Source organism: Enterovibrio baiacu, assembly GCF_004120195.1.
GTDB lineage: Bacteria > Pseudomonadota > Gammaproteobacteria > Enterobacterales > Vibrionaceae > Enterovibrio > Enterovibrio baiacui.
This window is the reverse complement of the sequence record NZ_SCHN01000008.1, coordinates 173014-288356: the sequence shown is the minus strand read 5'-3', so window position 1 is coordinate 288356 and position 115343 is coordinate 173014. Positions and strand designations below refer to the sequence as shown.

General features: G+C 45.9%; 104 protein-coding genes and 1 tRNA gene (2 of these 105 only partly in view). 34 read left to right on the top strand and 71 right to left on the bottom strand.

The window, feature by feature from the left end; all coding sequences use genetic code 11:
- From odhB to sdhC, 6 genes are all read right to left on the bottom strand, one after another.
- Positions 1 to 651 carry the 5' portion of a 2-oxoglutarate dehydrogenase complex dihydrolipoyllysine-residue succinyltransferase gene (gene odhB / locus EQP46_RS08200; protein ID WP_129493178.1) on the bottom strand. Its footprint begins 564 nt before the window's first position, so the window shows 651 of its 1215 coding nt (coding positions 1-651); it begins with the start codon at positions 649 to 651; its stop codon lies off the left edge, out of view.
- 28 nt (positions 652 to 679) lie between these two features.
- The gene (sucA, locus tag EQP46_RS08195) at positions 680 to 3490 is read right to left on the bottom strand and encodes a 2-oxoglutarate dehydrogenase E1 component (protein WP_129493177.1); all 2811 of its coding nucleotides are present in this window, start codon (positions 3488 to 3490) and stop codon (positions 680 to 682) included.
- A 114-nt stretch (positions 3491 to 3604) separates the two neighbouring features.
- On the bottom strand, positions 3605 to 4315 hold the full coding sequence (locus tag EQP46_RS08190) for a succinate dehydrogenase iron-sulfur subunit (RefSeq protein ID WP_017008828.1): 711 nt from the start codon (positions 4313 to 4315) through the stop codon (positions 3605 to 3607).
- Positions 4316 to 4330: 15 nt separating this feature from the next.
- Positions 4331 to 6097, bottom strand: a complete 1767-nt coding sequence (sdhA, locus tag EQP46_RS08185) for a succinate dehydrogenase flavoprotein subunit (RefSeq protein ID WP_129493176.1) — start codon at positions 6095 to 6097, stop codon at positions 4331 to 4333.
- Complete coding sequence (sdhD, locus tag EQP46_RS08180) at positions 6098 to 6445, bottom strand: succinate dehydrogenase, hydrophobic membrane anchor protein (RefSeq protein ID WP_017008826.1); 348 nt, start codon at positions 6443 to 6445, stop codon at positions 6098 to 6100.
- On the bottom strand, positions 6439 to 6831 hold the full coding sequence (gene sdhC, locus EQP46_RS08175; RefSeq protein WP_129493175.1) for a succinate dehydrogenase cytochrome b556 subunit: 393 nt from the start codon (positions 6829 to 6831) through the stop codon (positions 6439 to 6441). Before sdhC ends, sdhD begins: the two co-directional genes overlap by 7 nt.
- Before the next feature lie 403 nt (positions 6832 to 7234).
- On the opposite strand from sdhC, the gene EQP46_RS08170 reads away from it, so the two are divergent.
- Positions 7235 to 8524 (top strand): citrate synthase, encoded by a 1290-nt coding sequence (locus tag EQP46_RS08170; RefSeq protein WP_129493174.1) that lies wholly within the window; start codon positions 7235 to 7237, stop codon positions 8522 to 8524.
- A gap of 112 nt (positions 8525 to 8636) precedes the next feature.
- On the opposite strand, the gene EQP46_RS08165 is transcribed toward EQP46_RS08170, so the two are convergent.
- Positions 8637 to 9395 carry a Nif3-like dinuclear metal center hexameric protein gene (locus EQP46_RS08165; protein ID WP_129493173.1) on the bottom strand — a complete coding sequence of 253 codons (759 nt, stop codon included), beginning with the start codon at positions 9393 to 9395 and terminating at the stop codon, positions 8637 to 8639.
- Positions 9396 to 9499: 104 nt separating this feature from the next.
- Between EQP46_RS08165 and EQP46_RS08160 the strand changes: the two genes are divergently transcribed.
- Positions 9500 to 10267 (top strand): DUF1853 family protein, encoded by a 768-nt coding sequence (locus EQP46_RS08160; protein WP_129493172.1) that lies wholly within the window; start codon positions 9500 to 9502, stop codon positions 10265 to 10267.
- Positions 10268 to 10337: 70 nt separating this feature from the next.
- On the opposite strand, the gene pgm is transcribed toward EQP46_RS08160, so the two are convergent.
- Complete coding sequence (gene pgm / locus EQP46_RS08155) at positions 10338 to 11984, bottom strand: phosphoglucomutase (alpha-D-glucose-1,6-bisphosphate-dependent) (protein ID WP_129493171.1); 1647 nt, start codon at positions 11982 to 11984, stop codon at positions 10338 to 10340.
- Positions 11985 to 12122: 138 nt separating this feature from the next.
- The gene (gene seqA / locus EQP46_RS08150; protein WP_129493170.1) at positions 12123 to 12668 is read right to left on the bottom strand and encodes a replication initiation negative regulator SeqA; all 546 of its coding nucleotides are present in this window, start codon (positions 12666 to 12668) and stop codon (positions 12123 to 12125) included.
- Between the two features lie 100 nt (positions 12669 to 12768).
- Between seqA and EQP46_RS08145 the strand changes: the two genes are divergently transcribed.
- The 3 genes from EQP46_RS08145 (at position 12769) to fldA (ending at position 14486) form a co-directional block, all read left to right on the top strand.
- On the top strand, positions 12769 to 13542 hold the full coding sequence (locus tag EQP46_RS08145; RefSeq protein ID WP_129493169.1) for an alpha/beta fold hydrolase: 774 nt from the start codon (positions 12769 to 12771) through the stop codon (positions 13540 to 13542).
- A 60-nt stretch (positions 13543 to 13602) separates the two neighbouring features.
- A complete protein-coding gene (locus tag EQP46_RS08140) occupies positions 13603 to 13824 on the top strand; it encodes a DUF2788 domain-containing protein (protein WP_129493168.1) in 222 nt (73 codons plus the stop codon).
- A gap of 134 nt (positions 13825 to 13958) precedes the next feature.
- On the top strand, positions 13959 to 14486 hold the full coding sequence (gene fldA, locus EQP46_RS08135; protein WP_129493167.1) for a flavodoxin FldA: 528 nt from the start codon (positions 13959 to 13961) through the stop codon (positions 14484 to 14486).
- A 40-nt stretch (positions 14487 to 14526) separates the two neighbouring features.
- On the opposite strand, the gene EQP46_RS08130 is transcribed toward fldA, so the two are convergent.
- Entirely contained in the window at positions 14527 to 15024 is a 498-nt protein-coding gene (locus tag EQP46_RS08130; RefSeq protein ID WP_129493166.1) for a DUF4442 domain-containing protein, read from the bottom strand.
- Positions 15025 to 15219: 195 nt separating this feature from the next.
- Here EQP46_RS08130 and fur point away from each other — a divergent pair, with 195 nt between their 5' ends.
- Positions 15220 to 15669 carry a ferric iron uptake transcriptional regulator gene (gene fur, locus EQP46_RS08125; RefSeq protein WP_129493165.1) on the top strand — a complete coding sequence of 150 codons (450 nt, stop codon included), beginning with the start codon at positions 15220 to 15222 and terminating at the stop codon, positions 15667 to 15669.
- Positions 15670 to 15746: 77 nt separating this feature from the next.
- On the opposite strand, the gene glnS is transcribed toward fur, so the two are convergent.
- The 3 genes from glnS to nagE form a co-directional block, all read right to left on the bottom strand.
- Positions 15747 to 17417, bottom strand: a complete 1671-nt coding sequence (gene glnS, locus EQP46_RS08120) for a glutamine--tRNA ligase (RefSeq protein WP_129493164.1) — start codon at positions 17415 to 17417, stop codon at positions 15747 to 15749.
- Between the two features lie 159 nt (positions 17418 to 17576).
- A complete protein-coding gene (locus tag EQP46_RS08115) occupies positions 17577 to 20255 on the bottom strand; it encodes a beta-N-acetylhexosaminidase (RefSeq protein WP_129493163.1) in 2679 nt (892 codons plus the stop codon).
- 92 nt (positions 20256 to 20347) lie between these two features.
- Positions 20348 to 21841 (bottom strand): N-acetylglucosamine-specific PTS transporter subunit IIBC, encoded by a 1494-nt coding sequence (gene nagE / locus EQP46_RS08110; RefSeq protein ID WP_129493162.1) that lies wholly within the window; start codon positions 21839 to 21841, stop codon positions 20348 to 20350.
- 265 nt (positions 21842 to 22106) lie between these two features.
- On the opposite strand from nagE, the gene nagB reads away from it, so the two are divergent.
- The 5 genes from nagB to asnB all read left to right on the top strand — a co-directional run bounded on the left by nagB (position 22107) and on the right by asnB (position 29082).
- Positions 22107 to 22907, top strand: coding sequence for a glucosamine-6-phosphate deaminase (gene nagB, locus EQP46_RS08105; protein ID WP_129493161.1), 801 nt, complete (start codon positions 22107 to 22109; stop codon positions 22905 to 22907).
- Positions 22908 to 22922: 15 nt separating this feature from the next.
- Positions 22923 to 24059 carry an N-acetylglucosamine-6-phosphate deacetylase gene (gene nagA / locus EQP46_RS08100; RefSeq protein WP_129493160.1) on the top strand — a complete coding sequence of 379 codons (1137 nt, stop codon included), beginning with the start codon at positions 22923 to 22925 and terminating at the stop codon, positions 24057 to 24059.
- A gap of 7 nt (positions 24060 to 24066) precedes the next feature.
- Positions 24067 to 25281, top strand: a complete 1215-nt coding sequence (nagC, locus tag EQP46_RS08095) for a DNA-binding transcriptional regulator NagC (RefSeq protein WP_129493159.1) — start codon at positions 24067 to 24069, stop codon at positions 25279 to 25281.
- A 312-nt stretch (positions 25282 to 25593) separates the two neighbouring features.
- Positions 25594 to 27183, top strand: coding sequence for a cation:proton antiporter family protein (locus EQP46_RS08090; RefSeq protein WP_129493158.1), 1590 nt, complete (start codon positions 25594 to 25596; stop codon positions 27181 to 27183).
- Positions 27184 to 27408: 225 nt separating this feature from the next.
- Positions 27409 to 29082 carry an asparagine synthase B gene (gene asnB / locus EQP46_RS08085; RefSeq protein ID WP_129493157.1) on the top strand — a complete coding sequence of 558 codons (1674 nt, stop codon included), beginning with the start codon at positions 27409 to 27411 and terminating at the stop codon, positions 29080 to 29082.
- A gap of 238 nt (positions 29083 to 29320) precedes the next feature.
- Here asnB and EQP46_RS08075 read toward each other — a convergent pair whose 3' ends face one another.
- The 4 genes from EQP46_RS08075 to htpG all read right to left on the bottom strand — a co-directional run bounded on the left by EQP46_RS08075 (position 29321) and on the right by htpG (position 34527).
- Complete coding sequence (locus EQP46_RS08075; protein ID WP_129493156.1) at positions 29321 to 30625, bottom strand: inosine/guanosine kinase; 1305 nt, start codon at positions 30623 to 30625, stop codon at positions 29321 to 29323.
- Between the two features lie 117 nt (positions 30626 to 30742).
- On the bottom strand, positions 30743 to 31711 hold the full coding sequence (gene hemH / locus EQP46_RS08070) for a ferrochelatase (protein WP_129493155.1): 969 nt from the start codon (positions 31709 to 31711) through the stop codon (positions 30743 to 30745).
- A 134-nt stretch (positions 31712 to 31845) separates the two neighbouring features.
- The gene (gene adk / locus EQP46_RS08065) at positions 31846 to 32490 is read right to left on the bottom strand and encodes an adenylate kinase (protein ID WP_129493154.1); all 645 of its coding nucleotides are present in this window, start codon (positions 32488 to 32490) and stop codon (positions 31846 to 31848) included.
- Positions 32491 to 32619: 129 nt separating this feature from the next.
- Positions 32620 to 34527, bottom strand: a complete 1908-nt coding sequence (gene htpG, locus EQP46_RS08060) for a molecular chaperone HtpG (protein ID WP_129493153.1) — start codon at positions 34525 to 34527, stop codon at positions 32620 to 32622.
- A gap of 200 nt (positions 34528 to 34727) precedes the next feature.
- Between htpG and EQP46_RS08055 the strand changes: the two genes are divergently transcribed.
- Together EQP46_RS08055 and EQP46_RS08050 are read left to right on the top strand one after the other, a co-directional pair.
- Positions 34728 to 35639, top strand: a complete 912-nt coding sequence (locus EQP46_RS08055) for a transcriptional regulator (RefSeq protein WP_129493152.1) — start codon at positions 34728 to 34730, stop codon at positions 35637 to 35639.
- Positions 35630 to 36181, top strand: a complete 552-nt coding sequence (locus EQP46_RS08050) for a regulatory protein ToxS (RefSeq protein WP_129493151.1) — start codon at positions 35630 to 35632, stop codon at positions 36179 to 36181. The genes EQP46_RS08055 and EQP46_RS08050 overlap by 10 nt, the downstream gene beginning before the upstream one ends.
- Before the next feature lie 111 nt (positions 36182 to 36292).
- Here EQP46_RS08050 and recR read toward each other — a convergent pair whose 3' ends face one another.
- From recR to EQP46_RS08025, 5 genes are all read right to left on the bottom strand, one after another.
- Positions 36293 to 36895 (bottom strand): recombination mediator RecR, encoded by a 603-nt coding sequence (gene recR, locus EQP46_RS08045; protein WP_017008500.1) that lies wholly within the window; start codon positions 36893 to 36895, stop codon positions 36293 to 36295.
- An 18-nt stretch (positions 36896 to 36913) separates the two neighbouring features.
- Positions 36914 to 37243 carry a YbaB/EbfC family nucleoid-associated protein gene (locus EQP46_RS08040; RefSeq protein WP_129493150.1) on the bottom strand — a complete coding sequence of 110 codons (330 nt, stop codon included), beginning with the start codon at positions 37241 to 37243 and terminating at the stop codon, positions 36914 to 36916.
- 26 nt (positions 37244 to 37269) lie between these two features.
- Positions 37270 to 39558 carry a DNA polymerase III subunit gamma/tau gene (gene dnaX, locus EQP46_RS08035; RefSeq protein ID WP_129493149.1) on the bottom strand — a complete coding sequence of 763 codons (2289 nt, stop codon included), beginning with the start codon at positions 39556 to 39558 and terminating at the stop codon, positions 37270 to 37272.
- Between the two features lie 99 nt (positions 39559 to 39657).
- Positions 39658 to 40203: an adenine phosphoribosyltransferase gene (gene apt / locus EQP46_RS08030; RefSeq protein ID WP_129493148.1), complete on the bottom strand. Its 546-nt coding sequence runs from the start codon at positions 40201 to 40203 to the stop codon at positions 39658 to 39660.
- Positions 40204 to 40316: 113 nt separating this feature from the next.
- Positions 40317 to 40715 carry a YbaN family protein gene (locus tag EQP46_RS08025; protein WP_129493147.1) on the bottom strand — a complete coding sequence of 133 codons (399 nt, stop codon included), beginning with the start codon at positions 40713 to 40715 and terminating at the stop codon, positions 40317 to 40319.
- A gap of 307 nt (positions 40716 to 41022) precedes the next feature.
- Here EQP46_RS08025 and EQP46_RS08020 point away from each other — a divergent pair, with 307 nt between their 5' ends.
- Positions 41023 to 41367 (top strand): TraR/DksA family transcriptional regulator, encoded by a 345-nt coding sequence (locus tag EQP46_RS08020; protein WP_017008494.1) that lies wholly within the window; start codon positions 41023 to 41025, stop codon positions 41365 to 41367.
- 47 nt (positions 41368 to 41414) lie between these two features.
- Here the strand turns inward: EQP46_RS08020 and EQP46_RS08015 are convergent, their stop codons facing one another.
- Together EQP46_RS08015 and EQP46_RS08010 are read right to left on the bottom strand one after the other, a co-directional pair.
- Entirely contained in the window at positions 41415 to 42047 is a 633-nt protein-coding gene (locus tag EQP46_RS08015) for a YccT family protein (RefSeq protein WP_129493146.1), read from the bottom strand.
- Between the two features lie 70 nt (positions 42048 to 42117).
- Entirely contained in the window at positions 42118 to 43206 is a 1089-nt protein-coding gene (locus tag EQP46_RS08010) for a porin (RefSeq protein WP_129493145.1), read from the bottom strand.
- A 517-nt stretch (positions 43207 to 43723) separates the two neighbouring features.
- On the opposite strand from EQP46_RS08010, the gene dinG reads away from it, so the two are divergent.
- From dinG to EQP46_RS07980, 6 genes are all read left to right on the top strand, one after another.
- Positions 43724 to 45802, top strand: a complete 2079-nt coding sequence (gene dinG / locus EQP46_RS08005; RefSeq protein WP_129493144.1) for an ATP-dependent DNA helicase DinG — start codon at positions 43724 to 43726, stop codon at positions 45800 to 45802.
- Between the two features lie 11 nt (positions 45803 to 45813).
- Positions 45814 to 46587, top strand: a complete 774-nt coding sequence (locus EQP46_RS08000) for a TSUP family transporter (RefSeq protein ID WP_129493143.1) — start codon at positions 45814 to 45816, stop codon at positions 46585 to 46587.
- 19 nt (positions 46588 to 46606) lie between these two features.
- The gene (priC, locus tag EQP46_RS07995; protein WP_129493142.1) at positions 46607 to 47155 is read left to right on the top strand and encodes a primosomal replication protein PriC; all 549 of its coding nucleotides are present in this window, start codon (positions 46607 to 46609) and stop codon (positions 47153 to 47155) included.
- A gap of 1 nt (position 47156) precedes the next feature.
- Positions 47157 to 48086 (top strand): histone deacetylase family protein, encoded by a 930-nt coding sequence (locus EQP46_RS07990; RefSeq protein WP_129493141.1) that lies wholly within the window; start codon positions 47157 to 47159, stop codon positions 48084 to 48086.
- Positions 48079 to 48237 carry a pleiotropic regulatory protein RsmS gene (gene rsmS, locus EQP46_RS07985; RefSeq protein WP_129493140.1) on the top strand — a complete coding sequence of 53 codons (159 nt, stop codon included), beginning with the start codon at positions 48079 to 48081 and terminating at the stop codon, positions 48235 to 48237. The genes EQP46_RS07990 and rsmS overlap by 8 nt, the downstream gene beginning before the upstream one ends.
- 537 nt (positions 48238 to 48774) lie before the next feature.
- Positions 48775 to 50193, top strand: coding sequence for an alanine/glycine:cation symporter family protein (locus tag EQP46_RS07980; protein ID WP_129493139.1), 1419 nt, complete (start codon positions 48775 to 48777; stop codon positions 50191 to 50193).
- A 143-nt stretch (positions 50194 to 50336) separates the two neighbouring features.
- Here the strand turns inward: EQP46_RS07980 and EQP46_RS07975 are convergent, their stop codons facing one another.
- The 3 genes from EQP46_RS07975 to EQP46_RS07965 form a co-directional block, all read right to left on the bottom strand.
- Positions 50337 to 50579, bottom strand: a complete 243-nt coding sequence (locus EQP46_RS07975; RefSeq protein ID WP_129493138.1) for a TIGR02647 family protein — start codon at positions 50577 to 50579, stop codon at positions 50337 to 50339.
- 143 nt (positions 50580 to 50722) lie between these two features.
- The gene (locus EQP46_RS07970; RefSeq protein ID WP_276320898.1) at positions 50723 to 51859 is read right to left on the bottom strand and encodes an MFS transporter; all 1137 of its coding nucleotides are present in this window, start codon (positions 51857 to 51859) and stop codon (positions 50723 to 50725) included.
- A 199-nt stretch (positions 51860 to 52058) separates the two neighbouring features.
- A complete protein-coding gene (locus EQP46_RS07965; protein WP_129493136.1) occupies positions 52059 to 52952 on the bottom strand; it encodes a Tim44 domain-containing protein in 894 nt (297 codons plus the stop codon).
- Between the two features lie 259 nt (positions 52953 to 53211).
- Here EQP46_RS07965 and EQP46_RS07960 point away from each other — a divergent pair, with 259 nt between their 5' ends.
- From EQP46_RS07960 to EQP46_RS07950, 3 genes are all read left to right on the top strand, one after another.
- Entirely contained in the window at positions 53212 to 53610 is a 399-nt protein-coding gene (locus tag EQP46_RS07960; protein ID WP_129493135.1) for an NINE protein, read from the top strand.
- Between the two features lie 149 nt (positions 53611 to 53759).
- Positions 53760 to 54320 (top strand): TetR-like C-terminal domain-containing protein, encoded by a 561-nt coding sequence (locus EQP46_RS07955; protein ID WP_129493134.1) that lies wholly within the window; start codon positions 53760 to 53762, stop codon positions 54318 to 54320.
- 27 nt (positions 54321 to 54347) lie between these two features.
- On the top strand, positions 54348 to 56213 hold the full coding sequence (locus EQP46_RS07950; RefSeq protein WP_129493133.1) for an MFS transporter: 1866 nt from the start codon (positions 54348 to 54350) through the stop codon (positions 56211 to 56213).
- Positions 56214 to 56217: 4 nt separating this feature from the next.
- On the opposite strand, the gene menE is transcribed toward EQP46_RS07950, so the two are convergent.
- From menE to EQP46_RS07920, 6 genes are read right to left on the bottom strand one after another with little or no spacing between them, the layout of a single operon-like run.
- Positions 56218 to 57645 carry an o-succinylbenzoate--CoA ligase gene (menE, locus tag EQP46_RS07945; protein WP_129493132.1) on the bottom strand — a complete coding sequence of 476 codons (1428 nt, stop codon included), beginning with the start codon at positions 57643 to 57645 and terminating at the stop codon, positions 56218 to 56220.
- Entirely contained in the window at positions 57624 to 58607 is a 984-nt protein-coding gene (gene menC / locus EQP46_RS07940) for an o-succinylbenzoate synthase (protein ID WP_129493131.1), read from the bottom strand. The genes menE and menC overlap by 22 nt, the downstream gene beginning before the upstream one ends.
- An 11-nt stretch (positions 58608 to 58618) precedes the next feature.
- Entirely contained in the window at positions 58619 to 59485 is an 867-nt protein-coding gene (gene menB / locus EQP46_RS07935) for a 1,4-dihydroxy-2-naphthoyl-CoA synthase (RefSeq protein ID WP_017008475.1), read from the bottom strand.
- Between the two features lie 23 nt (positions 59486 to 59508).
- Positions 59509 to 60327: a 2-succinyl-6-hydroxy-2,4-cyclohexadiene-1-carboxylate synthase gene (menH, locus tag EQP46_RS07930; RefSeq protein ID WP_129493130.1), complete on the bottom strand. Its 819-nt coding sequence runs from the start codon at positions 60325 to 60327 to the stop codon at positions 59509 to 59511.
- Between the two features lie 10 nt (positions 60328 to 60337).
- Complete coding sequence (gene menD / locus EQP46_RS07925) at positions 60338 to 62071, bottom strand: 2-succinyl-5-enolpyruvyl-6-hydroxy-3-cyclohexene-1-carboxylic-acid synthase (protein ID WP_129493129.1); 1734 nt, start codon at positions 62069 to 62071, stop codon at positions 60338 to 60340.
- Positions 62068 to 63432 carry an isochorismate synthase gene (locus EQP46_RS07920; protein ID WP_129493128.1) on the bottom strand — a complete coding sequence of 455 codons (1365 nt, stop codon included), beginning with the start codon at positions 63430 to 63432 and terminating at the stop codon, positions 62068 to 62070. Before EQP46_RS07920 ends, menD begins: the two co-directional genes overlap by 4 nt.
- A gap of 398 nt (positions 63433 to 63830) precedes the next feature.
- Here EQP46_RS07920 and EQP46_RS07915 point away from each other — a divergent pair, with 398 nt between their 5' ends.
- Positions 63831 to 65045 carry a pyridoxal phosphate-dependent aminotransferase gene (locus EQP46_RS07915; protein WP_017017776.1) on the top strand — a complete coding sequence of 405 codons (1215 nt, stop codon included), beginning with the start codon at positions 63831 to 63833 and terminating at the stop codon, positions 65043 to 65045.
- Between the two features lie 36 nt (positions 65046 to 65081).
- Here EQP46_RS07915 and rrtA read toward each other — a convergent pair whose 3' ends face one another.
- On the bottom strand, positions 65082 to 65624 hold the full coding sequence (gene rrtA / locus EQP46_RS07910) for a rhombosortase (protein ID WP_129493127.1): 543 nt from the start codon (positions 65622 to 65624) through the stop codon (positions 65082 to 65084).
- Positions 65625 to 65674: 50 nt separating this feature from the next.
- Between rrtA and EQP46_RS07905 the strand changes: the two genes are divergently transcribed.
- Positions 65675 to 66331, top strand: coding sequence for a tRNA-uridine aminocarboxypropyltransferase (locus EQP46_RS07905; RefSeq protein ID WP_129493126.1), 657 nt, complete (start codon positions 65675 to 65677; stop codon positions 66329 to 66331).
- Positions 66332 to 66380: 49 nt separating this feature from the next.
- Here the strand turns inward: EQP46_RS07905 and EQP46_RS07900 are convergent, their stop codons facing one another.
- From EQP46_RS07900 to tig, 9 genes are all read right to left on the bottom strand, one after another.
- The gene (locus EQP46_RS07900) at positions 66381 to 67751 is read right to left on the bottom strand and encodes an anti-phage deoxyguanosine triphosphatase (RefSeq protein WP_129493125.1); all 1371 of its coding nucleotides are present in this window, start codon (positions 67749 to 67751) and stop codon (positions 66381 to 66383) included.
- Positions 67741 to 68340 carry a 5'-deoxynucleotidase gene (yfbR, locus tag EQP46_RS07895; RefSeq protein WP_129493124.1) on the bottom strand — a complete coding sequence of 200 codons (600 nt, stop codon included), beginning with the start codon at positions 68338 to 68340 and terminating at the stop codon, positions 67741 to 67743. Before yfbR ends, EQP46_RS07900 begins: the two co-directional genes overlap by 11 nt.
- Positions 68341 to 68628: 288 nt before the next feature.
- Positions 68629 to 68928, bottom strand: coding sequence for a ComEA family DNA-binding protein (locus EQP46_RS07890; RefSeq protein WP_129493123.1), 300 nt, complete (start codon positions 68926 to 68928; stop codon positions 68629 to 68631).
- Between the two features lie 187 nt (positions 68929 to 69115).
- On the bottom strand, positions 69116 to 71008 hold the full coding sequence (gene ppiD, locus EQP46_RS07885) for a peptidylprolyl isomerase (protein ID WP_129493122.1): 1893 nt from the start codon (positions 71006 to 71008) through the stop codon (positions 69116 to 69118).
- A gap of 235 nt (positions 71009 to 71243) precedes the next feature.
- Positions 71244 to 71516 (bottom strand): nucleoid-associated protein HU-beta, encoded by a 273-nt coding sequence (gene hupB, locus EQP46_RS07880; protein ID WP_026024439.1) that lies wholly within the window; start codon positions 71514 to 71516, stop codon positions 71244 to 71246.
- A gap of 197 nt (positions 71517 to 71713) precedes the next feature.
- The gene (lon, locus tag EQP46_RS07875) at positions 71714 to 74086 is read right to left on the bottom strand and encodes an endopeptidase La (protein ID WP_129493121.1); all 2373 of its coding nucleotides are present in this window, start codon (positions 74084 to 74086) and stop codon (positions 71714 to 71716) included.
- Positions 74087 to 74245: 159 nt separating this feature from the next.
- Positions 74246 to 75526, bottom strand: coding sequence for an ATP-dependent protease ATP-binding subunit ClpX (gene clpX / locus EQP46_RS07870; protein ID WP_129493120.1), 1281 nt, complete (start codon positions 75524 to 75526; stop codon positions 74246 to 74248).
- Between the two features lie 138 nt (positions 75527 to 75664).
- Complete coding sequence (clpP, locus tag EQP46_RS07865) at positions 75665 to 76288, bottom strand: ATP-dependent Clp endopeptidase proteolytic subunit ClpP (RefSeq protein WP_017008461.1); 624 nt, start codon at positions 76286 to 76288, stop codon at positions 75665 to 75667.
- A gap of 107 nt (positions 76289 to 76395) precedes the next feature.
- A complete protein-coding gene (gene tig, locus EQP46_RS07860) occupies positions 76396 to 77697 on the bottom strand; it encodes a trigger factor (protein WP_129493119.1) in 1302 nt (433 codons plus the stop codon).
- A gap of 691 nt (positions 77698 to 78388) precedes the next feature.
- On the opposite strand from tig, the gene EQP46_RS07855 reads away from it, so the two are divergent.
- Positions 78389 to 78592 carry a hypothetical protein gene (locus EQP46_RS07855; protein WP_129493118.1) on the top strand — a complete coding sequence of 68 codons (204 nt, stop codon included), beginning with the start codon at positions 78389 to 78391 and terminating at the stop codon, positions 78590 to 78592.
- A gap of 91 nt (positions 78593 to 78683) precedes the next feature.
- Here EQP46_RS07855 and EQP46_RS07850 read toward each other — a convergent pair.
- A tRNA-Arg gene (locus tag EQP46_RS07850) sits at positions 78684 to 78760 on the bottom strand.
- A 294-nt stretch (positions 78761 to 79054) separates the two neighbouring features.
- On the opposite strand from EQP46_RS07850, the gene EQP46_RS07845 reads away from it, so the two are divergent.
- The 4 genes from EQP46_RS07845 (at position 79055) to folD (ending at position 83209) form a co-directional block, all read left to right on the top strand.
- Positions 79055 to 79552 carry an MgtC/SapB family protein gene (locus EQP46_RS07845; RefSeq protein WP_129493117.1) on the top strand — a complete coding sequence of 166 codons (498 nt, stop codon included), beginning with the start codon at positions 79055 to 79057 and terminating at the stop codon, positions 79550 to 79552.
- A gap of 225 nt (positions 79553 to 79777) precedes the next feature.
- On the top strand, positions 79778 to 80965 hold the full coding sequence (locus tag EQP46_RS07840; protein ID WP_129493116.1) for an MFS transporter: 1188 nt from the start codon (positions 79778 to 79780) through the stop codon (positions 80963 to 80965).
- 514 nt (positions 80966 to 81479) lie between these two features.
- Positions 81480 to 82217, top strand: coding sequence for a S1 family peptidase (locus tag EQP46_RS07835; protein ID WP_129493115.1), 738 nt, complete (start codon positions 81480 to 81482; stop codon positions 82215 to 82217).
- Between the two features lie 137 nt (positions 82218 to 82354).
- Complete coding sequence (gene folD / locus EQP46_RS07830) at positions 82355 to 83209, top strand: bifunctional methylenetetrahydrofolate dehydrogenase/methenyltetrahydrofolate cyclohydrolase FolD (RefSeq protein WP_129493114.1); 855 nt, start codon at positions 82355 to 82357, stop codon at positions 83207 to 83209.
- A gap of 54 nt (positions 83210 to 83263) precedes the next feature.
- Here folD and EQP46_RS07825 read toward each other — a convergent pair whose 3' ends face one another.
- Both EQP46_RS07825 and EQP46_RS07820 read right to left on the bottom strand, forming a co-directional pair.
- Complete coding sequence (locus EQP46_RS07825) at positions 83264 to 83818, bottom strand: sugar transferase (RefSeq protein ID WP_129493113.1); 555 nt, start codon at positions 83816 to 83818, stop codon at positions 83264 to 83266.
- A gap of 17 nt (positions 83819 to 83835) precedes the next feature.
- Entirely contained in the window at positions 83836 to 84813 is a 978-nt protein-coding gene (locus tag EQP46_RS07820) for a UDP-glucose 4-epimerase family protein (protein ID WP_129493112.1), read from the bottom strand.
- Between the two features lie 117 nt (positions 84814 to 84930).
- Here EQP46_RS07820 and EQP46_RS07815 point away from each other — a divergent pair, with 117 nt between their 5' ends.
- Both EQP46_RS07815 and EQP46_RS07810 read left to right on the top strand, forming a co-directional pair.
- The gene (locus tag EQP46_RS07815) at positions 84931 to 86808 is read left to right on the top strand and encodes a polysaccharide biosynthesis protein (RefSeq protein ID WP_129493111.1); all 1878 of its coding nucleotides are present in this window, start codon (positions 84931 to 84933) and stop codon (positions 86806 to 86808) included.
- Positions 86805 to 87548, top strand: coding sequence for a glycosyltransferase (locus EQP46_RS07810; RefSeq protein ID WP_129493110.1), 744 nt, complete (start codon positions 86805 to 86807; stop codon positions 87546 to 87548). Before EQP46_RS07815 ends, EQP46_RS07810 begins: the two co-directional genes overlap by 4 nt.
- Before the next feature lie 14 nt (positions 87549 to 87562).
- Here EQP46_RS07810 and EQP46_RS07805 read toward each other — a convergent pair whose 3' ends face one another.
- The 21 genes from EQP46_RS07805 to EQP46_RS07705 all read right to left on the bottom strand — a co-directional run bounded on the left by EQP46_RS07805 (position 87563) and on the right by EQP46_RS07705 (position 109864).
- On the bottom strand, positions 87563 to 88462 hold the full coding sequence (locus EQP46_RS07805; RefSeq protein ID WP_129493109.1) for a glycosyltransferase family 2 protein: 900 nt from the start codon (positions 88460 to 88462) through the stop codon (positions 87563 to 87565).
- Positions 88463 to 88600: 138 nt separating this feature from the next.
- A complete protein-coding gene (locus EQP46_RS07800; RefSeq protein ID WP_205685923.1) occupies positions 88601 to 89701 on the bottom strand; it encodes a DegT/DnrJ/EryC1/StrS family aminotransferase in 1101 nt (366 codons plus the stop codon).
- Positions 89701 to 90321: a GNAT family N-acetyltransferase gene (locus tag EQP46_RS07795; protein WP_129493108.1), complete on the bottom strand. Its 621-nt coding sequence runs from the start codon at positions 90319 to 90321 to the stop codon at positions 89701 to 89703. The genes EQP46_RS07800 and EQP46_RS07795 overlap by 1 nt, the downstream gene beginning before the upstream one ends.
- Positions 90321 to 91232: a transketolase family protein gene (locus EQP46_RS07790; RefSeq protein ID WP_129493107.1), complete on the bottom strand. Its 912-nt coding sequence runs from the start codon at positions 91230 to 91232 to the stop codon at positions 90321 to 90323. The genes EQP46_RS07795 and EQP46_RS07790 overlap by 1 nt, the downstream gene beginning before the upstream one ends.
- Positions 91229 to 92038 carry a transketolase gene (locus EQP46_RS07785; RefSeq protein WP_129493106.1) on the bottom strand — a complete coding sequence of 270 codons (810 nt, stop codon included), beginning with the start codon at positions 92036 to 92038 and terminating at the stop codon, positions 91229 to 91231. Before EQP46_RS07785 ends, EQP46_RS07790 begins: the two co-directional genes overlap by 4 nt.
- A gap of 10 nt (positions 92039 to 92048) precedes the next feature.
- Complete coding sequence (rfbH, locus tag EQP46_RS07780) at positions 92049 to 93362, bottom strand: lipopolysaccharide biosynthesis protein RfbH (RefSeq protein WP_129493406.1); 1314 nt, start codon at positions 93360 to 93362, stop codon at positions 92049 to 92051.
- Positions 93355 to 94443: a CDP-glucose 4,6-dehydratase gene (gene rfbG, locus EQP46_RS07775; protein WP_129493105.1), complete on the bottom strand. Its 1089-nt coding sequence runs from the start codon at positions 94441 to 94443 to the stop codon at positions 93355 to 93357. Before rfbG ends, rfbH begins: the two co-directional genes overlap by 8 nt.
- Positions 94443 to 95219: a glucose-1-phosphate cytidylyltransferase gene (gene rfbF, locus EQP46_RS07770; RefSeq protein ID WP_129493104.1), complete on the bottom strand. Its 777-nt coding sequence runs from the start codon at positions 95217 to 95219 to the stop codon at positions 94443 to 94445. The genes rfbG and rfbF overlap by 1 nt, the downstream gene beginning before the upstream one ends.
- Before the next feature lie 20 nt (positions 95220 to 95239).
- Positions 95240 to 96199: an FAD-binding oxidoreductase gene (locus tag EQP46_RS07765; RefSeq protein ID WP_129493103.1), complete on the bottom strand. Its 960-nt coding sequence runs from the start codon at positions 96197 to 96199 to the stop codon at positions 95240 to 95242.
- Between the two features lie 37 nt (positions 96200 to 96236).
- Positions 96237 to 97190, bottom strand: coding sequence for a glycosyltransferase family 2 protein (locus tag EQP46_RS07760; protein WP_129493102.1), 954 nt, complete (start codon positions 97188 to 97190; stop codon positions 96237 to 96239).
- A complete protein-coding gene (locus EQP46_RS24605) occupies positions 97187 to 97582 on the bottom strand; it encodes a GtrA family protein (RefSeq protein WP_420841369.1) in 396 nt (131 codons plus the stop codon). The genes EQP46_RS07760 and EQP46_RS24605 overlap by 4 nt, the downstream gene beginning before the upstream one ends.
- Positions 97583 to 97596: 14 nt before the next feature.
- A complete protein-coding gene (locus EQP46_RS07750) occupies positions 97597 to 99210 on the bottom strand; it encodes a hypothetical protein (protein ID WP_129493100.1) in 1614 nt (537 codons plus the stop codon).
- 83 nt (positions 99211 to 99293) lie between these two features.
- Complete coding sequence (locus tag EQP46_RS07745; RefSeq protein WP_129493099.1) at positions 99294 to 102452, bottom strand: glycosyltransferase; 3159 nt, start codon at positions 102450 to 102452, stop codon at positions 99294 to 99296.
- Between the two features lie 44 nt (positions 102453 to 102496).
- Positions 102497 to 103678, bottom strand: coding sequence for an ABC transporter ATP-binding protein (locus EQP46_RS07740; RefSeq protein WP_129493098.1), 1182 nt, complete (start codon positions 103676 to 103678; stop codon positions 102497 to 102499).
- Entirely contained in the window at positions 103668 to 104498 is an 831-nt protein-coding gene (locus EQP46_RS07735) for an ABC transporter permease (RefSeq protein ID WP_129493097.1), read from the bottom strand. Before EQP46_RS07735 ends, EQP46_RS07740 begins: the two co-directional genes overlap by 11 nt.
- Before the next feature lie 30 nt (positions 104499 to 104528).
- Positions 104529 to 105086 (bottom strand): dTDP-4-dehydrorhamnose 3,5-epimerase, encoded by a 558-nt coding sequence (gene rfbC / locus EQP46_RS07730; RefSeq protein ID WP_161972844.1) that lies wholly within the window; start codon positions 105084 to 105086, stop codon positions 104529 to 104531.
- Positions 105087 to 105088: 2 nt separating this feature from the next.
- Positions 105089 to 105967, bottom strand: a complete 879-nt coding sequence (gene rfbD / locus EQP46_RS07725) for a dTDP-4-dehydrorhamnose reductase (protein WP_192545487.1) — start codon at positions 105965 to 105967, stop codon at positions 105089 to 105091.
- Positions 105967 to 106845 (bottom strand): glucose-1-phosphate thymidylyltransferase RfbA, encoded by an 879-nt coding sequence (gene rfbA, locus EQP46_RS07720; protein ID WP_129493095.1) that lies wholly within the window; start codon positions 106843 to 106845, stop codon positions 105967 to 105969. The genes rfbD and rfbA overlap by 1 nt, the downstream gene beginning before the upstream one ends.
- An 87-nt stretch (positions 106846 to 106932) precedes the next feature.
- Positions 106933 to 107994 (bottom strand): dTDP-glucose 4,6-dehydratase, encoded by a 1062-nt coding sequence (rfbB, locus tag EQP46_RS07715; protein ID WP_129493094.1) that lies wholly within the window; start codon positions 107992 to 107994, stop codon positions 106933 to 106935.
- 91 nt (positions 107995 to 108085) lie between these two features.
- On the bottom strand, positions 108086 to 108583 hold the full coding sequence (rfaH, locus tag EQP46_RS07710) for a transcription/translation regulatory transformer protein RfaH (protein WP_129493093.1): 498 nt from the start codon (positions 108581 to 108583) through the stop codon (positions 108086 to 108088).
- Between the two features lie 225 nt (positions 108584 to 108808).
- Positions 108809 to 109864: a response regulator gene (locus EQP46_RS07705; protein WP_102310396.1), complete on the bottom strand. Its 1056-nt coding sequence runs from the start codon at positions 109862 to 109864 to the stop codon at positions 108809 to 108811.
- 339 nt (positions 109865 to 110203) lie between these two features.
- On the opposite strand from EQP46_RS07705, the gene EQP46_RS07700 reads away from it, so the two are divergent.
- Together EQP46_RS07700 and EQP46_RS07695 are read left to right on the top strand one after the other, a co-directional pair.
- Complete coding sequence (locus EQP46_RS07700) at positions 110204 to 111094, top strand: LysR family transcriptional regulator (protein WP_129493092.1); 891 nt, start codon at positions 110204 to 110206, stop codon at positions 111092 to 111094.
- A gap of 207 nt (positions 111095 to 111301) precedes the next feature.
- Complete coding sequence (locus EQP46_RS07695; RefSeq protein ID WP_129493091.1) at positions 111302 to 111901, top strand: Yip1 family protein; 600 nt, start codon at positions 111302 to 111304, stop codon at positions 111899 to 111901.
- Between the two features lie 142 nt (positions 111902 to 112043).
- Here EQP46_RS07695 and purF read toward each other — a convergent pair whose 3' ends face one another.
- The 4 genes from purF to folC form a co-directional block, all read right to left on the bottom strand.
- Positions 112044 to 113561 (bottom strand): amidophosphoribosyltransferase, encoded by a 1518-nt coding sequence (purF, locus tag EQP46_RS07690; RefSeq protein WP_129493090.1) that lies wholly within the window; start codon positions 113559 to 113561, stop codon positions 112044 to 112046.
- 32 nt (positions 113562 to 113593) lie between these two features.
- Positions 113594 to 114085, bottom strand: a complete 492-nt coding sequence (locus EQP46_RS07685) for a CvpA family protein (protein WP_129493089.1) — start codon at positions 114083 to 114085, stop codon at positions 113594 to 113596.
- 64 nt (positions 114086 to 114149) lie between these two features.
- Complete coding sequence (locus EQP46_RS07680) at positions 114150 to 114686, bottom strand: SPOR domain-containing protein (protein ID WP_129493088.1); 537 nt, start codon at positions 114684 to 114686, stop codon at positions 114150 to 114152.
- A gap of 2 nt (positions 114687 to 114688) precedes the next feature.
- Positions 114689 to 115343 carry the 3' portion of a bifunctional tetrahydrofolate synthase/dihydrofolate synthase gene (gene folC, locus EQP46_RS07675; RefSeq protein WP_129493087.1) on the bottom strand. It continues 614 nt past the right edge of the window, so 655 of the gene's 1269 nt are visible here — the last part of the coding sequence; the start codon falls outside the window, past its right edge; it ends in the stop codon at positions 114689 to 114691.

The following is a 115343-nucleotide window of genomic DNA, read 5'->3' as shown; positions in this document are numbered from 1 at the left end:
CTTACGAATGTCCATGATTGGTTTCATGTTCACTTCGTTGAACGTTGTCAGCATCGCAGTGCTGTTCTTGGCTTCGAGTAAACGCTCTGCAACACGCTTACGAAGACGTGTCATAGGAACACGTTTTTCACTGCGGTGACCAAGAGATGGTGTGTCGTCTTTTGCTTCTTGCGCAGGCGCTGCTTTTTTCGCACCACCTTGCTTCAGGAACGCGTCCACGTCTTCACGTGTAATACGACCACCCACACCCGTGCCTTTCACCTGCTCTGGCTGCAGATCATTTTCTGCGAGTAGGCGGCGAACGGCTGGGCTTAGTGACTCGTTTTGCTCTTCGCTCAAAGACGCCGTGTGGCGCTTATCAGGAGAAGCTTCTGAAGAAGCGGTGGTGTCTTTCGTTGGTTCACCAGCTACAGCACCTGCTTTGATTTTCGCAAGCAGCTGCTTAGAAAGTACCGTTGCACCTTCTTCTTCGATAATGGCTTCCAACACACCAGCTTCAGGTGCAGGCACTTCGAGAACGACTTTGTCGGTTTCGATATCAACAAGCACTTCGTCACGTTCAACGGTGTCGCCCGGCTGCTTGTGCCAAGTTGCAACTGTCGCATCCGCAACAGACTCAGGTAGGTCGGGAACCAGAATTTCGATTGTCATATCGTTATTTTCCTTAGCTTTCTAGTTCTTAATTCAGGGTAAGCGCGTCTTCAATTAACGCTTTTTGTTGTTTTAGGTGCACCGACATATAGCCCACTGCTGGCGATGCTGACGCAGCGCGCCCTGCATAGCTTAAGGTGGCATCCGCAGGAATTGCTAAGCGGAAGTTATGTTGGCTGCTGTACCAAGCACCTTGGTTTTGAGGTTCTTCTTGGCACCACACAAAGTCTTTTGCATTCACGAATTGGCTAATCACAGCTTGTAAGTCCTCTTTCGGGAACGGGTAAAGCTGCTCAATACGCACAATCGCGACGTCTTTGATTTCTTCTTTGCGTCTGGTTTCTAGCAAGTCGTAGTAAACCTTACCGGAACACAGCACCACGCGCTTCACTGCTGCTGGATCAAGATCATCAACTTCGCCAATCGCGCTTTGGAAATTGCCGTTAGCAAGTTCATCAAGCGAAGACGTACAAAGTGGATGACGCAACAATGATTTAGGAGACATCACAACAAGTGGACGACGCATAGGGCGAAGCACTTGGCGACGGATCATGTGATAAATCTGTGCAGGTGTCGACGGTACACACACTTGCATGTTTTGCTCTGCGCAAAGCTGCAAGTAGCGCTCAAGACGTGCAGATGAGTGCTCTGGGCCTTGACCTTCATAACCGTGTGGAAGCAGCATGGTCAGGCCACACATACGGCCCCACTTCTGCTCACCAGAGCTGATGAATTGGTCGATAACAACTTGCGCGCCGTTTGCGAAGTCACCAAATTGTGCTTCCCAAATCGTCAAGCCGCCTGGCTCAGCAGTGGTATAACCGTATTCAAACGCCAATACCGCTTCTTCCGACAACACAGAGTCAAACACTTGGAATGGCCCTTGTTTGTCATGAAGGTTAGATAGCGGGATGTAGGTGCTCGCATCCGTTTGATTGTGCAAAACAGCGTGACGGTGGAAGAAGGTTCCACGGCCTGCGTCTTGACCACTGATACGAATACGCTTGCCTTCATCAACCAAGGTTGCATAAGCGAGCGTTTCAGCCATACCCCAATCGAGTGCTTTATCTCCATTCACCATCGCAAGGCGATCGTTATAGAGCTTATTAACACGACTGTGCAATTTGTGGCTTTCAGGGTACTTACAAACTTGATGTCCGAGTTCTACCAAACGCGTCATGTCGAAGGTATTTGGCCATTCGATGGTCCAATCATGACCAAGGTATGGAGACCAGTCGACAGAGTGAAGCGCCATTGGGCGATACTCTTTAACAACGTGCTCACCGCGATCGAGTGCATCGCGATACTCATTGATGAGGTAGGTTGCTTTCTCAATGTCAGCGACATTTTGATCAGCTAGCACATCGGCATAAAGTTTACGCGGCGTTGGGTGTTTTTTTATTTTCTGGTACATCAGAGGCTGAGTCGCATTTGGCTCATCAGCTTCGTTGTGACCATGGCGGCGATAACACACCAAATCGATAACAACATCGCGCTTAAACGTATTTCGGTAATCCAGTGCAAGGCGAGAAACAAACGCAACTGCTTCAGGGTCATCCGCATTTACGTGCAGAATTGGCGCCTGAACCATTTTCGCGATGTCAGTACAATATTGCGTTGAACGCGTATCGTGCGGGTTAGACGTCGTGAAACCAATCTGATTGTTTACAACAATGCGAATGGTACCACCCACGCGATAACCACGCGCTTGTGACATGTTGAAGGTTTCTTGAACCACACCTTGACCTGCGATTGCAGAGTCACCGTGAATAGAAATAGGAAGGACAGTAGAGCCGTCTTTATCACCGAGGCGATCTTGACGTGCACGCACAGAACCAATCACCACAGGGTTTACGATTTCTAAGTGAGATGGGTTGAATGCCATCACCAAGTGAACATCGCCACCTGGTGTTGCAAAGTCACTTGAGAAACCTTGGTGATATTTCACATCACCTGTACCCCAAGTTTCATCATGCTTGCCGGCGAATTCGTCGAAAAGCTCAGAAGGCTTCTTACCTAGAACGTTAACCAACATGTTCAAACGACCACGGTGAGCCATACCTACGACGACTTCACGTGCTCCATTTGCACCTGCTTGGCGAATGATTTCCTTCACCATCGGGATGAGTGCATCACCACCTTCTAGAGAGAAGCGTTTCGCGCCAGGGAATTTCGCACCAAGATAGCGCTCAAGACCTTCTGCCGCTGTTAGCTCTTCAAGAAGTGTGATTTTTTCATCTGTTGAGAACTCAGGCTGACCCACAACAGATTCGATACGCTGCTGGAGCCAACGCTTTTCTTCGGTATCTGTAATGTGCATGTATTCCGCACCAACAGAACCACAGTAGGTTTTGTTTAACGCTTCATACAAATCGGCGAGTTTCATGCTCTCTTGCCCAATAGCAAAAGAACCGACGTTGAACGTCTCTTCGAAGTCATCTTCGTTGAGAGAGTGGAATGACGGATCTAAGTCAGGTACACGGTCGCGTTGCCAAATACCTAAAGGATCCAAGTTTGCTTGTTGATGTCCTCGAAAACGGTAAGCATTGATAAGCTGCAATACTTTAACCTGTTTTGCGTCTACATCTGGGTCACTGACTGAGGCACTATGATGCGCTGTCTCGGTAGCGAGTCTACGGAAATAATCACGAACTCTGGAGTGGGCTTGCTCGGGTGCTTTTCCATTCACAACGGGCAATTCATCGAAAATTGCTCGCCATTCGTTTTCAACAGACTCGGGGTCACTGAGGTACAGTTCGTAGAGGTCTTCTACGTAAGTTGCATTGGCGCCAGCCAAATGAGAAGACTCAAGCCAAGCCTTCATCACGCCATTTTGCATTGTTATCCCTTAACCACTTAGTTATATGTGTTGCAATGCCTGGGGACTAACCGGGCTCCTTTTAAGCTCCCCTTTCGAGGAGCTTAAATCTAGATTTTGTATCAATTCGGCGGCTTAGACAGCTCGTTTGAGCAGCATTGATCGAATATGACCAATTGCTTTTGTCGGATTAAGCCCTTTAGGACAAACATTTACACAGTTCATAATGCTATGGCAACGGAAAACACTAAAAGCGTCGTCCAGATCTGATAAACGTTCGTCCGTTGCAGTGTCTCGGCTATCGATAAGCCAGCGGTATGCCGCCAAGAGACCTGCAGGTCCGATAAACTTGTCTGGGTTCCACCAAAACGAAGGGCAAGACGTTGTACAACATGCACACATGATGCATTCATACAGCCCGTCAAGGTGTGCACGATCATCCGGAGATTGCAGATTTTCACGCGATGGTGGTGTGCCGTCGTTAATCAAGAACGGCTTCACGCGCTCGTAGTTCGTGTAGAACTGCGTCATATCGACAATCAAGTCACGCACAACGGGTAGACCAGGTAATGGTCGGATAACAATGCTGGATTTGTCAGTCAGTGCTGACAACGGCGTCACACACGCCAATCCATTCTTACCGTTCATGTTAATGCCGTCAGACCCACAAACCCCTTCGCGACAAGAGCGACGGAATGCGAGCGTTGCATCTTGTTCTTTCAACAAGATCAAAGCATCTAGCACCATCATGTCCGAGCCGTCTGGCACTTCAAGGGTGTACCCTTTCATGTGCGGCGCGTCATCAACATCCGGGTTGTAACGATATACAGAGAAATTCAGTTTCATAATTATCTACCTCCCTTAGTATGTACGCGCTTTAGGCGGGAATGTATCACGATGAATAGGTTCCATGTTTACATCACGCTTCGTCATCGCTTCAGTTTCTGGGTTGTAGATGGTGTGGCATAGCCAGTTCTCATCATCACGCTCTTGGAAGTCAAAGCGAGCGTGAGCACCACGGCTTTCTGTACGGTAGTTAGCCGCAACAGCCGTTGAGAATGCTGTTTCCATCAGGTTATCAAGCTCTAAACATTCAATACGCTGAGTATTGAACTCGCTAGAGGTGTCATCCAAGCGCGCTTCTTTTAGGCGCTCACGGATAACTTTAAGTTCTTCCAGTCCTTTCGCCATAGCGTCACCTTCGCGGAATACCGAGAAATTGTTCTGCATGCAAGACTGAAGATCTTTACGAATTTGAACAGGGTCTTCGCCTTTCTGCGTTGAATTCCAACGATTTACACGAGCAAGAGATGCTTCGATATCAGATTCAGACGCATCACGCGCTTCGACTTGAGCAGCCAACGTTTCACCAAGGTGTAGACCGGTCGCACGACCAAATACCACCAAGTCGAGCAATGAGTTACCGCCCAGACGGTTTGCACCGTGAACCGATACACTCGCAATCTCACCACACGCGAACAGACCTTGAACTTCAACATCGTTGCCGTTCGGATCTTGCTTGATGGCTTGACCTGAAATTTGCGTTGGCACGCCACCCATCATGTAGTGACAGGTTGGAATAACAGGGATGGGTTCTTTAATTGGGTCAACGTGAGCAAAGGTACGAGACAATTCAAGAATGCCTGGTAGACGAGCTTCAAGAACGTCTTTACCCAAGTGATCAAGTTTCAATTTAATGTGTGGACCCCAAGGACCTTCACAGCCACGGCCTTCACGAATTTCAACCATCATTGAACGTGCAACAACGTCACGACCAGCAAGGTCTTTCGCGTTTGGTGCATAACGTTCCATGAAGCGCTCGCCGTCTTTGTTGAGAAGGTAACCACCCTCACCACGACAGCCTTCTGTTACCAGAACGCCTGCGCCTGCAATGCCCGTTGGGTGGAATTGCCACATTTCCATGTCTTGCATTGGCACGCCTGCACGCAATGCCATACCTACGCCGTCACCCGTGTTGATGTGGGCGTTGGTTGTAGATTGATAAATACGGCCTGCACCACCTGTAGCAAGAACGGTTGCTTTCGCTTTGAAATAACAAATTTCGCCGCTTTCCATGTCCATCGCCGTTGCACCGACCACGGCACCGTCTTGGTTTTTAACCAAATCAAGCGCATACCACTCAGAAAAAATCGTTGTTTTGTTTTTAATGTTCTGTTGGTAAAGCGTGTGAAGCAATGCGTGACCTGTACGGTCAGCTGCTGCTGCGGTACGTGCTGCCTGCTCACCACCAAACGCCTTTGACTGACCGCCAAATGGACGTTGGTAGATGCTGCCATCTTCGAAACGAGAGAATGGAAGACCCATTTTTTCCAATTCGATGATGGATTGAGGACCTGTTTTACACATGTACTCAATCGCGTTTTGGTCGCCAATGTAATCAGACCCTTTTACGGTGTCATACATGTGCCATTCCCAGTTGTCCTCATGGGAGTTACCCAGAGCAACGGTAATACCACCTTGCGCAGACACAGTATGCGAACGCGTTGGGAAAACTTTGGATAGCAGTGCACAAGATAGGCCCTGCTCAGAAATTTGAAGTGCAGCACGCATACCTGCGCCGCCCGCACCAATAACAATTGCGTCGAATTCTCTTACTGGAATACTCACTTACACACCCCACAAAACGAAAAAGCCGGTCAACAGATAGACGAACAGCAAAGCAACGATACCGAACTGCATCAGCGCACGAAGCAGTGTTGGCTTGATGTAATCAGTCAATACCTGCCACATGCCGATCCATGCATGGATGAGCACGCAAACAAGCGCCAGCATGGTGAAGACTTTGTTGCTCGTTTGGCTCCAGAATTCGAGCCACGTCTGGTACGTTAGCTCAGGGCCAAATGCAAAAAATCCCACCATATAGAGGGTATAAAGAGTCATTATGATGGCAGTCGCGCGGATCAAGATAAAATCATGAACCCCGTTTCTACCGAAAGAAGATACATGTCCTACCATACTAAAATCCCCGCTAAAACAGATAGAAATGCGGTTACGCCAAACGCAACTTGTGCACTTAACGTGCCTGTTTCAAGTTCTTCGAAATACTTCATGTCCATCAAAAGGTGACGGATACCACCAACGATGTGATACGCCAAAGCAGTGAGAATGCCCCACAGAATAAATTTGGCGAAGAAGCTATCTACGAAGCCTGCAGCAGACTCGAAACCACTTGGGGAAGAAAGGGATAGGCTTAAAAGCCATAGTAGGATGGCAACCGATATAAAGGTGATTACACCCGATACACGGTGCGCTATAGACGCGATCGCTGTGATAGGGAAGCGAATGGTCTGGAGGTCGAGGTTTACCGGTCTTGGCTTTCTTACTTTCACGATATGGCCCACTCAGCTCCATTGAGCATTTATTGTTATAACACTCCCTGGTATCACATCTTGCGACAGCGCTAGACTTACAACATCTTGGTCACGTTTACGGACTCTACTGCTATTTACTGCAGTTCATGCGCCGTTTTACGCAGAAAAAATATCGAATTGAGCCCCGAAACGCCTCGGCTTTGTGTAATATCCAGAGACCTGCGGCAGAGTATATGCCCCGTAACATTTAAACACAAACCAATAAAATTGACGGAAATCCCGAAACAGAGCATTAACTTAAACTGCACATATTTTTTATACTTGCGCGCACCCGACAAAGTTCACTTCTCTAAATTGACATCTTATTCGGCGATCGGTACAACAACGTGGTCCGTATCCGGGATAGGATTATAAAATAACAAAGGAGAATGTTATGGCAGATAAGAAAGCTACCCTACATCTTGAAGGGAAAGCACCTATCGAACTGCCGATCAAAGGAGGCACAGTCGGTCCAGAAGTGATCGATGTTCGTGCTTTGGGCGCAAATGGATTTTTTACGTTTGACCCGGGTTTTGTTGCAACAGCGTCGTGTGAGTCACAAATTACGTACATTGATGGTGACGCAGGCGTTTTATTGCACAGAGGCTATCCGATTGATCAACTCGCCAATAACGCTGACTATTTAGAAGTTTGTTATATCCTTCTGTATGGCGAAAGCCCAACTCGAGCTCAATATACAGAATTCCGTCGCGTTGTAAGCCGTCACACAATGGTTCACGAGCAAATCGCGAGCTTCTTCCACGGTTTCCGCCGAGATGCACACCCAATGGCTGTTATGGTTGGTGTTGTTGGTGCACTTGCGGCGTTCTACCATGACTCACTCGACATCAATAACGATGTTCACCGTGAGATCACGGCATACCGTCTGTTGTCTAAAATGCCGACCCTTGCGGCAATGTGTTACAAGTATTCAATTGGGCAGCCGTTCATCTACCCACGTAACGATTTAGACTATGCAGAGAACTTCCTTCACATGATGTTTGCTACGCCTTGTGAAGAATACGAAGTGAATCCGGTTGTCGCTCGTGCAATGGATAAAATCTTTACCCTGCATGCTGACCACGAACAAAATGCGTCAACCTCTACGGTTCGTCTAGCGGGTTCTTCTGGTGCTAACCCATTCGCGTGTATCGCGGCAGGTATCGCATCACTTTGGGGACCAGCACACGGCGGTGCTAACGAAGCATGTTTGAAGATGCTGGAAGAAATCGGTTCAGTTGAAAACATCCCTGAGTTTATTGAACGTGCGAAAGACAAAGACGACCCATTCCGTTTGATGGGCTTTGGTCACCGCGTTTACAAAAACCACGACCCACGTGCAACGGTAATGAACCAAGCATGTCATGACGTTCTTGATGAGCTGAACATTAGCGACCCATTGTTGGACGTTGCTATGGAGCTAGAACGCATTGCACTTTCTGACCCGTACTTTATCGAGAGAAAGCTGTACCCGAACGTCGATTTCTACTCAGGTATCATTCTGAAAGCGATCGGTATTCCTGTTTCGATGTTCACTGTGATCTTTGCGATGTCTCGTACTATCGGTTGGATTGCACACTGGAACGAAATGCACGGCGATCCTCAAAACCGCATCGGTCGTCCACGCCAGCTATACACTGGTTACGATCAGCGTGAGTTTAAACCTCTTGGCGAACGCGAGTAAGCCTACGTTTAGAAAACAAAAACGCCGCAATTGCGGCGTTTTTTTATGCCTGTTCGCGGTCAGAAAAAGGCAACATCTTCCAACCTAAACACGAGGCATTTTACTTCACATGCTAAACCGGGTTGTCAATATCAATGAAAGTGACATCGAAGCCATGATGTTTTGCCAACCATTCACCCAGTGCTTTCACGCCATAGCGTTCCGTTGCGTGATGCCCTGCAGCAAAGTAATGAATCCCCTGCTCTCTTGCTGAAAACGTCGTGCGCTCTGACACTTCTCCGGAAATGAAGGCATCCAAGCCGTTGCTCGCGGCGAGGTCAATAAAGTCCTGACCGCCGCCCGTACAGCAACCCACACGCTTAATGTCTCCGGCATTCCCACCATCAATATGCAAAGGGGCACGATTCAGTTTTTTCTGGATAAATGCAGAAAAAGCATCCGCAGACATTGGGGTGTTAAGCTCACCCCAAATGGCAACAGAGTTTGGATTGCCCTCTTCCAATCCCCCTTTAACATCGATCTCCAGCATCGCGGCTAACTGAGCATTGTTTCCCACTTCTGGATGCACATCGAGCGGAAGGTGGTAGGCATACAAATTAATGCCATTTTCTATCAAGGCTTTAATACGGCGAAATTTCATGCCTTTCAACGGCTCGGATTCTCCACGCCAAAAGTAGCCATGATGGACCAATATCGCATCAGCGTTATGTGCAATAGCTTCGTCAATTAGCGACTGACATGCCGTCACACCCGTGACAATTTTCTTTACGTCTGATTTCCCTTCAACTTGCATGCCGTTCGGGCAGTAGTCTTTTATGGCCTGAGGCTTCAAAAAAGTGTTGAGCAGCGCCTCTAATTCGAAGTTATTCATGTTCATCCTAAATCACGGAAAAGGGTCGAAGAATTTCCCCATAGTATACCGAAGCGCTCAATTTACGTTAACCTAGCCTTATCGCGAATCAAGGATGTGACCCTATGTTTTCCAACCCCGACCAAATCGAGCGTGATATTGAATGGATACTCAACGCGCCCAGTGTGGTCAGCATCAACAGCGACATTCAAGTCGATAATGCCTTTTGGCAGTTAGAGCAACGCCCTCATCAGGCACAATACCAAGGCGGAAGACGTATCGGGTTTTACTACCAATGGTTAATTCAATCCCTGCTCAATGCGCATCCTGAGTACGACATTGTGGCAGAAGAACTGCAAGTTGATGAGAACGGAAGAACCCTCGGGGCCATTGATTTCATCGTAAAAAATGCGAAGGGTGAATTAGAACATTGGGAAGTGGCGATAAAGTTTTACCTCGCCTATCACGGTGAGTGGCACGGGCCAAATGCCAAAGATACCCTCGCCAAGAAATACCAGAAGATGATAGGGCACCAACTCCCCCTTTCTCAATCAGATGCCTTTGTGTCGCAATTTCCTCACTTAAATGTGAGCAAGCAGAAATTGTTGGTTCAAGGACGATTGTACGTAAACCCCTTTTTAGACGCACAGAACGTGGAAAGCCCTAACGTCGAACCGGATGCAATATCAGGGTATTGGTGTTGGGCCAACCAATGCCCGGCAGGTAAACGTTTTTTCGAGCTGGAGCGACATCAGTGGATGGCAACGCCTCAACACTCGGCGCTTGAACCCTTCATCATGAAAACGCCCTTTCAACGCGCTCAGCACCTGCTCGACGAAGAAGGAAAACACTGGTTCATTGTTCCTGACGATTGGCCTACTGCGCACGCGTAAACTGCTCGCCGATTGATAGAAACAAAAAAGCCACCGCAATTCGCGATGGCTTTGTCATGTCTAGTGCAGGTTATAGCCCGGCGTTTGCGAACACGTCACTCACGATTTTTTCTGCTTCTTCTTCAATCAGACGCAAGTGCGCGTCACCTTTAAAGCTCTCGCAGTAAATTTTGTAAACGTCTTCTGTGCCCGATGGGCGTGCCGCAAACCAACCAAACTCAGTGGTCACTTTCAAGCCACCAATGGCTTGACCGTTACCCGGCGCATGCGTCAACTTCGCAACAATTGGGTCGCCCGCCAACATCTCTGCCGTCACCATTTCCGCAGACAGTTTGCTTAGGACCGCTTTTTGCTGACCATTCGCAACAGCCTGAATACGGTTATAGCTAGATGCACCAAACTTTGCAGCCAGTTCATCGTAGTATTGCTGCGGGTTTTTACCGGTCACTGCGGTAATTTCTGCCGCTAGCAAACACAATAAGATGCCGTCTTTGTCGGTACACCATGGCGTACCGTCTTTACGCAAGAAAGATGCGCCTGCACTTTCTTCGCCACCAAAGCCGATCTTGCCGCTGTATAGACCATCAACAAACCATTTGAAGCCAACAGGCACTTCGCAAAGTTCACGGCCAAGGCTCGCAACAACTTTGTCGATAATGGCGCTAGAGACCAACGTCTTACCAACGGCAATGTTTGAAGTCCAATCTGGACGATTGCGGTAAAGATAATCGATACACACAGCAAGGTAATGATTTGGATTCATCAAGCCTGCTGGGGTCACAATGCCGTGGCGATCGAAATCAGGATCGTTACCAAACGCTAAGTCGTAGTTATCTTTGTACGCGAGCAAGCCAGCCATCGCGTAAGGCGATGAGCAGTCCATGCGAATTGCGCCATCTTTGTCCAACGACATAAAACGGAATGACGGATCAACATCGTCATTAACCAGCGTAATATCCAGATCGTAGTGCGCAGTGATCGCCTTCCAATAATCGATGCCCGAGCCACCCAATGGATCGACACCAATACGTAAATTGGCTTGTTTGATCGCCGCCATGTCGATCACATTGCTAAGGTCTTCAACGTAAGCAGGCACAAGGTTTTGCTCAACAAAGAGATCACTCGCGATCGCATCGGCATAACCCATGCGTTTAACGCCTACAAGCCCTTCGGCAATAAGCACATTCGCACGAGACTCGATAGCTTTTGTGATATCGCCTTCAGCCGGTCCACCATGTGGAGGGTTGTATTTAATGCCCCCATCTTGTGGTGGGTTGTGAGATGGCGTAATCACGATGCCGTCAGCCTGTGTGCTGTTCGCAATATTGTGAACAAGAATAGCGTGTGAAATACCCGGTGTTGGCGTATATCCGCCTGCTTCCTGTGCAATCACATTTACGCCATTCGCAATCAGAACTTCAACCAAAGAACAGAATGCAGGCTCCGACAGTGCGTGCGTATCTTTACCCACGTAAAGCGGACCCGTCACACCATTTTCAGCGCGAACTTCAGCAACAGCTTGTGCAATCGCCCAAATGTGGTGTTGGTTAAATGTCGACTTGTCTGCTGAACCACGATGGCCTGACGTACCAAATGCAACGTTGTGATCAGCGTTTTGCGGGTCTGGCGTTAGCTGGAAGTAGTTTGAGACAAGAAGGGGAATATTGTAGAGATCTTGCTGCTGAGCGCGTTGCCCTGCACGATCGCGGCTAGTCATACAGTCGCATCCTTTCAGGAAATGAGTCGTTATATAGAGTTAGAGGCTCGTCAAAGACAAAGCCTCTAAAAATTCGCGTTACGTTGAACAATGCTAAAAACAGCGCACGTTCACGTTAATGCATGGCAATCACCAGCATTAGATTTCGCCGACAACCTTCTCGGTAATGTCGTTAGCAAAGCCCATTTTGGTCATTAACTGCTCAACCATCTGGCGTTTACGGCCCGTATTGGTGTTAGTAATCACCCAAAACGGCGTGCTTGGAATATGTTTTGGTTTGGTGGTTTTTCCGCTTTCTAATAGCGTTTGCTCATTATCAGCGAAATAGACACGGGTTCGGCCTTTCAGCGCAGTTGCTTCTGAAAATGATTGCCCATCAATACGATACAGCGCCGACAACACCAACATAAAACGACCAATCGCTTTATCTTGCGCGGCAAATTCATCAGAGATCAACAACGAACGCATTTCCTTAACACGATCGATGGTGTCGCTCTTGCCTGCATCTTTACTAACAACAATACCTTGTGGTCTTGACGCTGTTTCCAACGCAGCAGCAGAAGGCTGCTCAACCTGTGGCGCCATTAGTAGTCGACGCAGAATATCAGATGCGCTTTCACCAATGTGTTGAGTTTGGCTGGCAATGTACCGGTATAGCTCTTCATCAACCTCAATCGTCTTCATCGTTTGATCATCGTGTCCTAATTACAATTCAACGGGGCGATTATACAGAGTTAGAGAGGTATACTCTACGGCAAACAATTCATATTGAGAGAAAACAACCGTGTTTTTGAACTTTAAGATCCAAGGAGAAGGACAACCTTTATTGTTGATCCACGGACTTTTCGGCAGTTTAGATAATTTAGGTGGGTTGGCCCGTGTTTTAGCGGATCACTACAAGGTGTATCAGATTGATCTTCCCAATCATGGTCTCTCCCCGCGCAGTAACGATGTTACCTACTCTTCGCAAGCAAGTGCGGTGAAGGATTTCATTGCTCAACAAGGCCTTGATCGCGTTTCTGTCGTCGGGCACTCCATGGGCGGAAAGGTCGCGATGGCCCTTGCAATTGCACACCCAGATCTTGTTGATCAATTGGTCGTGATGGACATTGCTCCCGTCAAATATCCTGTAAGGCGTCATGATGCGGTACTCGCGGGTTTGAATGCCACCATGCTTTACCCGATTGCTAATAGAAAAGAAGCCGAACAAACATTATCTCTCCATGTGAAAGAACCCGGTGTTAGGCAGTTTTTACTAAAATCACTCGCCAAACAAGAAGACGGATATTTCGACTGGCGATTCAATGTTGCTGCATTAGAATCCAATTATGATGACATCACGGATTGGCCACTGGATGGGGTGTTTGACAAGAAAACCCTGTTTTTGAAGGGCGCGGAATCTGACTATATTTCTGCGGAGCACCGCGAGAGCATTGAACGCCAATTTCCAAAGGCAAAAGCGCACGTTGTTACCGGCACAGGGCATTGGCTACACGCTGAAAAACCGGACACGGTTGCGCGTGTGATCACTCGCTTTTTAACAAAGTCAGAGCGTTAACAGTCCACTCTTTGTTGTGATATAGTGCGCGACGAATAATAGTTCCGAACGGAGGCGGGAATGCTGCACGAGCATTTCGAACTGCTCGAAAAGATTGGACTGGATCTGCTTTTTGCAGGCATTTTCTTTTTTATCGGCATGGCAATCAAGGACGTACTTAACGAAGGAAATGTACCCCCTTTTGGTCGACGTATCGTTTGGTTGGTACTTTTTCTTGGATGCGCAGGGTTTATCACTAAAGGCGTCATCCAATTGTTTTGGGAAGGATCAGGCATTGGCTGATTAAGCCGCTAACAAAACCCAATTCAAGCGCAATAACGTTTCCGACAGTAAGAAGGCGCGGCCTTCTTCTACACTTAACATTTTGGGGTTGTGTGTATTGCACCCCGCTTAACAAAAAATAGGTACTCTCTATTATGGCGAGCGTAGGTCTCTTCTTTGGTAGCGATACAGGTAACACTGAAGCTATCGCCAAGATGATTCAAAAACAACTGGGTAAACAACTGGTCCACGTTCAGGACATCGCTAAAAGTAGCAAAGAAGACATCGATAACTTTGACCTTCTGCTGCTTGGTATCCCAACATGGTACTACGGTGAAGCACAGTGTGATTGGGATGATTTCTTCCCAGAACTTGAGCAAGTAGATTTCTCAACCAAGCTGGTTGCGATTTTCGGCTGTGGTGACCAAGAAGACTACGCAGAGTACTTCTGTGATGCGATGGGCACAATCCGTGACATCGTTGAAACCAAAGGCGGCACCATCATTGGTCACTGGCCAACTGAAGGTTACGAGTTTGAAGCATCTAAAGCACTTGTTGATGACAACCACTTTGTGGGTCTGTGTGTTGATGAAGACCGTCAACCAGAGCTTACTGCTCAGCGCGTTGAAAACTGGGTGAAGCAAATTCACGAAGAAATGTGTCTTGCAGAGCTAGAAGGCTAAACAAGAACATGTGAGAAAAACGCGCCGATGGCGCGTTTTTTTATGTCTCTACATTTTCAGCGTTTTCGGATTCTTTTCTATAGTCTGGCTTTTTCCGGACATAGAGCACGCGACGAACCCGCGCTACCACGTCACCCTCTTCATTCTTCACGTTCACAATAAACTCGGGAAAGACTTTATCTCCCCCGGCGGTTTGCTGCTTTATCGACGTGATGGCATCTTCAGAAATGACAAAATCAGCAAACAAGGCTGATGCCCCTGGTTTAATAAAATTAATATCCGCTTCTTTGTCCCACACGAAATATTCTTCGCGCAAAATCCCCATCAGCATCAAGGCATATATCGGATCTGTCATCGAAAATATGCTGCCACCATACTGAGTACGATTGGCATTTTTATTCCACCAGCGCAGTTTCAATCTCACTTGCGTCGCGCGAAAATCATCGCTGATCGACAGTATTTTGATACCTGCACCCCAAAAGGGCGGCCAGCAATTTAGCGCGAATTTCACAATCCGTGGTTTGTAGAATTTGTACACAAGACTTCCCTTTCTGGTCTAACCAGTCCTATCCTGCCACTTTTGCATTTCGACAACAAGCCGCAAAACCAAGCAATTAAGTCAGATATTTGGTCTATCCTACTAGCGGCGGCTTATCACATTTGTTACGCTACTTATCAATTTTCCCGTTCTCATTCACACTTAGGGAAAACGCAATTACGTAGGAAGAACCGGATGTCAGATAACAACAAGGCACTGAAAGACGCAGGATTAAAAGTCACCCTGCCGCGCTTAAAGATTTTAGAAGTCTTGCAACAGCCGGACTGTCAGCACATCAGCGCCGAAGACCTCTATAAGAAGCTTATTGATATTGGCGAAGAAATCGGCTTAGCTACTGTTTATCGCGTATTAAACCAATTCGACGATGCAGGGATTGTTACTCGTCACCATTTTGAAGGCGGCAAGTCCGTATTCGAACTCGCTACTCAACATCACCACGACCATCTCGTTTGTTTGGATTGTGGCAAAGTGATCGAATTTACTGACGAAACAATCGAACAGCGCCAGCGCGAAATCGCTACCCAATACAATGTGCGTCTAACCAACCACAGCTTGTACCTCTATGGCCACTGCTTAGAGGGCGATTGCAAAGCCGATCCAAGCATTCACAACGACGAAGTTTAATTCCTTCGTAAAAAAGAACACAAAAAAACCGGAGCCTAAGCTCCGGTTTTTTATTATCGTCAATCTCTGCGTTTCAATTACTTGGCTTCGATTTTCGCCCAAGTATCGCGGAGACCTACGGTACGGTTAAATACCAACGCTTCGGCCGTGCTGTCTTTACGATCAACACAGAAGTAACCCATACGCTCGAACTGGAACGCTTGTTCTGCACTTGCCGCTTTTAAGCTTGGCTCAACATAACCGCGGGTCACACTCAGTGACTCAGGGTTGATGGTTGCTGCAAAATCATCTGCGCCAGCTGGGTTTGCGATGGTGAACAAACGGTCGTACAAACGCACTTCCGCTTCTACACCTGCATCCGCAGATACCCAGTGGATCACGCCTTTTGGCTTGCGCCCGTCAGCAGGATCTTTACCCAAGGTTTCTGGATCATAGGTACAGAAGATTGTGGTGATGTTGCCATCTTCATCTTTTTCACAACGCTCAGCTTTCACCATGTAAGCGTTACGCAGACGAACTTCTTTACCTAGAACAAGACGCTTGTACTTCTTGTTCGCTTCCTCGCGGAAGTCTTCACGTTCAATCCAAATCTCACGGCTAAATGGCACTTCGCGCTCACCCATTTCTGGCTTGTTCGGGTGATTCGGTGCGATCAATGTTTCAATCTCACCTTCTGCGTAGTTTTCGATCACTAGCTTAACTGGATCAAGTACAGCCATTGCACGTGGTGCGTTTTCGTTCAGGTCATCACGTACGCAAGATTCCAGTGAACTCATTTCAATGGTGTTGTCTTGCTTCGTCACACCAATGCGCTTACAGAATTCACGGATTGATGCAGGCGTGTAACCACGACGACGCAAACCAGAAATGGTTGGCATACGTGGGTCATCCCAACCGCTAACCAAGTTTTCGCTTACAAGCTGGCTCAGTTTACGCTTAGACATCACGGTGTACTCAAGATTCAGGCGACTGAACTCGTACTGACGTGGTTGACACTCAATGGTGATGTTGTCCAATACCCAATCGTAAAGACGACGGTTATCTTGGAACTCCAGCGTACACAAGCTATGTGTAATGCCTTCAAGCGCATCTGAAATACAGTGCGTGAAATCGTACATTGGGTAAATGCACCACTTGTCACCGGTTTGGTGGTGGTGAGCAAAACGCACGCGGTAGATAACCGGATCGCGCATCACCATAAACGGTGATGCCATGTCGATTTTCGCACGCAGACACGCTTTACCTTCTTCAAAGCCACCGTTCTTCATTTTCTCGAACAGCGCAATGTTTTCTTCAACACTACGGTCACGGTATGGGCTGTGCTTACCCGGCGCCGTCAAGGTGCCACGATATTCACGGATTTCATCAGGGCTCAGCTCTTCAACGTATGCCAAGCCTTTTTCAATCAACTCGACAGCGTAGCCGTGTAAGCGATCGAAGTAATCAGATGAATAGCAAACCTCGCCGTCCCATTGGAAACCCAACCAATTCACATCGTTCTTGATGGATTCAACGTACTCGATATCTTCTTTTTCTGGGTTGGTGTCGTCAAAACGAAGATTACACTGACCCTGGTAGTCTTTCGCGATACCGAAGTTCAAGCAGATAGATTTCGCATGGCCAATGTGCAAATAGCCATTTGGCTCAGGCGGGAAACGCGTGTGAACAGTTGCATGAGCACCATTCGCCAAATCTTTGTCGATGATTTGACGGATAAAGTTGCTTGGACGAGCCTCAGACTCACTCATCAAAAATACCTCGTAGGAAGAACCGAATTCGACATAACTTAAAAATAACGCCCAATAATCCCCGATCGTGGCTATTTACTCAACCACTACTGAACGCACCAAAGCCATTTGGACAAAAAAAAGCCCGCGAGACGCGGGCTTTGATGCTTTTCGAGGGAATTACAGAGAAACCGCACGACCTTCGCGTTGTTTATCTGCACTCAAAGCGCGCACTTTTACATTAACATTATTGTCAATAGCTACTGGCGCTGAATAGTCGATCCATGTCTTACCCGCATCAACAGAGTATTGAAGCGGTAGACCTGGCATGCTGATGTTCATGTGAAGCTTACCCGCGTCCAATTTAGCACCTGGAACTGGAATACGGTATTGAATGCCAGCAGCATCCAGCTTCGCCATTTCACGTTGACCCATCACGTTTGCAAAGCGTGTCCAGTCTTGTAGCTGGGCATCTTTGTTCACGAAGTTGGTGTCTAGGTTGAAGGCTTTACCGACTTGGTAATCCAGTTCCCAGTCAGCTTTGTGCCATGCACGCTCAGCCGCTGCGATCACACGTGGGAAGACCATGTACTCGTACTGCGCATCAGTGCGAACAGTTTCACTCCAAAGCTGTGCAGATAGACCGTAGAAACCTTGGTTGTGGTCAACAGTACCTTTACCGTTGAAACCATTGCCATCGCGATCTACTGACGTTTCAGCATTTTGAGGCAAGTTCTCTGGTGCAAAGCCAAACATCTTACGGGTATCCGTTGCACGGGTTGCCCAGTAGTAACCACGCTCTTTCGGGTCAACTTCGTACGGCATGTCCATGTACACATAGTCAGGGTTAGACACGATCACATCGTAGCCTTTGCTTGCCCAATCATATGCTGATGCGTCGCCGCCCCAGTAAAGCACGTCCCAGAAGTTTACGCGGGTGTTTTCAGTTTCAAACGCTGACGCATCTTTCGAGTACTTCAGGCCATCTTGCCATGCTTGGAAGTTTTCAATGCCGTGCGCATTCACAACACCACTTACGCGCTCTGCAAAGTAGCTTGGTAGGTGACCGAAGTCTGCCGCCGCGCCTTCAGCAATCATTTTTTGACACATTGGAGACTGAGCAAACGGTTTATCTTCTTTGCTCATGTCAATGTTGCCTTTCCAAGCCACAGGCTCAGACGCATTGATATCTTGGAAGCCTGCGTTCAGCTTGATGTTTTTCGCTTCGTCGCCACCAAAATGCCAGGTATTTAGCGGCATACCCGCTTCTGAGTGCATCGCTTTCACTTCGGTGATCACTTTATCAACGAAACGAAGAGACGAATCCATACATGGGTTGATGAAGCTACGCTTGTCGTACAGCTGAACCGTCGTAACGTTTGATGTATCCAATGGATCCATCAGACGGAACTCTTCTGCTTTCGCGAGATCGCCTTGCTCTGCATATTTGGTGTAACGCGCTTCCATCGACACAACGGCTGCACGAGAGTGCGCAGGCATGTCGATTTCTGGGATCACTTCAATGCCACGTGCTTTTGCATGGCGTAGCATTTCTACGTAATCCGCTTTAGAGAAGAAACCCGAACCGAAGTTGTCAGTTGCTGGGCCTGAACCTAGCTGCGGCAGCAGGCATGATGTCTCTGAAAGATCGTGGCAACGGTTTGAACCCACCTCAGTCAATTCTGGCAAGCCAGGGATCTCTAAACGCCAGCCTTCATCATCAGTCAGGTGCAGGTGAAGTTTGTTTAGCTTGTAGGCTGCCATTTGATCAATGGTACGCAACATCGCTTCTTTTGAATGGAAGTTACGGCCCACATCGACCATCACACCGCGGTATTCAAAACGTGGGGCGTCTTCAATCGCAACCATTGGAAGGGTTGCGTTCTCGCCTTTTTCAGTCAGAGCAAGCAGAGACTGAAGGCCGTAGAAAGCACCGACGCTGTCGAAGCCCAGTACTTCAACGCCATTGGCGTTGATCGCAAGCTTGTATGCGCCCGATACCGCTTCTTCGCCGTTGAATGCTTTCTCATCCAGCGTGATGCTTAACGCAGTTTCACCTTTGGTGTTTACGCCTAGTAGCGCTGCACGTGCTTCAAATGCCGCTAGCTGTTCAGCATCCAATGCGTTGTTGCTCAGCGCAAAACCAGACGCTACGTTCAACTCGCCTCTCATTTGACGCGTTTTCAACGGTGTTGGGATAATTGCAACGTCGATAGCACTTTCAGACAAGGCTTCAACATCGCTGTTTTTCGCGAAGCGAGACGCCGCAGTCGCCAGAATGTTGTTGTCTTCAGGCGTGCGCTTCCATTTATTGCCATCGATTTCAGCAACAAACGCATCAACGTTTTCAGTGTTTAGAGAGTCAATCGCGCGTGGGGTTGCATCACCAGCAACCACATAAGCACGTGGCATGAAGTCGGTTTCAAACAACTGCCAGTATTCAGCAATCATCGGAATTTCAATTGTCTCGTCTTTCGCGAAGCCTTTGAATGACGCAGTTGGGGCTAGCTCGTAAAGGTCGCCGGTAATGTGCTTGATGGTGAAGTCTTCATTTGCTACGTCCAGAATGACGCGAATGCTGTGCAAATAGATACGCCAGTTATTATCAGCAACGGCCTCACCTTCGTTAACAACCGTCATGATGACGTTGTTACATGATGCCCACTCAGCGCCCATTGCCTGACACGCAAGACCTTCCTGCGCACCATGGTTAGTTTGAACGTCATAACTGATGTCTAATTGAGATGCCAATGCATCAACAACGTTTTGATCAGCAGATTGCTGTGGAAGAACGCCACAACCTGCTAGGCCTGCTGCAATCGCAACAGAGAGAAAACCAAGCTTAAACGTCTTATTCATGTACATTTTTCCTACGATTCGGCCGAAAAAGGCCCAAAAAAAGCCGACCCTGTTAAAGGCCGGCTAGATAACTAATTTGTCAGTAAATTAGATTATGGCAGTTTGACGTTCGTCAAATCTTCGCTAACGCCAACTTTTTTCATTTCGCCAGCGACGATTTCTGCTAGAGGACCCAAGATAACCTGTAGGTTGTTGGTGCCCAATTTAACAACGCCCATTGCACCTAGTGCTTTCAGCGTTTTCTCATCAATCTGGCTGCCATCTTTAACAGTCAGACGTAGACGAGTGATACATGCATCGATGTTGGTCAGGTTGTCGTGGCCACCCAGCGCTTTCAGGTATTGACGCGCTAGCTCACCCGTTTCTTTCGAACCAGTAACACCAGAAGTTGATTCTTCTTCGTCGTCTTCACGGCCAGGTGTTTTCAGGTCGAATTTAACGATTACCGCGCGGAACACAGTGTAGTAAATCACTGAGAACACAGCACCTTGAACAATCAGCATGAACCAGTTAACGGCTAGCGGGTTACGCGTAGACAGAACCATGTCCACAAGACCAGCTGAGAAGCCGAAGCCTGCAATCCACTGCATAGATGCAGCGATGTATACAGACAGACCAGTTAATGCTGCGTGCAGAACGTACAGACCTGGTGCTAGGAACATGAATGAGAATTCTAAAGGCTCAGTCACACCCGTGAAGAAAGATGCGAACGCCGCAGCGATCATGATAGAAGCAACTTTCTCTTTGTTTTCAGCTTTCGCAGTGTGGTAGATAGCCAGTGCCGCACCTGGAAGACCAAACATCATGATTGGGAAGAAGCCCGCTTGGTACATACCTGTTACACCAACAGTCGCTGTACCTTCTGCGATTGACTTAGCGCCACCCAGGAAGTTAGGAATATCGTTAATGCCTGCAACGTCGAACCAGAACACTGAGTTCAGTGCGTGGTGCAGACCAACAGGGATCAGAAGACGGTTAAAGAATGCATATAGACCAGCACCTACTTCACCCATACCTTGGATGCCTTCACCGAAGCTTACTAGACCACCGTATACGGTTGGCCATACGTACATCAGGATGAACGCAATGAAGATACCAGCAAAAGAAGTCAGGATAGGTACAAGACGCTTACCAGAGAAGAACGCCAACGCTTTGTGAAGTTCAACTGAAGAGAAACGGTTGTACAGTTCAGCAGAAACGATACCAACCAAGATACCTACGAACTGGTTGTTGATTTTGCCGAATGCAGCTGGCACAGCGCTAGGGTCGATACCCTGGATTTGTGCAACAGCGCCCGGAGACAGAAGTGTGGTAACAACAAGGAAACCAACAAAACCAGATAGCGCAGCAGCACCATCTTTATCTTTAGACATACCGTACGCAACACCAACTGCGAACAGTACAGACATATTGTCGATAATTGCGGCGCCTGCTTTGATCAAGAAAGCTGCAAGTGCACTGTTAGCACCCCAACCATTTGGATCAATCCAGTAACCGATACCCATTAAAATTGCAGCTGCAGGAAGCGTGGCGACTGGCACCATCAATGCTTTACCTACTTTTTGAAAATACCCAAGAATATTCACCTATGTTCCCCCTATAGTGGTTCTTTCTCAGATGTAGAATGACAACATGGGACTTTTTTTACGATCCTATGTGAGTCAGTCGCAGTTTATTCCATTAATTTCGCCCCGCAAATTAAAACATAGGCAAATGTGATTATGGTCACTCAAAACAATAGAAGATCGGGTTTTTTGCTAGCACGCTCATAAAACTTATTTTATGATGAAAAGTAAGATACAGTTACACTATGATACGTAGTCAGATTTCGAATTAACTTAGAGGTGTCCCATGAGACTTATCCCTTTACAAACCGCACATGAAGTAGGCCTTTGGTCAGCACGCTATATCGTTGATGCAATTAATAAATTTGCCCCAACGGAAGATCGTCCGTTTGTTCTAGGTTTGCCGACTGGTGGCACCCCTCTGAACACGTATAAGCAACTGATTAACCTTCATAAGCAAGGCGAAGTAAGCTTCCAGAACGTGGTAACATTCAACATGGATGAGTACTGTGGTATCCCTGCAGACCACCCTGAGTCTTACCGCAGCTTTATGTTCAACAACTTCTTTAACCATATTGATATTAAAGAAGAAAACATCAACCTTCTTAACGGCAACGCTGAAGACCACATGGTTGAATGCAAACGTTACGAAGACAAAATCAAATCGTTTGGTAAAATTAACCTGTTCATGGGTGGTATTGGCAACGACGGTCATATCGCATTTAACGAGCCAGCATCTTCTTTGTCTTCGCGTACTCGCATCAAGACACTGACTGAAGATACGCGTATCGCAAACTCTCGTTTCTTCGATAACGACATCAACCAAGTGCCAAAACATGCATTGACCATTGGTGTTGGTACACTGTTGGATGCAGAAGAAGTGATGATCCTGATCACAGGTCACAACAAAGCATTGGCTCTGCAAGCCGCTGTAGAAGGTTCTGTAAACCATTTGTGGACAGTGTCTGCCCTTCAGTTGCATCCTAAAGCACTGATGGTCTGTGATGATCCATCAACTGCGGAGCTAAAAGTGAAGACAGTTAAGTACTTCCAAGAGCTAGAAGCACAAAACATTAACAACCTGTAAGGTAGGGAAGTATTCATGTACGCACTGACTAACTGCCGTGTATTCACAGGTAGCGACGTGCTGGACAATCATGCTGTCATCGTTGACGGCGGTCTTATCCAGACAGTTTGCCCAGAAAATGAATTGCCAGAAGGCATTGAGACGCGCTCATTAGATGGCGCGTACCTAAGCCCAGGTTTTATCGATCTGCAACTTAATGGTTGCGGCGGTGTAATGTTCAACGATGAAGTGACGGCTGAAACCATCCGCACTATGCATTTGGCTAACCTAAAGTCAGGTTGCACCAGCTTCCTGCCTACGCTTATCACGTCTTCTGATGAAGACATGAAGGCATCTGTCAGTGCGATTCGTGAATACCAAGCCAAATACGCTAACCAAGCGCTAGGTCTGCACCTTGAAGGTCCATACCTAAACGTCGCGAAAAAAGGCATCCACAGCGTCGATTTCATTCGCCGTTCTGACGATGCAATGATTGACTTCATTGCAGCAAACGCAGATGTCGTGACCAAGGTCACCTTGGCACCTGAACTGACGCCTGACGAGCATATTCGTCTACTGTCAGATGCAGGTATCGTGGTGTCTGCTGGCCACACTAACGCGAGCTACGTTGAAGCGCGTAAAGGTTTCCGTGCGGGTATTACCTTCGCAACGCACCTGTTCAACGCGATGACACCTATCGCTGGCCGCGAGCCAGGCATGGTTGGCGCTATCTACGATACGCCTGACGTTTATACGGGTGTGATTGCAGATGGTTTCCACGTTGACTATGCAAACATTCGCATTGCCCACAAACTGAAAGGTGAAAAACTGGTTCTTGTTACTGATGCAGCAGCGCCTGCAGGAGCAGACATGGATCACTTTATTTTTGTAGGTAAGAAAGTATATTACCGTGATGGCAAGTGTGTTGATGAGAATGGCACGCTTGGTGGTTCGGCATTGACGATGATTGAAGCAGTTCAAAACTCTGTCGAACATGTAGGCATCGCTTTAGACGAAGTGATCCGCATGGCAACCTTGTATCCTGCCCGAGCTATCGGCATGGACGACAAGCTAGGGGCTATCCAACCAGGATATGTCGCTAACCTGACCGTGTTTGATCGCGATTTTAACGTTAAAGCGACGGTAGTTAACGGCGAATACTCAATGAACTAGGACATTTATGACAGGCGGACAAATTGGTAACGTAGATCTGGTTAAACAGTTAAACGGTGCCGCCGTTTATCGACTTATCGACCAACAAGGGCCGATTTCTCGTATTCAAATTGCTGATGTGAGCAGCCTCGCGCCAGCAAGTGTTACCAAAATTACCCGCCAGTTACTTGAGCGCGGCTTGATCAAAGAAGTTGCGCAACAAGCGTCCACAGGCGGTCGACGAGCTATCTCGTTGACCACCGAATGCGCCCCCTTCCACTCCCTCGCAGTCCGTTTGGGCCGCGATCGAATCGAAATCTCTTTGTTTGATTTGTCAGGCCGCTTACTGGGTCAGCATGACGAACTTTTCCAATACCAAGATCAAGACGCGCTCATTGAAGGCCTATTAAACCGTCTTCATAGCTTCCTTGCTGCTCAGCAGCATATTGTTCGTGAACTCATCGCTGTTGCGATCTCATTGCCTGGCCTTGTCGATGCTGAAGCGGGTGTTGTTGAATATATGCCCCATATTTCCATCGATAAGTTACCGCTAAGTGACTTAATTCGCGACGAATTTGGCGTGCAGTGTTTCATCGGAAACGATACTCGCGGACAAGCCCTCGCTGAACATTATTTCGGGGTGAGTAAAAATTATTTTGATACCCTGCTCGTCAGTGTTCATAACGGTGCGGGCGCAGGTATTATCGTTAATGGTCAGGTCTTCTTAGGCTATAACCGCAACGTGGGTGAGATTGGTCATATTCAAATCGACCCGCTGGGCAAGAAGTGTCAGTGTGGCAACTTCGGCTGCTTGGAAACCGTGGCATCAAACCCTGCGATTATCGAGCATGCACAGCAATTGCTCGCCCAAGGGCATGAAAGCATGCTGCAGGGCAAAAAAGAATTGGATGTGTCTGATATCTGTCGCGCAGCTGTCGCTGGCGATGAACTCGCACGTCAAGTGTTGGTGAAGGTGGGCAATCACCTTGGTAAAGCCATTGCGATGACCATCAACTTGTTCAACCCACAGCAGATTGTTATCTCGGGTGAAATAACAGAAGCTGAGAGCGTGGTTTTCCCTGCTATTCAGCGCTGTGTTGAAAACCAATCACTGAAAACCTTCCATCAGAATCTGCCTATTGTTGCAGCGGGTTTATCTTCAACACCAACACTCGGCGCGTTTGCGCTGGTGAAACGCGCCATGCTTAATGGCGCGCTATTGCAAAGACTGTTGGAAGACTGAACATCATGAACACCTAGGTGTTCCAGCGCGATTCGCACAATTAAAAGTCCATAAGGTTCACTTATGGGCTTTTTGTTTTTGGGCTGTCGCATCCATCTAACATTCTGACAAAACTATCCCTTCACACTGTGTAACGAATTAAACACGATAATTCCCCAGTTTTATTCCTGATTGCTGGCTCTCAAATATGCATTTGCTTTATCATGAGCAAATAAAACCTTAAGCAAATCCGATTATTACTGAGAGAGTTCCCTCTCTTGGTTAGCACCCGCGCACCTACGACAGACAGTTAAAAGGAAAAACGCTCGCTTTATGGATCTGATCATTATCGCCGTCGCTTTTGTTAGCGGATTTCTCATGCTGCGCTGCCACATGCCACCATTGGTTGGTTTTCTTATTGCGGGCTTCGGTCTGAACGCCGCGGGTTATGCATCAACTCCACTCATTCAAACGCTTGCCGATCTTGGTGTCACCCTGCTCTTATTTAGCATTGGTTTAAAACTTGATGTTAAATCACTGCTGAATCGCGAAATATGGCTTGGGGCATCTGTCCATAATGTGCTGACAACAGCCGTTTTTACCCTCTGTTTACTTGTATTTAAAACCCTGGGTTTAAGTGCTTTCTCAGCGCTTGCGTTGAACGAGATCGTGTTAATTGCTTTTGCCCTCTCCTTCTCTAGCACTGTATTTGCCATCAAAGCGCTTCAAGAAAAAGGCGAAATGAATGCCACTTACGGCACACTCGCTATCGGCGTTCTGATCATGCAGGACATTTTCGCCGTGGTGTTCCTGACAGCGACTTCCGGTAAAGTGCCTGGCATTGAAGCATTAGTACTATTTGCGTTACCACTTCTTCGACCTGTTTTGTTCAGATTGCTTGATAAAGCGGGACACGGTGAAGTCTTAGTACTGTACGGCATCTTCCTGGCACTGGTCGCAGGAGCAGGCCTGTTTGACGCGGTAGGGATGAAAGCAGATTTGGGGGCGTTGATCCTCGGCATGATGATGGCGGGCCATTCACGCGCTTCTGAAATGGCCAAGTCGCTGTTCAACCTCAAAGAACTCTTTTTAGTCTGCTTCTTCCTCAATATTGGGCTTTCAGAGCAGCCCACCATTGAAGGCTTCATGATCGCAATCTTGTTTATGCTGATACTCCCTCTCAAAGGGTTATTGTATTACGGCGTATTCAACAGCTTTAAGTTCCGAGTAAGAACCTCGTTATTTGCGTCTTTAACACTGTTTAACTACAGCGAGTTTGGCCTCATTGTCGGCGGTATTGCCTACAAAATGGGCTTTATGCCCGGCAGCATACTCGTCGCATTGGCCATCGCTGTGTCGCTTTCCTTCGTGCTTGCAGCGCCGCTGAACACATTCAGCCACAAGATCTATACCCATGCATCGAAACGATTCCACGATCCAAACCCAGAAAAGATTCATCATAATGATCAACTGATCGACCTTGGTCATGCCTCTATCGTTATCTTAGGCATGGGTCGCATTGGCAGCGGTGCCTATGATGAGTTGGCAGACGCTTTTCCCGGCAAAGTGCTTGGCATTGAAGCGCGTGATGAATCGGTTGCACTCCACAAGGAAGCGGGCCGACACGTTATTCAAGGTAACGCCACTGACCCCGATTTTTGGTCACGCGTTACCTCCTCACAGCACATTGAACTCATTTTATTAGCCATGCCGCATAGCCAAGCAAATACCATCGCGATGGAACAGATTCATCAATTAGGATTTAACGGTAAAGTGGCGGCGATTGCGAAGTACAGCGATGAGATAGAATTACTCAAATCTCTCGGCGTGGACGAGGCCTATAACATCTATTGCGAAGCGGGAGCAGGTTTTGCTCGCCACGTGAAAGATCAGCTCATCGCTAATAAAGATAACGAACGCTAACGTGCGTCTTTTCGTTCACCACATGCAAAGCGTTCAAAAAACGCACAACAACTAACGTTTATTCACCAAATGGGCCATTTTTCCGAATAGATTAAAATCAAGTTTCCAGTTTTCTATTTTTTTCTCCACAACTGGTTGCTTTTTTTATTCAAATTGGCAAATTGGTGGCAACAAAGATTTAAATTACGCACGACATCGTTGCGAAGGGAAGTAAGAGAGGGATTTATGTGTTCTGTATTTGGCATTCTGGATATTAAGTCAGATGCATCGGCGCTTCGTCAATCAGCGCTGGAAATGTCTAAAAAGCTCCGCCACCGTGGCCCTGACTGGTCAGGCATTTATTCATCAGACAATGCGATTCTGGCGCACGAGCGTCTCGCGATTGTTGGTCTAAACAGTGGCGCTCAACCGCTTTATAGCCCTGACAAAAAACACATCCTCGCGGTCAACGGCGAAATATACAACCACAAAGAAATCCGTGCGCGTTATGAAGACAAGTATGACTTCCAAACAGATTCTGACTGTGAAGTAATCCTTGCGCTATACCAAGACATGGGCGAAGACCTACTCGAAGAGCTAAACGGTATTTTCGCGTTCGTTCTTTACGATGAAGAAAAAGATACCTACCTCATCGGTCGCGACCATATCGGTATTATTCCGCTTTACCAAGGCCACGATGAGCACGGCAACTTCTACGTAGCGTCTGAAATGAAAGCGCTGGTGCCTGTGTGTAAAACCATCAGCGAGTTTCCTCCTGGTTCATACCTTCGTTCTAGTGATGCTGAACCACACCGTTACTACGTGCGTGATTGGAACGAATACGCCGCGGTGCAAGGTAACACCACCAGCAAAGAAGATCTCACCAAAGCACTGGAAGATGCCGTTAAGCGTCAGTTGATGACCGATGTACCTTACGGTGTATTGCTATCAGGTGGCTTGGATTCATCCATCACATCAGCCGTTGCGAAGCGCTTTGCTGCAATGCGTGTTGAAGACGATGGTCAATCAGAAGCTTGGTGGCCACAACTGCACTCGTTTGCTGTTGGCCTTGAAGGTGCGCCAGATCTGAAAGCTGCGCGTGAAGTGGCAGACCAGATTGGTACGGTTCACCACGAAATGACCTACACCATTCAAGAAGGTCTTGACGCGATTCGCGATGTGATTTACCACATTGAAACATACGATGTCACCACCATTCGCGCTTCAACGCCAATGTACTTGATGGGTCGCAAAATCAAAGCGATGGGCATCAAAATGGTGCTTTCTGGCGAAGGGGCTGATGAGATCTTCGGCGGCTACTTATACTTCCACAAAGCGCCTAACGCGAAAGAGTTCCACGAAGAAACCGTTCGTAAACTTCTCGCATTGAACATGTTTGACTGTGCCCGTGCGAACAAGTCGTTGGCAGCATGGGGTGTTGAAGGTCGCGTACCTTTCCTCGATAAAGAATTTATCGACGTGGCGATGCGCCTGAACCCTGAAGATAAGATGTGTGGTAATGGCAAAATGGAAAAACACATTTTGCGCGAGTGTTTTGAACACTACCTCCCTGCATCTATCGCATGGCGCCAAAAAGAGCAGTTCTCTGACGGCGTTGGCTACAGCTGGATTGATACTCTGAAGGCCGTCGCTGAAGAGAAAGTCACAGACCAACAAATGGAAACAGCGCAGTTCCGTTTCCCTTACAACACACCAACTACAAAAGAAGGTTACGCATACCGCGAGATCTTTGAAGAGTTGTTCCCGCTACCAAGCGCAGCGGAATGTGTGCCTGGTGGCCCGTCAATCGCTTGTTCAAGCGCGAAAGCCATCGAGTGGGATGAGAGCTTCAAAAACGCAGCAGACCCTTCTGGTCGTGCCGTCGCCGCCGTTCACAACGAAGCCTACAACAAGGGCTAAGAACGAGAAGCGAGAAGCGAGAAGCGAGAAGCGAGAAGCGAGAAGCGAGAAGCGAGAAAAGCATAGCGCTCAAAAACAAAAAACCGCCATTTCGGCGGTTTTTTTATATCTGAGTAATCTCAACGTAGTGGGCACTTAAGCAAGGCGATGAATAGATTCTGGTTGGGAGCTTAGTTCACTAAGTGACTGACAGAATTGATGAAATCAACGCAGCATAAGCGCCTAATACGGCAGAAATTTAGCGTTCCCAGTAAGCCTCTTCAAGACTATCTTCCCTCTCAGGAAGGCCGCGCGACAAACGCGGTGAGTGCTGGGCTAATACTTCATAGCTTACGCGGTTTGCGTACTTGCACACTTGCGAGAACGAGCTGTAGGTCAGGTATTGGAAGCTGTGCTTGCTTGAGTTTGGCACGTTATCACGGTGGTAACGGTTCGCAGACATATCATGAAGCACGGCAGACAGCGCACCATCGCCTGCACCATTGGTGTTTTTAATACGCTCTGGACCACCCATGTATGGGGCGATGTGCGAGTAAACCTTTGATGGGGTCTCGCAATCTTTCTTCATCATTGGACGGCTGAATTCGTACATGTTGAATTCTGCAATTGGGCCCGGCAGCAATGGAAGGCTGGTTTCGCGCTTCGCACTTTCTTCGGTGTAACCGGCCATGTAAAGGCCAACTGGGCCTGCAGTGCAAAGAACCATGTCTACCCACTCAAGGGCTTTGTCTGCGGCTAGCAGTGGATCAGATTCACCGGTCAGTGCTTCAGCTTCTTCTTCATTCATTGCAACAACAGAAACGTGCTCGGCGAGGAACTCACGCCACCACTGTGGGTTGTTTTGAATAACGTATTTCGTGCCCATGGTCATGACCACAGGAACGTCGTACTTTTTCGCAAACTCGATGGCTTTCATGGTTGCTTCAGGCATTGGGTCGCCTTCTTTGCAACGAACCAAGTAGGCGGTAAGCACGAGTGCAGATGCGTTCTTGAAGATATGTTCTGGAATGGATTCAGGCTTCAGTTGGTTCATCAAGCCTTCACTGATCGCAAACGTACGTTCGCCTTCTTCACTGATCAACGCATAACAACGACCAATTGGCCCCTGAACAGGTTGAAGGTAGTTCAGATCCATACGGCTAGAGGTATTACACAGGTAACGGTATGAATAGCTGCCGATTGTAATGTCACGGCTCATCACACCGAGAAGAATCGATTTGTCATCGGCCAGTGTTGAGTAGTTATGCAGCGTGTTACCAATGGTACCACCCGCAAACTCGTGGCTAATCATGTTGTTTTCTTTGAGTTCTTGGTACAAGGCTTCTGCGCGCTTGTCGTCAATCACCAAAGAATGGCCTTTGCTCAATGCATACTTAGCTAGAAACTCGTCACTCACCTTGGCTTCAATATCCACCAGCGTCTGATCAATACCAATAACGTGTGGTCGCGTTAGCTTGCGTTGTTCACTCGCTTGAACCAGTAAAGGGTCACGTGCATGCACAGGAAAGTAATGCTTTGATTTGCGTTGGCCTGGAAATTTCATGATATCGATGCGTCGTAGTAGTGGCGAAAGTGAGAATTCTATCACACTAATTTGAAGTGGGAATATCCCCCATACAAATTGGTGCGACAGAAATTCATTCTAGCATCAATGAAACCGTTACCAACCTTGAGTATGACGCTCCACCAGTTGGCGCATCATGTCGATATGTGCAGGAGAGTCATTCAAACAAGGGATAAAGCGAAATGCCTCGCCGCCCGCTTCCATGAAACTGTCGTGGCATTGTTCTGCAATCTCTTCCAAGGTTTCCAAACAATCCACCGAGAATGCTGGCGAGATGATATCAACGCGCTTCACACCGTCCTTCGGCAATTGCTCTAGGGTTTTATCCGTGTAGGGCTGCAGCCATTCTTCACGACCAAATCGAGATTGGAAGGTGGTTTTAATTTTCACATCTGTGTTCAAGCGAGCAATCAACCGCTCTGTGGTGTCATGGCAATGTTCGCGGTATGGGTCACCATTGTCGGCATAACGCTTAGGAATGCCGTGGTAAGAACACACCAACATGTCAGGTTTGCCGTTCGCATCCCAATGCGATTCTACTGATTGCGCGAGTGCTTCAATGTACGCAGCGTCATCATAATATTGATTGATAAAACGAAACTCGGGGATAGCAGGCTTACCTTTGAGTGATTTTGCCAACTTATCAAACACTGCCGCGGTGGTTGTACGCGAATATTGCGGATAGAGCGGTAACACAAGAATTCTCTCACACCCTTGGGCCTGAAGTGATTCTACGGCGCTGAGAATACTTGGCTGACCATAAGTCATACCAACTTCAACAGGCATATCAATGACGGCTTCCAGCGCGGCTTTCTGGCGCTGTGAGTACACCATCAATGGTGACCCTTCTTCCATCCACACACTTTGATAGAGCTTTGCGACCTTTGGTGATCGCACAGGTAGGATGATGCCGTGCAGTAACGGGCACCATAACCAACGCGTCATGTCTACAACACGCTTGTCGTGAAGAAATTCGCTTAAGAAAGCACTGACTGCTTTTGCCGTTGGTGCGTCGGGTGTCCCTAGATTGGCTAGCAACACGCCAGTTTTTTGATTATTTTCCATTTCAACCTGCTTCAACAGTATGTTACGCCTAAAGAATATCACGAACTCGCAAGCATACCACTACTGATGCGGCGGCTTTTCGGATCAAAAAAGGGCAATCCTTAGACTGCCCTTTTTCCTAGAAAAAGCGAGGGTTAACCTAGCGCTTTTTCGATCTCAGCACTGACTTCTGCCACTTGCTTAGTACCGTCAAAAGTTAGGTACTGCGTCTTGCCTGCTTCTGCTTCTTTCTTGTAGAAAGCGATCAGCGGCGACGTTTGATCGTGGTATACGCCTAGACGTGCTAGTACGGTTTCTTCTTTGTCGTCATCACGAACAACCAAGTCTTCACCGGTCACGTCATCTTTACCTTCCACTTTAGGTGGGTTGTAAACAACGTGGTAAGTACGACCTGAAGCCAGGTGCGCACGACGACCGCTCATACGCTCAACGATCACACTGTCAGCAACGTCGAATTCTAGAACGAAATCAACATCCACACCGATTTCTTTCAAGCCATCAGCTTGTGGGATCGTACGTGGGAAGCCATCCAGCAGGAAGCCTTTCGCACAATCTTCTTGTGCAATACGCTCTTTAACCAGACCTAGAATGATATCGTCCGATACAAGCTGACCAGCGTCGATAACTGCCTTCGCCTGTTTGCCCATTTCAGTACCGGCTTTGATTGCTGCACGCAGCATGTCACCCGTGGAAATCTGTGGAATGCCATATTTTTCCATGATGAACTGCGCTTGAGTTCCTTTACCCGCACCTGGAGCGCCCAGAAGAATGATGCGCATAGTTATCCCCTTTCTTTACTTGGATTTTTCGCAAAAAATGCAACATACACGGTTACGTAAACGCTAGCAAGCCCAGCAATCATGCTGGGCTTGATATAGATTATTTACATTTCCGTGGGTTAGATACCATTAGCCTTTAGTCAATAATTGATTAACGGCTGTTAAGAACTGTGACGGATCTTCCATTGAACCACGTTCAGCCAACATGGCTTGCCCAAGCAACATTTCAGCCCAACGGCCAAACGCTTCTTCATCCGCTTCATCAGCCATTTGCTTCACAAGGGCATGTTCTGGGTTCAATTCAAAAATGTACTTCACTTCTGGCGCTTGCTGACCCGCAGCCGCGAGCAGTTTTGCCATCTGTGTGCCCATTTCAAATTCGTCGGTCACCACAACCGCTGGCGTGCCTGACAATTTGAATGTGGTGCGTACTTCTTTCACACGGTCACCCAAATAGGCTTTCGTGCGCTCGACAACGGATTCGAAGGCTTTTTGCGTCTCTTCGCGTTTCTCTTTTTCGTTGTCGTCTTCAAATTTGCTTAGATCCAGATCCGCTTTCGTGATTGCCTGGAACTGTTTACCATCGAATTCTGGCAGGTAACCCATCAACCACTCATCAATACGGTCGTACATCAAAATAACTTCAATGCCTTTCGCTTTGAATTGCTCAAGGTGCGGGCTGTTTTTCGCGGCTTGATACGTATCTGCTGTGAGGTAGAAGATCTTGTCTTGTTCTTCTTTCATGCGAGATACGTAATCTGCCAATGACACGGTTTGCTCACTGCTGTCAGACTGCGTGGATGCAAAGCGCAGCAACCCCCCAATTTTCTCACGGTTGCTGAAGTCTTCCGCTGGGCCCTCTTTTAGCACTAGGCCAAATTCTTTCCAAAATGCCTGGTATTTCTCGGGCTCGTTCTTCGCTAAACGTTCAAGCATGGTTAACACACGTTTTGTACATGCATTACGCAGCGTTTGGGTCACTTTGTTATCTTGCAGAATTTCACGCGAAACGTTCAGTGGTAAGTCATTAGAATCTATCAAACCACGCACAAATCGTAGGTAACTCGGCATGAATTGAGACGCATCATCCATAATGAAAACGCGTTGAACATACAGTTTCAAACCATGCTTGTGATCGCGGTTAAACATGTCCCATGGCGCTTTCGAGGGCACGTATAGCAAGCTGGTGTAATCATTTTTACCTTCTACTCGGTTGTGACTCCAAAGCAGAGGATCAGCAAAGTCGTGTGAAAGGTGTTTATAGAACTCTTGGTACTCTTCATCTGTTACGTCAGATTTAGAGCGCGTCCAAAGTGCTTGGGCTTTGTTGATTTTTTCCCATTTGCCTTGGTCGGTTTCATTCCCTTCTTCGTCACGCTCATTTGCCCAAATTTCAACGGGGATACCGATATGATCAGAGTATTTACCGATAACTTCACGAAGACGCCAGTCATCAAGGTATTCTTTGTCTTCTTCACGAAGGTGCAAGGTAATGGATGTACCACGAGAGGCTTTTTCAACGCCTTCGATGGTGTAGTCACCTTCGCCGGTTGATTCCCATTGCACTGCGTCGGTTTTCGCCGAGCCTGCAGCACGCGTTGTTACAGACACTTTGTCTGCAACAATAAATGCGGAATAGAAGCCCACACCAAACTGACCAATCAATTGGCTATCTTTGGTTTGGTCATCAGAAAGTTGCTTAAAGAAATCCGCCGTTCCGGACTTTGCGATGGTACCAAGATTGTCGATCACTTCATCGCGCGTCATACCAATACCATTGTCATCAATGGTGAGCGTGCCCGCTTCTTTGTTGACGCTTAGACGAACGCGGAGATCGCCATCATTTTCGTAAAGTTCTGCATTCGATAGCGCTTTGAAGCGCAATTTGTCGGCCGCATCCGATGCGTTAGAAATCAACTCACGCAGAAAGATCTCTTTGTTGGAATACAGTGAGTGGATCATTAAATGCAGTAGTTGCTTTACTTCGGATTGGAAACCGCGCGTTTCCTTACTTTGTAGAGTAGCTTGATCGCTCATTTTAACCCCAAAAACAAATGGTAATAAGTCTAAGTAACTCTCTTTAAATAAGGGCGCAGATTCGCTTTTCAACCCTCGTAAATCATTTTTTCATTTCTTGAGGTACTTTTCTCATTTCAGGTATAATCGTCGCATATTTTACTTAAATTCAGTGTCTGTCCTTTGTGGCATTCGAGAATTCCAGCAGGTTAAGTAAACAAATGCTCAACAAATCAAACCGGTACCTTTTGGGAGAACGCTTCGTCTTTTCTCCTAGTGACAGCTCTGTCATCGATCTCCACGAATCAGACGAACTCATCCGACTGGGCAGCAATGAAGCGCGCGTTTTAATGGTGTTGATTGAAGAGCCACATGCGATCGTGACGCGCCACCGAATTCATGATTACGTTTGGCGTAAGCAAGGGTTTGAAGTGGATGATTCAAGCCTGACGCAATCCATCTCTACGCTTCGTCGTGCACTGAAAGATTCGACCAAAAGTCCGATGTTTGTAAAAACTGTGCCGAAGCGTGGTTATCAGGTCGTTTGCTCTGTAGAAGCATACAATGATCAAGACGTTGATATTCCCGCACCACAGGTGAAGGAACCCGAGGCGGCGTCGCAAGAAGACATCACGAACAGTGACGCAACGGCCAGTGATCCGTTGGCGCCGTCACCTACGCCTCCAACTGAAACGCTTCACGTTGAACCTGCATTGATGCCAACCGCCACTGCGGCAAATCCTGCGATTGACGCCCCGGTAGACACATCCTCAAAAATGCCGCTCGGCTCTTGGTTTGCATTGATTCTTGCCTTTTTAGTGCCCCTTATCTTTTATGCTGCCTCCACGCCGAAATCTGAAGCTTTTAAGGAGTTTTTCCGCGTCCAAGACGTCTCGGTATACATTCCCATTAATAATGCGCGGATTGAAAAGTGGCAACCTATGGTCGAGCGATGCGTCGCGAAATACATGGATTATTACGGATCGTCTCGCTCACTCAGCGAAGTGATCGTGACAGGCGGCCAAGATAACCAAATTTCGCTGAACTATATCCACTTCGACAAAGACACTGACGATAACCTCACCTACGTTCTGCTCACCAGCCAAGAGGAGAGTCATTCACTATGTCGCTAATCACAACACCACGCCGCAGAGATCAAATGAAACGCTACAGCCCATTTCTTCTGTTGTTCCTTGCCATTATCGGGAGCTGTTGGGTGTTCTTGGGTGAAGATGTGCGTACATCGACCTTGCTGCTTTCCCGTGAATGGAAATCAAACACGGTGAATTACATTGAAGAGTCAACATACCGCAATGTGACCGGTATAACGGCGACCGAACAGCACAGCAACATGGTGTTTTTACCGAACAACACCTATTCACGCGATACCCAAATTATTCTCAAGAATGAAGTCGATAACATTCAAGTGATCATGTCAGTTTCCGAATCTGGCGAATGGGAGGTCAGCGGCGGCTACTTGCGCTTAAAGCTGGGTGAGTTGAAAGATGTGACCACTGGCGACACGTCAGAATTTTCAAAAGATGACTTGGCGCTTGTAAGAACCTTTTACCGAATGGGCGCAGAAAAAGTACGACGTATTGATGTACTGAGTGCCAGTGCTTTGTTACTGACGAGTCTCAACCACGGTTCAATGGTTCTCTATAACCAAGGCTGAGTATTCATCACAAATACATACCTACGATCGTCAATAAACGCTGTTGAATACGTTTTTGAGATAAAAGAAAGGCCGCTGAATGCGGCCTTTCTTGTCTATCTAGTCGGTCAGTTATCGTAGTCGATGTCTACCGACGATAGAGTGAGATAGGGTTGTTCCATCAACAAGTTCAAGTTCACCGCCCATCGGAACGCCATGCGCGATTCGACTTGCAATGACTTCATGCTCTAGGCATAACTCGCTGATGTAATGTGCCGTGGCTTCGCCTTCCACTGTTGGGTTGGTTGCGAGAATCAACTCAGAAATCGTTTCGGTTTCTAAGCGCTTTTCAAGCAAATCGAGGCCAATGTCAGAAGGACCTATGCCATCTAATGGCGACAAATGCCCCATTAGCACGAAATAACGACCAGAGTACTGCCCTGTAGCTTCAATCGCCGCAATGTCTGCCGGGCTTTCTACCACACAAATTTGGCCGTTCTCTTGGCGACGAGGATTGGCACAGATTGCACAAACGTCTTCTTCGGTAAACGTACGGCATTTCTCGCAGTGGCCAATGTCTGTCATGGCAGATTCCAGCGCCTCGGACAGCTTGATACCACCTTGACGATTTCTCTGCAATAAATGAAATGCCATGCGCTGTGCTGATTTGGGACCAACCCCAGGCAAGCAACGCAGCGATTCCATCAACTGTTCAAGCAATTGGCTTGTACGCATAATGAATAAACGTCGTCGTTAGAATGGCATTTTGAAGCCAGGAGGCATTTGCATGCCGCCAGTGACGTCGCCCATTTTCTCTTTTTGCGCTTCTTCAACACGGCGTGCAGCATCGTTAAATGCAGCTGCAACCAAGTCTTCAAGCATGTCTTTGTCATCTTCCATCAGGCTGTCGTCGATGTCGACACGACGCACACTGTGGCTGCCTGTGATGGTGACTTTAACAAGGCCAGCACCGGCTTCACCAGTGACTTCCATGTTTGCAATTTCTTCCTGCATTTTTTGCATGCGCTCTTGCATCTGCTGCGCTTGCTTCATCAGGTTACCCATTCCGCCTTTACCAAACATAATTCTCTCTCTTTTAGCTTGGGTGGTTATATTGGTCGAATGCTTTCTTCATCTAGCTCAGCTGAAAAACGCTGACAGATAAAGCGAACATTAGGATCATCACTCAAGCTTTGACCCGCTTGAGTGAGTTTTTCTGTGTAGAGTTTATCTCGCCATTCTAGCGGTGTAACCCCTTGCTCTCCTAGCTCAATCGTTAAATTGATTGGAGAACCGATTAATTGACTCAGCCCATCAGCAAGTAGCGTTTGCGCTTTATCTTTGTTCAAGTGAGCTTGTTCAGATCGAAGGGTTAACACAACATCGTTCCCCTCTTTCTTCATGGATGCATTCAATGCCATTTGCTTCACCAGACGAGGAACGTCTAATGCATTGGCGATACGGCACCATTCATCTTGATCGATGGATTCTTGCTCGAGCTTTTTCCGCATTTCAGGCGTTCGGTCATGAAGTAACGCCTTCTTGATTTTCTCTGGCGTGACAACAATGGCTGGCGTTGTCGCGTCGATTTTTGTCGGCTGCCAACGATAGGCGTCATCACTTTTTATCGGCGTCGCACCTGGTGTGGTGAGTTGCTGAAACAAAGCAGGATCTGCAGGCTTATGCTTCGCAGCGATCCTGTCTAACACCGACGAGGATTCACGACCGGCAGATGCCGGACTACCCTTTTTTGGCGGCTGCCCCTCCTGCTGACGCGCTCTGCTACGCAGCATGTTTCTCGCCGCGAGCAAATCGCCCGCAGAAGACGGACGCTCACTCGGAGCTGGAGGTTGTTGCCCTTGCGGCGCATAGGCATGACTTGGTGCTTGCTGCATCGGTGATGGTGCATTGTATTCACGGCCATCATCGTCATATTCACGCTGCGCATCTTGCTCCATCGCTGCCATGTGCGATGACAGTTGAGGATCTACCTCTGCAGTGTGCGGTTGAATCGGCGCTTGTGGCTCTGCATTGCCTGCAGGGGCACTCGCTGGCGCGTACGCATTTGGAGGCTGATTGTTTGGTGCACTTTCAGGCATTACCGACATTGCTGGCTGAGCAGGCGTTGAGGCCGTTTGAGGTTGTATTGGCGGCTGTGCGCGACTTGATGCAACCTGCGCTTTTAAAGACGCGATTCTATCCTGAACGGGAGCGACCTGCGCACTGGGCGCTGCTTGTGATGGCGATGCGGCAACTCGCTGGCTCGGCTCTGTAGACGGCACAGAAATGGCTTCTGGCTCGAAATGCGTCGAGGTCACGGGTCTAAACGCAAGCATTCTCAGTAGCACCATCTCTAACCCTGCTCGCCCATCAGGGGCGTAAGGCAGATCTTGTCGGCCTTGTAGCACGATTTGGTAGAACAACTGCGTGTCTTGAGGCGTGAGCGCGTGAGACAGCATTGTCACACGTTCTGCGTCGGGTGATGACGTATCCACAGATTCTGGCAATGCTTGTGCCATCGCGACACGATGCAGCTGGCTCGCAATTTCTTTGAGTAAGCCATCCCACTCAACGCCAACTTCGGCAAGCTGAGTCAGGCATTGCATGACTAAGTTCGCATCACCGCGTGAAAGGGTTTCCAGCAGCAACAGGGCTTGGTCAGTACTCAACGTACCTAGCATTTCTGTTACTTGTGCTTCGTTCACGGCGCCACTTCCAAGCGCTATTGCTTGGTCGGTCAGGGAGAGGGCGTCACGCATACTGCCTTCAGCCGCCCTTGCAATCAAAGAAAGCGCACGAGGCTCAGAAGCGACCGTCTCTTCCGTCAGCACGTGTTCTAACTGAAGCTTGATCTGGGTCGTATCCAAGTGCTTCAAATGGAATTGAAGGCATCGAGAAAGAATAGTGACGGGCAGCTTCTGTGGATCAGTTGTCGCGAGCAGGAATTTGACGTATTCAGGCGGCTCTTCAAGCGTTTTAAGGAGCGCATTGAAGCTATGACGAGAAAGCATGTGGACTTCGTCAATAAGGTAAACTTTGTAACGTCCACGCGCTGGCTTGTATTGGACGTTATCAAGAAGATCCCTTGTGTCTTCGACTTTTGTACGCGATGCCGCATCGATTTCAAGCAAGTCGACAAATCGACCTTGATCGATTTCTTGGCAGGTAGAACAGACACCACAGGGTGTGGATGTGACACCTTGTTCGCAGTTCAGACCTTTTGCGAAAATGCGGGCAATCGTCGTTTTACCTACACCGCGTGTACCGCTAAAGAGGTAAGCATGGTGGAGGCGATTGTGATCTAAGGCATTGGCTAACGCAGTTAAAACATGCGATTGACCCACCACATCTTTAAATTGATGAGGACGCCATTTGCGGGCTAGTACCTGATAACTCATAGGTTATAAAATCTTTTCATATATTGCCGCCATCCTAGCACAGAGACAAAAAGAGCGCGATCTCACGAATCACGCTCTATCGCTCACGACGTTTGAAACTTAGTGACCTTCAAATTCACACAGGCTGTAAACATCTAAGCCAAGTGATTGCAGTCGAGTCTCACCACCGATTTCAGGTAGATTGATGATAAACGCAGCATGCGCCACATCACCGCCCGAACGACGAATCAGCTTAGTGGTCGCTTCAATCGTACCGCCAGTTGCGAGTAAATCGTCAACCATCAACACTTTATCACCTTCAACAATCGCGTCGACATGAATCTCTAACGTGTCTTCGCCGTATTCCAGTGCATAGCTTTCGCTGATCACTTCGCGAGGCAGTTTTCCTGGCTTACGAACAGGTACGAAACCCACACCTAATTCAAGCGCAAGTGGCGCACCAAATAGGAAACCACGAGACTCTGTACCCACAATCTTAGTAAAGCCTTGATCTCGGTACTTTTCCACTAGCATCGCAATCGTTGCCTGATACGCTTCCGCGTTTTCCATCAAGCTGGTGATGTCACGGAAAATAATGCCTGGTTTTGGGTAGTCAGGAACGGATTTGATGTTGTCTTTGATAAATGCGATTTTGTCTTGGCTCATAATGATTCACCACTCAATGTGGTTTCCAACAATATTAGGGGAGGACTGAGACAGTATTCATGCGGCGTATTGGCACACACAACAATGTCGCTTAGGTTTGCTCTGCTGCCATGTTATGTATTTTCAGGGGTGTGGGCAACTGCTTCGGCTTCAGGCAAACGGTTAAACCAAATTAAAAGTACCGTTGCCATACTTATCAGCATGATTTTCTGCCATGTTTCTGGCACCACAAAGATTGAGAGCGTAAAACTTAATACAATGCAGACATTAGCTCGACGCTTCACCCGGCGGTCAATCGCGCGGTGATGGTGCCATTGATACAAAATAGGGCCAAACTTGGGGTGCTGATGCAGCCATTTAGCAATGGCGGGAGAGCCGCGCATGAAGCACGCACTGGCAAGAAGGATAAACGGTGTTGTAGGTAGAAGAGGGAGAAAAATACCGATAACCCCCAAGACGACACATAGCCAACCCAGCGTAATCAATACTACCCGCTTAAGCGAATTCCCCACTCTTCTCTCCTAACCTAGCTGCTTAGCATTTTTATCCACGTGAGTGTAGCTGGCAACGTGGGCAAGAGAATGACCGCTATCAATCCTAGAAAGTGGGCAAAACTAAAAGGGTCTTTGTAGTTGGCATCCATGATTATGTCCTTCTTTTCGTGTACGCCTATCGGTGGTTTGTCAATATACCCGTTTCAACGCCCCCTAAATACCGACAAATTTCAGGGTTTATCCACTGGAATTGATATATGTCAGAGCCTGTATACGAATTCGAAATAGACTAATACGGATACTTGAGGCGCACGAAGACAAAACCATGCTTGATATAGAAAAGGTAGCACAGCTACAGAAAAACCTGATGAACGAGAAGGAAGTGGTTCGTAGTCGATTAGAAGATGCGCTGATAAGGTTAACAGGCCAAGATGTTTCCAGCGTACCGACTGCACACCTGATTAAGTTATGTCGCAGAGAAAGTGACGATCTCCATGATGATGGCTTTAGGCTTGAGCGTATCGACGCAGCCTTATGTGCTATTCACACGGGATTGTTTGGCTACTGCGCTGATTGCGAAGAGCCGATCGATCTTCAAGATATCATTGAAGATCCGACAGAGCCGCGTTGCCAAGAATGTCGAGTACACAGTCGCTACTATCATTCTTGAATAACGAGATAAACGCCCAATGGGCGTTTATCTAAAACTCATTTCGATCACTCTTGATCGATCATCCACTTACGAAACGTCTTACGTTCTTCTTTGGTTGCTTTGGTGTACCAAAGTTTAAGTTGGGTGATTGAGTCGCCTGTGATTTCAACCTCACCATTCTCTTGAACGGTCACTGCTGCTTCTTGTAAATCTACCACGGCTTCGCGACTTACCGCTATGCCATTATCTTGATTATAAATTGCGATTAATTCTTCTAAATTTGAATACGGAATAAAGCCACCGTTGCCACGAAGAGGATCGGACGTATATTGAAGGTTACTCGCGCCCATTTTTAATTCAAAATGTTGTTTGTCTTTAGACCTGAACTCTTTTTCAACCTTACGATAATCATTGATGCGACCGGGCAAAGCAACGACGATATCGGCTCCTTGCTCATCAAACGTTAGAATATAAGGACTAGAAGAAAAAAGGTCGCTATTCGAACCTTTAGAGAACTCCTTATAAACACGAATAACAATCTGATTTTTTCCGTCACGAAGTGCAATGGGGTTATTCTTAGACTCAGTTTTCTTGCCATTTAAAGCTAGCAGTTCGACTCCATTTTGCATGGACAATGTCGCCGACGAAACGGTAAATGCGGGGAATGTGATTAAGAGTGCGATAACCCAATTTTTCATTTTTATTCCTTTAAATCAAAATAAAGCCGCCCTTGGGGCGGCTTTATATCATTTCAGTATTTCGGCTAAATTAGAATTTAACTTCGATACCAGCAACATAACCGACGCCATCCCAATCGCTAGAAGCAGTTGAACCTTCAACGTCTTCAAAGCCAAGTTCAGTGTATACACGACAGTTAGTCAACAGGTTGTACCCATAGTTCAAGTAGTAGCTGGTAGATTCGTTTCGGCCTTCACCATCATTGAATGCTGCACCTGCACCGAATTTACCTTTGCCCACAGTATAGGAAGCAGCAAGTTCTATAACATCAGTTTTTTCATCACTCGAGATAGAAGAACTCACGTTAGGGCTAACTTCGAACTGTCCATAAAGAAGACCCACGTAAAAAGCGTCTTGATTGAAAGCAAGTTCAACATCCCAAGCAGTTTGGTCTACGTTGTCAGAAGATTTAGCTGAATCTTCACGCTTGAAATCAGCGTAGTAGGCACGAAGCTCCAAAGAGTCAATAACGTTAACACCACCAGCGAGTTCGAACAATTCACGACCCGATTGATCATCAGCATTGTCTTGAGAAATATTGTAACTTGCACCAGCCCAATAGCCGTCACCGCTATAACGATATTTCACCAACTGGTCAAAATCAGTATCTTCAAAATCGACACCAGCAGCATCTTTCAATTCATAGTCAACACCAACGCCTGCATCATCAATAATTGCTAGTTGACGACCTAGGCTAAGCTCACCCCAGTTACCACCAAGGCCAACGTACAGACCGTCATTGACTACATCACCAGTACCTGAACCGTCTGAAGATTTGTTACTTGCTTTTTCACCGATCTGAAGCTCGATCGCACCAAATGCATAGTTGACACCGTCTTCAGAGTGAGTAATACGGAAAGCAATATCACCATCATCAACACGGATTTGGCCGTCTCCAGTTGAAGAACCTGTCACGGAATCTTCACCAGGGTTTACAGTATTACCTTTGGCGCGAGTAGCATTGAAAGCATCCTCGGCACCAGTCAAGCGGTATTGAACTTCTGCAGCACCAGATACTTCAACTTTAGTACCATCTTCTTCGTACAATGTTACAGAAGCTTGCGCTGCACCAGCGGCTAGAAGAGCTGGAACTGCCAAAGCTAGAATTGTCTTTTTCATGTTAATCCACTGCCTTTTCTTTATTAGAATGGAATTCCTGTTCCGGGATCCCTTTTATGGTTGCACTCGTCACAACGTCACAACAACGACGCAACAAATACGCTTTAACTTCGAAAGTTATCGTGCAGAACAATCTAAAATCTGTCAAATCAACCTAAAACAAACAAAAAAAATGAAAATAAACTTTAAATACAGTCAGTTAAAAACATCGATTTGAGCAGGGTCACGCTATTGAAATAGCATTGTCAATTTTCTGCAAAGTCGGTCGCAATTCTTATTTAGATTAATATCCTAAAAAATAACAACCAAAAACCATAAAACAGCATATATATCTACATATTTACAACCTATGCAGTGAAAGGCATTCCCTTTGCTTTTCATAGTGATAGCTAATATTAGTTCAATCCATAATCGTGATCTCAGTCTCATAAATTAAAACTAATACGCGAATACTTGAACTCATTCACATTCTTTATGCGTGATATACTGCCCATCTACACGCCAATATGTGCCATCTATGCTTAGTCCATCTACCAAAAATGACATACGTAGCAGCTACGAGAATCTTCGAGCTCAATTGCAGAACTTTATTCCAAGAAAAGCCCAAAACTTTCTTGTGGCGGAGCTTGCCAAAACGTTGGCGGGAGAATACAACCCAAAACGTCGGATAATGGTGGCTGAAGCAGGTACAGGCATAGGTAAATCAATGGCTTACCTCTTAGGTGCCATTCCCTATGCGCTGAATAACAATAAAAAGGTCGTTGTTTCTACCGCCACAGTCGCGCTTCAGGAGCAATTGATAGAGAAAGACTTGCCCTTATTTCGACGTGTCGTGCCTCGTGAGTTCAGCTTTGTGTTAGCGAAAGGAAGGCAGCGTTATTGCTGTGGGCAGAAACTCGCGGCATTTGCCAGTGAAGAAGGACACGGTCAGCAAGCGCTGTTCGATCATAAGCCTAAGAAAGCAGAAATTGACCTCATGAATGACCTCTACGCTGCTTACAGTAAAGGTAAATGGTCAGGAGATAGAGATGCGTGGCCAAAGTCCATTCCCGACACTGTTTGGCAAAGTATTGTTTCCGATAAGCACACCTGCCACTCCGGCCTCATCGCGCACAGAGGCTGTCCATTTGCTAAAGCACGTGAAAATTTAGATAAAGCCGATGTCATTGTCGCAAACCACAGTTTGTTGATGGCAGATTTAGAACTGGGCGGCGGAGTGATCCTTCCAGAACCAGAACAAGCGCTCTACATGATTGACGAAGCGCACCACCTCCCGATTGTTGCGCGCGACTTTTCTGCCGCGTCTGCAAGCTTGCTCGGCGCGGCCTCATGGCTAGAAAAGCTTAACCAATCAGCATCGAAAATCGCCAATGCGGGAGACATCAAGCGCAGTTCACGTTTTTTGGACAGCTTACAAACGGGGATTCAAGATCTCATTCCGAGCTTGAGGTCGGTGCGAGACATGCTGTCAGATATGCCTTTAAACAGTGATGGCATTTATCGCTTCGAAGATGGCGAGTTGCCTGAAGCGCTGTTCAATTTATCTAAAGAAATCCAAAAAGCAGCTAAAAAAGCCAATCAATCGTTAGCGAAGCTCCATGATTTAGTTTCTGAACGCGTCAAAGATGGCGAAATTGCCGCACGCTTAGCCGATCCCATTCAAGCAGAGTCGGCGTTTTTCTTACAGCGATTAGAAAACCTCGAAAAAGTGTGGACCTTAATGGCGCAGCCTAACGCGAATAAGGGAGCGCCACTTGCACGCTGGATTCAGCGCGATGCTGAAAGAGAAACAGACCTCGTCGTTCACGTCTCGCCACTCGAGATTGGCTGGCGTTTAGACCAACTTCTTTGGTCGAGAGCAGCAGGGGTATCGCTCATGTCAGCGACGCTCCGCGCTTTAAACCAATTTAGCTACTTTTGCCGCCAGGTTGGATTGGAAGAGAATGATGGAACGCGCTTCCTCGCTCTACCTTCTCCTTTTAATTATGAAGAGAATGCACAGTTAGTTGTGCCGAACGTCCCCTTTGAGCCTCAACAGGAGCAGTTCACCGCTATGCTGCCAGACATCCTTTTGGAATACTTGGAAGGACAAACCGCCAGCTTGGTGCTGTTCTCTTCGTACTGGCAGATGAACCAAGTGGCAGAGAAGCTTCGCCTGCAGATAAAGAAAAATGGTTGGCACTTACATGTGCAAGGCGAAGCATCACGAACAGCAACGCTAGATGCGCACCGCAAATGCTGCGAGCAAGGAAAAGTGAGCATACTCTTTGGGACTGGCAGTTTCTCTGAAGGTGTTGACCTTCCCGGCAATCAGTTAACCAACCTGATTATCACTAAAATCCCATTTGCCGTACCGACATCGCCTGTCGAAGAAGCACATGCTGAATATATCGAGCGCAAAGGGGGGAATCCGTTCATGCAGATCTCAGTGCCAGAAGCCAGCAAAAAGCTCATACAATCAGCAGGTAGGCTACTGCGAAAGGAGCAGGACTCTGGTAGAGTTGTGTTGCTTGACCGACGTGTGATTAATCGACGTTACGGAAAAGCCCTACTGGATTCCCTTCCACCTTTTAAGCGTGTCATTGAGTACACATAAAGAGCCGTAAAATGATCGAGCTATTAGATCCAACCACCATTGCCGTTCTGGCGTTGGTGGCATTTTCTGCGGGTTTTATTGATGCCGTTGCAGGCGGCGGAGGCATGTTAACTGTCCCTGCTCTTCTCTCTATTGGTTTACCCCCGCACATAGCCTTGGGCACGAACAAACTTTCTGCCACCTTTGCTTCGTCCACGGCTGCCTTCACTTACTACAAGAAAAAACTCTTCTCGCCGGTATTTTGGACCCAAGCCTTTATCGCCACGCTGGTCGGTGCGATCGTTGGCACACTCATCGTCGATTACATCAGCACCGAGTGGCTTGAAAAATCGTTGCCACTGATCATTCTCGCAGTCGCGGTTTACACCATTTGGCATCCACAGCCAAAAGCGGATAACCATGAATTACCGAAAAATGACCCAAAAATTAAAACCAAACAGTGGGGGCAAGGTCTCGCGCTAGGATTTTACGACGGTGTTGTCGGCCCAGGTACAGGCGCATTTTGGACCGTCTCATCAATGTCGCTGTATAAGATGAATATCTTGCTATCATCAGGCCTAGCAAAGGCAATGAATTTCACCAGTAACATCGCCTCTTTGGTGACATTCATTATTTTGGGTCACGTTAACTGGGCCATCGGCTTAACGATGGGTGTTTGCCTCATGGCAGGCGCTTTCATTGGCGCACATTCAGCCATACGCTTTGGTGCGAAGTTTATTCGCCCTGTTTTTGTTACTGTTGTTGTTGTGATGGCAGTAAAACTCGCATACAGCGCTTGGTTCTAAGTTTTTATTTGAGAGCAAGATGGATTTATCGACGCTTAAACAGCAATTACAAACCCTTGCTATTAATGCTGCGGACATTGATAGAAAACGGGGAGAGGCCATTAAGCCTTTGTTCGACGAGCGTCTTTTTAGTTGCCTCGCACGCTTGCTCACGCCGTGTGTCTCTGAAGCTCAAAGCCTTGTCGCGACACTAGAGCGTGAGCAAGAAAATGGCCGACTCACTGCGATAAGAGCAAATTACTTGTGTGAAAAACTGCTTAACCAGATCAGCGCGTTACAGCGAGAAATGGCGACACTCTCCGTTCGTCACAAAGAGAGACGTTTTGCGCCGAAATTTGGCACATCCATCGGCCAGCTTTATCAAGATCTCGCCCAACACCAAAGCTGGGAGCGACGCCTTGATGATATGGTGCGTGATGCCGAGTCGAAGCTTGGCCAATGCCAAACGCTTGTTGAACAACAACAGATGCAAAAAAACCTATTAACGTTGGAAAAACGACTGGCGCGTTGCAGTGAAGCAAGACAAAAAATCGAAGCGCGAATCGCCTTTCGCGAGAAAAAGAACTGACATGTTATCCGTCGTTTATCACCCTATCTATTCAGATTTCCCGTTGCCCGATGGGCATCGCTATCCTCTGCAAAAGTACCAATTGCTCAAGGCGTATATTGATGAGCACGCTTTACCCGTTGTCTCTCATCTACCAAAGCCGCTTCATCCTGATGCGCTAACCGCTATCCATGATCCTGATTATGTGAATGCACTTATCACAGGTACGCTTCCTCTCGTAAAAATGCGAAGGATTGGATTTCCATGGAGCGCGGCGCTTTTGCAGCGAAGCTTAACCTCTTTAGGGGGAACCGTTCTCACTGTGGATAAAGCCATTGAGGAAGGTGTTGCTATACATTTAACCGGTGGCTATCACCATGCACATTACGATTTTGGTAGTGGGTTTTGCTTGTTTAATGACTTGGTTTTAGCCGCAGACCATGCCTTGAAACATTATGGCATCGAGAAGGTGCTTATCGTGGATTGTGACGTTCACCAAGGGGATGGAACCGCGACGTTAGCAGCAGAACGCCAAGACATCGTGACATTCTCGGTGCATTGCGAGAAGAACTTTCCATCACGCAAACCGGATTCAGATATCGATTTGCCACTCGAAAGACAAACTAACAGCAAAACGTTCTTAGATGCGTTTATCCCTACACTTGAACGCGCTGTTGCCCAGCATCAACCAGATATGATCATTTATGACGCCGGCGTTGATATCCACGAAGAGGACGAACTGGGATACCTGTCCGTCACCCAACAAGGGATTGCAGACAGGGACATGGCGGTTTTTCAGGTATGCAAGCGCCATAACATTCCCGTCGCCGCCGTGATCGGTGGTGGTTATCGCACAGAACAATCGGCGTTAGTCCCACTGCATGCTGAATTAGTGCACGCAGCCCTCACCATCTTCTACCCACACCAATCGGAGAAACCCCACAATGAGTGACACAGGCTTAGAACATGCTCCTGATGAAATTAAATTAGCCGTTGATTTAATCTACTTATTGGAAAGCCACGATCTAGCACCAGAGACCGTACTCAAAGCATTGGCGATAGTACAAAGCGACTTCGAACGTAAATTGAACCAAGAAGAGTGAGACTTATCACTCTTCTGTCTATCCGCATTCGTTCCCCTCTCACGATTATCTCTCCATTCAAGGCTAATTAGACCAACACATTTTCAACACGGCATATGCCTGAGGGACTGGATAAAAAGGCCTCTAATATAACGCCAGTAAAGTAAGTATTCTGAAAATAGATTTGGCCAATATGTTAACGATTATTGGTGTTTATGTTGGATAATTATCTTTTTATTAATTTATCTGACGCATTTTTAAACGAATGGCGAAATTTTAGGATGCTCAACATCTCAAATTGAAGTATTATCGCGCCGTTTTATTGTAGCGTACACCTGTAAGCCGCAATAGAACTGGCCGTAGGATACATACTCAAATGGAATTGAAGATAGCGCGGCAGGCTCGCTGCGCACGAATACTGGCCATGAATCTCTGCAAGGAAGCGTCGCCAGGGCAACCATTGCCCGAGGCTAAGAGCTGATAAGGAAGTTTCAGAGCGTTTGTTTCCTCCTTGTTCACTCCGCTGCCTTTCCTTTTTTGACGACAGTAGAGTTTGTTATGACGGAACTAAAAGAACTATTCGTTTCCTTTATCGATGCCGGAAATGGTTTATTGTGGGGAAGTGTGCTCATCTACCTTTTGATCGGCGCGGGTTTATATTTCACCATTCGCACTGGTTTCCTACAATTTCGTTCATTCGGGCACATGATTTCCCTCATCAAAGGCAGCCGCGACGGCGCTGATGGTGGTATTTCCTCTTTCCAAGCATTCAGTACAAGCCTCGCAGCGCGCGTAGGAACAGGTAACATGGCCGGCGTAGCCGTTGCCATTTACTTAGGCGGTCCTGGTGCAGTATTCTGGATGTGGATTACAGCCCTTGTGGGTATGTCTACCAGCTTCGCAGAATCAACCCTCGCTCAAGCTTACAAAGTAAATCACGACGACAATACCTTCCGTGGTGGCCCTGCTTACTACATGGAAAAAGGCTTAGGCCAGCGCTGGATGGGCATCTTGTTTGCTATCTGCCTGATCATTGCCTTCGGTCTTGCATTTAACGGCGTTCAATCAAACTCCATTGCTGCAGCAATGAATACCGCATTTGGCACCGACAACACCTGGGTCGGCATCATCCTTGCCGTCGCTGTTGCACCGATCATTTTCGGTGGTATGCGTTCTGTCTCCCGTGTGGCTGAACTTATTGTGCCTTTCATGGCAATCGGTTACCTGATTGTTGCGCTCTACGTTATCGCCATCAACATCACTGTACTTCCTGAGATCTTTGCCACCATCATTAAGAGCGCATTGGGCTTTGAACAAGCCGCAGGCGGTGCACTGGGTGCAGCAATGATGCAGGGTATCAAACGTGGTTTGTTCTCAAACGAAGCGGGTATGGGTTCTGCGCCAAACGCTGCTGCAACAGCCACAACGCGTCCTAACCACCCTGTCGCACAAGGTTATGTGCAAATGCTAGGTGTCTTCATTGATACCATCGTAATTTGTACAGCAACCGCTTCCATTATCTTGCTTTCTGGCATGCTTGATACCACCAGCGACCTCACTGGTATTGCCTTGACGCAGGCTGCACTCGTCACAGAAGTGGGTGATTGGGGTGCACAGTTCATTGCTATTGCTATCTTGCTGTTTGCATTCACCTCTTTGATTGCTAACTACTCGTACGGCGAATCAAACATCGAATACATTTTCAAAAGCAAACTCGCGATCAATATTTATCGCGTGGCGGTGTTAGCAATGGTCGTTGTCGGTGCTGTGATTGACCTACCAACAGTATGGGCGCTTGCTGACTTGTCGATGGGCATGATGGCTATCGTCAACTTGGTTGCGGTGCTGGCGCTGTCTGGCGTGGTCATTGCTCTACTGAAGGACTACGAAGCACAACGCAAAGAAGGTAAAACACCGACGTTCGATCGTAAGCAGTTCCCTCAGCTCGACAAACAAATTGATAAAGATGTTTGGTAATACGCCTTGTATTAATTAGACAATCTATAAAAACAACAAAGGGAGCCGAATGGCTCCCTTTTTTATCTTGTGTCGCGCGTGGAATAAGAATGCATCGCGCGTCAATCAATACAAATGGCTAACGCTTCCGTTGAAAGCAGCAACTAGTGAGGTTGCGACGTTAGAATACGAAGCGCTTCTTTTGCATGCTCTACCGCATCTCGGCCGATGGATGTGAGATAACCCCCATCAACTTCTGTTACCAGTTTTTTCTCGTATAAACGTTCAGATGCCGCGATCACAAGTGGATCCGCATCGCTGTGAACTTTAATTCCCGCCATATCCGAAGACAGTGTAAATTTTACCAACAAATTCATTTCGTCAATCAGGTCTGAAGTAAATGGCATAAGCCCTCCGTTATCTTCTTTATCACGTGCTTTTCCAGACTATAGTCCGTGCTTCAAACTGTAAACTGTGCCGAGATCAAGAACTGATCGATCAATCCCTCACTTTTCCCCTAAATATCGATAACTGAGAATCACCCCACATCCTAGGCTTTTTTCTCTCGCCAAACGGCAATTTCATTGCCAGCTTCAGGCTCAAGCGGGATCAATTGAGACAACACCAGCGAACTGACTGCTAACGCCGTACCCACCAAGAACACGGACGTTGGTGAATATAGCCAGACCAACCCAAGTGCTGCTGGAATAACAACCGCTGCAATATGGTTTATCGTAAAACTCACCCCCGCCGTTGAGGCAATATCTTCAGGATCGGCAATTTTCTGGAAGTACGTTTTGATCGCTATCGCCATCGCAAAGAAAAGATGGTCAACCACGTACAGCACACCAGCAAGCGTGCTGTTTTCGACAAAGGCGTAACCGGTAAACACGCACGCCAAACCAATGTATTCAACTGTCAGTGCTCGGCGCTCACCCACTTTGCCAATCCAAGCGCCGATTTTGGCCGCGAACAAAATATTAAAGGCATAATTGATGATAAAGAGAAGGCTGACATCTCCGACTGAATAGCCAAATTTCTCCACCATCATAAAACCCGCAAACACGATAAAAATCTGACGCCTTGCACCACTTAAAAACGTCAAGCTGTAGTAAAGCCAATAACGGCGGCGCAGGATCAATTTTTTGGTTTGGGTATGAGGGGATTCAAAAGAAGGAAAACTCAGCCACAGAAAGACAACCCCAAACAGGCCGAAGAAGCCAAAGATCATATAAACAGTGTTATACGACACCGCGAGCCATTCCATGAGCAACCAAACGGTACCATACGCAATTAAGCTGGCAGCCCCTTTCCAAGCAAGCACTCGCCCCATGAAATGCGCACTTTTGTCTTTATCAACCCATTGTAAGGTCAATGAGTGATTCACTGTTTCAAAGTAATGGAAGCCAATAGACATCACTATTGTGGTGAGATACAAGCCCCACTCACTTGGGAACCACCCTGTTACCGCGACCCCAATACACATTACGGCGAGGAAAATAAGGGCAAACGATTGTTCTTTAAACCACAAAAGAAGGTAAATCGCGGTAAACGCGAGAAAGCCAGGCACTTCACGCAGGCTTTGTAAAATACCAATTTCTTTCCCCGTAAACGCCGCTCTTTCTACAACAAAGTTATTGAGGAGCACATTCCAAACGGAAAAGGTCATGGCCATGATAAACGCCATACCGATGAGAAGATTTGTGGGGGCTCTTAATGCATTCACTTGCACTTACCTTGCATTCAATGGGAAAGACAACAAGGTGTCACTCTAACCAGCTTTTCATCGATAAGCTATTGAGAAACGTTGAACAATGGCGCCAGAAATATTGAACAAAAAAAAGCAGCCACCGAAGTGACTGCTTTCTGTTGTCTGGTTTGGGTAATTACGCCTGAATACCCACAATCAACCATGGCGCGTTAGGTTGCGTCATGTCGCGCTCTAAGTGCCAAATGTCAGTGATGTCTTCTTCGATGCCTTCTTGGCGGTCGCAGTAGCGGCCACTAAATTGAAGGCTAAGTTGCGCACGTTTGCTGTCATGGTCTGCGCGTACAATTTCCGCATCCACATACATCACTTCAGTGTACTGTTCACCTTCCAACTTACGGCGCTCTTCTGTCAGATCGTTGTAAAGCTCAGGCGTCACATACTCTTGAATGGTTTCAAGTTGGTTGTGATTCCATGCACCTTGAAGGATACGGTAATGCTCACGCGCACCGTTCACGAACGACGCCATGTCAAAGTTAGGCGGGAAGTTGAAAGGAACATCATTGTTTACCGCACCAAAGCCACCCGTTTGTGACGTTGCCTCCGACTCGCGAAAAGCAGGTTGCTGCTGTTCGTGGTAGTAGCCTTTTTGCTGTTGAGGCTCACGACCACCTGCGTAGGCTTGTTGATTCGGTCGATTGATGGAGCCATTCTTGGCCGCCATCATGCTCTTGAAGATTTTAAACAACACGAATGCGATCACGGCAATGATAAGGAAATCCATCATCTGGAAACCTTCGAATGCGCCGCCCATCATGGCCGCGAACAAACCACCTGCCAAAAGACCACCAAGCAAGCCGCCCATCAAACCTTTTTTCATGCCTGATTTAGCTGCAGAGCCATCGTTTTGTTTGTTAATTGAATTTGTATTTGTTGGCTGAGATTTTGGTGCAGGTGCGGTCTTAAAGCTTTTGCCGAAAGACTTACCACCACCGAATTTCTTTGCTTCAGCATGCGGGGCAGAAACCACCACGACAAACATCAGCGCAAATAAAGCAAAAAAGCGTTTCATCGCGAACCTTACTTAATCAATTCGTTACAGTACTTGAATTACGAGGGTATACCCGTGTGTTTGAAAGTCAAACGTTCAAGGCGTAGAAAGTGTTACTAATCGTTTAGTTTCAATACGCCCTATCGTTTGAAATAGTCCAAATTTTTACAGCGCTTGGCAACAATAAGACAAAATACAGGTCTAAATGCCGTTAACGTCATCCACATCACGCGTGAGTTACTTTACACTCACGCAGATCTCACTGGTTCAGGACATTTACATGAACGACACTCACAGCAAAGTTATCGGTTACATACTTTGGATTTTTGGTTTTCTTGGCGCACACCGTTTTTACTATGGAAAACCGGTGACCGGCACCATTTGGCTATTTACGCTGGGCCTTTGCGGTATCGGTTGGCTGATTGACCTTTTTCTGATCCCTTCGATGGATCGAGAGGCCGATTTACGTTTTAACAGCGGGCAGACCGATTACTCAGTGGCTTGGATACTGCTTACTTTCCTCGGTGTGTTTGGCATTCATCGCATGTACATGGGTAAATGGCTGACAGGTATTCTTTACCTTTGCACCTTGGGCTTATTTGGTCTGGGTATCATTTACGACTTTTGGACACTAAACGACCAAGTCTCCATCAAAAACAGCAACAAATTCTCTCACTAAGCACGATTCTACAGGCAAGTTATGCAAACTGAGAGGCGCATAGCTTGCCCTTTAGAGGGTTGGCTCCTAGAATATCGAACATTGTTCACTATTCGCAGCATGAAGTAATGGCACGCAGGAACGACCACAGTAGAGAAGAGCTTATAGAGATGACGCTGAATTGCGTCGAAGCCTATCTGAAAGACAATCCCTACCATTCACTAAGCCTGCGAAAAGTCGCTGCGATGATTGGCTACGTGCCAAGCACTCTGGTTAATGTGTTCGGCAGCTACAACATTCTCCTTTTGCATGTTGTTGCCCGCACCTTGGATGACCTTCGTCGCCAAGCACAGGAAAAGCTGCAATCATCCACCGACCCAAAAACCTCTCTCTTTCTTCTGGCACAAGTCTATTTGGATTTTGCGAAGGCAAACCCTTACCGCTGGCAATTGGTGTTTGAACACAGCATGAAAGGCAACGACATGCCTGAGTGGCACAGCGACCGCATTCAAAACATGACAGGTATCCTTGAAGCGCTTTTGCACCAACTCTCTCCGTCCAGAAGTGACGAGTCGGTGGTGGAAGCAAGTCGTGTTCTTTGGGCTGGTGTTCATGGCATTACATTGCTGAGCGTCGACGACAAATTTTTTACGGACGTACCGGTTAACGGCCAAGAGTTGATTAACAACCTGCTCACTGGGTATTTATCAAGCTGGGTAGACGCACAATAATACTGTCCGCACCACTAGGAAGAGACGATGAGCACGCAATCAACACTGCTAAAGCAACGGCGTTTTCTTCCTTATTTCGTTACCCAAGCGCTCGGGGCGTTTAACGATAACGTTTATAAAAACGTGCTCCTTATTTTGGTGGCATTTGCAGCACCAGGCGCGCTTGGGGTTAGCACCGACCTTTTTATCAACCTTGCTGCTGGTCTCTTCATTCTTCCCTTTTTCCTTTTCTCTGCGTTTGCAGGGGAGCTCGCTGACAAATACGAAAAATCCCGATTCATTCGGGCCGTTAAGCTCGTCGAAATCGCCATCATGAGCCTTGCCGCTCTCGCGTTTCTATTCGAAAGCTATCTCGTTCTTCTGTTTTTACTGTTCTTGATGGGAACACAATCCGCCTTCTTCGGCCCCGTCAAATATGCCCTTTTACCACAAACGCTAAAGCCAGAAGAGTTAGTTCCTGGCAATGCGCTGGTCGAGACAGGTACGTTTCTCGCCATCTTGCTCGGCACCATCGTCGCGGGGATGATCGCAAACCTCCCCAATGCCCAACTTATCGCGGCAATCGCTATCGTGACTTTTGCTGTCATGGGATACCTCAGTGCACGAGCCATACCACCAGCCGACGCGGGTAATCCTGATCTCCGCATTCGTTTTTCATTGCGCCAACAAATGAAAACAACATTAGGAATCGCAAAGCGCGACAAAGTCGTTCTCCAATCCATCATGGGGATCAGTTGGTTTTGGTTTCTTGGCGCAAGCTACCTTACCCAATTCCCCAATTACGCCAAGATCCATTTAGGTGGAAATGAAGCGTCCGTGTCGTTCTTGCTCACGCTATTTTCTGTAGGCATTGCCGTTGGATCGCTGCTCTGTGACAAGCTATCCGCGCACCGAATCGAACCCGGTATCGTGCCTATTGGCAGTCTTGGATTGACTGTGTTTGGTGCACACCTTCTCTTTTCCACACCGGCTGTGCCGCCTCAAACCGACACCTTCTTCGCATTCATCTCTGAACCCTCACTGTGGTGGATATTCGTTGACTTAGTTTTCATTGGCATTTTCGGCGGCATATTCATTGTGCCTTTGTATGCCTTGATGCAAAGCCGGTCAGAGGAAAGTGAACGCTCACAAGTCATTGCAGCAAATAACATTTACAACGCCCTATTCATGGTGAGTAGCGCCATTCTGGCCATCGTACTTCTTGGTGTTGCTGGGCTAAGTATTCCGGTCTTTTTCTGCATTCTTGCAGGTCTAAACCTCTTGGTTGCCCTGTATGCGGGGAAGCAGGTACCGCTGTTCGCGCTTCGCTTTGTTATCTGGTTTCTCAGCCACAGTTTTTACCGTGTGAAACACAAAAACCTCGATAATATCCCCTCAAAAGGCGGCGCCTTGTTAGTGTGTAATCACGTCAGCTATGTTGATGCCCTATTACTTGCAGGCGCATGCCCAAGGCCTATTCGATTTGTGATGGACGAAGATTATTATCACTTACCTGTACTGAATTACTTCTTCCGCGCAGCCAAAGTGATCCCGATAAAGCTCACCAGCGGCTCTATTCGTTGTGCACTCAAAGAGATTAAAAAGCAGCTAAGCGATGGCGAGATTGTTTGTATTTTCCCAGAAGGACATTTAACACCCGATGGTGAAATGCAGCCCTTCAAACGCGGAATTGGATTGATCTTAAAACAAACCCCTGTGCCCGTCGTTCCTATGGCATTGCAAGGCTTGTGGGGAAGCTACTTCAGCCGAGAAGGCGGTCGGGCGTTGCTCAAGTTACCATGCCGCTTTTGGTCGAAGGTCACCGTTTCTGCTGGGAACGCCGTGCCACCGGAAAAGGCAAGCTGTGCGACCTTGTTCGAGAAGGTGACACAACTTCGTGGAGAGGTTCGCTAGTTTTTCAAACAGGCAGTGTTAATGGTTGTAATGCGAGCCATTGAGTCAGTGCTTTACGGGACAGCTTGATACCAGAGACACCCACGTTTTCCGGAAGTAAAACCATAGCTTGAGGACTTTGGTACGCAGGTACTTGCTGCTTCGCCCACGCGAGAAAAGCATCATGTTCAACCTTGCCTTCAACAACCGCCACGGGCACTTGCCCCCATCGCGCATGTTCTACCGGCAAGATGAAGAGTTGTTGAATACCGTCAAACTGGCCAAGCACTCGCTCGACGTCCTCAGGCTGCACATTCTCGCCACCGCAAACAAACATGTTATCCAATCGACCAAGAATCTGCAGCTCGTGACTTTCGCTGCACCATCGCGCTTTATCTTTGGTCGCAAACCAGCGCTCAGCAAGCGGTAGCACCTGGCCTTTCACCATATACCCCGCCGCCAAGGTGCGTCCTTTTACCAGTACTTCTCCAGCTTCCGATAGCTGCAGCTCTCTGTTAGGTAACACATCACCAACGGTCAATCGTCCATCGGCGCGTTTAGCGGAAATGGTTGATGCCATTTCTGTCATCCCATAGCCACACCAACATTGAATGCCCATTCGCTCGGCTTCATCCACCAGTGGTTGAGGTATGGCTGCGCCGCCAAGCAAAACGGAATGCAAAGACGCCGGTTTACCTAAAGAAACAATGCGTTGAAGTTGGGTGGGCACCAGTGACGCGTGCGTCGCGCCATCGAGAGCAGGAATAAGGGTATCACCTTTGGTTTCCGCGATTTTTAAGACGGCACCGTTTAAAAGCCAACGCCACACAATCGCAAGGCCGGACACATGAAAAAGCGGCAATGAAAGCAACCAGCAATCGGCGTCATTAAAGGGCATCAAAGAGAATAATCCCGCTGCGCTCGATAGGTGATTATCCGCAGTATGGACCACCGCTTTTGGCAACCCCGTAGAGCCGGAGGTGAGCGTTAACGTGAGGCATTTTTCGGGGATAAAAGACACAACTGGTGCCTGGTCGTGTTTTCTTAAATCGTGCCTTTCAAAAGGCAAAGATGCATCGACGTTTGTGAAGACATCATCAAATGATAAACAGTGCGAAATGCCAATGTCTTCAAGCAAAGTGGCTTGAAACTCAGGTGAAAATGCAGGGTTTACCATGAGCGTTTGCCAGCCCGATTGCCAGGACGCCAACATGTTCACCAAATCACAATATCGGTTATCACCGACAATGGCGATACGCTCAATGTGGTGTTGAGCATCAGAATGCTGAAAAGGATGATGCTGAAGTGTATTTTGTGTGCGAGAGATGTCTCGGCAAAGCTGTTGCCAGCTCACCTCGACATCATTACACACAACAGCGGTTGCATCAGCGCGTTGTTCACACCAATACAACCACGGCCACGTTGGGAAGTTTATTGGCTGGATGCTTGCCATGCGATACTGCAATCTGACAACGATGCCGTCGGTAATGCACAATGTGGCCAAGGCACTTCTAATTGCGTTTGGAAGAGATCAATCGTGTCCAACCCAGGGATTGTCGAAGGCGTTAACCAGTTAGCCACCCTCGCCAATTGGTTTAAACCAAAGCTGGATTCCAAACTGGAACTGATCACCACCTCCAGTCCCATGTCGTGCGCCTGAGCGACAAGACGTTTTACTTTCGCCAGTCCGCCAATCAAGGTCGGTTTAATCACGATAGCTTTGAGGCCATCAACGGCTTCAAGCTCAAAGCCTTCGTCACGCAAGGTTTCATCCCACGCGACGGCAATGCCGGAATCTTTCGCAAAGGCAAGGCTTTCTTCAGGCGTTTGGCAAGGTTCTTCCAAGAAAGCAATGCGATCACGGAAAGCCGGATGCACATAGTTCGCGAACTGTGCGGCCTTCGTCGGTGTCCACTGACGGTTCGCATCAAGACGAAGCATCAGATCGGGGATCACTTCGAGGAACATGTTAGCGACCATGCCGTCGCGGATGGCTTCATACAAACCCACTTTGATCTTGGCGACTTTCTGCCCCGGCATGTCTGCCAGTTTCTGCACTAAATCATCAGGGTCGCCGCTGCACAGCGGGGCAACGACGAAGTTACCTTCCGCAGGAAGTTCACCGGATAACTCGGCGATCGCCATGCTGATGCCAAAGGCCACTGAGGGGTATAAACCATCCCAGTCGATTGACTGACCTTCTAACCAGTGAGTCAGCACTGTTTGTGCTTGCTCGCCAGCTTGTTCCGCCGTTTCCTGACTGAACTCTGGCAGCGGTGCTATTTCACCTCGTCCGATCCGTTCACCATCACGAAGCTCAACAATAAAGCCGACGCGTTCTGCGAGACGGGTGTGGCGCAAGATCACGCCACTGTCCATAGGAAGATCGTAGCGATAAAGCGTTGCGTGTTTCATCGCTTCTTCCATTAAGGGTTACGAGGGAATTTGTCGAAATCAGGACGACGCTTTTCATTGAATGCGTTGCGACCTTCTTGGCCTTCTTCGGTCATATAGAACAGCATGGTTGCGTTGCCAGCTAGCTCTTGAAGACCCGCTTGACCATCACAATCTGCATTCAATGCCGCTTTCAAACAGCGTAGCGCCATCGGGCTGTGCTGAAGTGTTTCACGACACCAGCGCACCGTTTCACGTTCAAGCTCGGCGTAAGGCACAACATGGTTCACAAGCCCCATGTCCAGTGCTTCTTGCGCATCATAGAAACGGCATAGGAACCAAATCTCGCGCGCTTTCTTCTGACCCACGATGCGAGCCATGTATGACGCACCCCAACCACCATCAAACGACCCCACTTTAGGGCCTGTTTGACCAAACTGCGCATTGTCAGCGGCAATGGTCAAATCACACATCATGTGAAGAACATGACCACCACCAACGGCATAACCTGCAACCGCAGCAATCACTGGCTTAGGACACGTACGGATTTGGCGCTGGAAATCCAACACGTTTAGGTGGTGTGTACCTTCGTTATCACGATAGCCGCCGTAGTCGCCACGAATTTTCTGGTCGCCACCTGAACAGAATGCGTGCTCGCCTTGGCCTGTTAGGACAATCACACCCACTTTTTCGTCATAGCGCGCATCAGAAAGTGCTTTGATCATTTCGTTGACCGTCTGAGGACGGAACGCATTACGCACTTCAGGGCGGTTAATGGTAATGCGCGCAATACCTTCCGCAGACTTGTGATAAAGAATGTCTTCATAACCTTCAGAGCAGTCAGCCCACTCTACTGGTGCGTATAGTTCTTGTTCGGTCAAACCTGTTGTAATCGCCATAATGGCTCCATTGAATCGTCAAATTAAACGGTAGTGATCAGCTTTTTTATCAGCTGGCTAAACAGCCTAGGCTGCTCAGCATGAATATTGTGTCCCGCGTCTGGGACGATATTGAACCTAAACCCCGACTGCGCGGCAACGGCAGAAAACTTGGTGTCGTTTTGCCCGCAGACATAGTGCAAAGGCAGTTCGCATTGCCGTAACGGCTCAGTCAGTTCAGGTTGCTTTGATAACGATGTAGCACGCAACATGCTTGCCACTTTAACGCCGAGATTATCACTGCGAAGTGCGACAAAACTTTGTTTTTGCGCATGATTTAGTGAGGAAAAAACGGGTTGTTCATACCAATCTTGAAGCACGTCAATAATGGGCTCAGACGCAAAGCGTTGCGCCCATTGGCAGTCATGTTGCCAGCGAAACTCACGTTCACCTTCAGGTAACCCGGTATGGCCGCTTTCAATCAACAAGCCTTTCAATTGGGCCACTTTTCCGCGCTTTTCGTCCGATTGATGATTCGCCGCAATCACCATGGCAAGCCTTGCACCCAAGGAATATCCCACAAGCCAATACGCGCCTTGCACCTGCTGCTCTATGGTTTGCAAGATCAAGGAACGGGTGTGCTGAAAGCTAATAGGGGGAATGTGCTTACTTTCCCCGTGGCCCGGTAAATCAATGGCAAGGCAGTAGTAATCGGGTGACAACGTTTCAATCACCTCGTTCCAATCATCGGCACAGCCAAGCAAACCATGCAGAAATACCAGTGCGGGCTTTTCTCTGTTCCCTGTCGCTTTACACCCCAGAGTTTCAGGGATTGATGGCGTCTCTGTGCTATATGACGTCATTGTAATCTCGTTAGCACAGCGATGTTTTGACAACATCAGCGAACAAGGCTTTTAACTGCGCACCTGATTCACCCGCAGGGACGCGAAGTTCTATCAATGTGGTGCCTGCATGCGTTTGGCCTTCCAAGCACGCAGAACGTGCGGCTTCCAAAGAGACAGGCGACTGATAACGAAGCCCAAACATGGCCGCGGCATGAGAAAATTCGAAACCATGTGGCATGCGATAGAAAGCATCTTTGCTTTCTTGTGGGACAGGCAACATATCAAAAATGCCGCCCCCATCGTTGTTCACCACGATCACCACTAAGGGATATGGGTTGTTTGCCAATAAAGCGAGACTGTTCAAGTCATACAGCGCAGAGGTATCTCCCAACAAACACACCATGGGTTTTTGTTGAGCCCGTTGAACGCCCGACGCAGTGGCAATAAGGCCATCAATGCCCGATGCGCCTCGGTTTGCGTAAACATGCCGTTCGGGAAGACGCGCGCACATATCTAACAAGCGAATCGCTAGGCTATTGCCAATAAACAGGTCGCTGTCTTCAAGCAGCCAATGCGGAAAATCGGCCGCCATCGCGAGCTCTGACAATTGATCACCATTGAAGGCATGCTTCTGCACACACGCCATGTAAGCCTGACTCGCAAAAGACAAGGGCGCAGCCCAGTTTGCGTGTCGAATGGCTGACGCCGTATGACAAAGTTGCGACGCTATAGATGCAGGATTCCCGATGATGCGGGTCTGTTGACGATGGCGCGGATCTAATCGTCCCGGATGGTTGTCCACCAACCAGTACTCGCCATGAAATCCATCGAAAAATTGCCCTAACCGCTTCGAGACCAATCGCGCACCAAATTGCAGTACGCACTCTGCTTGAGCAAGGAATTCCGCACAGGCAGGGTTTTGCATCCAACCATCAAACCCCGCGAAATCCGATCCCCTACCCGCTTGCGGGTCGCACAATATCGGCCAAGCCAGTCTGTCGGCTAAGGTTTGAATGGCCGCTCTGTCTTCACGAATTACACGGCCAACGATGATCACGCCTTTTTTCTGTTGCGCTGCATGCCATCTTTCATTGATGAAGGTATCGGCCAAAACAAGCGCGTTATCGTGTGCGCTGACAAACGACAAATACGGCGTTTGGCTATCAAGCCATGTCGAAACAGGGGAAAGATACTCACTGGCATCCTCAAGCTCACCATACAACGGCTCAGGATAAGGACAGTTGATGTGCAGACTGCCGCCGGTCAGCGATTGTTGATGCAAACTCTCGTCCAACGTCGACAATAGCCAAGCAGGGGAGGTTGTCTCTGAAGGCGAAGGCAAGTCACACTTGGTATCGGCATGGTCACCAAAAATGCCGCGCTGACTAATGGCTTGGTTTGCGCCGCATTGAATCAGATCTGTCGGGCGGTCGGCCGTAAGCAGAATTAGCTTTTCACGTGTCAGGCGACTTTCCGCCACAGCGGGCAGTAAGTTGGCAACGGCGGTGCCAGACGTCACGATCACCGCCACTGGCTTTTCGGAGGCTTTGGCTAAACCCAGCGCAAGAAAGCCCAGCCCTCGCTCATCAAAATGCGTGTGAAGTTGTAAGGGAAATGTGCCTTCTTCGCGAAGCGCTTCTGCTTCCAGCGTCAAAGGGGTTGAGCGTGAACCCGGTGCTATGCACACGTCAGTCACTCCCGCACGTTGCAAAGACATCAACACAAGCTTTGCCCAGACGCGGTTGAGGGTTTGTTGTTTCATCCCGCTTTTTTCTCCATGTCGATGGCATTACTCATTGGCACCATCGAACGTTTCTTCTCGAAAGGCAGAGGGTCAAGCACAGGCGACAGCAGACTCATCAAGGTCGACATTTTACGATCAAGCTCTTTCCACTCTGTTTCAGATTCCGAACCAGGCACTATGCCAGCGCCAGCAAACAAGTGCAGCGTGTCATTCATCACGAGCGCACTTCGGATAGCCACGCAAAATTCACTGCGTTCTCGGCCAATAAAGCCCACAGAGCCGCTATACCAACCACGGGCAAACGGTTCATTTTCAGTGATGAATTTAACGGCGTTGTCGCGGGGTAAACCTGCAATCGCAGCGGTAGGTTGCAACATTTCAAGCAAGTCAGAACTGGACACGTCATTGTGTAGCTGCGCTTCGATATCGCGCTTGAGATGTTGTACTTTGCGAAGCTGAACCAGATGCGGAGAAGCTTCAACTTTCAGCGCGGTACTGCTTGAGAGCAAACGGGATTCAATGTCTTCCACCACGAGGCGATTTTCGTAGATATTCTTTGGATCGTTAAGCAACCACTGCGCCAAGGCTTTATCGTCTTGTGCTGTTTTGCCACGCCCAATGGTGCCAGCAAGGGCTTCCGTTAAAAGCGCCTGACCTTGTCGGTTAAACAATCGCTCAGGGGTCGAACCCACAAAGCTGTGTTTTTCATCTAGCGCCAACAAGAAATGAAAGTTCGCGCTGTTTTGTTCACGACTTGCTTTTAACAATTGCGCCGCTGAAATGTGGCGGTCGAGGGTCAACGATGTTTTTCTCGCAAGCACAACCTTCTGCAGATCCGTGCTGTCTATTTCGGCCAAGGCTTTTTCAAGCATGCTCGACCACTGCGGATAAGACGGTGAATGTTCAGCGTCAAGGATGTCACACTGCGGACGCGCCAACGTCGACGTCGAATCAGAAAGCTTGTTCAGCGCGGCACGCGCTTTCCCTATGTCATCGCCCGTATTAAGCGACAAAGACCAGGTATCACCAACGCGTGATAATTCTACCTGTGGGAGGAAAAAGAATGACTGTAAGCAGCGCTGATTGCGCTCGGTGCGCCCATCAAACGAGCGACCACCCCAGATTCGCTGCCCGTCTTCCAATACCCACTCAGCGGAATAAGGATTGGAAAACGTTCTGACCTGACCCAGTGCAACGGTTTCTTCTGCACCATCGCGAGACTGCCAATAGAATTTGGGGAATAAAGGCTGAGCATCTAGCCATTCAATCGGATCGACATGGTCAGACAATGTTAGATCGACACTGAGTCGTGGTGGAAGCGCAGACAAAGTAGACAACGCGTCACAAAGCCGCCCAATCGCTTGGATCAATTCGGTCAAGTTAACCTCACTAACACCTGCAACCTAAAGCTAATTGACCGAATCCATGGTGTAAGGCTAGCCGCGAAAAATCCTATTACGCCGGTTGCGTTGGTCTTATTTCTTCGTTGTGCGCCCTGTTTCCCGATACGCCGTGAGCAAATCACCCTAATTAGTGTGTTTTCTCATCAAAAAACGATAAAGCGCGGCAAATTCAGTAAAATTTCCTGTTGGAAATGCATTCTACAACCTTATTGATAGTGATGAAAACCGAATGTTCTAGCAGAATATCCCAGCAAGTTAGGATTAAATCACTGAAATCCTGTTTTCTCGCCATTTTTTACTGTTTGCTACTTATATAGTCGAGTTTGTTAGTGTAATTTACTGCAAATACGTAAAAAACACCCTTGGGAATCAAGATGCAAGAAGTTGGGATGTCGACCAAATTGGACAACGTCTGTTATGACATTCGCGGTCCGGTCATGAAACAAGCAAAGCGCCTCGAAGAAGAAGGCCATAAAATCCTCAAGCTGAACATTGGCAACCCTGCCCCATTTGGCTTTGATGCACCGGACGAAATTTTGGTAGACGTGATCCGTAACCTGCCAACTTCTCAAGGTTACTGTGATTCAAAAGGGATTTACCCAGCCCGTAAAGCGGTAGTTCAACATTACCAAAAACGCGGCATGTTGGATTTAGACGTCGAAGACGTTTATTTGGGTAACGGGGTGTCAGAACTCATCGTGATGTCAATGCAAGCATTGCTAAACAGCGGTGACGAGCTTTTAGTTCCATCGCCTGACTACCCTCTTTGGACGGCAGCCGTTTCTTTGTCTGGCGGTAACCCTGTTCATTACATGTGTGATGAAGAATCAGATTGGTACCCAGATCTGGATGACATCAAAGCCAAGATCACGCCAAAAACCAAAGGCATCGTGCTGATCAACCCGAACAACCCTACCGGTGCGGTATATAGCCGTGATTTCTTGATGGAGATTGCGGACATTGCCCGCCACCACGGTTTGATCATTTTCGCCGATGAAATTTACGACAAAATTTTGTATGACGGTGCACAGCATCACTCTATTGCGCCGCTTGCGCCGGATGTTTTCTGTGTCACCTTCAGTGGTCTGTCAAAGTCATACCGCGTATGTGGCTTCCGTTCAGGCTGGATGATCCTTTCAGGTCCCAAACACTTGGCGAAAGGCTATATCGCAGGTTTAGAGATGCTGGCGTCGATGCGTTTGTGTGCGAATGTACCAATGCAGCATGCGATTCAAACAGCGCTCGGCGGTTATCAGAGCATCAATGAATTGATCCTTCCTGGTGGCCGTTTACTTGAGCAACGCGATAAAGCCCATGAACTGTTGAACCAAATTCCGGGTGTGAGTTGTGTGAAGCCAAAAGGCGCACTCTATCTGTTCCCGAAAATTGATATTAAGCGCTACAACATCCACGATGATGAAAAAATGATGTACGATTTCTTGATGCAAGAGAAAGTACTTATGGTGCATGGCTCTGGCTTCAACTGGCCAAAACCAGACCATTTCCGCATTGTTACTTTGCCACGCGTGGATGATCTTGAATTAGCGATTGGCCGTTTCGAGCGTTTCCTGTCAACCTATCGACAGTAAGTCGCGAAGAACTAATCCATGAAGAAAAAGCCTGACTCAGTCAGGCTTTTTTGTTGTTAGGGCAAACAGTAAGCCCACGGCGGAACCAGCTAAGTGCGCTTGGTATGCCACGCCAGCATCAATGAGCTGCGCAGTCATAGAATCGCCACCGCTATAAGCTTCATAGGTCAATTTCGCGATCACGCCCACCAGCAACACCCACCCCAATGGCACTTTGTTCTGTATGTCTCGTATCACGCCCCATACAAACAGACCATGCAACACACCAGAAAGCCCCGCGTACCAACTGAACGGGCTCCAAAACATGGCAATGCCAATGGCCACCATCATGCACCACATCAACATGACTAACGAACGCATCCGGTAGTAGTGACGATGCAATAAGGTCAGAGCAGCGAGCGCAGCAAGATTCATGGCAAGATGAGGAACATTGGTATGTGTGAGGTTTCCTGTTACGATTCGCCACCATTGCCCCGCCTCAATATCCGCGCGATCCCACGTCATCCAATGATGAATAGCGGGGATTTGCGCTACAATCGCTACGATAGCGATAAGCCCAAGCAATCGATATACAGGCAAAGGGAATCCTCAAACATCTCAATTTCATTAAGTTATAGCGTACCGTGGGAATGAACCAGAAAGCCAGCCGATATTGCGAACAATGCGGGAAAGCCAAACGCGCCTGTATTTGTCATACCATTACAACGATACCTTGCGATATCCCTTTGATTATTCTTCAACATCCGTCTGAAGTGCATCAGCCTATAGGTACTGCGCGTATATTGTCTCTTTCACTGCCAAGCAGTCGACTTTTCGTGGGGGAAGACTTTACGGATAACGACGCGCTTAATGCGTTATTAGACCCGCAATCTGGCGTTGATTACGCCGTGCTTTATCCGTCCGATGACGCGATCTCTTTATCATCAGAAAACACAGAGATAAGCACGGGGGAAAACGGACGCAAGCACGGTTTGATTTTACTCGATGGTACATGGCGAAAAGCATACAAGATGTATCAGCTTTCCAAGAACCTTCATGCCCTCCCAGCAGTAAAACTCGATGAGATCGAACACGGAAACTATCGCATTCGTAAGTCGCCAAAAGAGAGCGGCCTGTCGACCGTAGAGGCAGGTTTCTATGCGCTATCCGCCATGACGGGTGAGCAAACACGCTTTCACCCTTTGATGGCTGCCTTTGACAGCATGATTGAGTTTCAAATCAGTCAAATGCCGCCTGGGGTCTATGAGCGCCATTATGGATGTAAAAACGACAATGAAAACGAATGAGAGAAAGCAGCCTTAAGTTGCTCTCCCTCTTCGCATTTGATGCTATCGCTTACCTGATTTGATACATCGGCCCTTGGCTATCAGCCGTGAACATGGTGGCATGCAATCGTTGTGCATAGCCGTCAGTCATTGCCGATATGTAATCGGCGATCACTCGGCGACCACTTTTCCCATCCGCAACGTCTTTTAGCCAGAGTTCACGCGTAGGCACTGGCAGCAATCGTTTTGGATCCGCATCAAAAGCATCAAACAACCCCATCACCAGTTGCTGGCCTTTATATTCAATGATTTGAAGTTCAGGCTTTTGCACCACATATTCGCTCACAAAGGCTTTTAGTACCGCCAACACGCCATGCATCACATCGGTCAAACACGCGTTCCACTGCAGAATCGGATCATCAAAACTGTTTACGCCATCTTGAAGCGAGGGTTCAATCGCAATTGACGTGAGCAAGGTATTCACCAACGCACCGATGGCATCTTTTCGTTCATAGTGTGGCCCGAACATTTGGTCACTCAAATGGCTAATGTTTGCCTCTAACCACGGGTCTCCACATTCTGCCAATTTGCTGGCGACCGCTTCCTGCCATTGATCGCGCTGGACAATGCCCATCACGATGGCATCTTCAAGATCGTGCACACCATAAGCAATGTCATCAGCCAGTTCCATGATCGAACAATCAAGGGATTTAAACTCGGTTTTACCGTGCTGATTGTCATTGGGTATGTGCTTTAAGCGCGTAAATAGCGCAGCGTCTTTTTCTGTCATGCCCGCTAGCACCCAATTGAACCGGTCAAGATCATCACGATACAATCCTTTCGCGGGATGCCAATCAGACGCTTTTAAATGACGAAACTCAGACACATCAGGCGGCAGCGAAAGTCGGCGTGTCTCGCTAAGCAATGCAGGATATTTAAGCAAACCTAACAGCGTTCTTCTCGCTAAGTTCATGCCATCAGATTCTGTATACGGCTCTAACAGGCTGACAATGCGGAACGTCTGTGCGTTACCTTCAAACCCGTCATCATTACGCATCAGGTAATTCAGCGCGATTTCTCCACCGTGCCCATAGGGCGGGTGGCCAATGTCATGGGCGAGACAGAGACTTTCCAATAGACTGGTTGATGGCAGCAGCGGCCGAAACTCTGGCTGTTTATCTTTGATTTGGGCGAGAATGCCCGTGCCAATTTGAGACACTTCAAGCGAGTGCGTTAAGCGCGTGCGATAAAACTCGCTATGCTCAGCACCAAGCACTTGCGTCTTGGCTTGCAAACGGCGAAACGCAGCAGAGTGAAGAATGCGTGCGCGGTCGCGTTGAAACACTGTACGTTTGTCATGGCGACGCTGTTTGTTCTCGCTCGCTAGCCTTTCTTCCCACAACGGTGAAAGCGTCTCTACCGCAAATACATTATTGCTCATCACTGATCTCATCAAGGCTCAACGTAAAGCTACTGGCAAACGTTGACATAAAATAGTCGCTCGCATCGGAGCGACGGTCTTCCATCGTTTTCTCTAGGCGTCGCTTAGCTTGCTCAAACTCGTGGTTACCCGCAGATAGCTCTTCCAAACACTTGAGGTATGCACATATCGCATCGGCTTGTTTCACGATACGGTATTCATCTTGGTCAATGGCATCACTGTCTATAAGCGGGCGGTAATCGTCCCGAAATTCTTCGGGCAGCATCGAAACCAATTTGTCTTCGGCAATGCGCTCTATCTTCTTGTACTCATCAGCAATAGCGGGATTAAAGTACTTAATCGGCGTGGGCAAGTCGCCGGTCAGCACTTCACTGCAATCATGAAACATCGCCAATAACGCTACGCGTTCCGGCGTCGTGGTTCCACTAAATTTTTTATTTTCGATTAGCGCTAAAGCATGAGCAACAAACGCGACCTGAAGGCTATGCTCGGAGATGTTTTCGTTGAACACATTACGCATGAGAGGCCAGCGGTAGATAAGCTTCATTCTCGCGAGGTGGGCAAAAAAGTGACTGGTTTTCTGACTCATAACATCCTTGGCCTTGGTGTGAGAAATATCCTGACTCCATTCTGTTTGTGTCGGCAGGTTTTCTCAAGCCTCTAAGACAAAAAACCGCAGGATGGGTAAGACTCAGTGTCTACTTACGACCCAAAAACGGGTAATGACAGGGAGCACAGACATCGCGCGGCGTTGCAGCATAGTGGCAGAAAGAGGAAGGAAGATAGAAAGGGCTAGATGCGTGTATCGAGATGAAAATAGAGCGTGGATGTTGGGGAGATCGTGCTCCCCACGTTTAGACACGAAATACAAAGGCCGTTACAGCACGATGCGATCTTTGTTTTTATCGATGATACCGCTGCCAATGCCCTTTACGTTCTTCAGCGAATCCAATGATTCAAACTGTCCGAACTCTTCACGAAAATCAACGATGGCTTGCGCCTTGCTCTTTCCAACACCGTCCAAATACTTATCAAGCTCTTCGGCGTCAGCGGTGTTGATGTTCACTTCAAACGGCGTGTCAGCACCTACACTGCCTTGGTTATCTTGTGAAAGTGCAATGGGTGCTGCAAACATAGTGGCTGCAAATGTCAGCGTTGTGAGTATTTTTCTAAGCATTGATGATTCCTTTACTTATCTTTCCTTAAACAGAGGAGGCAGGGTAATAAGTGGCGGACACCAATGCATGTTTGGTAATAGAAAAAACGACGGTGCACCAAAGGTGCCCCGTCAAAGTAACTTATCAATTACAACGAAGTCGTAATTCGCTCCAAATCTTTCGCTTGGCGCTTAAGTTATTCCACCATTACTGCTCTGCAGTCTCTAAAGAGTAAACCACGTCAGTGGTGTCTTTAAGCTGTTCGATGGTTGCTGCTAGCTCAGTGTTTGCCAATGAACGCGCAACACGGTCAGCCATCTGGCTTTCAATACTGATGTCTGCAGTTTCAGGCTCTGTCACACCGTCCAAGGCAACAACGAGTACATCGCCAGTTAGTGAACGGGTTTGACCATATTCGCTTGAATCAGCATTTGGTGTTGGCATTGTAAATGCTAACTCCACCACATCACGCTCTGGCGAAACACGACCAATATCCGTTGCTTCACTAAATGCATAACCCGACGCGGTCAAGCCTGCTTCATTGCCTGCATTCAGCTCTTCAACCAATGTTGTCGCAAGAGCTTGCGCCGCTTCTTCGCCTTTCTGACGTTTTAGCAGCTCGGTGACTTGTGCTTCTACGTCATCAAATGGCAGAACCACTTCTGGACGCACGTCTTCGACACGAACAACGACAACGTGCTCTGGCGCAATTTCAATGATGTCAGAGTTCAAGCCATCTTCACGCACTTCATCAAGCTGCAGCGCTTGTTGAACATTGGCATTTGCGAGCGTGCCTTCTAAATCACTTAGCGAAACGAAATCAGTGTGTTGCACCTTGCCATTCACAGCCTCAGCTGCATCATCAAGGTTATCTGGCATCTCAAATGCTTTCTCAGCAAGATCATTCGACAGTGCGAAAAACTTCTCAGCCGCATGCTGTTGCTTAAGCTGTGCAACGATGTCATCACGTACGGCTTCAAATGGCTCAGAATCAGACGCTTTTACATCATCTAATTTGATAATGTGGAAACCGAAATCTGATTTAACCACACCAGACACATCACCTTTGTTCACTAGCGCAAAGGCAGCTTCTTCAAAAGCAGGATCCATCACGCCAGCATCGAACCAGTCAAGCTGACCGCCCTGCTCTGCGCTGAATGTGTCATCAGAACGTGTTTTCGCCAGCTCAACAAAATCCGCACCCGCATTAAGTTCTGCAAGCACCGCGTCTGCTTTTTCATTCGCAACTGCATCATCACCTTGGATCATGATGTGGCTGACTTTACGTTGCTCTGCAGTGCCGTAAGATGCCAAGTTCGCGTTGTAGTAAGCCTTCGCTTCTTCTTCGGTCACTTCTGCAACATCAGCAATACCGTTACCAGAAAGCTCAACGTATGAAATTTTGAACTGCTCTGGACGGACAAACTGGGAAGGGTTTTGCTGGTAGAAATCTTGCTTCTGCTCGGCAGTGACGTCTGCTTTCGCAGCAAAATCAGCCACTGGCAGTGACAAAGTACGCACTGTGCGAGTTTGACCTTCAAGTTTGTACAGTGATTCTAGTTCACCTTCTAAAGCAAACTCACTGTTTTGAAGTGCACCAACAAGTTGCTCACGCACCAAGTCCTGACGAACGTACTCAGCAAATTGATCCGGCGTCAGGCCATTGCGACGAAGAGCAGCAAGGTACAAGTCGTTGTCAAACGAACCTAGCGTGCCTTGGAATGCTGGCATTTCACGGATTGATTGTTTGATTTGCGCTTCGCTAACACGCAACCCGAGCTCATCCGCTTGTTGGTCTAGCAGCGCTTGATTGACCATACGGTCAAGCACATTGCGTCGAAATTGTGCAAGGTAGTTAGGATCACTTAGCAGGGTTGCAAAGAAGTCTCCGGCTTGAGCTTGCATCTGTGCACGCTCATTTTGGTAAGCTTGCTCAAATTGGTTGCGGCTAATTTCTTGATCACCCACTTTTGCAGCAGGAGCGACAGTACCACCTGAGAGGTAGCCACCAACGCCTGCAAATACAAAGGAAAAAATAATAAGGCTTAAGATGATCTTAACCGCGAGGCTATTCACGCCTTCGCGTAGTCGCTCCATCATAACGTGCCGTCACTCCTACAAATTTAAACGTTCGTTTTGGTTATACCTAAAAACATCACACTGTATGTTTGATGTTTATTCTAGCGACTGAAAAGTGGCTGAGGTATAAAACTAAAAAAGCGCATCATGAGATGCGCCTTTACACTCTGACTGAGCCTGATTATACGCTGATGTCGCGGACTTTACAGCTTTAAACTATAGATGCTGCGACATAGAGCAAGACGGTTTAAATAGATTAGTTAACCGCGTCTTTCAGAGCTTTACCCGCTTTAAAGCCAGGTACTTTAGCAGCTGGAATGTTGATTTCCGCGCCAGTTTGAGGGTTACGACCAGTACGTGCTGAACGATCACGAACAGAGAACGTACCGAAACCGACAAGAGCTACCTGATCGCCGTCTTTCAGTGTATCAGAAATGGCATCGATCAGTGCATCTAGAGCGCGACCCGCTGACGCTTTAGACAGGTCAGCATTTTCTGCAATTGTATCAATTAACTGCGACTTGTTCACTTTTTCATCCCCTTTACAAACGAACCACAAATCCCATTTTTTGCGGTGATAGGTGTTTTTACCCATCAAATTTATTTAAATATTTCTATCAAAACGCTGTAGCTGTTATGAATTAAGGGCTTGCAGCGTTTCCATTAAGTTAGCCCTCAAAAAAAAAGCTGACAAGCCTTTTGCTGGCTGTCAGCCCTTTACGTTGCTTAATTTTGCTGCACGTCACTCTTTTTCGGCGTGACAAGCTCTATTCCGAGAGGATTGTCCTGTAAAGCTAGCGTCAGTACTTCATCGATCCAGCGCACAGCGTGGATGTCTAAGTCTGCTTTTACATTATCAGGGATCTCTTCCAGATCACGTTCGTTCTCTTTCGGAATGACGACCGTTTTAATGCCGCCGCGATGAGCTGCAAGCAATTTCTCTTTCAAACCACCGATCGGCAAGACCTCACCACGGAGTGTGATTTCACCCGTCATTGCAACATCAGCGCGCACAGGGTTACCTGTAAGGCTCGAAACCAACGCAGTACACATTGCAATACCCGCACTTGGGCCATCTTTCGGTGTCGCACCTTCAGGAACGTGGACGTGGATATCACGCTTCTCATAGAAGTCGTTATTAATACCTAGCTTTTCAGCACGGGTACGCACCACCGTCATTGCAGCCTGAATAGACTCTTGCATCACATCGCCCAGCGAACCGGTTTGCGTCAGCTTGCCTTTACCTGGCATTGATTCTGTTTCAATGGTCAGCAAATCGCCGCCCACAGACGTCCACGCTAAGCCTGTTACTTGGCCGATGCGGTTGCTTTCGTCTGCTTTACCAAAGTCATAGCGCTGCACACCTAAGTAATCTTTCAGGTTGTCCTGATTGATGGTGATGGATTTCAGGTCTTTGTTAAGTAAGATTTCTTTCACTGCTTTACGGCACAGTTTAGAAATCTCGCGCTCAAGGCTACGCACACCCGCTTCACGTGTGTAATAGCGAATAATGCCAATGATCGCTGAATCTTCAATGCTCACTTCGCTTGGTTTCAAACCATTGCGCTTCACTTGCTTATCAACCAAGTGTTGCTTAGCGATGTTGAGTTTTTCATCTTCGGTGTAACCCGAAAGACGAATTACTTCCATACGGTCTAGCAATGGACCTGGAATATTCATGGAGTTTGAGGTCGCCACGAACATCACATCAGACAGATCATAATCTACTTCGAGGTAGTGATCGTTGAACGCGTTATTTTGTTCTGGATCAAGCACTTCTAGCAAAGCAGATGACGGGTCACCACGCATGTCAGAGGACATTTTGTCGATTTCATCAAGCAAGAATAGCGGGTTCTTCACGCCAACTTTTGCCATTTTTTGAACAAGCTTGCCCGGTAGAGAGCCGATGTAGGTACGACGGTGACCGCGGATTTCCGCTTCGTCACGCACGCCACCCAGCGCCATACGGGTGTACTTACGGCCTGTTGCTTTTGCAATGGACTGACCCAACGAGGTTTTACCCACACCAGGAGGACCGACAAGACACAGAATTGGGCCTTTCAGCTTGTTAACACGGTTCTGTACGGCGAGGTATTCCAAAATGCGCTCTTTTACGCGCTCAAGCCCGTAATGGTCCGCATTGAGGATTTCTTCCGCTTTCGCCAAATCTTTTTTCACTTTCGAGCGCTTCGACCATGGCACGCTGACCATCCAGTCGATATAGCTGCGAACCACTGTGGCTTCTGCTGACATCGGTGACATCATCTTCAGCTTCTGAAGTTCTTGCTCGGTTTTCTCTTTGGCTTCCTGAGGCATTTTCGATTCTTCGATCTTCAGCTTCAGGCTTTCAAATTCATCAGGCGCATCATCCAGCTCACCCAGTTCTTTCTGGATAGCTTTCATTTGCTCGTTCAAGTAATACTCGCGCTGACTCTTTTCCATCTGCTTCTTAACACGGCTGCGAATACGTTTCTCAACCTGTAGCAAATCGATTTCCGATTCCATCATGGTCATGAGGAATTCGAGACGGTCGGCGATATCGATGATTTCTAACACTTGCTGTTTATCATGCAGCTTAAGCGGCATGTGCGCAGCAATGGTATCTGCGAGACGAGCAGCCTCATCAATACCATTTAGCGATGTCAGTACTTCTGGCGGGATTTTTTTGTTCAGTTTGATAAAACCTTCAAACTGACTGATTGCCGTGCGAACCAATACTTCTTGCTCACGCTCATCCATCTCTGGCGTTTGCATATACTGAGCATCAGCAATGAAGAAGTCATCTTCACGGAATTTTTTAATTTCTGCGCGTTGAAGTCCCTCAACAAGTACCTTCACGGTGCCGTCAGGCAGTTTCAACAACTGCAATATCGAGGCAACAGTACCCACTTCATAGAGGTCTTCGATAGCAGGGTCATCAGTGGCGGCATCTTTCTGTGCGACCAATAGAATCTGCTTATCGTTGTCCATCGCTGCTTCAAGGCAACGGATCGATTTATCCCTTCCAACAAACAGTGGAATAACCATATGGGGATAAACAACCACGTCACGCAAAGGCAGGACCGGAATTTCAATGCGCTCGGAACGCTCCAAGTTCATATTGTTCTCTCTTCCGTTTTAGATATTAAAGAGTATATGGGGATAGAATGTCAGTATTCAACGACATGTGCAGCAGAAAATAAAAAAGGGAGCGATTGCCCCCTTTTTTCTTATAATTTGTTGGTTAAATACGCAATTTAACCTTATGGTAGGAAGGTGTTATTCAGCACCTGCTGCCTGATTTTCTGTTGCTTCATAGATCAACAGTGGGTCGGATTCACCTTTTATCACCGATTCGTCGATAACCACTTTCGTGACATCTTTGTTCGATGGTAAATCGTACATCGTATCCAACAGCACAGCTTCAACGATTGAACGCAGACCACGAGCACCTGTTTTACGCTCCATCGCTTTGTGTGCGATCGCCGTTAACGCATCGTCTCTGAATTCAAGTTCAACACCGTCAAGCTCCAACAGTGCAGCGTACTGCTTGGTCAGGGCATTCTTCGGCTCGCGAAGAATTTGGACAAGTGCATCTTCATCAAGCTCGCCCAAAATAGCGCTCACTGGAAGACGACCAATAAATTCAGGGATCAGGCCGTATTTAACGAGATCTTCTGGTTCGACTTTGCTGAACAGGTCACTCAAGGTCGCTTCTTGATCTTTCGAACGCACTTCTGCGCCGAAACCAATGCCGCTACCTTTTGCGACGCGCTGATCAACCACTTTGTCTAGGCCTGCAAACGCTCCACCACAGATAAAGAGGATCTTAGAGGTATCTACCTGCAAAAACTCTTGCTGTGGGTGCTTGCGACCACCTTGTGGCGGAACAGAAGCAATCGTACCTTCTACCAATTTCAACAATGCTTGTTGAACACCTTCGCCCGAAACGTCACGGGTGATCGATGGGTTGTCTGATTTGCGTGAGATTTTATCAATCTCATCGATGTACACGATACCGCGCTCGGCCTTCGCAACATCGTAATCACACTTCTGAAGCAGTTTCTGGATGATGTTCTCGACGTCTTCACCTACATAACCGGCTTCGGTCAATGTGGTTGCATCTGCCATGGTGAACGGCACATCCAGAAAACGCGCCAGTGTTTCTGCAAGCAGTGTTTTACCGCTACCGGTTGGACCGATTAGCAGGATATTACTTTTACCAAGCTCAACGCCTTCCGCATTGGTATCGCCATTTCTCAGGCGCTTGTAGTGGTTATATACCGCTACTGAAAGCACTTTTTTGGCTTTATCTTGACCAATTACGTAATCATCAAGGTGTGCACGAATTTCCATAGGAGTTGGAAGTTCGTTACTGTCGCGCTTCGGCATGACCTCTTTTATTTCTTCACGAATGATGTCGTTACATAGGTCAACACACTCATCGCAGATATAAACAGAAGGTCCAGCAATTAACTTGCGTACTTCATGCTGGCTTTTGCCGCAGAAAGAGCAGTACAGCAACTTTCCGCTGCCACCGTCTTTTCGCTTGTCTGTCATTCGCTAACCTCTTTAGGCATTTGCCCATGTTTGCCATGATCTGAGTCTACATCAACTCGTCGGAAATTTCCGAAGTGTTAGAGACTCTATTCCAAGACAGTCAGTATCAATCGACTCTAACTGTCTCAGAATTAAAAATTAATCGCGTTTATTTAAAACTGCATCAACCAGACCATAATCCGTTGCATCTTGCGCTGCCATGAAGTTATCACGATCAGTATCGCGCTCAATCACTTCTAACGGTTGCCCTGTGTGTTCTGCCAGCAAGGTGTTTAGCTTTTGCTTGATGGTCAGAATTTCTTGCGCATGGATTTGGATGTCTGATGCTTGGCCTTGGAAACCGCCAAGTGGTTGGTGAATCATAACGCGAGAGTTTGGTAGGCAGTAACGCTTACCTTTCGCTCCGCCCGCCAATAGGAATGCACCCATTGAACACGCTTGTCCCATACACACAGTGCTTACATCTGGCTTGATGTATTGCATGGTGTCGTAGATTGACATACCTGCAGTAACTGAACCGCCAGGTGAGTTGATGTACAGGAAGATATCTTTTTCTGGATTTTCTGATTCGAGAAACAGCAGCTGTGCAACCACCAAATTCGCCATGTGGTCTTCAACTTGACCGGTCAAAAAAATCACACGCTCTTTCAGCAGGCGGGAATAGATGTCATAAGAACGTTCACCACGAGAGGTTTGTTCGACCACCATCGGTACCAGCGCATCCATGATTGAAGGCATTCCGTTTTTTTCTTGAAAGCTCATAGTGTTATTTCCCTAAAATAAATGGCCCGGATGAATTAACTTCATACGGACCATTGTTATCAGAAGAGTGAATTCTAAGTCAATTGTCCACTCAACAATTCTAGCACTTAAGCTTGAGCTGGGTTCATTAGCTCAGAGAAAGCTTGCTCTTTTTCAGAAACTTGTGCTTTAGCTAGCAATGCGTCGATAGCTTGTTCTTCAAGTGCAACGTTACGCATGTTTTCCATCAAGCGTTGGTCTTGCTCGTAGTAAGCAACAACTTCTGATGGATCTTCGTATGCTGAAGCCATTTCTGCGATAAGTGCTTTAACGCGCTCTTCGTCAGCTTTTAGCTCTTCAGATTTGATGACTTCACCAAGAAGAAGGCCAACAACTACGCGACGTTTCGCTTGCTCTTCGAACAATTCACGTGGAAGCTCTGGTGCGTTTTCCATGTTGCCACCGAAACGCTGAACAGCTTGCTTACGCAGCACTTCAACTTCTTGATCGATCAGCGCAGCAGGTACGTCGATGTCGTTTTGCTCAACAAGACCATCAATCACTTGCTCTTTGATGCGGTTTTTAACAGCTTGCTTCAGTTCGCGTTCCATGTTCTTGCGCACTTCTGTTTTAAGACCGTCAACGCCGCCTTCTTCAACACCGAAACGAGCAACGAACTCATCAGTCAGCTCAGGAAGCTCTTGCGCTTCAACTTTGCTTAGTTTGATGTCAAATTTCGCCGCTTTACCTTTTAGGTTTTCTGCGTGGTAGTCTTCAGGGAAGTTCACTTCGATAGTGAATTCGTCACCCGCTTTCTTACCAACGATGCCGTCTTCGAAACCAGGGATCATACGGTTTTGACCCATAACCAGCGCGAAGCCTTCTGCTTTACCGCCTTCGAACTCTTCGCCATCGATAAAGCCAGTGAAGTCGATAGTTACACGGCTATCAGCAACAGCTGCAGCTTCAACGTCAGACCAAGAAGCTTGCTGCTTGCGAAGCGTTTCGATCATTTCAGCAACGTCTTCATCTTTTACTTCAGCTTGTGGCTTAACCACTTCAACTTTGTCTAGATCTTTCAGTGCGATTTCTGGGTAAACTTCAAAAGATGCTTTGAATACTAGGTCTTTACCTTCTTCAACATCTACTGGTGTAAATGTTGGTGCACCCGCTGGGTTTACTTTCTCTTTGATGATTGCTTCGATGAAATGACGCTGCATCACTTCACCCATCACGTCGTTACGTACTGCTTTGCCGTACATACGTGAAACCATCTTCAAAGGCACTTTACCTTTACGGAAACCATCGAAACGACGATTTTTAGCAATGTTGCGTAGTTCTGCAGTCACAGCGTCTTCGATGTTTGCTGCTGGAACAGTGATAGTCAGGTGGCGCTCTAGGCCTTCTGTGGTTTCAACGGTAACTTGCATTGTATTTATAACCTCAAAACTTACTCAGGTGACTGAGTGATGTTGCCCGGTGTTTTCCCGGTAGCATCCTTTCGTGTTACAGCGATTTTTCGCCATAACGCCTGTGAAACGGGATACATTGCGTTCAAACGCGAAGTATCTGTTTGCCCTATTACATAGAGGCTGGATTTTAAGACGCGCCATTATAGCGACACCAACCTTATGAGTCGAGACGGGCTCTATGATTCATGATGTTTCTGTGAGATTGGGACTAGAAATGAACTTTCAAGGGGGACAGAAAAAAAAGTGATACTATTTTTGCGTTTTTCTTCTCCACGCTTTAACGATTTCAGCCGTGATAATGCATGTTATGCAGACGCTCACCTCGTAGTAGAAGGTTGGCGAACAACGTTAAACCCAAAGCGTAAATAAGACCGTATTAGAGTGATAATTCGAAGGGCGTATTTTACAGGTTCTCCCCATATTCCAGATAGCAGCCAGAAATTTAATTAGGCATTGATATCTACATTATTAGCCACTCATGTGATTTCCATCCCAGACCCCCTCGTTGAAACAGGTTACTTTTTCGCCATTGCATGGTGGTTAAGTTGCGTATCCTCATGAAATTTCGGGGATATAACGTGCAACGAAACCCAACAACTCACGCTTACTCTTTCCGTTATGATGGTTAGCATAGAAATAGGATTCGCCGATGAAAGAAGATCATCAAAGCTTCCAATCATTGAAGCAATTCGTCACACAATTAAGCCTAGACGAACAAAAAATGCTGAAAGACATCCTTTCTAGCAATCGAAGGATAAGCGAAGCACCCCGTATTTCTGTCGAAGAAAGCCCTCTGCTAACCACTGACGAAATGGATGCAATCATGCAATTGTTCAAGTCGGGAGCAACATGATTGCCACTTGCGCACAACATCAGGGGGATTTCAGACAGGTGGAAAAGCAAAAAGGCCAGAGATGAAGATCTCTGGCCTTTTTTGAAATTGATGGCGCGCCCTACAGGATTCGAACCTGTGACCCACGACTTAGAAGGTCGTTGCTCTATCCAGCTGAGCTAAGGGCGCATCGCCCACACAACGTGCGAGTGCAAGCGGGATTATAAGGAGACAAAGCCTCTCGTCAACGGTTTTCCTTACACTTCATGACCAAACGGCGAATAAAGCGTCACCCGCCCGTTCAATTTTAAACAAAACGTAAGAATAGGCGTGATAAAAATTGATCGCGGACTCTATAAAAACTTTTCATCGCAAGATTACTTGAGCTTTTCCTTCTTCAAGCAGATAGTTCGCCCCGTTTATCCCGCGATTTTTGAATACACCATGAACCTATCTCTATTTACACAATCAGGAACTTTTAGCATGACAGCGTTTTGGGACATTACACCTTTCAGTTGGGAGGGCGTTTTGTTATGTGCCATCTGTGGTTGGCTTTTGGGTATTGAGCGTCAACTGAGGGGGAAACCCGTAGGGATACGCACAGCCATTCTCATTGTGTTGGGTACGTATGTGTTTATGCGTCTTGCCATTTCGCTTTCAGACAACTCTCTCGACCATGCGCGTGTGCTTGGACAAATCGTTACAGGGGTTGGTTTTCTTGGCGCCGGCGTGATGATGGCAAGAGATGGTCAAATCCAAGGTGTCACCTCGGCAGCTGTCGTATGGCTAATGGCTGGATTGGGCATGATTATCGCGTTTGATTATGGTCGCCAAGCGCTACTGCTTTGTGCTTTTGTGCTCTTTGTCCTTGTGGGTATCGATAAAGTTGAAACGACGTTTTCAGCACTTCGTAAAGGCGTGCATAAACATTGGAAAGAAAAACGCAAAAAGACAGAAAAACATGCCGAAATAGTGGATTAATCGCAGGTTATTTGCATAACCATTCCAATCGATTTTTTTTATCGTGAAGAGTAAATATTCTCACTTTACGTTTCGAACTGGCGAAATAATAATCGCGACGAAAGTAAGCAATTTACTGTAGGTTCCACCCTACCCACCCTGGTGTAGAGAGCCTCAAACAGATTCTAAAACCTGTCCCCTTCGGACAGGTTTTTTCATTCACCTCTTTTATATTTGAGAAAAGCATTGCAACAGAACCCAGTGATCAGGGCTGAAGGCAACAGCCCGCTTGTGCCTGTTATTAGCCTAAGCCTATTTGCCATCGCATCAGGTTTCCTGATGAGCCTTATACCTCTGGCGCTGGTAGAAAGAGGTATGTCGTTAGATCTCGCATCTTGGCTTGCCAGCGTTTTCTATGCAGGCTTGCTAGGCGGTGCGTTGATCAGTGCAAAAATCGTCGGTCGTCTGGGTCATAGAAATGCTCTTGTGCTTTTTCTTTTGGTCATTGTTGCGACCGTTAGTGCGATGGCAGTGTTCTCGCAGCCATCACTTTGGCTTAGCGCTCGTTTTGTTGCTGGTGTTGCTGTTGCTGGTGTCTTTGTTGTTATCGAGTCGTGGTTGCTGATGGCAGACACAGAAAAAGCACGTGCAAAGCGTCTTGGCCTTTACATGGCATCACTTTACGGCGGTTCTGCACTTGGACAGCTAGGTATCGGCCTTTTTGGCACTTCTGGTGTGTTACCTATGATGGTTGTTGCGGTACTGATGTTTGCTGCAATTTTGCCACCACTGGTTGTACGCAAAGGCCAACCTAAAGCAATGGCACACTCAAGTATTAAGCTAGGTGAGATGAAAAACTTACCTTCTGCAGCGTATATCGGCTGCATCGTATCTGGGTTAGTTTTGGGTTCTATCTATGGTTTGTTGCCGTTGGAGCTGGAAAGCAAATACAGCCAAGAGCAAGTTGGCTCACTCATGGCCGTGGTGATTCTAGGTGGGATGGCTGTTCAGCCATTGGTGAGTTGGCTAAATGCACGTGTTGAAAAAGCGCTCTTAATGGCTGCGTTTTGTTTCACAGGTCTGTTGTCTATCGCGATGATTGAAATCGCGACAGTCACTGGCGGACTAATGACAGGCCTATTTTTGTTGGGTGCTTCTGCTTTTGCGCTTTACCCTGTTGCAATCACATTGGCGTGTAAAAAGGTTTCTGAATCTCAAATTGTTGCAGCTGCCGAGCTAATGCTGTTGAGCTACAGTGTTGGTTCAGTTATTGGCCCAGTGGTCGCTGGTGAAGTGATGGGCGCGCAAGAAGGGTTGATGATTTACTTTGCTGTGTGCTTTACCGCAACGCTCATCTTTATGCTGATATCGACCAAACGCAATCGTCGCAGCGGCGCTGGCGGAGTCGAAGACACGGCAACTGTAGATATCTAAACACGCAGACTACAACGCCATTAAAAGGTTAGACAGGAAGTAACATTCTTTCTGTCTAACTATAAATACAACCTTTCTACAGCGTAACCAATTACCGTACTAGATCCGCAATAAAATTGACGCTACCCCTCATCCTGCGCTTATACCTACACTTACTTGCTTCTTATATGACTGTTTTATTTTGAATGTATATTATTTTTGTTAATTAATTATCTATTCGCATACCATTCCATTAAGTTCATATTCAAACATATCTTATTATATAAACCCCTCTATTGATTATTTTGTCACTTAATTCTGCATCGATAAATATACAAACTTGAAAAAACGTCTCCCATCCGACTTTTTTAACAACCACACGGTGTAAAGGGTTAATAATAATACTTATAAATCAATCACTTAATAATTTATTGAGTAAATTATTTATAGAAACTTGTACGTTATAACTTTCACTCCCTACGCTAGAAATGTTGACGCGATTTTTGTTCCTACGTCAGCGTTGAGGGAGAAATTTATGTTACGAACACTGCGCTCGATTTTTGCCATCGTCATTTCTATGCATTTACTCACAGGTTGTATTTTAATTAACGGCCCGACTGAGTACGCGAATGAAACGAACGCACCAAGCATTAATTACCTCCCTATTGGCATTCCTTTTATACTAGGTGGACATGGTTCAAGTGTTCCATTAACCGAAGACCTAAGCCTAACGGCTAAACACGTCGCTAAACTTGATTACAGCACTGTAGTTGCGTACCACCCAAGTTGTGATGTCGCCATAATAAAAGAAGACAATCGAAATAAGCGACTCGCGCCGTTAGGTAGGGTCTCAGCAAATGATAACGTGAAGACTTACGGGATTGGCTTTTCGGGAAAATCGATCGTTGGTGAAGGGAAATATTATTTAGATGTGAATTTTGTCGATAGCAGTCTCTTTGCCAATTGCCCTGCGAGCATTATGGATGCGCCCATTCAATCAGGCATGAGTGGTGGCGGAACGTTCAACGATAAAGGTGAGCTAGTCGGCATCATATCTGGCATGTCAGGCTCTAGCTTCAAACTGCTAGATGGACGAGAGTTAGGGAATGAGCGAACTAGCGTATTCGTTTCCACCCTTCATATTAAAGACTGGATAGCCGATTCAATTGAAAATCACTACGGCCTAGATATGGATACTCTTATTGCTGATGTTCCCTCTCTGGCTGGTGACTTTTTCACCAATACAACACCTACGTTTAACCCTCACCCTTGATATAACTCACCAACAATGATCTGAGCCGACTATTTCATAGCGCAAACAAATAGCAAACGTTTGCGCTATAGCCATATCACATTTTTTTTGTCAAAATACGCCAAATTTTCCTGCTCTCGTAATGCCAAAGGAACACAATGGCCGCTCAAATTATTGATGGAAAGCTTATTTCCCAAACGGTTCGATTAGAAGTTGCAGCTCGCGTCGAAGCGCGTAAATCTGCGGGGCTACGAGCACCAGGGCTTGCAGTCGTTCTCGTCGGAGACGATCCAGCCTCACAAGTATATGTTGGTAGCAAACGTCGTGTATGTGAAGAAGTTGGCTTTATTTCGAAATCCTACGACCTACCTTCGAGCACGAGTGAATCAGACTTGCTGGCGCTCATTGACGAGTTAAACAATGACCCAGAAATCGATGGGATTCTCGTACAATTGCCATTGCCAGCCCAGATGGACTCCACCAATGTCCTTGAACGCATTAGCCCAGAGAAAGATGTAGACGGTTTCCACCCTTATAACGTTGGCCGTCTTTGCCAACGCATGCCAAAACTCCGCTCTTGTACCCCAAAAGGCATCATTACGCTGCTTGATCGTTACAACATTCCCGTACGTGGTATGCATGCAGTGGTGGTGGGCGCTTCAAACATTGTTGGCCGCCCAATGACGATGGAACTGCTTTTAGCTGGCTGTACAACAACAACGTGTCATCGTTTTACCAAAGATCTAGAGCATCATGTTCGACAGGCTGATTTATTGGTTGTTGCGGTAGGAAAACCAAACTTCATCCCGGGAGATTGGATCAAACCGGGTGCAGTGGTTATTGATGTGGGCATTAACCGCCTAGACAACGGCAAGTTGGTCGGTGACGTGGAATATGACGTAGCAAAAGAAAAAGCGACGCATATTACGCCTGTACCTGGTGGCGTTGGACCAATGACCGTTGCGACGCTGATTGAGAATACGCTGTTGGCGTGTGAGCAGTTTCACTCGTAATTTCGTCGACCGAATTAAAAAAGGCGCTCGTACGTATGAGCGCCTTTTTTGTGACTAGCTATTTTTTATCCTGTCACCAGCCCCGCTTCCTGTCGCGGTTTGAATGATGTAGGTAAAGTAGTTTTTTAAAGACATACTTTCAATCATTCGCTTATCCCAGTTTGCTAATTCATTCGGCGTCGACATATCAATCGCGTTTACCTGTGCAAGCCCTGTAATGCCTGGGAGTACATCAAACACACCGTTCTTTTCACGCGCCTCAATAAGCTCCTTCTGATTAAACAAACAAGGTCGAGGGCCAACCAAACTCATCTCACCTTTTAGCACATTGACCAACTGAGGGAGTTCATCAAGTTTTGTCTTACGTAGAAACGCGCCAAATTTTGTCACTGATGACTGGCTGGCTAAATGCGTTGCCACTGACTTAGTGTCAGGTGACATCGTACGGAATTTGATCAAGGTAAATGGTTTTTGGTTTTTACCGACTCGGACTTGGCGAAAGATGGGGGATTTGGTGTCGAAATAACCAAGAACAGTGACGGCTAACAATAAAGGCCAAAGGAACAAAAGGCCTACCAATGCTGAAAAAAAATCGATAACTCTAAGCATGATACGTTTTCACTTATCTATTTACTCGACAAATAGGCGCTAACAGTTCTTTGAATTCCCTGCTCAAAGCTGAAGGGAGGCTTCCACGATAGCGTATTCATTGTGTCCGATATGTCTAATTGTAGATTGCCACAAACCCTATCAGCGATGTGAGATTTACCCAAAAGCTTGGCGGCAAACTCAATGGATTTCTGCGGAATTGGGATAAGTAGGCTTTTTCTTCCCATCCCCTTTGCAATCTCGTTCAGCATCCGTGTGGTAGATACATCGTCGTTGTCTGAAACAAGAAAAGTTTTATTTGCAGCGTTTGGATGCTCACAACATAGGATAACTAAAGATACAAGGTTCTCTATGTATACCAAGCTTCGGAGATTTCGAATCGCACCAAAAGGCAAAGGGATGCGTTTTTGCACAAGATTCATCATCGCTAAAAAGTTAGCTTTAACGCCTGGACCGTAGACTAATGGAGGACGGATAATAACAACCTCCATGCCCGTCTCTTTAGCTATTTCCCTAAGACCAACTTCTGCTTCGTGTTTGCTCACCCCATAAGGGTCACACGGGGAAGGCTGAGCAGAAATGTTGAAAGCATCATTCTCTAGAGTACACTCACCGTTTACCTTAATAGAACTGATAAAAACAAAGCGTTTCACACCTGCGGCTGCTGCTTGCCTAGCCAGGTTCAGCGTACCGAGAGTATTTGTTTCTATATAGGCTTTTAACGTATCTTCTGGCGTCAAACTTTCGTTCATCTGATGTACTCTGGCTGCACAGTGGACAACTACGTCGACTTCGTTTAAAACCAAAGACCAGTCAGACTCTGAATCAATCTTTGGCATAACAAAAGAGTTCGCATTTTCGTTTTTCGACCTTGATTGAAAGATGCTAAACCAGCCGACTAACGTTGCTGTATCCACAATCTGACGACCAACAAAGCCGGTGCCACCTGTCACAAAAAGATTCACAATTTCACTAACTCTACCCGCTAAACGCATGATTCTATCACGTGATAGTGGCGAGAGGCAGCAAACATCCCTAGAATGGCAGACATAGTAGCCCGGAAACTCGATTCAACCTTGGCTTCAAAAATATAACGAGAATAACACCCAAGCATGTTTACACCTATCCAACTTCTCCTGAGCGCTCAACGCAAAAATAAGCGCATTATCAGTATCATCTACGACTTACTCGCGGTAACGTTTTCACTTTACTTCGCGATGGCGTTGAGGCTAGACACATTCAACATTTCCTTTGGACTGGCCGAAATCGCGTGCTTAGTGATAACAGGAAGTGTGACCGTCTTTTGCTTCATCAAGCTAGGCATGTATAGAGCGATACTGCGCTACATGATGATGCCAGCAATTGGGAACATCCTGATTGCGGTAATATTGTCTTCAATTACGCTCGCCCTCAGTGGTTTTTTCCTACAAGCGTTTATCCCTAGAAGCGTCCCTTTTATCTATTCTGGCATAGCAATGATAATGCTAGGCGCCCCTCGCATAATCATAAGAACAATTTATCATCACTACTACCGCCGTCAAAAACCAAATGTTTTTATATACGGTGCGGGAAGTACTGGACGAGAATTAGCCTATGCATTGATTCAGGGTGACGAGTACCATCCAGTAGTATTTCTTGATGATGACCCTGTAAAAAATGGACAGATAATCACCGGTGTTCGTGTGCACCCTTCAGAAGAATTCGACCGACTACGATCATTGTATGAACCTGTTAAATTACTTTTAGCAATCAATAACATTAGCCAAGGCGAGCGCCTACGACTCTTAGATAAACTATCTTTTTGGCCAATCGAGATACAGTCCGTCCCTTCCGTTGAAGATATAGCCACTGGCAAAGCACTAGTAACAGAAGTTCGCGATCTTGACATTGGAGACCTATTAGGCCGAGAACCCGTTGAGCCCGACTTAAATCTTCTTAGCAAAAACATATCAGGCAAAAATGTACTAGTCACCGGAGCCGGAGGCTCTATTGGCTCAGAGCTTTGCAGGCAGATTCTAACGCAATCACCAGCAAAACTCGTTCTGTTTGAATTGAATGAATATAACTTATATGAGATTCATCAAGAGTTAAGTAGCTCAGCCAGCAGACAGAAACTTAGTGTTGAGATTGTAGCCGCATTGGGCTCAGTTCAAAAAGAGAACCGAATGACCAAACTAATGGTCAACAACAATATAGATACCGTCTATCATGCTGCGGCTTACAAGCATGTGCCTCTAGTAGAAGACAACATCATTGAGGGAATTCGAAACAATGTATTTGGTACGCTCCATTGCGCGAATGCAGCTATAGAGGCTAGCGTTGAAAACTTTACGCTGATTTCGACCGATAAAGCCGTTCGCCCAACCAATATAATGGGTGCCAGCAAACGTATGGCAGAGTTAGTTCTCCAGGCTCTTGCCGATAAGGGAACATCGACTTGTTTTACCATGGTCCGGTTTGGGAACGTTTTGGGCTCTTCCGGCTCAGTCGTCCCCCTATTTAAGAAACAAATACGTAAAGGTGGTCCAGTCACTGTTACTCACCCAGAAATAACGCGCTTTTTTATGCTCATTCCCGAGGCAGCACAATTGGTAATACAAGCCGGAGCAATGGGTAATAATGGGCAAGTTTTCGTTCTGGACATGGGAGAGTCAGTGAAAATTGTTGACCTAGCTCAACGCATGATCCGCTTAATGGGGATGAAAGAATACTACGACGACAATAGTGATGATGGTGACATTGAAATCCAGTTTACGGGATTGCGCCCTGGTGAGAAACTCTATGAAGAGCTGTTAGTAGGAGAGAATGTCGAAGGGACAAGTCATAGAAAAATAATGACGGCGAGTGAAGATAAACTATCTTGGGATGAAATGTCAGTATTGCTAGAGCGCCTCGATCATTATTGCCACCATTTCGATACTGACTGTATTAAGGATATTTTGCTAACCACACCTACTGGCTATAAACCTAAAAACGGCGATCTTTCATGAAACTGTTTGTCTCTGTAATCAATCACGGTCATGACAGCTTGATCACCGCTAACGATACGCTCGCTAACCTCGCAAATAGCTATAACGTTGTGATTCGTTCGAACACAACACCGTCAGCAGCACTGCAGAAGTATGCAGATGATGCTGGAATTCACTTGGTTTGTGGAGAGAAACCTCTCGGATTCGCATCGAACAACAATGCGGTTTTTAAGTATTGCCAGGAAACGCTGGGAATGGTGGCTGAAGACTATTTCTTGGTGCTTAATCCAGATGTGGAAGTGCTTACTGATAGTGTCACGCGCCTCGTAAAGCAGGCACAAAAATATCAAGCTGACATATCCACAATAAACCTATTTACTGATAGTTTGTTGATGACATATGACAATTCAATCCGCCGCTATCCGAACCTATTCTCTCCATTGAAATCGCTGATAGGCTTAAAACGGAAAGATATTTATGACAAGAGTCAAATCACTGCACCACTAAAAATCGAGTGGGCTGCAGGTTCATTTTTACTATTCAAAGTAAATTGTTTCAATGAACTCAAAGGATTTGATGAAAAGTACTTCATGTACTTTGAAGATGCGGACATATGTACTCGAGCAAATGAAAATGGCTTCAATGTCTACTATTTCCCTAACATTAAAGCCGTTCACTATGCATCTCATCAAAATAGAAAGCTACTTTCCATGCATTTTATTTGGTACTTAAAGAGCTCACTTCGGTATCAACTATCTTAAGCAAGGTAACCTTTCTACAATTGGCAATCTCTCTTATGAGCCAAACCATCTTTTATCCCTCGAAAGAGGGATTTAAGGTGTTCACATTTCTCTTTACTCATGATACTGAGTAACAGTTGATGAACAATGGAGAATGTAATTTCTCTAAAAACAACGAGTCGAGGAATATAAGTATACCGACCTAGGTAAAATGAGTTTCTTATTCTGTAATATCGACGTTTTGCGGAATGTACTGGAACTCTCCACTTAAGGACTTGTATATTATCCATGCCAATCTCATGTTCCATCTCCAACTTAGGAGAGACCAATATACTGATTCCCTTATTTTTGGCTCGCATACACCACTCAGTATCCACGTAATCTATAAATAGCTCATCATCCATAAGCCCAACTATATCGAGCGTTTTCTTCCTTACGCACATGCCAGATGAGATAATACATGAAGCATCTGTTGGCTCTTCACTTTGGCTTGCGAACAGCTTTTTCCTTACTCCATGCCGATTAAATCTGACAATTGGGTACTCGAACTTAAAATGTCGATGATAAAATACAGGACCAAGAATCAAGCCCTTATCTTTCGTTGCCTCCAGTTCTGAGAACTCCAACTCAAGACGTGTTAAGTAGTCATTATCTAACGTTGAATCTTGATCAAAGAACGATACAAGCTCGTCATCATTTAGATGGGACAGATGTTGAATCGCTATGTTCTGAGCAGTAGCAATTCCAACATTCTCACTGAGTGGGATTAATTCAACATTATCAAAACTTGAAGTAATTGATTTAATTTCACTTATATTATCGCTTGCATTGTCTACCACTTTGACCTCCTTGAATGAATTAACATTCTCAGATATTAAGTTAGATAGCAGGGCAATATTGGGGTTGTAAGTTACAATAACGGATGAAATTGACATATTACAACCTAGCTAATTCAATAGTGAAACTCACGGAAAAACAAAGAATGAAATCAAAAAAAACAGTCACATCACACACACGCTTGTTACGAACTAACCAGTGCAACATAGTATAATATGTTGCACTGGGATAGTAGGTTACAGCAAAGATTTAATAACTTTAGCTACATGCTCTTGCTGCTCTAAAGTTAGGTTGTGTCCACTTGGCAAGTTTATAGCACTTTGGCCAATACGATCTGCAACTGGGTTTTCAATCGTTCTGTGGAACATTGGCAAAGAACTGAGTGGAGAGAATACAGGTCGAGAGTCGACCAAGTTTTCTTTTAGTTTGTTCATAAACTGCTGGCGCTTATCATAGTCAAAGCCAAGCAACTCAACTGAACTCATCCAATGGATACTCTTGCAACCATCAAGTTCACTAGTGACTTGTACAGCACCACAATCTGAGAGCAAGTCTTGATAGATCGCATTAATCTCGCGTTTTCGATCTACCAACTCTTCTACACGCTCCATCTGAGCTAAGCCCATAGCCGCTTGAAGGTTTGACATTTTGTACTTATAGCCTACTTCAACCGATGCTAAAGGACGACTCGGATCACGACCATGATCATTTAGAGATTTAACTCGTTGAAAGATTTCATCGTTATTAGTAACAAACATACCTCCTTCCCCTGTGGAAAGAATTTTTGCACCTTGGAAACTAAAGCCTGCTGCGTCACCAAAACTACCCGTTTTCTTACCATCAATTTCAGCACCAATCGATGGGGCCGCATCTTCGATAACCTTTAGGTTGTTATCGCGAGCAAGCTTCATGATGGCAGGCATGTTGGCAGGATGACCGTAAAGATGGACAGGCATAATTGCTTTAGTCTTTGGACCGATTAATCGAGCAGCGGACTCTATGTCCATACACCAACTGACCGGGTCTATATCACAAAATACTGGTGTCGCCCCCACATAAGCAACAGCTGAGGCCGATGCTACCCAAGTAATCTCAGGGACAATGACTTCATCGCCAGGTCCGATACCACAAGCAAGCATTGAAAGGTGCAATGCGCCAGTACAACTAGAAGTAGAAAGGCTATGCTTTACATCAACATATTCTGCTAATGATTTTTCGAATTTTACTAGGTATTTATTCCAGTCGTTGTTCCAGCCATTTGTTACTGCATCAGTAACATAACTAATTTCTTTCTCTGTAATACTAGGGCCAGCGGTCAAAATCATTTCATTAATCATTAATTTAGCTCCATAACAATAAAACATCGGTCAACACTGTCGTCAGATTCTACCCACTCGACATAATCAGGCATTGTGATTTTTTTAAACGTAATAATATCTATCGGTTTAAAACCGCAACGCCTATAAAGTGAGATGGCTGGCACGTTATCCGAAAACACTCTCAATTTAATATTTCTAGGCTGAATTTCGTTTTCAATCCAGTTTACTAAAGCATTAGTAACAAAGTAAAAAAGCCCTCTCTGCTTATAGTCTGGAGATTTGATCACATTATCAACTTCGCATGAGTTTTCTTCGAAATTAAAACTAGATACGCCAATGTGTCCAATTTTTTCTCCATCATGACTTACGACCCAAAACATAAGTCGATAAGGGTTGTCTAGCACTCCCTTTTTTAACCACGTTTCAGTTCCAGATTCTGTTACTTCGAAAACCTTTAGAAAAGCGTGCTCTGAATACCTTCGCCAACGGCTTAAGAGATTGATACTTTCTGCATTACCGATGTCAGATTTGGAGAAAGGAACCAACTTACAGTCAGTTCCTTTTACTTCAATTTCAAAGTCCCTGTTCTCTTGATGCTCTTTAATGAGCTTTTCTATTCTTATTGCAAGTTTGTCCATTACTTGATCTTCTTCACAAGTTCATAGATTGAGGTGCTATCAATACCATTGACTTTTCTCAGATATTCTTGACTGCCGACCTCTGAAATTAATTTGTTATCAATAGCTAATTTTCCAAGCTTAACAGTGATACCGTTATCAACTAAAACCTCAGAAATAATACTCCCCAAGCCGCCATTTCTTTGATGTTCTTCCACTGTAATAACAACGCTGTATTTGGATAGTATCTCTACAACGTACTCGTGATCAAAGTAGCTGATTGAGTGGAAATCTAAAATAGAAGCAGGAATTCCAGCTTCTTCTAGCAAGTCTTTGGCATCAAAGGCTTCGGATACAATACTTCCAACGCCAATTAATAATACGTCAGCTTCTTTAGACTGATGATGGTCCGGTTTTCCTAACTCAAACATTGAAGGCTGCGCTTTTACTGGTACCGCTTTCTCCAGCCTTAAATAGCCAACTCTTTCACAATTTGCTAATGCCTTTGTTGCCTCTTTAGTATGTTCTGGATTTGATGGGGCGATCACTTCTATGTGGGGCACAGCGCGCATGATGGCTAGATCTTCCGTCGCATGATGTGACATGCCTAGCGCACCATAGGTAAAACCTCCACCTTGCGAGACGAAATTAACGTTGAGATCATGATAGCAAGCATCATTACGAATTTGTTCCAAGCATCTCAACGTTACAAAGTTACCAATGGAATAAACAAATACTTTTTTACCTGCTTTTGCTAAACCAGAGGCAATACCAACCATAGATTGTTCAGCAATACCAGCATTAAAGTACTGTCCCGGAAACTCCGCTTCAAAAGGCTCAAAAGTACCGAAGCCGAGATCACCCGTAACTAAGACAATATCTTTATCTTCTCTCGCCAATTCGGTCAAAGCCGACATAAATGCAGCTCTCATAACTTTGAACCTCTTGCAATATCGTCATGCGCAATTTTTAGTTGTTCTTCGTCTGGGAACTTATAGTGCCAAACCACTTCATTCTCCATGTAAGAAACACCCTTGCCTTTAATTGTATTTGCGATAATTACTTTTGGCTTACCAGACAGTTTGCTATCAATAGCAGAAAGTAGCGCGCTATGATCGTGCCCATCTACTTCTATACAATACGCTCCAAATGCCTCAAATTTTTTGTCCAAGGGATCAAGTGCCACTGTTTGCTCTGTATCTTTAAAACTCTGTAATCTATTACGGTCTACAATAATTGTCAGATTATCCAACTTGTGATGAGCAGCAAACAGCAGCGCTTCCCAATTTGCCCCTTCCATCACCTCCCCATCACCAACTAACACAACAGTTTGGTTATTTCTCTCATCAATTTTGGACGCAAGAGCGAGGCCTGCAGCAACCGGTAAACCATGCCCAAGTGAGCCAGTCGAAAATTCAACACCCAAAATGCCTTTGTGAGATACATGACCACTAAACGGCGACCCATTTTGATAATGCTTTTTTAAATCTTCTAATGGGAAAAATCCACATTCAGCAAGTGTCGCGTATAAAGAGGCACCACCATGACCTTTACTTAAAACAAAGTAGTCTCTGTCTGGGCTATTTATTGTTTCAGGTGAAACGTTCAAAACACCAGAATACAAAACCGATAGTATATCTACCATCGATAAAGCAGAACCTACATGAGAGCTTTTTCCACGGTGGACCATATCTACCGTGTGCCTTCTAACTCGATTAGCTAAGCTTAGGGAATCCATAACTCAACCCTTAAAAATTTAAGCCAAAGAACTCTTCAAATTTTTCAATCACAAAGTCTAAGTGTTCCTTAGACAATCCAGGATAAACACCAACCCAGAATGTATTATTCATGATGAGATCCGTATTCGTTAAATCGCCAACGACGCGATATTCGACACCTTCAAAGTAAGGTTGGCGAATCAGATTTCCCGCGAACAAAAGCCTAGTACCAATCTTGAATTGATCTAGAAATTTTAAAAGCTCAACGCGACCAATTCCGGTTTCTGGCTTTATGGTAATTGGAAAACCAAACCAAGAAGGCTCTGATTTTTCCGTTGCCTCAGGGAGTATTAGAAACTCTTCACATGAAGCTAGTCCCGCTTTTAAATACTTGTAATTATCTTTGCGAGCTTGAACGAGGTCTTCCACTCGATCCATCTGAGCAAGCCCGCATGCTGCTTGCATATCGGTGATCTTAAGATTGTACCCAAGATGAGAGTATGTATATTTATGATCGTATCCATCAGGCAAAGAACCAAGTTGCTGGTCAAAACGTTTGCCACAAGTGTTATCACAGCCTGGTGGGCAATAACAATCTCGCCCCCAATCACGGAACGATTCGACAATTTTTCTTAGCTCTTTATCCTTAGTAAATACCGCACCACCTTCACCCATAGTAATATGGTGCGCAGGATAGAAACTTAGTGTTGCAATATCACCATACTGACCCACCATCTTTCCGTCGTAAGTTGATCCAAGCGCATCACAACAATCTTCTATGAGCCACAAATTGTATTTGTCCGCGACACGACGAGCTTCTGTGAGATCAAATACATTACCTAATGTATGTGCCACCATGATTGCTTTCGTTTTAGAGGAAACAGCAGCTTCAATCATTTCTGATTTAATTTGGTATGTCGGAATATCTACATCAACGAAAACCGGAACTAAACCATTTTGAATCGATGGGTTTACAGTGGTTGGAAACCCAGCAGCTACCGTGATGACTTCATCTCCAGGTCTTAGTTGGCGTTGTCCTAACTTAGGCGAAGTCAACGCGGTCATGGCGAGGAGGTTAGCGGATGAACCGGAGGTCGTAGTCAGTACATAAGGAACACCTAAATATTCGCCAAGGCGTTTTTCAAATGCGTCGTTGAAGCGACCAGTCGTCAACCAGCCATCCAGAGAGGCATCTACCATCATTTTCAGTTCATTTGAACCAATAACCTTACCCGATGGTGGCACGACACTTTCGCCGCCAACAAATGCTTTTGGTGCGTATTCCAAATCTGCATATTGCTCAACAAGTTCAGCAATTTGTTTTCTAAGTATTTCTTTAGACATCATTTTTCCCCGATCTTGCAGCGATATAATCATTGATTTCTTTGACTGTGTGTTTATTCATATCTTCCTTGTTCAACCACGCCTTATGCCAAGCAACTATTTTTTCTAAGGTAGTCTCAAGATCCCAAACAGGTTGCCAATCCAAACGCATTCTAGCTTTTGAACAATCCAATTTTAAGTAGTGTGCTTCATGCGGGTGATCGCCTTCACTCAAAAACCAATCAGCATCCTCGCCCCACTTGCTCGTTAGAGACTCTACAATCCACTCGACTGGTTTAGCATCTTCTTCCTTTGGGCCAAAATTCCAGCCTTCAGCGAACTCACAACCATGGTTGTACAATCTTTCTGCAACGGTGATGTAACCTGAAAGGGGCTCTAAAACATGCTGCCAAGGGCGAATCGCATGAGGGTTGCGAATTTCAACATCTCGCCCTTCAGAGAAAGCCTTAAGCATGTCAGGAATCAATCGATCGTCGGCCCAATCCCCCCCTCCAATAACATTACCGGCCCTCACTGATGCAAGTGCACACCCATGCATTGCATAGTTATTTGGATTGAAGAAAGATTGACGATAGGAAGATGCGACTAATTCGGCACATCCCTTACTGTTACTGTAAGGGTCATAACCTCCCATCGCTTCATCTTCACGATATCCCCAAACCCATTCGCGATTCTCGTAACACTTATCAGAGGTGATGTTTACTACTGCCTTCACTGAGCCTACTTGCTTCACAGACTCAAGTAGATGTACTGTTCCCATGACATTGGTCGAATACGTATCAATGGGTTCCTCATATGACAAACGAACCAGTGGTTGCGCTGCCATATGAAAAACTATGTCCGGTCCAAATGTGGCAATGGAATGACATAGCTTATCGAAGTCTCTTATATCGCCTTCTTCATTCTCGATATCATTCCCAACATTGGCTTCTTGAAATAAGCTAGGTTTAGTGGGTGCAGGTAGAGAGTAGCCCTTTACTATCGCTCCCATTTCTTTTAGCCATATAACTAGCCAGCCGCCTTTAAAACCAGTGTGCCCAGTAATAAATACCTTTTTTTCTTTCCAAAATTCAGGATTCATTATTTAGTCCACGTTTTCCAATGAGCTTTATTCTGAGCCCATAGGCCTTCAAGATAAATTTTGTCGCGAAGTGTATCCATGGGCTGCCAAAAGCCATCATGTTGATATGCCATCAACTCGCCTTCGCTGGCTAACTCAATTAACGGTGATTGCTCCCAGACACAATCATCTCCACTAATATATTTCAGAACTTCTGGCGACAGCACAAAAAAACCACCGTTAATCATCGCACCATCTCCCTTCGGTTTTTCGCGAAAACTATTAACTTGGTTATTCGTCATATCTAATGCACCAAATCGACCTGGAGGATAAACCGCAGTTAAAGTCGCTTTCTTTCCATGTGACCTATGAAACTTGATTGTTTCACTAATATTTATGTTGCTTAGTCCGTCACCATAGGTGAAACAAAATGCTTCTTCTTCTTTTAGGTAATCTGCAACACGGCCTAGGCGTCCGCCAGTCATTGAGTTTTCGCCTGTATCAACGAGAGTAACTGTCCAAGGTTCAGCGCGTTTCCGATGTACTTCCATTCGATTGTTATGCATATCAAAAGTGATATCTGACATGTGCAAAAAGTAGTTAGCGAAATACTCTTTGATAACATAGCCTTTGTAGCCACAACAAATAATAAAATCATTTATTCCATGCGATGAATATTGCTTCATAATATGCCAAAGAATAGGTTTTCCACCTATCTCCACCATTGGCTTTGGCTTTACAGAGGTTTCCTCGCTAAGGCGCGTGCCTAAGCCTCCCGCTAAAATTACCGCTTTCATTGATAGCTCCATCTAATTTGTTATTTTGAAGGTATAAAAGCATCTGAATGGAATGCATCCTCTGGCAATCCATTTTGGACAAACAGCTTTTGTGCGCTTTCTATCATTGACAAAGAGCCACAAGCGTATACGTCAAAATCGTTTAACGTGACAAAATCTGACAAGCATGCATCTTGAACATATTTTGCTTCCAACATTCCCTGAGACAGAATGCATTTAAACTCAATATTACTGTGCGTCGCTGCTAAGTTGTTTAGTCCGGTATTATACAAATCACCTTCATTCCTCATCCCCCAGTAGATAAAGACAGATCTTTTATCTGAGCGGCTAATTAAGTCTTCAACCATAGCTTTAACTGGTGCTATCCCAGTACCAGTAGCGACAAATATAATAGGCTTAGTTCCCTCTCTTACGAAGAAACTCCCCTTGGGCCCTTCGAGTCTCATTAGTTGATTACATTGCAATTTATCAAATATAAACTTAGACATTTCTCCGGACTCTACACGTCGAATATGCAACTCAATTTCATCATTATCAGACTTTGAATTGGCTATTGAGTAGCTTCGCTTTACACCTTTATAACTAAGATCGATGTACTGTCCTGGAAGGTAGGAAAACTCTGATTTGGGGGGTAATCTAAGTTTAAGTATCGCAATATTTTCAATCGGGCATTCCAAAGCACTAACTTTACAAGGTAGTGTTTTTATAGATATATTTTCCAACTCGGAATAATAATTTGCCTTTATAATCACATCTGTTTTGGCTTTCGACTGGCATAATAAAATTGTTCCATCTCCCACTTCCTTGCTTTCTTCATTTTCAACTATACCGTCTAAAACTTCAGCTTTACATGCTCCACAACTTCCAGTTTTACAACTGTGTTCTAAATGGATGGCATTTAATAGAGCGTCGTCCAAAAGGTTGCTATCGCTGAGATATTCCATACCAGATGGAACTACTTTAATATTATACTGAGCCATTTAATAACCTATAGATCACAATTATCAGATTTTAGGATTAATCTTCATCAAAATTCACCCTTTCTTTCTCAACGACCAACGGAAGATTTCTAATATGAGTTAAAATCATACCAATGTATTCTCCCAAGATTCCCAAAAAGAAAAATAACATTGAAGCAACTAACGAACCGCCAACCAATAGAGGTGCAACACCTAGTGTAAAAGAATCCCAAAATAATAGTTTAGCGATCAGAAAAATCACGGCAGATAGGAAAGTTAATGAACCAAATATTAACCCCGAAAAAGTCATAATCCTTAACGGTAGTTTGGAGTGTTTTGTCATTGCGAGGAGTGCTTGGTCGAAAAGACCATATACTGACGCTTTTGACTTGCCTCTTTTCCTTAACGGTTGCTCAAAGTCTATTGTACATCGGGAAAATCCAAGCTCACAAACGATACCTCTAAAATAAGGATAAGGATCTGATAGTCCTTTTAAAGCTTTGATAACCTTCCTGTCAAATAAACCCGCGCCTGTAGCATCATTTTCTAAAGGTACTTCGCTTATGTAACTAAGCATTTTGTAATAAGTCTTACGAATTTTCTGCATTAACCAAGACTCTTTACTTTTAGGTTTTTTTGCCAGAACTATATCGAATCCCTTCTCCCACATGTCTATATAATCTGATATTAATTCAGGTGGATCTTGCAGATCAGAAGCAATAAGTATTACTGCATCGCCGGAAGCAAGTGTTAGGCCATAATATGGCGATCGTACTGGCCCGAAATTTCTGACATTCACGACCAACTTTATATTTTTATCTAAGACTGCTTCGCTCTTGATTATTTGCACAGTGTTATCATCTGAAGCATTATCAATAAATATGTGCTCATATTCATACTTTTCAATGTGTTTCATCGTCTCTCTAATTCGAGAGCATAATTCAGTTATGTTCCCCTCTTCATTATAGCAGGGGGTAACTATAGATATCTTCTTCTTTTCACTAGACTTCACTTGAACACCCACTTATTCATTAAGAACCAGTTAACAATCACTACTGGGAATAATACCAAAATTTGAGAAAAGTATGGATTATTGCCATTAACATCTATCAAAAAGTGTAATGATACTATATTGATTAGATACGCGATCACATAAGAAAAAGTGAATTTTATCGCGTTTCCAGTTCCAATTTCAGAATGAAAAACCAATCTCCCAAAAGAAAAGTAATTAAATATAACACCTAAAAAAGTGGCAATCAAAACAGAGAATTGGTAACCAAATCCAAGAAATATAAAAAGCGCATATATGGAGTAACCAAAAATAGTATTAATAAACCCTACAATCAGAAATCGGATTATACGAAGCTCAATTGAAATCGTAATTTTTAAAATTTCTTTATCCATTGCAAAATTGAACATCAATTAAAATCCACTGCAATTTTTTTGTACTTTTCATCATTTAAAAATACAAGAAGAACCACTTCCTGTTCAGAAGGAATAGTGTTTTCTATAAATACATCGAAGCCGGACAGAAGAAACGTATTATCACGGAAGTGGTTTGCTACATCAGCTCTTGGAATGCCTGTCGTCGCAGGGAACATTTTATCTCCTATCAGCACGACTAAGTTTCTAATTTTGCTACGATTAATATCATCTATAATCCATCCAGCAATTTGAATGTTACCCCCATTGGTTATCACTCGGTCTAATGAATATGTTATAGGGGTGTCTGTTTCTTCATAGCTAGAGTACATGCTATTCAGGTCTTCGTAGGAAACAATTTGATGCTGACTACAATCAACAGTGAATACATTGTTCTCTTTGGCTTGATTAAGCATACTTTTGGCATACTTTTGATCTGGGTCTACGAGAAACCGACTGTTGAAGTGACCGCAATAGTTTTTTGAAGAAAGTATCATTCGCTCTTCTTTGGCAAGCAATTCGAGATTGCCCTTACTAAAATTAGAAATGAAAAGAGAAAATGACATAAAACAAAGTAAGGTGAATACGGACAAAGAATAAGTTCGATTTTTCATTAAATCGAAGCAAATCATAAACAATGAAGCCATCAACAGCATTGAATATATGGTATATCTTGAAGATAGAGCTTGCTCTACACCAAAGCCTACTCGCCCATAAGAAATTGCAGCCAAAAGCAACAGGATGAAAAGAGAATAAAAGTAGAATATGCCCTTATACTTCATAACTGTAAGGGCAAGCATGCTAGTTAATATGCAAACACCCAATACTATAGAGGTAATAGAGTTCTGAGTAATACCACCAACAATAGTTAGAAAGTATAATATTAGGTCACCGATATCCTTCATCGAAAATATAGCAGTTGAATGCGCCTCAACAGACTCATAATCGAAAAAATAACCAACCAAGGTGATACATAGAAATATAAAAACCGGAAAGATTTCTTTATATCTTTTAAGGAGAACGGACTGATAAATCAGTATTAAGAAAATAATCAGCAATCCGCCGGATGTAAAGGATGCCAGAACTGCAAATAGTATACTTTTTTTGATATCACATTTATCATAGTAACTAATAGCAAGAAGAGAAAATAGCAATCCACCATAAAATTGGACTGTGGCAGCCCCCCAAGAAGCAACTTCCCAAGAGCTTAAGTTTATTAAAATCAGGAGTATAGATAGGAAATAGATTCTACTTCCAGGAGATATAGCATCATACTTTTTATAATAAAAAAGTATGATACCTGTCAGAAATGAATAACCAACAGCTAACTGTATCGTGAAAAGGTAGCTAGATGATATATAAGATGAAAAGACACTAACCAGGTTATTTAGAATAACTTTGTGCTCATTGTGCTGAGCTTGCAATAAATAAACCTTCTCGTTTGAATCAAAAAATTCGTTCAAGAATCGAAGCGTGCTATTAAAGTCATCCCAATAAGGAAAATTATAAGAGTGACCAAATATATACGTTACGTATACGATGTAAACAGTCAAAAATAAAAACGGAGTATAGTACTCGACATTATTTCTTACCTTACTAAAAAAATCCATTTACTTACTCCAAAAAACTTGCGCACACCTTAAGTTAAAATTAACACGAGAAGGTTTAACCTACATACACATTAAAGATTTCATCAACGCAAGCTGAAATCTTCATGCTCCAAAGTCAAATTGGAACTATAATAAAAATCGTTTGATAGTATTCCGCCCCATGAATTGACCATGTAGTCTTTTTCTTTATTAAAACGACGAGCCTTTGTTGGAGTAGTATCTAAGCCTCTAGAAATTGATTCATAGTGATATAACTCTGCATATGGAGTCCACAAATTATTGTACCCCATTTGTCGAACTTTCAAGCAGAAATCCACATCATTAAAAGCAACCTTTAAATCATTTTCGTTTAACCCGCCAACTTGATTATAAATATCTTTTCTCACAATTAAGCAGGCAGCGGTCACAGCGGAAATATTTTGCACTAGTTTCAGTCGACTAAAATACCCATCCGCACTTCGATGGAAATGCTTATGCGAATGACCTGCCACTCCCCCAATACCCAATACTACACCTGCGTGTTGGATTGTGTTGTCAGGGTAATATAGCTTTGCTCCGACACAACCAATATCTTTTCTGATAGCAAAGCTGACCATTTCGGACAACCACTCTTTGTTAATAACTTCCACATCATTATTAACTAAGCCCACGATCTCGCCGGTTGACCTTGCTACTGCATAGTTATTTATTGCTGAATAGTTAAATGGCATAGGGTAGCGAAGTAAAGTGACTTTTTCGTGCTTACTTACTTCTTCAAAATACTCTAGCGATTCAGGGTCATCAGAGTTATTATCAACCAAAATAATTTCGAAATTTTTATAAGTGGTCTTTTCTAGAATTGAGTCTATTGCTCTTTTTGTAATCTCGTGCCCGTTATAAGTTGGAATAATCAAAGAAACCTTTGGTTCTTCATTAATTTCCCATCTGACTTTATAAGTGTTTGGGTTCATACCTTGAACAACAGACACATTTTCATTTCTTACTTTAAAATGGTCAATCAATGCATTTATGCCTGCAGTAGTTGTATACAACTTTTCACCTGAAGCTAATGCGGTGGAGCCTTCCAAAATACGCCAGTGATACAGTACTTTCGGTATATGTGAAATATTATTATGATTAATTTCTCTAGAGTACCTAAGTAGCAAATCATAGTCTTGACTACCTTCATAACCTACACGAAAGCCGCCAATTTTTCTTATTATATCGGTTTTATAAACACCGAGATGCGACACGTAATTTTGGCTATAAAGTAAGTCTAGGTTCCAATCAGTTTTAAAATGGGGATCTATTCTATTTCCAATAGCATCGATTTTGTCTTCATCTGTGTAAACAAATTCAGTTTGAGGGTTTTTAATCAGTTGGTAGACAACATAGGAAAGAGCATGCTTGTGCAACTCATCATCATGGTCGAGAAGTGCTAGCCATTCGCCTGTAGCTATCTCCAATGCACTGTTTGACGCGTTTGATATATGACCATTCTCGCTTCTTTCAACAAGTTTTATTCTACTGTCTTGTACTTGATATTCTTTAAGTACGCGGAGTACATTTTCATCTGTAGAAGCATCATCAGCTATACATAGTTCCCAATTTGGATATGACTGTCTAATTACAGACTCAACACAAAAACGTAAGTATTTTTCTTCGGTATTGTAAGTCGGCATAATTATTGAAATAAGTGGACCATCTTTTTTGCTCAAGAAGTCAATCATTTCATTCTCTTTATCTAGACTTCGCTTATCATCAAGCTTGATCCAAGATAAATAATTCCCATGCCTCGATGTTCTATCACCACGAATAACTCTACTTATTCGACGATATAATGCCTGAATACCTTCATCTTTTAGAATGCCTATTGCCTTCGAGGTAAGAGTACTTACACTCTCTCCTCGACCACGAAGAATTTGTAGTGCGCGTAAAGCTGAAATATTGTTAAGTATAACTTTTTTCAAAGCCTTTTTGTCACCGTTTCTTATATAGCCTAAAAGACGTACAGGTTTTGTAATACGCCATGATGATGAGTTTAATACGCTATGTAGTGTCTCATCTATCGTCTGAATATCCCTTTCTAAACTTCTGTTTTTGTCCTTAAGGTTTTCAATTTCAGAATACAGGTCACTTTCAGATAGGGAACTGACGTAAATAAAATCTAATTCAACTTTTAGTGGTTTTTCACTATTTTCGTCTATGTGTACTTCAATAAAAGAATCACTGCTTGTCGATTTTAGCAATAAATAACCATATTGCTCATGACTTTGTTCAATTGAACAACCGATAGTAGTAAACCCTCCTTTAGAGGAACTCATATCAAAAAGTATTTTATTCGCATCTGTTGAAATCCGCAGTTCATGTATTTTGAAATATCCTTCGAAATCGCTTACATCGATGCGAACTCTACATTCGGAGTTTAAATCTTGGCATTCAAAAGATAAGCGATTTCGTAAAGAAAGGCTGGCGAGCAAGACATCTGAGCGTGTTTCACAATAGTCTTCTACACCATTTGCCCAGTATACTTTTGATTGAAATTTAATAGTATTGTCTATTCCAATATTACTCTCTATTATTTTTTTCTCTGCATCGGAATCACAAACTAACACAAATTGATAGGTGCCTGAATCTTTCGTATTAGAAAGAACTCGCTTTAAATCAAAAGGAAACTCACTTACCAGTGATTCAGCAAACTCACTTTCTTTTATATGAGCTTGCACTGCATCAATTCTATTTACACCGAAACCTAAACTATTAACTAATTTAACTATACTATCTCGAGTAAAGAATCGATAATGTGTATTATCCAGTATTCCTCGCTCTCTGTATTCGAATTTTCCAGATAGCATTTCAGCGATGACGCCGCCATATGCAACATTTGGTACAGAAACGATTAGTTTTCCAGACGGTTTAAGTAACTTCTTGAGTTCACTTAATACAGCCGCAGGGTTCCTGACGTGCTCCAGCACATCGGCACAAACCACATAGTCATATGTTGATTGGATATAATTACTTTCAAATGTTTCTAAATCATTAAAGAATACGTTTCGATAGAATTTTTCTGCTTTAACTCCAGCCTCATGGTAAAGCTCTATTCCATCGACGATACAACTTTTCTCTCGAATTAAGAATTCACCTAAGGATCCTTCCCAGCATCCAACATCAAGCACTTCTGAGTTATTGCTTATAGATTGGGAAACATAGTATAGAGAGTCTTTGTTACTCCCCACGGTTCTATAGTATTTATTAGTTGTCAATTTGCTATATCCAATCTTTCACTTGATTATATTAAAGGCTTTGTTCACAGCCATTCATGGTCAATATGAACCAACCCCTCAGAGTTATAGTCATCATATACCTCGAATTCTTCAGCATTCGTTATGTAGTCGATGTTAACTAAACTTTTATCTGTGAATAAACCAACGTCGAATACGAAGTTGGCTGGGAGTAGGGGCATATTTCTAATGGCATAAGTGACCGTATGAATCCCTTTTCCAGATGGGATTTTAAACCTATCTAAATATGTATTAGCCCCAAAAATGTATTCTCTGTTAGCCTTATAGACTGCTACACCAACCAATACATCGTCCAACCTCTCGTCTACGATCTCGTAATCTATCGAAATTTCGATTGGCTCACCGACTTTGATTGAATTTTTACTTATTGTTGTGGAAATAATTTTCGCAGGAAGAGAGCTCAATCCAGTATTGTTATCTCGTTCCTTTTTCTCGCTCTGTTTTTTAGATAAAGACATCGATTCTTTGTATTGATTACATATATCATTCGAACTACCAAATGATTTAATCTTGCCTTTTTCAATCCAAAGAGCCTTGTTGCAGAAACGTTTAACTTGTTCCGGTGAGTGCGACACAAATAATATAGTTGTGCCTCTACCCTTTAATTCTTCCATATGCTTGATGCACTTCATTTGAAAGCGTATGTCGCCAACAGCAAGAGCTTCATCAACGATAAGAACTTCTGGCACAATATGTACCGCAACGGAAAAAGCTAGCCGTACATACATTCCTGATGAGTATGTTTTTACTGGCCTATCTATAAAATCGCCAATTTCAGCGAAATTTAGTATATCTTCGTATATTTCATCTATTTCAGCTTTACTTAGTCCAAGTATCGCAGCATTCATATAGACGTTTTCTTTACCAGTAAACTCAGGATTAAATCCAGCACCTAGTTCTAACAAGGCGGCAATACGCCCCTTTGTTGTAATGTCTCCAGATGTTGGTGTTAAAGTACCTGTAACTAACTGAAGTAATGTCGACTTCCCTGCACCATTATGTCCCAAAACACCAACCGAGTCTCCCTTGTCTATTTCGAATGATACTCCATCCAAAGCAGTAAATTCCTTGTAGTATTTCTTCTGCCCTCGACTCATTAATTGACGTAATCGATCTATTGGCCTAGCGTATAAGCGATATGATTTGGTTAGATTTTTTGCTTCTATCGCAATTTCACTACAAGACATCAGCGAAACCCTTTCTAGTTTTTTGGAAGAAAGTAAAACCACATTCAAGCACAACTAAGCTAAGCACACTTGCCAAAATAAAATTCTTCAGTGAAGGCAATTCTCCAAAGACTATGACAGCTCTCGTTTCCTCAATAAAATATGCCAGAGGATTTAGAGAAAGATAAGGCTGAAGTGCCTCAGGCAATGCTGATATAGGAAAGAATAGTGGCGAAGTAAACATTAACACTGTGGTAGCAATACCCATTAATTGACTTAAATCCCTCATATAGACACCTGCAGCGGCTAGTATCCAACACACTCCCATCAAAGCAGCGATAAATGGAATCAAAACAATTGGCAGTGCTAGTATCGTCCAGGGAATCTCTCCCATAATTATGAGTTGCGCTATAAGTAGTATTGAAAAGCTAATTAACGCATGGAACAACGCGTTTCCTAAAGCAATTAAAGGAATGATTTCCAATGGAAATACTACCTTTTTAACATAGTTAGTATTCGCAATCATTAGATTGGGAGCTCTATTTATACATTCCGAAAAAATGTTAAATATAATCATACCTGCAAACAGGATGACTGCAAACTCACCTCTACTACCGTTTAGACTTGCACCCCACTTGGCTTTGAACACAACAGAAAATACAAATGTATATACTGTTAGCATCAAAAGCGGATTAAAAAACGACCATGCCAATCCCATTATTGATCCTCTATAGCGACCAATAATTTCTCGGTGAGTCATTTTAAATATCAACTCTCGGTATTTCCATATACTGGAAGTCAATGAAAAACTAAAAAGCGAATGCTCAGATTTGTTGCTCATAAAGTATACTTCTATTGCTAAGCTTGTTACTCACGACTCAAAAAGAGGAGCATTTGTAAAGTCAAACCCTCGTTCATCCTTGATCGATAACTCTGGTTGTACACCATCTTGTATTGGCCATCTTATCGCCAAAGATTTGTCATTCCATCGAATTGATACTTCTGAGCTTGGGTCATAGAAATTTGTACACTTATAAACAAACTCTGCCTCATCACTCGTCACATAAAAACCATGCGCAAAGCCTTCAGGTACCCATAACTGACGCTTGTTCTCAGCTGAGAGATACACACCCACCCATTGACCAAATGTCGGCGAGTCTTTTCGAATGTCTACCGCGACATCAAATACTTCACCCGATACTACGCGAACCAATTTCCCTTGCGTGTTTTCCGTTTGATAGTGCAGACCACGCAAAATCCCTTTTTTAGACTTTGAATGGTTGTCCTGCACAAAACGTGTTGGCTTACCGGTTACTAACTCTTCGAACTTCTTTTGGTTCCACGTTTCCATAAAGAAACCACGTTCATCGCCAAACACGGCTGGCTCAATGATTTTTACATCAGGAATATCTGTATCAATTACGTTCATGATTAACTCGCGTAGTCTTTCAAATTCTTTAGAGTCAACTGCCAATCACTTGGACTAACGCCAAACTGTGCATGAATTTTGTCGTTGTTCAGTTTTGAGTTTGCCGGCCGCTTTGCCGGTGTCGGATAGTCAGACGTGGCAATTGGGTTGACGGTCATCGCGGTTGTCAGCACGCCCTGTTGCTTCGCCTCTGCAAAAATGGTGTTGGCAAAGTCATACCAACTCACGTGTGGCATGCCCGAGTAGTGGTAAATACCAAAACCTGTGTGGTTCCCTTTGGTAATGGCCACGGCGATGTGAAGCAATGCGGCGGCAATGTCTCCGGCATAGGTTGGCCCACCAACTTGGTCAGCAACAATGCCTAAGGTGTCGCGGCTTTGGGCCAAACGCAGCATGGATTTCACAAAGTTACCGCCATGCTCGCTGAATACCCACGCGGTTCTTAAGATGATATGACGCTCACATGCCTGAGCCACGGCAATTTCACCGGCGAGCTTACTTTCGCCATACACGCCTTGTGGGCCTGTTTCGTCACTCTCTACATATTCACCGTCTTTGTTGCCCGCAAACACATAGTCTGTAGAAATGTGCAGCATTGCCGCACCAACCTTATCTGCCGCTTTGGAAAGGTTCGCAGGGCCATCTCGGTTTATCGCATAGGAAAGCGCGATTTCTTCTTCCGCTTTATCTACTGCGGTATGCGCAGCCGCATTGATAATTACATCCGGAGAAAATGAGGTAACCAGCGCAGATACCGCACTCTCATTGGTGATATCTAGCTCTTCTCGGTCTAACGCCAAGAACTCAGCATCCGTGCCGTTCAACTGCTCTACCAAACAACGGCCCACCTGTCCGAGACTGCCGGTAATAAGTAGCTTCATTATTTTGAACTCTCTTCTTTGACAAGGCGCATCAGGTATTGTCCATATTCATTTTTAAGCATCGGCTTTGCAATCTGCTCAAGTTGCTCTGTGTTCAACCAACCGTTACGCCACGCGATTTCTTCCAAGCACGCAACTTTAAGCCCTTGAACATGCTCGATGGTTTGGACGAAAGAAGACGCTTCGTGCAGGCTTTCATGCGTACCTGTATCAAGCCATGCAAATCCTCGACCTAGTAACTCAACATTAAGCGAGCCATCGTTTAGGTACATCTCGTTCAAGGTAGTAATTTCTAGCTCACCACGATCAGACGGTTTCACCTCTTTTGCTAGACTCACGACATGGTTGTCATAGAAATACAACCCCGTGACAGCATAGTTTGACTTTGGTTTGACTGGTTTCTCTTCAATAGACACCGCACGCATTTTCTCATCAAACTCCACAACACCGAAACGCTCAGGGTCTTTAACCTGATAACCAAATACAGTGGCACCTGAATCGCGAGAAGCCGCGTTTCTTAGAGTTTGGCTGAATGACTGTCCATAGAAAATGTTATCGCCAAGAACCAAACATACGCTGTCATCACCGATGAATTCTTCACCGATGATAAATGCTTGTGCTAGACCATCCGGACTCGGCTGCACGGCATATTCCAGATTAATGCCAAAGTCACTGCCGTTGCCCAATAGACGCTTAAAGCTCTCATTGTCTTCTGGTGTAGTGATGATGAGGATGTCGCGAATACCCGCCAACATCAGCGTCGACAACGGGTAATAGATCATCGGTTTGTCGTAGATAGGAAGCAACTGCTTCGACACACCGCGAGTAATGGGATAAAGACGCGTGCCTGAGCCGCCTGCCAGAATGATGCCTTTCATGAGAATTAGGTCCTAGGTTTATAGGTCCTAAGTCCTAGCCAACTGCTAGAACATAGAACCGATATTAAGTATATGAAGGTTTGACTTTTAGTTAGAGCCAAGGCGCTCTAGTGAATAGGAGCCATCCAACACACGTGACCACCATGATTGATTGTTTAGGTACCATTCAACCGTTTTGCGGATACCGGACTCGAAGGTTTCTTCCGGTTTCCAGCCTAACTCTCGCTCGATTTTCGAAGCATCGATAGCGTAGCGTACATCATGACCAGGGCGGTCTTTTACGTAAGTAATGAGGTCTTGATACTGCACCACACCCTCTGGCTTATTTGGCACAAACTCTTCAAGCAGCGAACAAATGATTTTCACCACTTCTATATTGGCCTTCTCATTGTGGCCACCAATATTATAGGTTTCACCTATCTCTCCTTCGGTCGCTACTTTGTAAAGCGCACGTGCGTGGTCTTCCACAAACAGCCAGTCACGGATTTGCATACCATCGCCATAGACAGGCAAGGCTTTACCATCCAGTGCATTCAAAATCATCAGTGGGATAAGCTTTTCTGGAAAATGGTAAGGGCCATAGTTGTTTGAGCAGTTGGTGACAATAGTTGGGAAACCATAAGTACGCAGCCAAGCGCGAACCAAATGGTCACTTGAGGCTTTTGATGCAGAGTAGGGACTTGATGGCTCGTACGATGTTTCTTCGGTGAACAACTCTGTTGTACCTTCAAGATCACCGTAAACTTCATCAGTAGAGATGTGATGGAAACGGAAGTCTGATTTTTTATCGCCGTCCAACGTATTCCAATACTGACGCGCCGCTTCTAGCAGAGCGTAAGTGCCGATGATATTGGTTTCAATAAAGGCTGCAGGACCGTCTATCGAGCGGTCAACGTGAGATTCGGCCGCGAGATGCATAACCACATCTGGCTGGTAAGATGCAAATACACGATCTAGCCCTGCGCGGTCGCAGATATCTACCTGCTCGAAAGTATATCTTTCATTGTCAGACACCGTAGATAATGACTCGAGATTACCTGCGTAGGTAAGTTTGTCGAGATTAACGACACTATCTGACGTGTTTTCAATAATATGACGAACAACTGCAGAGCCAATAAAGCCCGCGCCACCAGTTACCAGTATTTTCATGACTTACCTTACTTTAAATCAATACGCTACCGCCCTTGGGTGTCGTTCCCAAAGCACGAAAATTCATCTTGTTACGGGCTTAAAAACGGCCCTATTTGTTATCCAAAATCGCGTTTTCCAGCGAGACTTCAACCTGCTTGTTGAGCAAGTTGATCATCAGAATTGACCGCAGCTCTCCATCAGCTTCTTTGTAGATAGCTTCCATGCCCTCAAACTGCCCTTGTGAGATAGCGATGGCATCTCCATGCTTCCAAACCTCGCTTAGACGCTCTCGCTGATCATCATTATCTTCGATAACCATCAGGTTTTTAATAAGGTCTACAGGCACTAATTGAGGCTTTGCTCCAACCCTAACAAAATCAACAACTCCACGTGTTGAACGCACTGTGGTGAAAGCAATTTTCTCAGGGTCAAACGAAGCAAACACGTAGTTAGGGAAGAGGGGTTCTAGTATGGAAGAGCGCTTTCCACGTCGAATTTTCTCGACAGAAACTTGAGGGTAATAGCAATCGACGCCTTGGCGTTTTAAGTGCTGCTCTGCGCGTTGTTGCTCGCTGCGTTTACAATAGAGCAGATACCATGGGTTCATTATACGTCTCGCCGATTTTCTAGCCAATTCGATGTTACATCGTCTTTGCGATGCAACTCATGAGTATATTAGGCTCGAAACCTCGCAGCAAGCGCAGTCTCAGTAACTGGTCATTTTGTCTGCACTGGTTCATGTTTTCATTAGCAAATCATTGAACTTCTCATTTCACGCACAAAAAAGCCGCTGCATAAACAACGGCTTTTTTGTTTTATAGTGCATTATTTGTTAGGCAGTAAGTCGCTGTATATCTAAGCTAAAACTGGTTAAACCCACTTCGCTAAGAGACACACGGACGCTTCCGCCTGACAGATCGATTGTTTGAAACTGGGTACTTGCTGCATCGATTCCAAGTAAGAAGTCATTCTTCACAATAACGGCATTGCCGGTTCCATCCACCACGGCATTTAAGCCAGCGGAAAGTACATCAAGTTGGTTATCTGACGCATTTAAAATACCAAACATCGCCCTGATTGGGCTCGCGTAAGTAGATTTCTTTATCGCATGCTCAATCTGGTGCACCAAGTGAATAAATCCCCTTTCGTCAGCATCTTGCGAGCGAAGGTATTCATTAAAAAAAGCACGGATCATCAAGGTTGTTGCCGTACCGTTTTTCCCTGCGGAGCCACTATCCACCATGTAGAAGGCCATCTTGCCATCCATCATCCACGTGTAATCGAGGACGACAGGGTTCGAGTCTGCAGATTGGAGCGAGTGGTATGACAAACGCCAATCACCCTGCTGGGAATCTTGCTCTGGCATCAATCCCATCAGGAGGTCGCGTGCACTGCCAGGGTTATCTAACAGATCATCCAAATGCCACTTTAACTCCTCCGTAAGAGGCTGATCAGCGTTTTGGCTGACTTTAAACCATTGCTGGGAAAAATCAGTGTCTGCATTTGTACAGCTGTCTGATTCTTCCAAAACGGACAAAATGGCCGATTTAACCACCATAATGTCGTCGATAGGCTTAATAAGAAAATCTTTTACGCCAAATCGCAGCGCTTGGGCGACATCAGACATGCCACCTGTACCCGAAATGACGATAACAGGAAGCATGGGATACTCAAGACTCACTTCTTCCACAAACTCTAAGCCCGTCATCACTGGCATAGACAGATCGCTCAGTAGAAGGTCTGGGATACCTTCTCTCAATGCTTTCAATCCATCTAAACCGTTTTCGGCTTCTCTGACTACACATCCTTCGTGACGAAGAAAACTAGCGATGATCTTGCTGAACACCGGATCATCTTCAACAATGAGAACCTCTTTGCCATCTAACACTGTTTGTTCTCCTGCCTAATAGGATTCGCTTTCTCGCTCCTTGTAATGCTTGCCAAGGAAAGGGATATCTTTATTCTTAGGATAGATTGAAAAAGCACGGGGCGTTGTTCCGTAAGTAGAAAACCCATACACAATGTGCTTAAGACGATGTATACCCGAAAGAAAAAATTTAAGGCGATAGACGAACCATTGAAAACTTCTTATGCGTAAATATGCATTCATATTTACACATCACAATAACGCTTTCTTGATATGAGACAACGAAAAGTCCCGCATGTTAATTTGAAATGACACCTTCAGTGTCTTTCAGTGAAGGCCATCGCAAGATCGTGAAATCAAATGAAACTAGATGATTTAAATTTGTTCCGTTTAATCGTGGAAAACGGAAACTATACGTCGGCATCAAAGAAAACAGGGATACCTGTAGCGACACTTACGCGAAGAATTCAAGCACTTGAAGACGATCTTCAGATTCGTCTTTTGCATAGGGATGCACGTAGGTTGTCACTGACGGACGCAGGACATTCTTTTTATGAATCCTGTCGCCCACTGCTTGAACAACTTATCGCCACCACAGAAACACTATCAGAAAGCTGTAAAGGTGCATCAGGGGTGTTACGAATCAGTGCACCTTCTAATATTGCCACCAAGCTGCTCCATCCGCTGTTTAATGCGTTTCTTCTAGCGTATCCCGATATAAAATTAGATTTATCGCTCTCCAATGATGCATCGCCAGATCACTGTGAAGAACGCCACGCATTCTTTCGCATTGGCCCGCAACGCGATTCTTCGTTGATCGCGCGAAAACTTCAATGTGTTCGAGACATACTCGTTGCAAGTCCACAGTACGTCGCAAACCAAGCACCTATCACTGACGCCACGATGCTTGATGCACACCAACTGTTAAAAGGTGACCCGCTGAGGCGCTGGCGTTTAACCAGCTCTCAAGGGCAACAACTCAGTATTACAACGCAAGGTAGGATTGAATCGACAGAGCTAGGTATCGTGCGAACCGCGGCTAAAGATGGCCTCGGTATTGCCCTCATGCCAGATGTTCTCGTGAATCAAGACATTACATCAGGAAAACTCGTTCAAGTCCTTTCTGATTGGACATCAAACCCTCGAGATATCTACCTGATGTACCATGACAAAAGTAATTTGCCGGAAAAGTTACGCGCGTTTATCGACTTTGCACTCGAGTATTTTCAAAAGAACACATTGAAAATGTGACCGTCATCAGCAAATGTCCCAAATACGATAAGTGGTTAAAAAACCAACTAAGTTTTGCACTATAAAACTTGCTAAGCATCGCCTGCAGAGCTAAATGTTATAAGTATGTAAATCGATCTTCTTAAGCGATTTAGTGCTAACACCTCGCAGTGATGCATCTTTTGATGTGCTACTTCACGACAACAACAATGTTCGGAAGGAGTAACTATGATTTTGGGACATTTGCTCGGCCTCTATACACATCCAAAAGAAGAATGGCAGACCATTTATGACCGCCACGAAGGCACAGGAAGCAGCCTTGGTCACATTGCCATCATCGCGCTTATCCCACCCATTTGTGCTTATTACTCTAGCGTGCACATCGGTTGGCAGATCGGTGTTGGTGACCCAATTTTCCTCACCTCACAAAGCGCACTGATCATCGGCTTTGCTATGTATTTCGCCTTGATTACTGGCGTTATGGCACTCGCGTATCTGACACTGTGGATGAGCCGAACATTCGGCTCAGAGCCAACGTATACCCAAGCACTTGAGCTATCAGCTTACACAGCAACGCCCGTGTTTATGGTTGGCTTAGCGGCTCTCTACCCCGTCGTATGGTTTGTTATGCTCGTAGGTCTCGCTGGCGTCGCGTATTCCGTGTATCTCTTGTACACCGGCGTACCCATTATCATGCACATCCCCGAAGACAGAGGGTTTATCTATGCCAGTTCTGTGGTGACCTGTGGATTGGTGTTGATGGTCGCGATACTCGCCAGCTCAGTGATCATGTGGAATGTAGGCTTCGGCCCGATGTTTATGAACTAGCCTTACATCGAGTTGCCTTAAGCTCTCATTTGCTTCAAACGAAAAAAAGCGCAGTTTTCACTGCGCTTTTCTTTTTGTCTCTATGTTGTCTCTTTGCCTATAGGCCACTTGAACACTGACCCACTCTCGCGAAACAACGATCTTAGCTTTCTTCGTTGTAAATCTCTAGATTTGCCAGTTCTTGCTGCTGCTCGCGAACTGTTTTCGCATCATCGTTGCGAAGGCTTTCAAGGTACTCTAAATATTCTTGGTTCACGTCTTTCGTTACATAGTGACCACTAAACACTGAGCTTTCGAACTGTTGAATATCCGGGTTACCCTCACGCACTGCATCTTCCAAATCAGACAAGTCTTGGAAGATAAGTCCGTCAGCACCAATGATGCTGCCAATTTCGTCCACCTCACGCCCATGCGCAATCAACTCGTTTGCACTTGGCATATCGATGCCATACACATTCGGGAAGCGGATTTCAGGTGCTGCAGATGCCATGTATACATGTTTTGCACCCGCTTCACGCGCCATTTCAATGATCTGCTCTGATGTCGTACCACGCACGATAGAGTCATCCACCAGCAGTACTGACTTGTCTTTGAACTCAGAACGGATTGCATTCAGCTTACGTCTAACCGATTTACGGCGCTGTTGCTGCCCCGGCATGATGAAGGTACGCCCAACATAGCGGTTTTTCACAAAGCCTTGGCGATATGGCTTGTCCAACACCTGAGCGATTTCCAATGCAATATCACAAGACGTTTCAGGAATAGGGATGACCACATCGATGTCTAAATCTTCCCATTCACGGCGAATTTTTGCACCCAGCTTTTTACCCATGTTTACGCGCGCTGCATACACTGAAATCTTATCAATAAAGGAGTCAGGGCGAGCAAAGTAAACAAATTCAAAAATACATGGCGACAAAGACGGCGTCGCTGCACATTGGCGTGTGAATAGCTGACCATCAAGCGTGATGTAAACCGCCTCACCTGGCGCAACATCGCGCACGAAATCAAAACCAACCGCATCAAGTGCAACGGATTCAGAAGCCAGCATGTACTCGTCACGCCCATTCACTTTGCGCTTACCTAAACACAAAGGACGGATGCCGTCAGGGTCTCTAAAGCCAATAAGGCCATGACCAATGATCATTGCAACAACCGCATACGCACCCATCACCTGCTCATGCACTGAACGCACAGCATTAAACACGTCATCTTCAGTTACTGGGTGCGACGTTGCTTTATCAATTTGATGCGCAAGTACGTTAAGAAGCACTTCAGAATCAGATGTCGTGTTTAGGTGGCGACGGTCTTGAGCAAAAAGAGATTCACGAAGTTGATTAGCGTTAGTGAGGTTTCCGTTATGAGCGAGGGTAATACCGTAAGGAGAGTTCACATAGAAAGGCTGCGCTTCCGATGCACTTGAACTTCCTGCAGTGGGATAGCGCACATGCCCTATCCCCACTGTTCCTTGCAAGCGCTGCATGTGCTTGAGTTGGAAAACATCTTTGACTAAGCCATTCGCCTTTCTTAGACGAAAGCGGTTGTCGTCGATAGTCACAATGCCCGCAGCATCTTGGCCGCGGTGCTGAAGCACCGTTAGCGCATCGTAAATCGACTGATTAACCGAGGTTTCACCTACAATTCCAACAATCCCACACATGTTTGCAGTTCCTTGTAACGCTAGAGGGAGCCCTAAATCACCTTGGGCAAAAAGCTGGAGCTTTGCTCCAAATACGAGAAAAACCATTCAATCACTACCCCAAATTTAGGGATTAACTGTGATTGTTTCCACTCGCTGGCGCCGGAGAGGCTGGTGAAAGCATCAAGGAAGAACAAGAGTGCAGCGACGATAAGCACACCTCGGATCCCTCCAAATACCACGCCAAGAACACGATCGGTTCCTGACAAGCCAGTCTTTTGAACCAATTGTCCAATGACATAGTTCACGACGGCACCAACTATCAAGGTGGTAATAAACAACGCTGCAATTGCAGCCCCGTTTCGAATCATTTCATCCTGAATATTCGTAAAATGGGCAGCTAACTGTGGGTAAAAATTGCTGGCAACAAAAAAAGCACCAAACCAAATCACCAACGACAGTGCTTCTTTCACAAATCCACGGACCAGACTAATCAATGCTGAGAAGCCGATCACTCCGATAATGACGTAATCAATCCAATTCATTCTTTATTTCATCTGAGCGATTCGCGCGCATTTTAACAGAAAAAATGACGACGCAAACGTTTTCTTAAGGGTTGAGTGGGTTAAATCTAAGCAGTTGACCTTTCAAACCGGTCAAAGACTCCAAATCTGCAGTCATTGCCTCTAATTTGTCTTTCGACACATTAGGACCAACCTCCACGCGTGCGAGCTCACCTTGCTTCACATCTCGAGGCATTAGCTGTGCGGGGTAGCCTTTGCCTCTGAGTGTTGAAACCAAGTTTTTTGCATTTTCTATGTTTCTAAAGGTGCCAAGACGGATGATCCAAGCCGAATCCTGATAGCCCGCTTTAGGGGCAGAATCCTCGACCTGCGCCACAGGTGCAGGCTCAGACTCATCTATGGTCACCGTCACAGGCGCTTGCGGCATGAAGGCTTCAACATCTTCAGGCGCTTCAATAGGCGCAGTGAGTAATTCAGTATCAAACTCTTCACGCAGCGGGATCGCTTCGTAATTTTCTTGATAATGTGCTTTTTCACCATCAAAGACGTCTGGGAGAAAAATAACGCCAAGAGAGACCAAAACAAGCGTGCCGACTAAACGATGTTGAAACTGAGTTGCCACAATTACTCCGCTTTAGATAGGAGATCGGCGATTTCACCGACGGTATAAAAGGAACCAAACACAATCACCATATCAGAAACCCCATTAAGTGCAGCTTTTGCAGACTCAAAAGCGGCAGTCGGTGAATCAAAACAGGTCACGTATTCTGGTAAATGTTCAGCCAATTGCGAGGCAGTTGCCGCACGAGGGCCTTTTAACGATGCGGGATACCATACATCAACCACCGTTTTCATTTCTTCGAGCGTGGCCGTGATATCTTTGTCGTGCAACATAGCGACCACCGCATGCACCTTAACGTCACTTCCTTTTTTAAGCTCAGCCAGTTGCGTTGCAAGGTACGCCGCGGAATGTGGATTGTGCGCCACATCAAGCAGTACCAATGGCGACTCAGAAGCGCGCTCCATGCGGCCCGCGAGTTTGACAGAGGCAAGCCCATCAACAATGTGCTCGTCGGTAACGTTTAATTCAGATAAGCCCAATGCCATCAACGCGGTTGCTGCATTAGGAAGAGGAAGATTTGGAACGGGAAGGTCACGCAAATCAAACGCACCGCATTGCCAATGCCACACGTCGCCTTCTTTTTGATAATCGAACTGATAACCCACTTGATGCAATTGCGCGCCAATGTCATCCGCATGTGCGGCAACACTTGCTGGC

Bases quoted from the DNA above. Each gene is read 5' to 3' on its own strand.
- EQP46_RS08170 (WP_129493174.1), top strand. From the start codon at position 7,235: ATGGCAGATAAGAAAGCTACCCTACATCTTGAAGGGAAAGCACCTATC.
- tig (WP_129493119.1), bottom strand. From the start codon at position 77,697: ATGCAAGTTACCGTTGAAACCACAGAAGGCCTAGAGCGCCACCTGACT.
- EQP46_RS07735 (WP_129493097.1), bottom strand. From the start codon at position 104,498: ATGAGCAACAAATCTGAGCATTCGCTTTTTAGTTTTTCATTGACTTCC.
- EQP46_RS07825 (WP_129493113.1), bottom strand. From the start codon at position 83,818: ATGCTTAGAGTTATCGATTTTTTTTCAGCATTGGTAGGCCTTTTGTTC.
- rfaH (WP_129493093.1), bottom strand. From the start codon at position 108,583: ATGAACCCATGGTATCTGCTCTATTGTAAACGCAGCGAGCAACAACGC.
- dinG (WP_129493144.1), top strand. From the start codon at position 43,724: ATGCTTAGTCCATCTACCAAAAATGACATACGTAGCAGCTACGAGAAT.
- EQP46_RS08015 (WP_129493146.1), bottom strand. From the start codon at position 42,047: ATGAAAAATTGGGTTATCGCACTCTTAATCACATTCCCCGCATTTACC.
- EQP46_RS07795 (WP_129493108.1), bottom strand. From the start codon at position 90,321: ATGGACAAACTTGCAATAAGAATAGAAAAGCTCATTAAAGAGCATCAA.
- EQP46_RS07855 (WP_129493118.1), top strand. From the start codon at position 78,389: ATGAAAGAAGATCATCAAAGCTTCCAATCATTGAAGCAATTCGTCACA.
- EQP46_RS07845 (WP_129493117.1), top strand. From the start codon at position 79,055: ATGACAGCGTTTTGGGACATTACACCTTTCAGTTGGGAGGGCGTTTTG.
- EQP46_RS08020 (WP_017008494.1), top strand. From the start codon at position 41,023: ATGCTTGATATAGAAAAGGTAGCACAGCTACAGAAAAACCTGATGAAC.
- EQP46_RS08040 (WP_129493150.1), bottom strand. From the start codon at position 37,243: ATGTTTGGTAAAGGCGGAATGGGTAACCTGATGAAGCAAGCGCAGCAG.
- EQP46_RS07975 (WP_129493138.1), bottom strand. From the start codon at position 50,579: ATGCCATTTACTTCAGACCTGATTGACGAAATGAATTTGTTGGTAAAA.
- EQP46_RS07980 (WP_129493139.1), top strand. From the start codon at position 48,775: ATGACGGAACTAAAAGAACTATTCGTTTCCTTTATCGATGCCGGAAAT.
- nagA (WP_129493160.1), top strand. From the start codon at position 22,923: ATGTACGCACTGACTAACTGCCGTGTATTCACAGGTAGCGACGTGCTG.
- EQP46_RS07955 (WP_129493134.1), top strand. From the start codon at position 53,760: ATGACGCTGAATTGCGTCGAAGCCTATCTGAAAGACAATCCCTACCAT.
- pgm (WP_129493171.1), bottom strand. From the start codon at position 11,984: ATGACTAGCCGCGATCGTGCAGGGCAACGCGCTCAGCAGCAAGATCTC.
- EQP46_RS07970 (WP_276320898.1), bottom strand. From the start codon at position 51,859: ATGGCGTTTATCATGGCCATGACCTTTTCCGTTTGGAATGTGCTCCTC.
- rfbA (WP_129493095.1), bottom strand. From the start codon at position 106,845: ATGAAAGGCATCATTCTGGCAGGCGGCTCAGGCACGCGTCTTTATCCC.
- EQP46_RS07950 (WP_129493133.1), top strand. From the start codon at position 54,348: ATGAGCACGCAATCAACACTGCTAAAGCAACGGCGTTTTCTTCCTTAT.
- EQP46_RS07915 (WP_017017776.1), top strand. From the start codon at position 63,831: ATGCAAGAAGTTGGGATGTCGACCAAATTGGACAACGTCTGTTATGAC.
- EQP46_RS08055 (WP_129493152.1), top strand. From the start codon at position 34,728: ATGCTCAACAAATCAAACCGGTACCTTTTGGGAGAACGCTTCGTCTTT.
- menD (WP_129493129.1), bottom strand. From the start codon at position 62,071: ATGAAACAACAAACCCTCAACCGCGTCTGGGCAAAGCTTGTGTTGATG.
- EQP46_RS07685 (WP_129493089.1), bottom strand. From the start codon at position 114,085: ATGAATTGGATTGATTACGTCATTATCGGAGTGATCGGCTTCTCAGCA.
- EQP46_RS08010 (WP_129493145.1), bottom strand. From the start codon at position 43,206: ATGAAAAAGACAATTCTAGCTTTGGCAGTTCCAGCTCTTCTAGCCGCT.
- priC (WP_129493142.1), top strand. From the start codon at position 46,607: ATGGATTTATCGACGCTTAAACAGCAATTACAAACCCTTGCTATTAAT.
- EQP46_RS07965 (WP_129493136.1), bottom strand. From the start codon at position 52,952: ATGAAACGCTTTTTTGCTTTATTTGCGCTGATGTTTGTCGTGGTGGTT.
- menC (WP_129493131.1), bottom strand. From the start codon at position 58,607: ATGAAACACGCAACGCTTTATCGCTACGATCTTCCTATGGACAGTGGC.
- glnS (WP_129493164.1), bottom strand. From the start codon at position 17,417: ATGAGTGAGTCTGAGGCTCGTCCAAGCAACTTTATCCGTCAAATCATC.
- dnaX (WP_129493149.1), bottom strand. From the start codon at position 39,558: ATGAGTTATCAGGTACTAGCCCGCAAATGGCGTCCTCATCAATTTAAA.
- EQP46_RS08000 (WP_129493143.1), top strand. From the start codon at position 45,814: ATGATCGAGCTATTAGATCCAACCACCATTGCCGTTCTGGCGTTGGTG.
- EQP46_RS07740 (WP_129493098.1), bottom strand. From the start codon at position 103,678: ATGTCTTGTAGTGAAATTGCGATAGAAGCAAAAAATCTAACCAAATCA.
- rsmS (WP_129493140.1), top strand. From the start codon at position 48,079: ATGAGTGACACAGGCTTAGAACATGCTCCTGATGAAATTAAATTAGCC.
- EQP46_RS07750 (WP_129493100.1), bottom strand. From the start codon at position 99,210: ATGGATTTTTTTAGTAAGGTAAGAAATAATGTCGAGTACTATACTCCG.
- EQP46_RS07905 (WP_129493126.1), top strand. From the start codon at position 65,675: ATGAACCAGAAAGCCAGCCGATATTGCGAACAATGCGGGAAAGCCAAA.
- hemH (WP_129493155.1), bottom strand. From the start codon at position 31,711: ATGGAAAATAATCAAAAAACTGGCGTGTTGCTAGCCAATCTAGGGACA.
- fur (WP_129493165.1), top strand. From the start codon at position 15,220: ATGTCAGATAACAACAAGGCACTGAAAGACGCAGGATTAAAAGTCACC.
- asnB (WP_129493157.1), top strand. From the start codon at position 27,409: ATGTGTTCTGTATTTGGCATTCTGGATATTAAGTCAGATGCATCGGCG.
- EQP46_RS07900 (WP_129493125.1), bottom strand. From the start codon at position 67,751: ATGAGCAATAATGTATTTGCGGTAGAGACGCTTTCACCGTTGTGGGAA.
- purF (WP_129493090.1), bottom strand. From the start codon at position 113,561: ATGTGTGGGATTGTTGGAATTGTAGGTGAAACCTCGGTTAATCAGTCG.
- EQP46_RS07990 (WP_129493141.1), top strand. From the start codon at position 47,157: ATGTTATCCGTCGTTTATCACCCTATCTATTCAGATTTCCCGTTGCCC.
- EQP46_RS07790 (WP_129493107.1), bottom strand. From the start codon at position 91,232: ATGAGAGCTGCATTTATGTCGGCTTTGACCGAATTGGCGAGAGAAGAT.
- EQP46_RS07695 (WP_129493091.1), top strand. From the start codon at position 111,302: ATGATTTTGGGACATTTGCTCGGCCTCTATACACATCCAAAAGAAGAA.
- rfbG (WP_129493105.1), bottom strand. From the start codon at position 94,443: ATGAATCCTGAATTTTGGAAAGAAAAAAAGGTATTTATTACTGGGCAC.
- menH (WP_129493130.1), bottom strand. From the start codon at position 60,327: ATGACGTCATATAGCACAGAGACGCCATCAATCCCTGAAACTCTGGGG.
- yfbR (WP_129493124.1), bottom strand. From the start codon at position 68,340: ATGAGTCAGAAAACCAGTCACTTTTTTGCCCACCTCGCGAGAATGAAG.
- sdhD (WP_017008826.1), bottom strand. From the start codon at position 6,445: ATGGTAGGACATGTATCTTCTTTCGGTAGAAACGGGGTTCATGATTTT.
- EQP46_RS07835 (WP_129493115.1), top strand. From the start codon at position 81,480: ATGTTACGAACACTGCGCTCGATTTTTGCCATCGTCATTTCTATGCAT.
- clpX (WP_129493120.1), bottom strand. From the start codon at position 75,526: ATGACAGACAAGCGAAAAGACGGTGGCAGCGGAAAGTTGCTGTACTGC.
- EQP46_RS08190 (WP_017008828.1), bottom strand. From the start codon at position 4,315: ATGAAACTGAATTTCTCTGTATATCGTTACAACCCGGATGTTGATGAC.
- adk (WP_129493154.1), bottom strand. From the start codon at position 32,490: ATGCGCATCATTCTTCTGGGCGCTCCAGGTGCGGGTAAAGGAACTCAA.
- EQP46_RS07765 (WP_129493103.1), bottom strand. From the start codon at position 96,199: ATGGCTCAGTATAATATTAAAGTAGTTCCATCTGGTATGGAATATCTC.
- rfbC (WP_161972844.1), bottom strand. From the start codon at position 105,086: ATGAACGTAATTGATACAGATATTCCTGATGTAAAAATCATTGAGCCA.
- EQP46_RS08050 (WP_129493151.1), top strand. From the start codon at position 35,630: ATGTCGCTAATCACAACACCACGCCGCAGAGATCAAATGAAACGCTAC.
- lon (WP_129493121.1), bottom strand. From the start codon at position 74,086: ATGAACTTGGAGCGTTCCGAGCGCATTGAAATTCCGGTCCTGCCTTTG.
- folD (WP_129493114.1), top strand. From the start codon at position 82,355: ATGGCCGCTCAAATTATTGATGGAAAGCTTATTTCCCAAACGGTTCGA.
- EQP46_RS07810 (WP_129493110.1), top strand. From the start codon at position 86,805: ATGAAACTGTTTGTCTCTGTAATCAATCACGGTCATGACAGCTTGATC.
- EQP46_RS07800 (WP_205685923.1), bottom strand. From the start codon at position 89,701: ATGATTAATGAAATGATTTTGACCGCTGGCCCTAGTATTACAGAGAAA.
- EQP46_RS08075 (WP_129493156.1), bottom strand. From the start codon at position 30,625: ATGAAATTTCCAGGCCAACGCAAATCAAAGCATTACTTTCCTGTGCAT.
- EQP46_RS07785 (WP_129493106.1), bottom strand. From the start codon at position 92,038: ATGGATTCCCTAAGCTTAGCTAATCGAGTTAGAAGGCACACGGTAGAT.
- EQP46_RS08090 (WP_129493158.1), top strand. From the start codon at position 25,594: ATGGATCTGATCATTATCGCCGTCGCTTTTGTTAGCGGATTTCTCATG.
- nagB (WP_129493161.1), top strand. From the start codon at position 22,107: ATGAGACTTATCCCTTTACAAACCGCACATGAAGTAGGCCTTTGGTCA.
- htpG (WP_129493153.1), bottom strand. From the start codon at position 34,527: ATGAGCGATCAAGCTACTCTACAAAGTAAGGAAACGCGCGGTTTCCAA.
- EQP46_RS08165 (WP_129493173.1), bottom strand. From the start codon at position 9,395: ATGAATAACTTCGAATTAGAGGCGCTGCTCAACACTTTTTTGAAGCCT.
- EQP46_RS07890 (WP_129493123.1), bottom strand. From the start codon at position 68,928: ATGCTTAGAAAAATACTCACAACGCTGACATTTGCAGCCACTATGTTT.
- EQP46_RS08115 (WP_129493163.1), bottom strand. From the start codon at position 20,255: ATGAATAAGACGTTTAAGCTTGGTTTTCTCTCTGTTGCGATTGCAGCA.
- menB (WP_017008475.1), bottom strand. From the start codon at position 59,485: ATGGCGATTACAACAGGTTTGACCGAACAAGAACTATACGCACCAGTA.
- ppiD (WP_129493122.1), bottom strand. From the start codon at position 71,008: ATGATGGAGCGACTACGCGAAGGCGTGAATAGCCTCGCGGTTAAGATC.
- rfbD (WP_192545487.1), bottom strand. From the start codon at position 105,967: ATGAAGCTACTTATTACCGGCAGTCTCGGACAGGTGGGCCGTTGTTTG.
- EQP46_RS07700 (WP_129493092.1), top strand. From the start codon at position 110,204: ATGAAACTAGATGATTTAAATTTGTTCCGTTTAATCGTGGAAAACGGA.
- EQP46_RS07805 (WP_129493109.1), bottom strand. From the start codon at position 88,462: ATGTCAATTTCATCCGTTATTGTAACTTACAACCCCAATATTGCCCTG.
- fldA (WP_129493167.1), top strand. From the start codon at position 13,959: ATGGCGAGCGTAGGTCTCTTCTTTGGTAGCGATACAGGTAACACTGAA.
- seqA (WP_129493170.1), bottom strand. From the start codon at position 12,668: ATGAAGACGATTGAGGTTGATGAAGAGCTATACCGGTACATTGCCAGC.
- EQP46_RS08140 (WP_129493168.1), top strand. From the start codon at position 13,603: ATGCTGCACGAGCATTTCGAACTGCTCGAAAAGATTGGACTGGATCTG.
- apt (WP_129493148.1), bottom strand. From the start codon at position 40,203: ATGAGCCAAGACAAAATCGCATTTATCAAAGACAACATCAAATCCGTT.
- sucA (WP_129493177.1), bottom strand. From the start codon at position 3,490: ATGCAAAATGGCGTGATGAAGGCTTGGCTTGAGTCTTCTCATTTGGCT.
- rfbF (WP_129493104.1), bottom strand. From the start codon at position 95,219: ATGAAAGCGGTAATTTTAGCGGGAGGCTTAGGCACGCGCCTTAGCGAG.
- rfbB (WP_129493094.1), bottom strand. From the start codon at position 107,994: ATGAAAATACTGGTAACTGGTGGCGCGGGCTTTATTGGCTCTGCAGTT.
- EQP46_RS07815 (WP_129493111.1), top strand. From the start codon at position 84,931: ATGTTTACACCTATCCAACTTCTCCTGAGCGCTCAACGCAAAAATAAG.
- EQP46_RS08160 (WP_129493172.1), top strand. From the start codon at position 9,500: ATGTTTTCCAACCCCGACCAAATCGAGCGTGATATTGAATGGATACTC.
- EQP46_RS07820 (WP_129493112.1), bottom strand. From the start codon at position 84,813: ATGCGTTTAGCGGGTAGAGTTAGTGAAATTGTGAATCTTTTTGTGACA.
- EQP46_RS24605 (WP_420841369.1), bottom strand. From the start codon at position 97,582: ATGGATAAAGAAATTTTAAAAATTACGATTTCAATTGAGCTTCGTATA.
- menE (WP_129493132.1), bottom strand. From the start codon at position 57,645: ATGGCAAGCATCCAGCCAATAAACTTCCCAACGTGGCCGTGGTTGTAT.
- recR (WP_017008500.1), bottom strand. From the start codon at position 36,895: ATGCGTACAAGCCAATTGCTTGAACAGTTGATGGAATCGCTGCGTTGC.
- nagC (WP_129493159.1), top strand. From the start codon at position 24,067: ATGACAGGCGGACAAATTGGTAACGTAGATCTGGTTAAACAGTTAAAC.
- clpP (WP_017008461.1), bottom strand. From the start codon at position 76,288: ATGAGCTTTCAAGAAAAAAACGGAATGCCTTCAATCATGGATGCGCTG.
- EQP46_RS07960 (WP_129493135.1), top strand. From the start codon at position 53,212: ATGAACGACACTCACAGCAAAGTTATCGGTTACATACTTTGGATTTTT.
- rfbH (WP_129493406.1), bottom strand. From the start codon at position 93,362: ATGTCTAAAGAAATACTTAGAAAACAAATTGCTGAACTTGTTGAGCAA.